A 115,343-nucleotide genomic window follows, 5' to 3' on the forward strand; every position below is an offset into this window, starting at 1 on the left:
CGCGCAGAATATAACGAAGAACGTCCGCATAGCTCACTCGGTGATATGCCACCCGTTATCTATGCGAGGCAAAAACTGGCCGGAGATCCTCATTGGCGGTGGTACTAAAAACCGGAGGGACTACAGATCCACAACACTAAAGATTTTACGGCCACGATGAACGGTGTCACCGTTAAGCAAGATGGTGCACGTAATCTGGGGGAAGTGAAAGTTGGCGTTGAAGGGCAGCTAAATCCTCGCCTGAACCTGTGGGGCAATATCGGCGTTCAGGTTGGAGATAAAGGCTACAACGATGGTGCGGCAATGGTTGGAGTAAAAGTTAACTTTTAACTGATGAGGAGGCAAGCATATATTGGGGTTTGCCTCCTTCTCTCTTTTGTGTGTTTTATTGCCTGCTGCAACAAAGTCCATCATTCTCATAGAATCCCTATTTTGAAGCTGTCGGTACACAAACGGAAAATTAGTCTAGCGCAAATGGTGTAAAGCAAAGCCGCTATTGGTCATCGCCACTATGTCGCCATTCGCGAAGTGACATGATAGGGAAACATTGATTTTAAAGGGATATTTATCTAGAAAAGAAAAAACCCACTAATCTTGAACCTAATGAGGCGGGATTAGCGGGCTCTCCAACGTGGGGACTTCAAAGAAAAGCAGTGGCATTAATTAAGACTGCCTTTCCTAAACAAAGTTCGTTCAATGCGACATAAATTCAAAAAAATTATTGATTTTTTACTTCGCCATTATGAATCAGTGTGTTGCATTATGCTCCGGGCCAGATTATCACGATAAGCGTACCGGCAAGTGTCAGCAATACGTTAGCAATAGCATAGGTACCGGCATAACCAAGGGCAGGGATGTTACTGCGCGCGGTGTCGCTGATGATCTCCATCGCCGGGGCGCAGGTGCGAGCGCCCATAATGGCACCGAACAGCAGTGCGCGATTCATGCGCAATACATAAGCTCCGAAGATAAAGCAAATCACCACCGGCACCAGGCTCACAATCAGACCAGAAATCAGCATTTGACCGCCAATCACTCCCAGCCCCTGATTGATCCCCGCACCCGCACTCAGACCAACACCTGCCATAAATACCATCAGACCGAATTCTTTCACCATATTCAGCGCGCCCTGCGGGATGTAGCCGAAGGTGGGATGGTTGGCACGTAGGAAGCCCAACATAATCCCGGCAAACAGTAATCCGGCGGCATTACCAATCCCAAAACTAAAGTTCTTAAACTGGAAGGTGATGAGACCAATCATCAGGCCAACAATAAAAAAGGCGCAGAAGGCCAGAAGATCGGTGACCTGGCTGTGGATCGAAATAAAACCAATGCGCTCAGCTACCGCTTTTACGCGGCGGGCGTCACCGCTGACCTGCAACACATCGCCTTTGTTGAGCACGATGCTGTCATCAATAGGCATTTCAATCTGGCTGCGGATAACCCGGTTAAGGAAACAACCATGATCGGTCAGGTTAAGCTGACTGAGACGTTTACCGACGGCACTGTTATTTTTGACGACAACCTCTTCGGTAACAATGCGCATGTCGAGCAAATCACGGTCAAACACCTCTTTACCGTTGCGGAAACTGGGGTCCAGACGAGAGTGAGCATCGGGATAGCCAACCAGCGAGATCTCATCACCGACCTGCAACACTGCATCACCGTCCGGCGTCGCCAGGATGCCGTTGCGCCGAATACGTTCGATATAACAGCCTGTTTGACGGTAAATACCCAGCTCACGCAGGTTCTTGCCATCGGCCCAGGCGACCAATTCCTGACCCACGCGATAGGCACGAATAACCGGCAGATAAACTTTGCGTTGACTGTCGGTATCCAGGCCGCGTTCTCGGGCAATTTGCTGTGCACTGGTCGGTAAATCCTGATGCTGTAATTTTGGCAGGTATCGGGCGCCAAAAATCAGACTCACCAGCCCGATGAGATAAGTCAGCGCGTAACCGAGACTTAAATTATCCAGTTCCGTGCCGAGCAGTCTATTGCCGCCTAGTGTATTTCTGAGCGTATCCCCCGCGCCAACCAGCACCGGGGTGGAGGTCATCGAACCGGCTAACATACCGGCAGTAAGACCGATGTCCCAACCGAAAAAACGCCCCAGCCCAAAGGCTAACAGCATGGCGCTTCCGACCATCACCAGCGCCAGCATCAGATAATTTTTGCCATCGCGGAAGAAAATCGAGAAAAAATTAGGCCCGGCTTCGACACCCACACAAAAAATAAACAGCATAAAACCGAGATTGAGCGCTTCGGTGTTAATGCTGAAGTGTTGTTGGCCAAGCAGTAGGGAAACGACTAACACGCCGATGGAATTTCCTAACTGGACGGAACCCAGGCGGATTTTCCCCAGGCAAAGCCCGAGCGCGAGCACGACAAATAACAACAGGATGTAATTCCCGTTTAACAGACTGACGACATTTATGTTCACAAGGATAACTTATTGTTTACCAACAAATTCTTGATATGAGAAGTGTAAGGGATAAATTCGATTGCATTATATTTTAACCCCTAACTGAAAGGCTAATAATATAGTGGCTGACCATAACAACGCAATTTTTAACGTTATTTTAGCCACAGAATCGTTATTCAGCCAGAGAAGATCCGGTAGAGACGCGTTGAAAGCCTGTTATGTGTCGTTGCGGCGCTTGCGGTACCTTCAGTAAACTCCCACACACGATCAAGATAGATTACCCCCACACAGTAAAAAGGCGCTCAATGAGCGCCTTTTTACTGTGTGGGGGTATCTGTATTAAGACTGGAACAGAGCCAGATTTTCTTTTGCGTAGGCTTCAAAATCCGTGAAACCCCCGATGTGGGTGGAATCGACGAAAATCTGCGGAACGGTTTCAACCGGCTTGCCGACCGTTTTTTCAAGATCAGCTTTAGAAATGCCTTCAGCGTGGATATCAATATAACGGAAATTGAAATCATCACGTTCTTCAGTCAATTTTTCAGCCAACTCTTTTGCACGTACACAATAAGGACAGCCAGGACGCCCGAAAATTACTGCAAACATGGAGACTCCTTGATTTTTAATGCCATTAAAATGAAAGAACTAAAGTATGAGCTGCACCAATTATGTTAAGTGCGTCACATTTATTTATGGGCTTACTATGCCTGTTACAAATGCTAAAAAAAAGCAGGAAATTCCTTTCAGTCCCATCCATAGAACCTATCATTATGCTGACAAAGGATTTTTATTTGTGATCCCTACATCCGCGAAATGCAGCTTTTGTTGCAGCAATCAGTTTGCAGGCTATTGCAAAGCGCTGGCCGAGCATCAATGATCAGGGTCAGTTGTTTATATTTTTTTCTGTCCAAGGATCTCCAATGACACCCACTATCGAACTCCTGCGCGCTCACCGTTCTATTCGCTCATTTACCGACCAGCCGTTGTCTGATGAGCAACGTGAAGCCATTATCGGCGCAGCGCAAGGCGCATCCACCTCCAGCTTTTTACAATGTGTATCAATTATTCGCATTACCGATCTCTCCCTGCGCGAAAAGCTGGTGCAGTTCACTGGTGGTCAGAAGTATGTCGCCAGCGCCGCTGAGTTTTGGGTTTTCTGCGCTGATTTCAATCGAAATCAACAAATCAACCCCGAGGCTGAACTTGGTCTGGCCGAACAGTTGTTGCTGGGCTGTGTTGATACGGCGTTGATGGCGCAAAATGCGATGACAGCAGCAGAATCGCTGGGTCTGGGGGGCGTGTTCATTGGCGGTATTCGTAATCAGATTGATGAAGTGATAGCGTTGCTGAACTTGCCTAAATTTGTCATGCCTTTATTTGGTTTTTGCATCGGTTACCCGGCGCAGGATCACCAGGTCAAACCGCGGATGCCGCAATCCTTGCTGGTGCATGAAAACAGTTATCAGCCGGTCGACAAGCAGATTCTGGCCGAATATGACGACCAGCTAAACAGCTATTATCAGCAACGTGACAGCAATGCACGTCGTGACACCTGGAGTGACCTGATTATCCGTACGCTGAAAAAAGAGCAGCGTCCGCATATGCTGGATGCTTTGCACAAACAAGGCTGGATAACGCGCTAACGGCGACGGAGTGTCGGATGAAAATAGCTATTCTTTCCCGTGATGGAAATTTGTATTCGTGCAAACGTCTGCGGGAGGCGGCGGAAAGCCGTGATCATGAGATCGATATTATCGATCCACTATCTTGCTATATGAATATCAATCCGGCCGCACCCAGCGTGCATTACCAGGGACGCCAACTGGATAAATATCACGCGGTGATCCCGCGTATCGGCTCTACAACGACGTTTTATGGCACTGCGGTACTGCGTCAGTTTGAAATGTTGGGCAGTTTTCCACTCAACGAATCGGTCGCCATTACTCGTGCGCGGGACAAACTGCGTTCAATGCAGATCCTGGCGCGTGAAGGGATTGATTTGCCCACCACCGGTTTTGCTAACGCGCCTGACGATACCTCAGACCTGATTGCGCTGGTGGGCGGTGCGCCGTTGGTGGTGAAACTGGTCGAAGGGACGCAGGGTATTGGCGTGGTTCTCGCTGAGACACGTCAAGCGGCAGAGAGCGTCATTGATGCTTTTCGCGGTCTGAATGCGCATATTTTGGTACAGGAGTATATCCGCGAGGCACAAGGGCGCGACATTCGCTGTCTGGTGGTCGGTAAGCGGGTGGTGGGGGCGATTGAACGCCAGGCGAAGGCCGGCGATTTTCGCTCTAACCTACACCGGGGCGGCACGGCCAACAAGGTTGAGATCACCGCGCAAGAGAAGGCCATTGCGATCAAAGCGGCATCGACTCTGGGGTTGGACGTAGCGGGTGTTGATATTTTGCGCTCAAACCGCGGGCCGCTGTTGATGGAGGTTAACGCCTCTCCTGGTCTGGAAGGCATTGAAAGTACCACGGGATTGGATATTGCCGGCATGATGATTGAGTACATCGAACATCGCGCGCGGCCGGGTTTTCGATTGAAATCAGGAGGGTGACTTTCGATAACAATGCCGTATAACGCATTCTATTAAGCAAATTGTTCATCAAGGGCGTTTTGGTCATGGCGTTGACTGACAATATTCCGTAAGCTATCGCCCCTTCGCGCCTCACCGGCGCGCTTTTCTGCGGTTAGATTTCACTGTTTTGAACTTATGAGGCATTTTATGGATTCACTCATCGTCCCTGATTTAGCGTTGCTTCGGCGCTGGCTTGATCAGTTGGGCATTTCATTTTTCGAGTGTGATTCGTGTCAGGCTCTCCATTTGCCACATATGCAGAATTTTGACGGCGTATTTGATGCTAAATTGGATATTGTCGACAACGTCATTCTGTTTTCGGCACTGGCAGAAGTGAGACCTACTTCGCTTCTTCCGATCGTGGCTGACCTCAGCCAAATCAATGCCAGTTCGCTGACGGTGAAAGCCTTCGTCGATATTCAAGACGATAACTTACCGAAATTGATTGTCTGCCAGGCTTTGTCGATAGCCGTGGGTGTCACTCAGTCTCAGTTCGCGCATTTTCTGCAACAGGCAGAGGAACAGATGTCGATGATCATCCTTGAAGCGCATGCCAACGATATGCTGTTTACGGGTGAGGAAGAAGAGGGCGAACCGGTAGTCGGTCTGAGCATCCCGCTTCTGCACTAGTATTCTTTCGTTACCACCCGATCATCTCTGTGAGCTGCTACAACCGGATAGGAAATAATTGGGCAGAATGAGATTTCAATTTGTACCCGTACCCGTAATGATTGGCGCGTCGGCGATTGTGGCGACACGCTGTCTGGAATTCATTCTGCTGCTTGATGCTATGGGGTTGGATGGCCTCATGGATTTCCTGCGCGCCAGCGCCAGTTCCTGGCTCAACAGTTTCATTCTGCTCGCCAGCCTGATTATCGTATTGGTGGAATGCCGTGCTGCTTATGCCATGATGCGCGGCCGTAACTGGGGGCGCTGGGCTTATATTGGCTGTCAGGCCGTGGTAGTCAGTTATATGCTGCTGGCCTCTTTTGATGGGGTTGGGCCAAAGATTTTCAGCTTTGATACCAACACGCAAGGGCAGTTTCTCTATGCCTTACTGATGCAAAAACTGCCCGATATCCTGGTGATGCTCCTATTGTTTGTACCACCCGCCAGCCGACGATTTTTTCTGCGCCGCAAAGCCGTGCTTCAGGCTGCACGGTGATACACTTCGCGCCAACTTTTCTTCTGGTCTTCCAATAACGGTCATCTTTTATGCATTGCGCACTTTATACCGCCGGGACTTGTCGTTCCTGTCAGTGGCTTGATAAACCCTACTCGCACCAGTTAGCTGATAAACAGCAGAATCTGGGGCAGTTGCTCAATGGTCTTCCGGTCAGGGAGTGGTGCGAGCCAGTCACCAGCGCGGAAAGTGCGTTTCGAAATAAAGCCAAAATGGTCGTCAGCGGCAGCGTTGAACGGCCGCTATTGGGCATGCTTCATCGCGACGGTACGCCGGTTGACTTGTGTGACTGTCCGCTTTATCCGGCCAGTTTCTCCGCGGTGTTTACCCGACTAAAAAGCTTTATCGCCCGCGCCGGGCTAACGCCTTACCACGTCGCACGTAAACGCGGTGAACTTAAATTTCTGCTGCTGAGCGAAAGTCAGAAAACCGGTGACATGATGCTGCGCTTCGTGTTGCGTTCGGAAACCAAACTGGCCCAGCTGCGGGCAGCATTGCCGTGGTTACATCAACAACTGCCGCAATTGAAGGTGATTTCGGCCAATATTCAGCCGGTGCATATGGCCATCCTCGAAGGTGATCTGGAGATCCCGCTGACGGCACAACAAGCGCTGGAAGAGGAATTTAATCACGTACCGCTGTTTATCCGACCGCAAAGTTTCTTCCAGACGAATCCTCAGGTTGCTGCCGCGCTTTATGCCACGGCGCGCGAATGGGTGACCGATCTTAATATCAGCAGTATGTGGGATCTATTTTGCGGAGTCGGTGGCTTTGGCCTGCACTGCGCCACGCCTGAAATGAAACTGACGGGGATTGAAATTAGTGCTGAAGCGATTGCTTGTGCGCGTGAATCGGCGATAAGACTGGGATTAAAGCACGTAGAGTTCCAGGCGCTGGACTCAACGGGGTTTGCTACCGGCAAAGGCGAAGTGCCAGACCTGGTGCTGGTCAATCCGCCGCGGCGTGGTATCGGCAACGAACTCTGCGATTATCTCAGTCGCATGGCACCGCAGACCCTGCTTTATTCCAGCTGTAATGCACAAACGATGGCGAAAGATCTGCTTCTATTGCCTGATTATCAGATCGAACGCGTGCAGTTGTTCGACATGTTCCCTCACACCGCACACTATGAAGTCCTGACGCTGCTTTCACGACGCTGATAGCCCACAGGTCATCCTGCCAGTTGGCTTAATATCAATAGCAGTTTGTCGAACACCTCGCTGAAGAGATGTTCGCAGAAGGGAGCGATCAGCGGCATCATCATGCCAATCGACAAGATACCGACACTCAGCGTCACCGGGAAGCCGATGACGAACACGGATAGCTGCGGTGTCACGCGGTTAAGCACACCGAGCGCCATATTGATGGTCAGCAATACCGTGACGATGGGCAGTGCCAGCATCAGGCCACTACTGAAAACGATACTGCCGCCTTTGGCCAGCGCCATAAAACCGTTGCCATTGAGTGGGTGCGAACGGATGGGCAGGGTTTGGAAACTGTCTGACAGTATTGAAATCAGCCACAAGTGGCCGTTGAAACTCAGAAACAGCAGCACCGCCAACAGGTTCAGGAGCTGCGCCAGAATGGGCGTGTTGAGGCGGCTGCTAGGATCGAAGAAGGTGGCAAACGAGATACCCATCTGTAGGCCGATAATTTCCCCTGCCATGCGCACAGCAGAAAACGCCAGTTGCATGGTCAGTCCCATCGCGGTACCGATAATAATTTGCTGTGCGGCCAGCCACAGGGCGCCGCTTGAGAACATAGGAACCTCAATGGGGGGCAAGCCGGGAGCAATCAGAAAGGTGATCATCAGCCCAAGGCCGATTTTAACGCGCTTTGGCACCTGCTTTTCGCTCGTGACCGGCGCAGTACTGATCAGCGCCAGAATGCGCAGCAGCGGCCAGAAATACAGACTCAGCCAGCCGGCCAGTTGGGTGCTGTCAAAAGAGATCATCGGTTAGCCGATAATATAGGGCAGGCTGGTAAACAGCGTACGCATGTAGTCCAGCAGCAGGTTAAGCATCCACGGACCGGCGATCACGATAGTGGCAACCACAGCCAGGATCTTAGGGATAAAGGACAGTGTTTGTTCGTTAATCTGCGTTGCTGCCTGCAACAGGCTGACGATAAGCCCGGTGACCAGTGCAGCCAGCAGTAAAGGTGCAGCCACGGCCAGTGCAATTCTCATTGCCTGATTACCCATCGCCATCACCGATTCAGGAGTCATAGGATTCTCTTAAGGATTAGTCTGCATGGGCGAGCTTACTTGCCATTTTAAATCCGGGCAGTGCTCGGAATCCTCACGTACTCATGTACGCTACGGTTCCTCTGCGCTGGCCGTCTTCAAACTGACTGCGACGCTGACGCCCAACCGTCGTGAAAACAAGGCTGACGCCCAGTCTTCGGGAAAACAGCGCTGGAAACTTAACTATAAAAACTCTGTGCCAGCGAGCCAAGCAGCAGTTGCCAGCCGTCGACCAGAACAAACAGCATCAGTTTGAACGGGAGCGAGATGGTGGCGGGTGGCACCATCATCATCCCCAATGCCATCAGCACGCTGGCGATCACCAGGTCAATGATCATAAATGGAATAAAGACAGTGAAGCCTATCTGGAACGCCGTTTTCAGTTCGCTGGTGACATAGGCCGGTAACAGGATACGCATAGGTACTGCTTCCGGGCCAGCCAGAGGCGGTAAATGGGCTAAGCGGGCATACAGAGCCAGATCGCTTTCGCGGGTCTGACGCAGCATAAACTGCCGCAGCGGCTCAGCCCCTTTGTCCATGGCGACCTGCATACTGATTTTATCTTCACTAAACGGCTGATAGGCATCAGTGTAGATTTTATCGAACACCGGTGACATAACAAAAAAGGTCAGAAACAACGCCAGACCCAGCATGACCTGATTGGGGGGTGCCGAAGGGGTGCCGAGGGCATTACGTAACAAGCCGAGCACAATAATGATGCGAGTAAAGCTGGTACACATCAGCAGCATGGCGGGGAGCAGCGTTAAGGTGGTGATAAACACCAGCGTCTGCACCGGTAAAGACCAGCTCTGGGTACCGTTGGACAACTGCTGGCTGATGATCCCCGGCAGTTGCGCGAAGGCGGCCGGGCAGACCAGTAACAGCACCGGCAGCAGCCAGCGTAAAGAAGATTTCAGCGAACTCATGCCTTATTTCCCGGACGTTTTAACACTTTTTTTAGCAGTTGACCGAAGTCAGTGGGTTTTTGTGACGCTGTCACCTCATCCGCTGTCGTCACTACCGGTGGTGCGCTCAGCGTATGCAACGGAGTGATCTGATGTGAGGTCACGCCAAGCACCAGCCAGGTGTTGTCCACTTCGACCACCACGACTTTTTCACCTCGTCCTACCTGACAACTGGCGGTCACCTTGAGCAGCTTGTTGTTCTTTGACTGTGGCGCAAAACCCGTACGTTTCGCCACCCAGCCGATAAACAAAATCAGCAGCAAAATCCCCCCCAGTACCGTGCTGACCTGTGTCAGTACTGCACTGGTAGGAATGGCCGGAGCCGCTTGCTGTACGGCCGTGTGCGGTGCAGACGGCGTAAGGTAAGGGGAATCCGGACTGGCGGGTGTGTTACTCATTAGCGGCTCAGACGACGCATACGTTCTGATGGCGTAATGATATCGGTAATGCGCACGCCGTATTTATCGGCGACCACGACGACTTCACCTTGCGCAATCAGATAACCGTTGATCAGGATATCCAGTGGTTCGCCCGCCAGTCCGTCCAGCGCCACCACGGAACCCTGGGACAGACGTAGCAGTTCTTTGATGGTCATTTTGGTACGACCGAGTTCGACGGTCAGCTTGACTGGAATATCGAGGATCATGTCGATATCTTGCAGACTTCCCGTGCCTTCCTGGGCACCCAACGCAGCGAACACACCGCTGGTAGAGGCTTTTTCACTGCCGCCTGCTGCTTGCTGTTCGTTAAACGCATCAGCCCATAAATCGTCAACGTTGTCTGATCCGCTGTCAGACGGTGTATTGGTGTCACTCATGGGACTGTTCCTCATCCAGGGAATTTAAAATTGGGTTAATCAAGTGTTCCACGCGCAGGGCATACTGATCGTTGAGAGTGCCATATTTACTGGTCAAAACCGGGACACCATCGACGTGCGCAATCAGACGATCCGGTTTTTCAATCGGTAGCACATCGCCAGGCTGTAGCTTAAGAATCTGCGACAGGCGTAGCGGGATATCGACGAAATTCGCCACCAACTCCAGTTGAGAATGCTTAACCTGATGCACCAGATTCTCACGCCACTGGCTCTCTTCATTACGCGAGTTTTCTATTGGCGGGTTGGTCAGCAATTCGCGAATCGGCTCAATCATGCTGAACGGAATGCAGATGTTGAAATCACCGCTTAGTGCGCCGATCTCTACATGGAACGGGGTGGTGACCACGATATCGTTGGGTGAAGAGGTAATATTCGTGAACTTCACCTGTAACTCAGCACGCACATATTCCACGCTGAGTTTGTAGACGGCGCTCCATGCATCCTGATAGGCGTCGAGCGCCAGCGTCAGCATACGTTTGATCACCCGCTGTTCGGTATGGGTGAACTCACGGCCTTCCACTTTGGTCGGAAAACGGCCGTCGCCACCGAACAGGTTATCCACGGCGATAAACACCAGGCTGGGGGCAAACACGAACAGTGCCGAGCCACGCAGTGGTTTCAGGTGGATAACGTTAAGGTTGGTTGGCACCGGCAGGTTACGCGCAAAGTCATGATATGGCTGGATTTTAATCGGGCCGACGGTGATGTCTGGGCTGCGCCGTAACAGGTTGAAGAGCCCCATGCGGAAATGACGAGCAAAACGCTCGTTAATAATTTCCAGCGCCTGCAACCGCTCGCGAACCACGCGTCGCTGAGTGGTGGGGTCAAAAGGTTTTACACCATCGTCAGTTTTACCCGCAGTGGTGTTGACCTCCTGGACGCTGTCACTGTCGCTGTCACCGTTAAGCAACGCGTCAATTTCCGCCTGTGAAAGAATGCTGTCAGCCATAATTTGATTATCGCAGTATGAAAGCAGTGAAAAGCACGTCGTTGATCAGCAGATTAGGCTGACCTTTGACAAAAGGAGGACTCAGAACCTGTTTAATCTCGGCAATCAACTGCTGCTTGCCGTTTTCGCTGACTAAATCGGCGCTTTTCTGGCGTGACAGCAACATCAGCAAACGGCTGCGGACTTCCGGCAGGTACTCACTCAGTGTGGCGCGGTTTTTCTCATCCGACAGTCGCAGGGTCAGGCCGATGTACAATACACGGTCAGGATTGTTATCTGCCGTTTGCAGATTCACCGTAAAGGTATCAAGCGCCAGAAAAATCGGTGGTGCGGGTGGCACCTCTTTCTTCACCTGCTCAGCCCCTGGGGCTGCCGACTGATTATGTAACATCCACCACGCATAACCCCCAGCGGCACAAGCGGCGAGGGTCACTAAAACCAGCAGGATAATCAGTATCGGGCGTTTACTTTTACGCTTGGACGAAATAGCAGAGTCAGACATGGATAAGCGAAGTTCCTGTTATTTGGATAAGTCAGATATTTAATTTCTGTTTAGAATTATCCCGCGTATGCCGTCTTTCAATAGTCGGAATAGGCAGGATAAATGTGTCTACATCACGCCTTAACAATATTTGGGGTCACAAGAGCGCGATCCGTCAGGCAAAGATATCCACGCCACTTTTCCCGTTAGCTAACTGCTGTAGCGAGGCAGGAACGGGCAAGGCATCGCTGGCAGACGCGCTGCTGATGCCGTTAAACGCGGCCCAGCTGGCGGCATTACCCTGCGATGAGCCCGATTGTTGGCCGGACTGCTGGAAAGCCTGTTGTTGTTGCTGTTGTTGTTGCCACTGCGAATTGTCGCTGCTGACGTTACTTTGGCTAAGGTTGATGCCGCTGTCGGCAAGTGATGTACGCAACTGCGGCATCGCCGCTTCCAGTGCAGCACGCACGCCGCTATGGCCGGAGACAAAGTGCATCTGAGCCTGGCCATCTTCAATTTTCATTCTGATTTGAATCGAGCCTAAATCCTGCGGATTCAATCGCAGTTCAGCCGTCTGCAACCCCTGGCGATTGAACATCATCACCTGCTGGCCTAACTGCTGCTGCCATTCCGGGGTGCCGAGCTGGGCGTTTAATTGTGGCACACTCGGCGCGTTTACCAGCGAGGTGGTGGTTGGCGTACTGGAAACGGTGGCTGAAGGCGCCGCCATGGCCGCGGTATTTACCTGGCTCAGCGTCTGTAACAGACTGCTGTTGTCGGCGCTTTTCTGTTGGCCATCCGGCTGCATGGCGGAGCTGGACGCTGCGGTCATCGCTGCCATTGCGTTGCTGAAATCAGACTCGTTGCTGGTTTTATTGGCCGTCGCCGGGCTCGGGCTGCTGGTGATGGATTTACTGTCCGTCACGGCAGTTTTGTGATCGGCGGTTTTATCCTCACCGGCCAACAGCGCTTTGGCATCGCCGCTCAGGCTTTGCAACAGCGTGGTTTTATCTTTGCCATCATCGACTTTAGGGGGCGAGGCGTTTTGCGCGGTAGCGGTGGCGGCAGTAGCGGCGACCGGTTGTGCCGCCAGCATAGCGAACAGTGCCTGGATAGGCAGAGTACTAGCATCTTCCGCCTTGGCATCACGGGCTTCATCTTTGTCACCAGTGATGAGATTTTTAAGCGCGCTCAGGTCGGCGGTTTTCAGGCTACTCGCCGGTAAGCTCTGAATCGCGGTCATGACCTGTTTAAGCTGGGTCTGGTCGAGCTGCGAAAGCGTGCCTGTTTTTGCTCCGGCATTGACTGCCTGTGCCAGGGCGTGGTTGTCAACGCCCTGATCCTTACCACGCAACGGTTTCGTCAATGATCCGCCAGACAGAACGGGCTTAGCTTCCAGCTGGGCCTCCAACTGGGTCGCGAAATCCCCGGTTGCCGTACTGGCATCAGCATCGGTCATCGCGCTGTCGTCGGTGGCCGTGATTGTTTTGCTGCCGGTGGCTACGATTTTAGCTGGCGTCACGGCAGCGGGCACAATATTCATATTCATCAGTGTTTTTTCCTGTGTGTGCCGCGCTGGGCGAACTCATCTGTCTGTTTCTGATCCATACGATTTTCATGCTGACGTTGTTTCTCGCTGGCACGGCTTTGCAGGGTCTGATAAGCGTTTAATCGCTGCTGTTTTTCCTGCCATTGGTTGACGGCGGCATCCAGTCGCTGGTTCCATTGCAGTAGTTGCTTGCGATGCTGATCGATAGCCACTTCCAGCGTAGTAATAAACTGTTGGTAATTCTGCCAGGTGTTGGCCGCGATCCCGGCGGCCATCGTGGTATTGAGCTTCTGCCGGTACTCATTCTGGTAATTGAGTAACATTGACAGCTGTTCTTGTGCCTGATTGTGTGACTTTCTGGTCTGACCCAGATGGCTGGTGGCCTGATCCAGCGCTTTCTGTGCCAAAGAGCAGAGAGTAATCAATGGGGAAGAACTTTCCATGAGACCTCCTTAAAGGATTAACCCGGTAACAGCATTCTTAGTTGCAGGCAGGCATCTTCATACGAGCTGCGTTCCATGATGTCCTGCTGTAAAAAATCTTCGATTTGTGGGTAGAGCCGGATAGCGCGGTCAAGCAGCGGATCACTGCCTGCGGCGTAGGCACCCACGCTGACCAGATCGCGGTTGCGCTGATAGCTGGACAACAGTTGTTTGAAATCACGTACACGGCTGTATTGGGCATCGTCGATGAGCGATGTCATGGCACGGCTGATGGAGGCTTCGATATCAATGGCCGGATAATGACCGGACTCAGCCAGACGGCGCGACAGCACCACATGACCATCAAGGATGGCGCGCGCGGAGTCGGCAATCGGATCTTGCTGGTCATCCCCTTCGGTCAGTACGGTATAAAACGCGGTGATCGAACCGCCGCCGCTGATGCCGTTACCCGCTCGTTCAACCAGGGCAGGTAGCTTGGCGAACACGGAAGGTGGATAGCCTTTGGTTGCTGGCGGTTCGCCGATGGCCAGGGCAATTTCACGCTGGGCCATGGCATAGCGGGTTAGGGAGTCCATGATCAGCAATACGTGCTGACCTCGGTCGCGGAAGTCTTCGGCAATGCGTGTGGCATAAGCCGCGCCTTGCATACGCAGTAATGGCGAGACGTCCGCCGGTGCGGCGATCACCACCGCGCGTGCGCGGCCCTCGTCGCCGAGAATATTTTCGATGAAATCTTTTACTTCGCGGCCACGTTCACCGATCAGGCCAACGACAATGATGTCAGCCTGGGTATAACGCGCCATCATGCCGAGCAGCACCGATTTACCCACGCCAGAACCGGCGAACAGTCCCATACGCTGACCGCGACCGACGGTTAGCAGCGCATTGATAGCGCGTACGCCGACGTCGAGAACGTCAGTAATTGGCGTGCGTTGCAGGGGATTGAAGGGCGGCGTGATAAGTGCGGCCCGATATCCCGTATCTGGCGATGGCAGGCCGTCTAGCGGTTTGGCACTGCCATCCAGCACGCGGCCCAGCAACTGCGGGCCGAGCGGCAACTGTTTGCTGGCGGTATGGCCTTCCGGCGAGATGCGCGCATAAACGCGGGCGCCGGGCAGGACGCCTTCGACCTCTTCCAGCGGCATCAAAAATAGATGCTGGCCGTTAAAACCCACCACTTCGCTCTCGACTTCCTGCACTTTGTCACCGTCATGCCGTTCAATTAAGCAGGTGGCTCCCAACGGTAATTGCAGGCCGGTGGCTTCGAGAACCAGGCCGGTGGCGCGGGTCAGCCGACCATAACGTCGCAGCGCAGGCGTACGCTCCATACGCTTTTCGGCGTCGTCGAGTGTTTTGAGCAGGCGGGTAAGGCGGGCGGTCATAACAGTGTACCTGGTGCAGCAAGGCGACACAGTTCATGCCAGCGTGTGGCGAGCGAAGCATCCATGTCGCCATCTTCTGCGCTGACTTTGCAACCGCCTGCATGGATCTGACTGTCCGCCAGCAGACGCCAGCCGTGCAGGCTTAACGTCACACCAAGCTGCTGTTCAACCCGTTCGAAGTCGGCCGGATTAACCCGCAGTTGTGGTTTGCCTTTAAACATGGGTTCCTGTTGAATTAACTGCTGAATTTGATTGAGTAGGGCGGAACCGTCGCAAATAGGTGGCTGTCCCAGGACCTGTTTGGCAGCGGTCAACGCCATTTGCATCAGACGTGACGCGATCACGCTGTCCAGCGCATCCAGCGTTTGCTGAAACTCGGTCACCATATGCTGCCAGTGCTCGGTAAGAACGGCTTGTTGCTGCTGCGCTTCTTGCACGCCTTGTAACTGTCCTGCTTCCTGACCGGCCTGAAAACCCGCCTGATAACCCTGCTGCTGACCTGCGTCATAACCTTGCTGATGGCCCTGCTGCTGAGCCTGCATTTGCAGGCGTTGCAACTCACTTTGATCGACCTGGACCTGCGTCAGCATTTCAGCGTTTTCAGGTTCATCTTCGGCGAACAGCGGTTCTATCGGCGTCTGATAAGAAGGGGTATTCAGGTCGTTGAGTTTCCACGCCTTCCACGGCAGCGCATTGAGTTTCTCCGCCTTCTTCTCCTCGGTGCTTTTTTTCGGCTCTACCGGTTTATCTTGTGGTGTCAGGTCATCAGACATAGGAATCCTCGCCTCCGCCAATCATCATCTCGCCAGACTCGGCCAGACGACGTACCGTTTGCAGGATGGCTTTCTGTTCGTTTTCCACCAGAGACATGCGCATTGGGCCACGGTTGGCCAGATCGTCGCGCAGTATATCGGCGGCACGTTGGGACATGTTGCGCAGGAACTTGTCACGCAGCGGCGCGTCGGCACCTTTCAGTGCAATAAGCAGTGCTTCGCCTTCGATCTCCTGCAACAACCGCTGGATACTGCGGTCGTCGACATTGACCAGGTTTTCGAACAGGAACATTTCGTCGATGATTTTTTGTGCCAGTTCGCCGTCGTAACCGCGCATGGCTTCGATAACCGCCTCTTCCTGTTGAGATTTCATCAGGTTGATAATTTCCGCTGCAGTACGAACACCGCCCATCTTCGCCCGCTTGAGATTCTGGCCGTCGAGAAGGTTGTTGAGCACTTCGGTGAGTTCCGCCAGCGCCGCTGGCTGCACGCCACCAAAGGTCGCGATACGTAGCATCACGTCGTTACGTTGACGTTCGTCAAACAGTGCCAGGATGTCGGCGGCCTGACCGCGTTTAAGGTGAACGAGAATTGTGGCGATGATCTGCGGATGCTCGTCGCGGATAAGATCGGCCGCAATCTGCGGTTCCATAAAGTTGAGCGTTTCCATACCGCTGGTGGTTTCGCGCGATTCGAGAATATCTTCCAGCAGGCTGGCGGCACGCTCTTCGCCGAGCGCTTTGGTTAGCACCGAACGCAGGTACTCGCTGGTGTTCACGCTGAGCGCTGCGTACTGTTCGGAGTCCTCCTCAAACTCGGTAAGCACTTCGCTCAGCTGTTTATTGGAGATTTGATGGATGTTGGCCATCGCGCCGCTGATTTGCTGAACTTCGCGCGGGCTCAGATGTTTAAACACCTCCACCGCGCGGTCTTCGCCCAGCGTGACCATCAGGATGGCGCTTTTTTCAGTTCCAGTCATAGTCATGATTGTTCGTTACTCATCCATTGGCGGATAACCAGGGCGACGATGCGCGGATCTTGATCCGTCAGTTCCTGGACACGTTGGGTCTGTACTTCGACACTGACACGTTGTTGTGAACGCTTACGTTTGACCAGCTCATCGTTGGAGAGTTTGACGCTCGTGCCACCATCCGACGGTGGAGCGGAAGCGGAAATATTGGCCGCGGCCGTCGCTTCGCGCTCAGTTTGTTGTTTCTGCAACAGTGGGCGAACCATTTTGCGCCACAATATCCAGGCGACGATCAGCACCAGCAACCAGCGGCCTGCATTGATCAATAGATCGAAGAAGGCTGGCGATTTCCAGAATGGCTGGGCGGTGGTGTCATCCATATTTTCATTAAATGGTGTGTTCACTACGTTCAGCGTGTCACCACGGTCTGCGGAGAAGCCCATCGCTTCGCGCACCAGCGCATCAACCTGCTTCAGTTGCTCATCGGTCAGTGGTTTGGATTTACCGTCCGCGCCAGTCTGATAGTTGACAACCACGGCTGCCGACAGCCGTTGCACGGCACCGGCGCTGTGCTGGGTATGCGTAATGGTGCGATCAAGCTCATAGTTGGTGGTTTCATCGTGACGGTTGCTGCTCGGACCATTTGAGGCGGTAGTCCGGTTGGTCGCATTATTCTGCGCATTCGCTGGCTGATTAGCATTCGCTGCCGCATTCGGATTGTTAACGTTGGTCGCCGGATTGGTAATAGGTGCGGTGGCCGGTGCGCTTGGCTGATTGCTCAGTGCGCCCGGTACGCCGCCAATACCTGAACCCCCGATTTGGTCGCTGGTACTCAGTTGACGTGAACGTACAGCCGCTTTGTCAGGTGAACCATTGGGTTGGTAATTCTCATCCGTCTGTTCGCGGACGGCGTAGTCGATCTGCGCGGTGATCTGCGCGTGAACATTACCGTTACCGACCACCGGCTGAAGGATAGATTCGATACGGCGCTGCAGGCGACCTTCGACTTCGTTGGCATATTTCAGTTGTGAAGCGTTCAGATCACGCCCGTTGTTGTCGGACTGAGTCAGCAGGTGACCGCTTTGATCGACCACCGTTACGTTGGCCGGTGGTAGCCCTGATACGCTGCTCGATACCATATAAACGATGGCATTGATCTGACCGTCATCAAGTGCGCGACCGGATTGCAACATCAAGGTAACGGAAGCTGATGGGTTTTTCTGTTCACGGACAAACAGCGAAGGTTTAGGGATAGCCAGATGGACACGGGCGCTTTGCACCGGCCCCAGGGTTTCGATCGTGCGTGAGAGTTCACCTTCGAGTGCACGCTGGTAGTTAATCTGTTCGCTGAATTGACTGATGCCGAATTTTTCCTGGTCCATCAGCTCAAAACCTACCGCACCGCCTTTGGGCAGACCGGCAGATGCCAGTTTAAGACGTGTTTCATAGACCTTATCGGCAGGGATCAGTATTGCGCCACCGTTATCAGAGAACTGATAGGGGATATTCATGGTGGTCAACTGGGTGACAATGGCGCCACCATCTTTATCACTAAGATTGCTGAACAACACTCGATAGGTGGGGGTCTTGGCCCACAACATCATGACGACGACAATCGCCACAGCAGCCGCAGCGGCAATAGCGAGAGGGATTTTTGGGTTAGCCCGCAGTCGATTGATAAACGCCATTACTCCGTTTGCAGGAGTGTCAGCGCCGGCTATTGCGGAACTCATAGCAAATCTCCGTTTAGCCGTTGAACGGTGATATTGGTGTTGTGTCGTAACCGATCGTGTCGTAACAAAACGGACTCCCAGATGCGCAAACCTGTCGGGTTGACCTCAACAGGCGTTAAATTTTTTATCGTTCCTCATCAGGCAACACAAGAGGAACCTGATTTTTCAGGTAAGCCATTATTTGCCTCCTTATGCAAAGTTAATGGGTCGATAAGCCATGTTTTTTACGGTCAATTAGCGCGTTTAGGCGAAATCCTATGTGGTAGGGTGACGTCCTATGGTTCACATCCGCATCCTATTTCAGGTTTCGACCAGATTGTTACAGCAGTTAAAACTGAGGAATTTATGGCAATTCAAGGCATTGAGAGTGTTTTGCAGCAATTACAGGCCACGGCGTTGCAGGCCGGCATGAAACAACCGGTCGAACCGTTACAGGAAGCTGGCTTTGCCAGTGAAATGAAGGCGGCATTAGGCAAGATCAGTGAGACGCAAAACACCGCCAAATTACAAGCAGAAAAATTTGAACTGGGCGTGCCGGGTGTCGGCCTCAATGATGTGATGGTCGATATGCAAAAATCCAGCATCTCGCTGCAACTGGGTATCCAGGTGAGAAACAAGCTGGTGGCGGCGTATCAAGATGTGATGAATATGCAGGTGTAGGGGATTTACTCCGGCATCAGGGTATTAAAATCTTCTGAATAAAGGGCTTTGCACTCGGCGATAAATTCCGGGTAACCCAATTCTGAGGTTTGTACCTCGCGGCCCAGTCGGGATTCTAAATCGGCATGAAACCACTCAAACTCACCGTGCAAAATGCCGGTAAAGCCGGTGAGGATCACACACTGTTGCTGAGTTAGCTTAATCATGGGGTTTCCTTTTAGCCTTGTAATGCGTATGGATTAGAAGTGTTCTATCCTCTTATTAATCATCCCGAAAAATAAGGAAACATAGAATGAATGAGGATATTTTCGTACAGGCGCCGTTACCCATGCTAACCCGTTTTCAGGTCGGTGATAAAGTGAAGCTGCTGACTTTTCCCGTTGGCGTCGAACCGGCAAGCTATCAGTTAGAGGTCACCATCAGTCGCATCATGGATGGCGAATTCGAAGGGGAGATCGTCCGCGTTTCACCATTAGGACGGACCTCATCCACTCACCGGCATTTTGAGGTTGGCGGTTTCGTTGAATTCCGCGGTGCCAACATTCAGGGCATGGCCAGCTGAATTTCCAGTATTCTGCAAAAACCAACCCCGCAACTGGCAGGGTTATTTTTTTATTGCTTTCACTGTTGCAGGGATAAACGACATGACGGAACGTGACGACATGGTAGAACTGGTTATGTCAGTCAATAATCAGTTGCAAGAGACGACCCTGCAGGGCGTGGTTCTACGCAATTTGTTAGTGGTCATGTGCAATAGCCTCAGTGTGGAACAACGCACGCGCATTAAACAGCAAATGAGGCAAATTCACCATGTGCCTGATAACCTGGATAATCCAAGTGACAAAGAGATGCTCGTTAAGACGCGCCACAACGTTGAGATCATTCTTGACATGATTCGTTAGCCTTGTTGCGGCCCGCCATGATGTTTTCCTGATTAGGCTTCCAGCATCTTTTTATGCACTTGCGAGGTCAACGTTTCGATGCGCTCGGTCAGTTGCTTGGTCATGTTGGTCAACTCGGTATTTTGTTTCAGCAACTCAATCATCTGTTCTGCATGCTGCGCAGCCATGCTCTGGCGCTGCTCGTTGGCAAGCGCCAGTTCCTCACGGTGCTGTGCATCGGCATCCGCGTGGGCTTTATCACGTTCGGCTTGTCGGGTTTGCGCCAACAGGATCAGCGGAGCGGCATACGCGGCCTGCAAACTGAAGGCGAGATTCAGCAAAATAAACGGATAGACGTCAAACTTCACCAGACCGGTGACATTAACAATAATCCAAATCGCCACAATCAGCGTCTGACCGCCAAGAAACAGTGGCGTACCGAAAAAACGCGCAAAGGCTTCTGCTTTTAGGGCAAACCAGCTTTCGCCAAAGGTTGGGGTAAGATGGGAATGTTTACGGTGAAAGCGGAAAGGGTCACGTTTTTTTGGCAGTGTTTCAGGAGCGTTGGTTTGCATAGGAAATCCCGGTAAAAGTGTAGGGTATGATGGAGAGTTTATTATCTCGATTATTGGCCCGGATGATGGCATGTTATTTTGTATCCGTCATTCACACTTCTTGACTGAAATTTTTCACGAATTGTCCGATTGTTCCGTCACAATTTTTTTACTATCTTTTGATTCAACATCAAATGACTCAATAATGAATCATCAAAAAAGGGGAGATTTATGGGATTTTGGAGAGTGTTAATTACTATTCTTGTACCGCCATTGGGGGTGCTGATTGGCAATGGTTTGGGCTTACAATTTCTGCTTAACATCGTACTGACCCTTTGCGGTTACCTGCCCGGTCTTATCCACGCATTTTGGATCCAAACGCGTAAATAGATAGTAAGACAATAGGTTGCATTAAATAACCCGGTTTAATACCGGGTTATTTAATGCGAGATTTACAGGACAGCACGCAAACTAGAAGAGTGAAAATAGCAAGACTACAGGAAAACTCATCGGCCAGGTAAGCCCGATAATGCCAGAGGTTAACAAGCGGATTTTAAACGTGCCGCGACTCATTAAGAGCGTAAAAATTACCGCCAAGACAAAACCGCCCCAATAAATTGTTTTAATCACTTCCCACCAAACGTGCACAACTGACTCCTGAAAACGGCAAAGTAAAAAACAATGTGTAGTGTATGTTGTTAACATTTGGTAATCAATTGGTGGGTGCTGCTTGTCACATTTTTACAATATTCACCGTTGCGCACGAAGATAAAAACTGAATGTAACCTTGTATTTACGTTTCAAGTTAATCAGTAACGCCATTATAACGGGCGTAAATGGCCGCGGATGGAGGTCGGTGCGAAGCCAAAGCGTTTACGAAAGCGTTCAGCAAACCGTGAGCTACTTTCGTAACCTACTTGATGGGCAATATTGGAAATCGCCAGATCGGTACATTGCAACAAGCGTAGAGCGTGGGTCATGCGAACGTCAATCATGAGATCGCGCAGTACACTGTGTTCCGCTGCCAGCCGGCGGCGAAGTGTCACTTCGTTCATTTTTAACTGTTCAGCGACTTCCGCCGCGGTAAAAGATTTATGCAGATTGTTGACCAGCAAATCGCGCACCTGCAGCGTCACGGTTTCGCTATGCTGACGGGAATAACTGATGCCGAGTTGAGACAGCCATAATAATTGTTCAATCATTCGGTGACGCGCGATCATCGGCGGCAGGCTTTGCCACAGCATCGATTGGTGGGTATCACTAAATGACTGCTGGAATGCGAGGGGAAGATGAGTAATGACCCGGATATCTTCAACTTTTGGCAATACCCCCTCTAAAGGCGAGGCGTGCAGACGGACATCGCTGAACAGAGAGGCATCCCAGGCCAATATGGCACAACTAAATACGCCGTTGTCTGACAGGTAATTGGTAAAACTTAACGTATTTCCGCTATTGACTGCCAGCATTTCGCCGCTATTAACGCGGGTTTCCTGCAAGCCATGGCGAATAATGGAGTAGCCTTGCTGAATAAAAATAAGTTCGGGTTTATCCACAAAAATACTACTGATAAACAGCTCACTATGCTGTAAGAGCAATGATGATGATCCGGCCCCTGGTGACGCTTTAATTTTACGTATCATCGTGATTTTGCTCGAGGCAGCACATTATATTGCCATATTGCCATATTTTCCGGTATCACCCAAATGTCTCAAGATCACTGATCTATTGCCAGTATCCCGCCAAATAAACGATATCAGAGAAGCAACAGAGAAAAGAGACCGCTCATGGGTTGCTTATTCTCTGTCACTGAAGTCTTTAATAAACACAAAAAAATAATACAAAGGGGCAATAAAGGTTTTTATTTATTGCTGGTCACGCATGGCGATGGCTCTGTTGGTAAAACGTCCATAGGTCGCGTTGACCTCCTGCTGTTTCACCGACTGACCGATTAATTCAGCCAGCGCATTCATCCGCGCTTGTAGCAGGATTTTAATCTGGGCTTCATTATCCAGAATGCGTTGTAAATGTAGACGAATCAAGTTCTGAACAGCGATGGCCACCTCTTCAGACAAAGGCAACATGGTTGTAGCCTCAACGGCTTTCAGATAGTTGACTTCCAGAGTAACCAATTCATCCCACTTTTCTTCCTGCGCGAGCGCCAGCATGTTTTCGCTCAACGCCAGGATGACTTGATATTCATTAACCAGGTACTGATGTCGATCCATTATATTGATCCTGAGGCGGGTGATAGTTCGGGCCGATTTGCCGCCAGGCATCGGCAATATTTTCCAGTAACACCATGACTTCCGTAATAGCTTGCTGGTCGTTATGTAAGTTGGCATATAATAACCGACGTGTCATATACGAATACAATGCGTCGAGTTTATCGACTAAATCAGGGTCCCCTTTTTCACGGCTTAACCCGGCTTTGAGACCACTGTCGATAATATTAATGGCTTTCGACAGGGCTGCGCCTTTCTCGGCGGTATTGCCTTGTTGAATAAAAATACCGGCGCGAATAAGGGCGCTGCGCGCGCCATCGAATAGCATCACAACCAGTTGGTGAGGGGATGCGCTCATTACGGCACTTTCCACACCAATTTGTGCGTAGGCTTGGGTTCCTTTAGCCTTATACATAGTTATCCTCCTTACTAACTTGAACTGGACGTGGACATGGCATCAAACTGCTTGGTCAGATAATCCGCTGTACTGTTGAGTTTCTGGATGGCAACGTCGAGCGCAGTGAACTGCGTTTTGTAACGTGCAATGGTGTCATTGATACTGTCATTGACCTTATTGTACTGCGTTGTCAACGTTTTTAGTGTGGCAGTGACCGAATTTTCAGCAGTGGCAATGGTGCCTGTGCTGTCATTCAGGAAAGTAGAGTTCAGGTTATTAATATTGGTCATAACGCCGGTGGTTTTACCGTCTCCGACCATCATTGTTTGTACGGCACTGGTGTTATCGGTCAGTGCTGTACTCAGTTTGGTATTATCAATGACGAGTTTGCCGGTATTAGGATCGGTCGTAATGCCAATATTGGATAATGCAGTAATGGAACCTGAACCTGAAGCACCGCCAACGGCTGATTTTAGGCGGGTCTGAATTGTACGTAATGCACTGTCACCCAGTAACGCACCGTTAGTGCTATCTTGCGCATCCGAATTGGTGGTCGTTTCTGTAAACTTGGTCAGGCTGGTATAGGTATCCTGCAACTTGTTATAGGCATCAACAAAGGTCTGAATTGCCGTGGTTGCTGTACTGGTATTCTTGGCCACGGTCAGTGATGCTGCACTGGTTGTTGTCCCGGTCAGGTTTAAAGTAATACCGTCCTGCGCATCGCTGATGGTGTTGCTCTGCCGCTCAAGAGCAATACCGTTAAAGGTGAGTTGCGCATTAGCTGCTGTGCTGTTTTGGGTCATCGCACCGGTGCTGGTGGATGAGTCATAACCGATAATGTTATTCAGGGTATCATCACCTGTCACACTGACGGTCATTTCTGAATTAGTACCGGTATTGTTGGCACTCAGCACCAGCTTAAAGCTGCTGTCAGTTATTTTAACGATACTGGCTGTTACGCCACCGCCTGCTTTGTTAATCGCATCGCGCACGCCGGTCATAGACGTTTGATCATCGGTGAGGTTAATGTTTAACGGCTTGCTGCCATCACCCTGGCTGATCGTAAGAGTACGGGAGTTAGCGTCGGTGGTAGCCCCCATCGCGGTAGACGTATCGGCTTTAGACCCTGAAACCAGCGACTGTGCCGTGGCTAATTGGGTCACCGACACAGAATATTTACCCGCCGATGCACCTGCACTGGTCGATGCACTGAATGCAGTGGTGTTGCTTGATGTCGCGGTAGTCGCACCATAAGTATTGGTTGAGGCGAGTGCGTTGGATGCATCCGCAAAGGCTTGCAGCGAGCTTTTCAGCGTGCCATAGGCAGTCAGTTTGGCGCTGTAGCTGGTCTGAGCTGTACTGATCGGCGTCAAGCGCGTTTTTTCTGCGGTCGTCAGGTTTGCCAGCAGAGTGTTAAGATCTAAACCTGACCCGATACCTAATGAAGAAATAGTAGCCATAAATATCCTTTATAAGATGTTGACCCTTCGTACTCGAGTTTGCTGCTTCGTTAGCTTCGCTTGCTCACCTGAATCACTGACTTCAGGATTCACTCCCTCGCCGCCTTACTGCAACTCAAATTACTTGGGGTATAAAAGAGTCTTTAAGCCCTATCGGCACGATGAAGGAAAAGTTTAATATATTGCAATAAAAAGTAATGCTGCGAATAGCCGTTATAAGGAGGGGTAATTCGCGGCGTAATAAAATGGTATGCTCGTCATCCTTCGAACGACCTCTGCGTTGGCTTCTTTTTTACCTGGCTCATCCCAGCCCTGGTCTTCCCCAAAGGAGCCGCAGCCAGTCGCGCACTAAACCTGTTGCGATAGGTTTAGTGCTGCGATTGAAATGCTTTTGAGTATGTTTTTTTAAAATAATCCTAAAGGTTACTGGAGTAGGGCCGATACAAGTTTGGACGGTGATAAACACCGAGGGCAAATAAGCCCAACCCCCTTAACCAGATTTGAAGGAATACACTCATGGGCCAAGTAATTAATACCAACACGCTGTCTCTGATGACTCAGAACAACATGAACAAATCCCAGTCAGCACTGGGCACTGCTATCGAGCGTCTGTCTTCGGGTCTGCGTATTAACAGCGCTAAAGACGATGCAGCGGGCCAGGCGATTGCTAACCGTTTCACGTCAAACATCAATGGCCTGACTCAGGCTTCACGTAATGCCAACGACGGCATCTCTGTTGCGCAGACCACTGAAGGTTCACTGAGCGAAATCAACAACAACTTACAGCGTATTCGTGAGCTGTCTGTTCAGGCTGCTAACGGCACCAACTCCGATTCCGACCTGACCTCAATTCAGGACGAAATTACATCACGTCTGTCTGAAATCGACCGCGTATCGGGTCAGACTCAGTTCAACGGCGTGAACGTGTTGGCTTCTAACCAAACCATGAAGATTCAGGTTGGCGCCAATGATGGTCAGTCTATCTCCATCGACCTGCAGAAAATTGATTCGTCGACTCTGGGTCTGAACGGCTTCTCTGTGTCTAAGAACGCATTGAACACCAGCGCAGCTATCACTCAGGTTGGCGCAAGCGGCTCTCTGAAAAATGTTGACTTGTCTTCTGCAGCGACCTCTCTGGGTGTGGACGCAAGTAAACTGTCTCTGAAAAACGTGCAGACTGCGGCTGGCGCAGCGACGGCAACTTACGTGGTTTCTGATGGTAGCAACAACTATGCTGCATCTGTAGATGACGCAACTGGCGCGGTTGTTCTGAACACCACTGACGTTTCTTATACTGATACGGCTAACGGTGTTACTGCCGGTACTCAGGCTGGTCAGCTGGTTAAAGTTGGTGCTGACGCTGCTGGCGCCGCTGTAGGTTACGTGACCGTTCAGGGTAAAGACTACACAACTGCTGCCGGCGCAATCGTAGATGGCGGCGCGACGCCTACTGCTGCTGTTGCCAGCGCTATCGGCGACATCGCCGATGCTGCTAACGCCAATGCTTACAAAGGGGTTGCAACTTCAGACCCACTGAAAGCAATCGACGCTGCAATCGCTAAAGTTGATACCTTCCGTTCTTCACTGGGTGCGGTTCAGAACCGTTTCGATTCTGCCATCACTAACCTGAACAACACTACCACCAACCTGTCTTCTGCACAGAGCCGTATTCAGGATGCTGACTACGCAACAGAAGTGTCTGCCATGTCTAAAGCGCAGATCCTGCAGCAGGCCGGTACGTCAGTATTGTCTAAAGCTAACCAGGTTCCACAGTCTGTTCTTACCCTGCTGCAATAATTGCCAGCCAGGTTACATACAGTTTAAACCTCGCTTCGGCGGGGTTTTTTTAGCTTTGTGGACTGTGTTTTTAACTAATTCTTACCTTTTAGTGTGATGCTGTGTGCAGAATCACTGATATATTTGCCGTCCGTGACGTGTTTGCTATGCCGACATAATCCAAATAGCCGCGTTTTTCAGCCCTTATTCAGGCGATTGGAAAGCGCTGACGAAAGGATAATGGTACAGACCCTCCCATTGCCAGGTTAGAATAGTGAGCGATCTGTATACCGCCAGCGGCGTGATAGACAAAAATTCTTTATGGCAGCGCTATGTTCCTCTGGTGCGCCATGAAGCCCTGCGTTTGCAGGTACGGCTTCCCGCCAGCGTGGAGCTTGACGATCTGCTGCAAGCGGGTGGCATTGGCTTATTGAATGCGGTTGAGCGGTTTGATGCCATGCAGGGCACAGCGTTTACCACCTATGCAGTCCAGCGTATTCGTGGCGCGATGCTTGATGAACTGCGCAGCCGTGACTGGGTGCCCCGTAGCGTTCGGCGTAATGCCCGTGAAGTGTCTAAGGCAATGCATCAGGCTGAACAGGCGTTAGGGCGACCACCGAGCGAAAGTGAAGTGGCGCAGGCGTTAGATATTCCCATTGAGGAATACCGCCAGATTTTAATGGATACCAATAGCAGCCAGTTGTTCTCTTATGACGAATGGCGCGAAGAACACGGTGATTCCGCCGAAGCGTTAATGGAAGGGCACGAAGAGGCCAACCCGTTACATCTCTTGCTGGAGGGTAATTTACGCCAGCGGGTGATGGATGCCATTGATGCACTACCAGAACGGGAAAAGATGGTATTAACGCTTTACTACCAGGAAGAGTTGAATTTAAAAGAGATCGGGGCAGTACTGGACGTCGGGGAATCCCGCGTCAGCCAGTTACACAGCCAGGCTATTAAGCGTTTACGCTCACGTCTGGCTAACGACCATTGATCCGCTTTTTCCTGGCCGGTTAACTACTCGTCATACTTCAGGTTGCAGTCACGTTGGTGACTTTTGTGCAACTCGAATTATTTGGGGTATATATTTAAACTTCCTCACCAGGAAAACATTATGTCAGCGGGAATGAAAACACGGCCTCTTAGCCGTTATCTAAAAGATTATAAACACAGCCAGACTCACTGCTCACAATGCAGTAAAGAACTCGACCGGATGGCGCTGGTATTTCGTGGCCAGATCATCAATAAAGAAGCCATTGCTAAAATGGATCAGCCTGTTGATGACGAGGTATGGCGTAATCTCTCGCAGGAACTGACCGCGCTGTGCCGTTTTTGCAGTGAGATCAGCTGTAACAGCCATCCAGCCTATTTTGACATTATGGCGTTCAAGCAATATTTGTTTGAACAAACCGAAATGAATCACAGCACGGTACGCGAATATGTTGTGCGGCTGCGCCGTCTGGATGAAATTCTGGTGGCCCATAATTATCCCCTTGAGCGTACCCGTGGGGAGAGCATCCATCAGCGTATCATGAGTGATCTGCCGGTGGCAGCGCATGATAACTACCGCATTGCGTTGCGAAAATATGATCAGTATCTGGCATGGCAAAAGTCAGCCTAACCGTTTTTTGCTCAACGCTTTGCCATCAACAGGCACCTTCGGGTGCCTGTTTTTTTGTGTTGCATCCACGGCAAGACAGTATAAATTCTGTCTATAATCTATTGATGGCAATGCAAAGACCTTCTCTTTCATCAGCTAACTCATCTCATCGCCACCGCGCGTGCTATCAAGCGCTTCAGGGGAACACTGTGCCTGCTAAAATTTCATTGGTTAAACTCCGTCTGGACGCCTTTTCGCGTCTGGATTTACTGGGCAGCGTGACGCCGCTGGAAAAACTCAACCGTCTTTCCGATTATGTCGGCCGCCAGATTTACATAAAACGTGACGATGTCACGCCGTTGGCGATGGGAGGGAACAAATTGAGGAAGCTCGAGTTTCTGGCCGCTGCCGCGTTAGAAGAGGGCGCGGATACCTTGATCACCGCGGGGGCGATTCAATCTAATCATGTCCGCCAGACCGCCGCCGTCGCCGCCAAGCTGGGCATGAAGTGCGTTGCGTTGCTGGAAAACCCGATTGGCACCACGCAGGCAAATTACCTCACCAACGGCAACCGGTTGTTACTTGACCTGTTCAACGTAGAGGTGGTGATGTGTGAGGCACTGCATGACCCGATGGCTCAACTGACGGATGAAGCAGAAAAACTCGAAGCTCAGGGTTTCCGGCCCTATATTGTGCCAGTCGGCGGCTCTAATGCTCTGGGGGCGCTGGGCTATGTGCAATGTGCGCTAGAAATTGCCGAGCAGAGCGCGTCCAATTTTGTCGATTTCAGCGCCGTTGTTGTGGCTTCCGGCAGTGCCGGCACTCATGCGGGGCTGGCTGTTGCGCTACATCATCTTATGCCTGCCACGCAGTTGATTGGCGTGACGGTGTCACGTACAGCGGAGCAGCAGCGGCCTAAAGTTGAGGCGATTGCGCGTGATGTGGCCAAAAGACTGCAGTTTGACGAGGCGTTGCCGCCTATTCATCTGTGGGATGAGTACTTTGGCCCACGCTACGGTGAACCGAGTGAAGAAGGGCTGGCGGCGATCAAATTACTGGCTGCGAAAGAAGCGATGTTGCTGGACCCGGTTTACACCGGCAAGGCGATGGCGGGTCTGCTGGACGGTATTGAGCGCGGGCGTTTTCCGGGAACCGGGCCTATTCTGTTTATTCATACCGGCGGCGCGCCAGCACTGTTTGCCTATCATCCCCAGATTTAAAACCCGTTTACAGGGACTCAATACGAGTCATCGCAGTGATTGGCGTAGCCTAACGGCTGGCTTATGCCGTCTTAGCCGCACTTATGCTTTTATGCGCTAAGATTAGAGGATTATATTACTGATAATATTCGTGGGCAGTGCTAACGTGCGGCTGGTGATGAAAATATGATAATAATTAGACGTTTCGGTAAGTTAAATAGGTATTAACTGCGCCGTGGCTGATAACTAAAATTAAATCGAATGAGGTGAATATGGTTTTTTCTACATTACGTCGTCGTTTACTTCTGGGTGCCGTAGCCGTGACGTTGACCAGCGGTATGGTCAGCAACAGCTTTGCCGCTGATGAAGGTCTGTTGGCGAAAGTCAAAGAGCGCGGAACGCTGATTGTGGGCCTCGAAGGGACTTATCCTCCGTTCAGTTTTCAGGGAACTGATGGCAAGCTTACCGGTTTTGAAGTGGAGTTTGCTGAGTCGCTGGCACAGCATATGGGTGTGAAAGCCAAGCTGCAACCAACCAAATGGGACGGCATGCTGGCGTCGTTGGAATCCAAGCGTATCGACGTGGCAATAAACCAGGTGACCATTTCTCCTGAGCGCCAGAAGAAATATGATTTCTCTACGCCGTATACCGTTTCAGGTATTCAGGTGCTGACTAAGAAAGGCAACGAAGCCAAGTTTGCCACGCCTGATGATCTCAAAGGGAAAAAAGTCGGTGTGGGTCTGGGCAGCAACTACGAACAGTGGCTGCGTGCGAATGAGCCGGGCGTGGATATCCGTACCTATGATGATGACCCGACAAAATACCAAGATCTGCGTGTAGGCCGTATCGACGCCATTCTGGTTGACCGTTTGGCCGCGTTGGATTTGGTGAAGAAAACCGGCGATACCCTCGCGGTGGCAGGCAAGCCGTTTGCCCGTCAAGAGGCTGGCGTAGCGTTGCGTAAAAACAACCCTGAGCTGCTGGCTGCTATCAATAAAGCCATTGCCGAGATGCAAAAAGATGGCTCATTAGCGAAAATCTCAGATAAGTGGTTTGGGGCTGACGTCACCAAATAATGCTCGTCATCACTGAACTTGCCTCGACGGTAGCGACGTTGGCTCGCCAGACTCACTGATTTATGTCAGTGAGTCTGGGCTGATGCACTGGCTACCTTGATGCCCGTTCATTTATCCAGAGCATCGGCAATATCTTGACGATCCCAAAAAGTCGAAAGGTCCTAGATGCAAGAAAGTATTCAACTGGTGCTGGATTCAGCACCCTTTCTATTAAAAGGTACGCTGTTTACCCTTCAACTCAGTTTGGGTGGGATGGTGTTCGGGCTGCTGTTGGGGTTCATGCTGGCGCTGATGCGCTTGTCAAAATTTTGGCCCATCTCATGGTTGTCGCGTTTTTACGTATCCGTTTTTCGCGGCACGCCGCTTATCGCGCAACTGTTTATGATCTATTACGGCCTGCCGCAGTTCGGCATTGAGCTGGATCCTATTCCCTCCGCCATGATTGGTTTGTCGCTTAATACTGCCGCTTACACCTCGGAAACGCTGCGCGCCGCGATTTCCTCTATTGAGAAAGGCCAGTGGGAAGCCGCCGCCAGTATTGGTATGAGTCGCTGGCAAGCCATGCGCCGCGTGATTTTACCGCAGGCAGCCCGTACTGCGCTGCCGCCGCTGGGAAACAGTTTTATTGGTCTGGTGAAAGATACCTCGCTTGCCGCCACTATTCAGGTGCCGGAGCTGTTCCGTCAGGCGCAACTGGTGACCTCGCGCACGCTTGAAGTGTTCACCATGTACCTGGCTGCTTCGCTGATTTATTGGGTATTAGCCACTGTTTTGTCCTTCCTGCAAAATCGTCTGGAAGACCGCGTTAACCGTCATGATCAGGAGCCTTCATGAGTACCATTGACGTTAAGCAACTGACCAAGAAATTCAATGGTCAGACGGTGCTGCACGCTATTGATTTACAAGTGAACTCTGGCGAAGTTGTGGCGATTATCGGGCCGAGCGGATCTGGCAAAACCACGCTGTTGCGTAGCATTAATCTGCTCGAAGAGCCGGATTCAGGCACTGTGACCGTTGGCAATATTCAAATTGATGGTAATCGCCCCATCAGTAAACAGAAAGAAAACGTCCGCCAGTTACGTCAGCAGGTCGGTTTTGTGTTCCAGAACTTCAACCTATTCCCGCACCGTTCTGTGATGGAAAATATCATTGAAGGCCCGGTGATTGTGAAGGGTGAACCGCGGGCCAAAGCCATTGCCTACGCCCGTGAATTGCTAGTCAAAGTCGGTTTGAGTGGTAAAGAAGATGCCTACCCACGACGTTTGTCTGGGGGGCAGCAGCAGCGGGTGGCCATTGCCCGCGCGTTGGCGATGAACCCTGAAGTGATTTTATTCGATGAGCCCACGTCGGCGCTGGACCCCGAGTTGGTTGGCGAGGTGCTCAACACCATCCGCGCCTTAGCGTTGGAACACCGAACCATGGTGATCGTCACCCACGAAATGAGCTTTGCGCGCGATGTTGCCGACCGGGCAATTTTTATGGATGCAGGACGGATTGTTGAGCAAGGTCCTGCTAAAGCGCTCTTTTCCAATCCTCAGCAGGCGCGGACAAAACAGTTTCTCGAGAAGTTTCTCGCACACTGATGGCGAGCTGCAGACGCTTTTGAATTCAAATTCAAATTCAAATTCAAATTCAAATTCAAATTCAACTTCAAATTGAATTTGAAATTCAACTTCAACTTCAACTTCAAATTCAAGGTCGTGGGCGTCGGCCCACACCGACCAGAGACCCGCAGTCGCGCGGGCCTCTGGACTCCGCGCTCTTTCATGGGGCACTGGCAGCTACGCGGGTCAAAATGGCCGTGTTTCAGGAACTCCAGCGATAGCCGTAAAATGTCAGCCCTGACGGGCTTCCCGGCTGCGGGTTCGAGCCAACGGTAAAAATGTTGTCTCTCCACCAACTTGCCGGTGACATTTTGAATACGGCCTCAGCTTCTTTAAAACCAAAACCAAAACCAAAACCAAAACCAAAACCAAACCCGCTTTGTTTTTCTTAAATTACGCCGCCATTCAAAACCTGAACCAGAACCGTTCTGTCTTTTAAAAAAGTCCGGGCCGCATTCAAAAATGGCGCTGAGCAAGTGGTTCGAGACCATAGGCTCGAAACCCGCAGCGAAGGCACCGCTTAAGCGGCGACATTTTGCGGCTATAACAACGGTGACTGAAACACGGCCATGGTGACCCGCGTAGCGGCGGTGTTGCAGCAGCAAAAAAACGCAGGATTGTTAAGGGCAGCGTTTACTGCCCTTAACCCGGTGTGGGCCGGCGCCCACGACCTTGACGTTAAGGCCAGTTTGGGCTGTAAGCCAAGGGCTTAGCAGGTTTGGGCTGCAAGCCCGGAGATGCCCAGACCATCATCCGATGGTCATCAAACTCGCATTACCTCCGGCCGCCGCAGTATTCACACTCAGGGAGCGCTCATGCAACAGGCGTTCAAGCAGAATATTGTCTTCACCGCGCGCAAAACCCTGCACAGAGACAATTGGCCCGCCCCGTCTGGCAATGACCTGACATAGCTCACGCAGTTGATCGGCGTCACCGTGGTAAATCACCGCGTCGAAGACCAGGGCATCGGTTTGCCAATCTTTGGCGAAATCAATACGCGCTTGTACCGTTTTCGGCAGCAGGTTGAACACGTCACGTTGCAATGGCGCATCCGGCCACAACACACGGCAACCGCATGCAGTAACGGCGGCAAGTTGAATCAGTGCATCATCCTGATTATCCGCCAGCGCCAACACGCGCTCACGAGGTAACAGCGCATAAGTATTACGCTCACCCGTTGGACCTGGAAGGATACGAACACTACCGCCCTGGGCTGCTAGCCTAAAGCGTTCGCAGATCGTGACTAACGGCTCGCGGTTTTTCTGATCCGTTGCCCATTGTTGCAACGCGTGATGCGGGAGCAGCAGGGCCTCTCGCAGTGAGGTATCCAGCGGCAGTTCCTGAGTGCTCAATGCCTGAGACACTGCTTCCAGCGGACGGTTGCACAGCAGACGATACAGATACAGCGGTCCGCCTGCTTTCGGGCCAGTCCCTGACAGACCTTCACCGCCAAACGGCTGGACACCCACCACGGCACCGACCATGTTCCGGTTGACGTACATGTTGCCAACCTTCGCTTTTGACGTCACGCGGTTAATGGTTTCGTCAATTCGGGTGTGAATACCTAATGTCAGGCCATAACCGGCGGCATTTATTTGCTCAACCAACGCGTCGAGATCCTGACGTGCATAGCGCACGACGTGCAGCACCGGACCAAAAATCTCTTTTTTCAGTTCATCGAAGCTGTCCAGCTCGATCAGTGTTGGCTTGACGAATGTCCCGCGAGCCCACTCCTGCTGGTCCTGTGGTTTGTGCTGCGCGGCCTGATATACCGTACGGCCTTTGGCACGCATCGCGTCGATATGTTGCTCAATCCCTTTTTGCGCTTGGCTATCAATCACCGGGCCGATGTCCGTCGAGAGGCGTTCCGGGTTACCCATCCGGCATTCCGCCATGGCACCGCGCAGCATTTGCAAGGTGTGCTCAGCGACATCTTCCTGAATACACAGAATACGCAATGCGGAGCAGCGCTGACCGGCACTGTCGAAGGCCGAGGCCACGATGTCAGTCACCACCTGTTCAGTCAGCGCCGAAGAGTCGACAATCATGGCGTTTAACCCACCGGTTTCAGCAATCAGCGGAACAGGGCGGCCTTGTGGATCCAGTCGTCCGGCAATGCTGCGCTGTAAAATACCCGCCACGTCGGTGGAACCGGTAAACAGCACGCCACGCACGCGTTCATCATTAACCAGTTGCGCGCCCACGGTTTCGCCCTGACCCGGAAGCAGTTGTAACACGCCAGCGGGAACGCCCGCTTCATGCAGAATGCGTACGGCCTGGGCGGCAATCAGCGACGTTTGTTCCGCGGGTTTAGCCAGCACGCTGTTACCTGCCGCCAGTGCGGCGGCGATCTGACCGCTGAAAATCGCCAGCGGGAAGTTCCATGGACTGATACAGACAACGGTGCCTAACGGGCGGTGAGTGTTATTGTCAAACAACTCGCGGACCTGCCCGGCGTAGTAATGCAGGAAATCCACCGCTTCGCGTACTTCAGCGATGGCGTTATTAAAGGTCTTGCCGGCTTCGCGCACCAGAACACCAAGCAGGCTTTGCAGTTCGCCTTCCATCAATTCAGCCGCACGTTGCAAGATGGCAGCGCGCTCTTCGGGAGGGGTCGCAAACCAGATCGGACCCGCCGCCGCCGCGGCATTGAGTGCGCGGCTTACCTCAGTCTCGGTCGCCTCCCTTACGTAACCGACGATATCTTTCGGTTCCGCCGGATTGGTCACCGCCACAAATTCTCCCTCATCCAGTTCGGCATCAATCATCGGCTGGGCTTTGAGCTGTTGCGCTGCGCCACTGAGCAGGGCGCTGGACAATGAGGCCAACCGATGTTCGTTAGACATATCCAGCCCGGAAGAGTTGACGCGGGTATGGCGATGTATGCCATTCGTTGAAGTGTCACCATATAAGTGACGGGGTAACGCAATGCGCGGGTGAGGCAGGCCAATCTGTCCCTCACTGACGCTCAGGGCTTCAACCGCTTTCACCGGATCAGCGACCAGTTCGTCAAGCGGCAATGTGGCATCTGCGATACGGTTGACAAATGACGTGTTGGCGCCGTTTTCCAGCAAGCGGCGGACCAAATAGGCGAGTAAGGTTTCATGAGTACCCACCGGGGCATAAATTCGGCAAGGACGGTTTAGTTTGCCTGCGGAAATTTTACCGACCACCTGTTCGTACAACGGTTCGCCCATGCCATGCAGACACTGGAATTCGTACTGTCCGGGATAATAGTTATTGCCTGCCAACTGGTAAATCGCGGCCAGCGTATGGGCATTATGGGTCGCGAACTGCGGGTAAATCAGGTTCGGCACTGCCAGCAATTTACGCGCGCAGGCCAGATAAGAGACGTCGGTGTACACTTTGCGGGTATAGACCGGATAATCTTCCAGACCCTCAACCTGCGCACGTTTGACTTCGCTGTCCCAATACGCGCCTTTCACCAGACGGATCATTAGACGTCGGCGGCTGCGTTGGGCCAGATTGGTCAGGTAATCGATGACCATTGGGCAGCGTTTCTGATACGCCTGAATCACGAAGCCGATGCCGTTCCAGCCTGTCAGTTCGGGCTCAAAACAGAGCTTTTCCAGCAGGTCGAGGGAGATCTCCAGACGATCCGCTTCTTCGGCGTCAATGTTAATGCCGATGTCGTAGCTGCGTGCCAGCAAGGTCAGCGACAGCAGACGCGGATAAAGTTCTTCCATCACGCGCTCGTACTGCGCACGGCTGTAACGCGGATGCAGGGCGGAAAGCTTGATGGAAATCCCCGGCCCTTCATAAATGCCGCGCCCGTTGGACGCTTTACCGATGGCGTTAATCGCCTGCTGATAAGACTGCAAATATGCCTGTGCGTCTTTTTCAGTCAGCGCCGCTTCGCCCAGCATATCGTAGGAGTAACGGAAGCCTTTTTCTTCGTGTTTACGGGCGTTGGCCAGCGCTTCGGCAATGGTTTCGCCGGTGACAAACTGCTCGCCCATTAGGCGCATTGCCATGTCTACGCCTTTGCGGATCAGCGGCTCGCCGCCTTTACCGATAATACGGTTGAGGGATCGCGACAAGTTGGCTTCATTGTGGGTCGCCACCAGTTTACCGGTAAACAATAATCCCCAGGTTGCTGCGTTCACAAACAGCGATGGACTGCGCCCAAGGTGTGAATGCCAATTGCCGGTGCTGATTTTGTCACGGATCAGCGCATCACGGGTTGGCTTATCGGGTATACGTAGCAAGGCCTCGGCTAAACACATCAGGGCCACGCCTTCATGAGAGGAGAGGGAGAACTCCTGCAACAGACTCTGTACCATACCGGCCCGTCCGTTAGCACTTTTTTGATTGCGCAATTTGCTGGCCAGGTCGTACGCCAGCTTGTGCGCGGCTTGGTCCATGGGGGCGGGTAAACGGGCCTGCTCCAATAACATGGAGACCGCTTCAGCCTCCGGGCGACGATATGCAGAAGTGATGGCTGAGCGACTGACCGATTGTGGCAGGATTTGCTCGGCGAAGTCGAGGAAGGGCTGATGTGCCTCGACCAAGGTCAGCGCGGGTTGATCATCATTTTCGGCCATGCTACCGGCATTCAGCGCCGGGATCTCCGGCAAGGTATCGCCGTTTTCCAGTCTCTCAAGATAAGAATAAATCGCCTGTTTGATCAACCAATGTGGTGTGCGATCAATACGTTGTGCTGCTACTTTCAGCCGGTCGCGGGTGCCCTCATCCAACTTAACGCCCATCGTCGTCATGCCCATCTAGCCACTCCGTAATTAAGGCCCGTGATCCCTGAAGCCGCAGCGTCAATGGCACGAGCAAAGCCATTATGAATATCTGTCATGAAATCACTCTCTGCAGCAATATCTTCTAAGTTGCAACTTTGTGCAACCGTGTTAAATATAAGATGCGTGGCAATGCGAAAGTTTCAGCAATTATTAACATTTTTGGCTTCATGACCATGGATGTTAGCCCATGTATGTAAGAAATGTGGTAGGTGCAACTCTGTGTAATGTAAGGTGCAACCTTAGAGGGTGCTAACTGTGACTTGGGATGGGTTTCTTGTAACCGGTTTGTTAAAACTATTGAAATTAGACTTTATGTCGCAGAGTATCCGGCCTCATTGGCTTTTTAGCTGGCGCTCAAGCCTGTGCACACACATCATAATTAACCGGCTTTTTCTTGTTTCATAGAGAATAAGTACAGGACAACAAGTGGAGAACTTGCATGACAGTCAATACGCCAATGATGGTGACGTTTTGCGTTTATATTTTCGGCATGATCCTGATAGGGCTGATCGCCTATTTGCGGACCAAGAATTTCGATGACTATATTTTGGGCGGTCGGAGTCTCGGTAGTCTGGTGACCGCGCTGTCCGCCGGCGCGTCTGACATGAGCGGCTGGTTGCTTATGGGCTTACCGGGGGCGATTTTTATCTCCGGCATTTCCGAAAGCTGGATTGCCATCGGGCTTACTGTCGGTGCTTATCTCAACTGGAAGTTGGTGGCCGGGCGCTTGCGGGTGCATACCGAAGCCAATAACAATGCGCTGACCTTACCGGATTACTTCACGCATCGCTTTGAAGATAAAAGCAAAATGCTGCGAATTATTTCCGCCATTGTCATTCTGGTGTTTTTCACTATCTATTGTGCTTCCGGTATTGTTGCCGGTGCGCGTTTGTTTGAAAGTACCTTCGGTATGACGTATCAGACTGCGCTGTGGGCCGGTGCGGCAGCAACGATTGTGTATACGTTTATTGGCGGTTTTCTGGCCGTGAGCTGGACCGATACCGTACAAGCCAGCTTGATGATTTTCGCGCTGATCCTGACACCTGTGTTTGTGATCCTGGCGGTGGGGGGGATTGATACCTCTCTGATGGTGATCAATGCCAAGAATCCTGAATATACCGATATGTTTAAAGGGATGAATCTGGTCACGATTCTCTCCCTGCTGGGCTGGGGACTGGGTTATTTCGGCCAGCCACATATTTTGGCACGCTTTATGGCTGCTGACTCTCACCGCACGATCCGCAGTGCACGGCGCATCAGCATGATCTGGATGATCCTCTGTCTGGCGGGCACCGTTGCTGTTGGCTTCTTCGGTATTGCTTATTTCAGCGATAATCCGGGGCAGGCGGGCAATGTGACGCAAAACGGCGAGCGTGTATTCATTGAACTGACGAAAATTCTGTTCAATCCGTGGATAGCCGGGGTGCTGCTTTCCGCCATCCTTGCTGCGGTAATGAGTACACTGAGCTGCCAGTTACTGGTCTGTTCAAGCGCCATAACGGAAGATCTCTACAAAGCGTTCCTGCGCAAAAATGCCAGCCAATTAGAACTGGTATGGATTGGCCGTACCATGGTGCTGGTGGTGGCGCTGGTCGCGATTGCGCTGGCAGCCAACCCTGAAAACCGGGTACTCGGCTTAGTGAGTTATGCGTGGGCAGGCTTTGGTGCGGCATTTGGTCCGGTGATCCTGATTTCCGTCATGTGGAAACGAATGACCCGCAATGGGGCGCTGGCCGGTATGCTGGTCGGTGCAATAACCGTGCTGGTATGGAAGCAGTACGCCTGGTGGGATCTGTACGAAATTATTCCCGGCTTTATTTTTGCTTCGCTCGCGATCTGGATTGTCAGCCTGATGGGAAGGGCGCCGTCTGCTGCCATTGAGCAACGTTTTGATGCGGCAGAAGCTGAATTCAAGACTGTCTGATCGTTCATCAGAAACCGCGGAGTCAGTCCTTCTGGCTCCGCTTTTATCATTAATCCCCGCCGTCATTAATCCCCGCAGAAATAATCAGTAATAAATTATCGTGCTGAAAGCCGTGCAACAGTGCAAAAAATCCCCTTAAGGCCCTTGTTTTTATTTCTTCAAGAATGATAATCACTATCGTTTTCATTTTACTTATCTTTACGCGATAGGTTCGTATTTCACTATTCAGCATTCCGGTGCCGGGAGTCTCTTCTATGTTCGTCCCTTTTCTCATTATGTTTCGCGAAGGGCTGGAAGCCGCGTTAATTGTTAGCTTGATCGCCAGCTATCTGAAACGGACGCAGCGCGGGCAGTGGCTCGGTGTGGTATGGATTGGTGTGATTGTCGCCGCAGCCCTGTGTCTGGCGCTGGGCATATTCATCAATGAAACCACCGGTGAATTCCCACAAAAGCAGCAGGAGTTATTTGAAGGCATGGTGGCCATCGTTGCCGTCTGCATTCTGACCTACATGGTGTTCTGGATGCGTAAAGTCTCGCGCTCCATCAAAGTACATCTGGAAGGCGCGATTGATCATGCACTGAATTCAAATCGCGGGCAGGGCTGGGCGCTGGTGGCGATGGTGTTTTTCGCCGTGGCTCGGGAAGGGCTGGAATCCGTTTTTTTCCTGTTGGCGGCCTTCCAGCAGGATGTGGGTATTGAAGCACCGATCGGTGCGCTGCTTGGTTTAGGTTCGGCTATCGCGCTCGGTTTCCTGATTTACTACGGTGGTGTGAAGCTGCATTTGGCGAAGTTCTTCAAATGGACCAGCCTGTTTATTCTGTTTGTCGCTGCGGGTCTGGCCGCGGGCGCTATTCGCGCCTTCCACGAAGCTGGCCTATGGAACCGCATGCAGGATGTCGCATTCGATCTCAGCGGCACGCTATCGACACATTCTTTATTCGGAACCCTGCTGGAAGGCATGTTCGGTTATCAGGAAGCGCCGACGGTTAGCGAAGTCTCGGTCTATTTCCTCTATCTGATCCCGGCGTTGTTCCTGTTCTTTATGCCACAAAGTCGACCACCTGCCGTTGCGTCGGCATCGGCCGGGCAAAAAACACCACGTTGATGCCACAGCCCTATTGTTTGTCACTTTATTGTCTATCACACCGTCTTTGTCAGGGAGTTATACATGTCATATTCATCCCCATTGTTTCGCCGTAAAGCTTTACAGATTGCCCTGTTGTCTCTGCCGGCCTTTGCGCTGAGCGCTAACGTGCTGGCTGCCGATGTTCGTCAGGTTAAGATCACCGTTAATGACAAACAATGTGAACCCATGGCGCTGACCGTGCCTGCCGGTAAAACTCAGTTTGTGGTGCACAATGCCAGCCAGAAAGGGTTGGAATGGGAAATTCTCAAAGGTGTGATGGTCATCGAGGAGCGTGAGAACGTCGCGCCGGGCTTCACCCAGAAAATGACCGCTAATCTCGAACCGGGTGAATATGACATGACCTGCGGTTTGCTGAGCAATCCAAAAGGCAAATTGACCGTGACGGCTGAAGGTGCTGCCGTGGCTACCAAGCCTGATGCTATGGCGCTGGTTGGCCCCATTGCTGAATACAAAGTGTATGTCATCCAACAGGTTGGCGAACTGGTGTCGCACACCAAAGCGTTTACCGACGCTATCAAGAAGGGCGATCTGAAAAAAGCCCAGGCGCTCTATCCGTCAACGCGCGTTTACTATGAACGCATCGAGCCTATCGCCGAGCTCTTCTCTGATTTGGATGGCAGCATCGATGCCCGTGAAGACGACTTCGAGAAAAAAGCTGAGGATCCTAATTTCACTGGTTTCCACCGTCTGGAAAAAATCCTGTTCGCGGATAAAACCACCCAAGGCACTGAGAAGTTCGCTGACAAACTTTATACCGATGTGCAGGATCTACAAAAACGTATCACCGATCTGACCTTCCCACCAAGCAAAGTGGTCGGTGGCGCAGCGGGCCTAATTGAAGAAGTGGCCTCTAGCAAAATCAGCGGTGAAGAAGACCGTTACAGCCGCACCGATCTGTGGGATTTCCGTGCCAACCTTGATGGCGCACAAAAAATTGTCAACTTGCTGCGCCCATTGCTGATCAAGGCTGACAAACCGCTGCTGGATAAAATCGACGCTAACTTTAAAACCGTCGATGCTCTGCTGGATAAATACAAAACCAAACAAGGTTATGAGAATTACGAGAAATTGTCCGACGCTGACCGAAATGCGATGAAAGGGCCGATCACCACGCTGGCGGAAGATCTCGCGAAGCTGCGTGGTGTACTGGGCCTGGACTGATTCTCCTTCATACTTCGGCTGCCGTTTTTTTGCACCAAAAGTAGGAGCCTCTGGGCGACTCGAATGATTTTGGGGAAAGTTTTAATCGTTTGAAAGAGAAGAGCGCTCAGGCGCTCTTTTGCATAGTACGAAGCAGTCATGACGTATTGAGGCATAAGCAATGAGTGATAAACACGACAATAAGTTTGATTCACAGGACGTTTCTTCTTCACGCCGCCGTTTATTGAAAGGTGTCGGTTTGTTGGGTGGGGCGTTTGCCCTGGGCGGCGCTGCCGCCGCCGGAATGGAAAACGCTGCACCTTCGAAAGACACCGGTTCTAAGCCTGGTTACCAGCCAGGCACTCTTTCTCCAGACGAGCGCTGGAGCAAGCAGCCTTTCCACGGCGAGCATCAGGCCGGAATATTGACGCCACAACAGGCGTCGATGATGGTGATCGCCTTTGACGTGTTGGCAACCAGCAAAGCCGATCTTGAACGTCTGTTCCGCCTGCTGACGGCGCGTTTCACGTTTCTGACCACCGGCGGCAGCACACCCGAAGTTGACCCGAAGTTCCCACCCATGGATTCCGGCGTGATGGGGCCGGAAATCTATCCTGATAACCTGACGATGACGCTGTCGGCCGGAGATTCGCTGTTTGATGGACGCTTCGGGCTGGCCGCGCATAAGCCACTGAAACTGCAGCGTATGGCACGTTTTCCGAATGACTCGCTGGACGCCAAACTGTGCCACGGCGATCTGCTATTACAAATTTGCGCGAACAATAGTGACACCGTGGTCCACGCGCTACGAGACATTATCAAGTACACGCCGGATTTGCTCAGTGTGCGCTGGCGTCGGGATGGTTTTATCTCATCCCATGCTGCCCGCAGTGAGGGCAAGGAGACGCCCATCAACCTGTTAGGTTTTAAAGATGGCACCGCCAACCCAGATACTAAAGATGCGCCATTGATGGACAAAGCTATTTGGGTGACGCCAGAGCAGGGTGAACCCGCCTGGACCGTCGGCGGGAGTTATCAGGCGATGCGCATTATTCCATTCCATGTCGAATTCTGGGACCGCACGCCATTGCAGGAGCAGCAGACCATTTTTGGTCGCCACAAAAATACCGGCGCACCGCTGGGGATGGAAAAAGAGCATGACGTGCCAGACTATTCTAAAGATCCCGACGGTAAGGTGATCCCGCTCGACGCCCATATACGCTTGGCCAACCCGCGCACCAAAGCCACCGAAGATAGCCTGATGCTACGCCGTGGCTACAGTTATTCACTCGGCGTGACTAACTCCGGGCAGCTCGAAATGGGCCTATTGTTTGTCTGTTTCCAGCACGATTTGGAAAAAGGATTCCTGACCGTACAAAAACGTCTAAATGGTGAGCCGTTGGAAGAGTATATCCGTCCGGTTGGCGGTGGTTTCTTCTTCACGCTGCCTGGCGTGAAAGACAGTAACCACTATCTGGGACAGTCATTGATCGAAGCCTGACGAGTCGACGCCTGCTGTTTTAAGCTGCAGGCGTCGTAATAACCCACAGGCAAAAACAAGCAGGCATAAAGGCACTGAGGTAAGGATCCGAAAAAGATCTTTAAAGATCTTGTTGACCCATCGCTCAATATTTTTTACATTTCATTAAGAGATTGATAACGATTTTTTTAGCAAAGATGTTAGTTGTCACTATACTGACATTATCAGGCGGTACTTTTAGTGAGTGCGAAACGTTTAGCACCAAACAAAACTAAAAGTTTACTCGGTGTACGGTAAATGGCCGTAAATATCACAGCGGGGATCGCGAATGGGAATGTCCAGTTTTGGGCGCGGAAATAAAAAGACTCTTTTTAACCACACCACTTTTTGTTGTCGCACAAACGCCAACAAGGGACAAAACGTCGACTCTCTGATATTTACCGATACTCTCTCTTCTATCTCATCTCTATCCAAAATTTTTCCATCCACACACCAGCAATTCCGTTGTTTAACTGACCCCACTCTGATATTGAGACTGACTGGTTATTTTTCTGGTATGTACACTGGATTGAATGCTGCGTGGAGCAACGGTTTGTCTTTAATGACAATGCCTCTTCGTGAACAGAAAATAGGTCTAAAGAGAATAAGCAAGAGATCGTTTATTAATCGATTACATTTATTTTCCTCTTCACGTTATTCATGGCTTTACTTGGTCTAAAAGGAGACCAAAACCTCATTTGTTAGTGAAACATAACCGTGCGGGCAACTCTGCCTATAGCGTTAAGTGAATCAAACTGTAAGGTGCCACTATGGGAAGACAGAAAGAAGTGATCAAAGCTCGTCGTGAAGCGAAACGTGTTATTCGTCGCGATTCACGTAGTCACCGCCAACGTGAGGAAGAATCAGTGACCTCTTTAATACAAATGGGCGGTGTAGAATCGATTGGGATGGCGCGTGATACTCGCGACTCGTCAACAATCCAGGCGCGAAATGAAGCTCAGGGTCATTACTTATCAGCCATAGAGAATAAGCAGTTAATTTTTGCTACCGGCGAAGCAGGCTGTGGCAAAACATTTATCAGCGCGGCGAAAGCTGCTGAGGCATTAATCCACAAAGAGATAGAAAGAATCATTGTCACCCGTCCTGTATTGCAGGCTGATGAAGATCTCGGCTTCTTACCTGGCGATATCTCTGAGAAATTTGCGCCTTATTTCCGTCCGGTATACGACATTTTAGTCCGTCGTCTGGGGTCGTCATTTATGCAATATTGTTTGCGACCGGAAATAGGCAAAGTTGAAATTGCGCCTTTTGCCTATATGCGTGGGCGCACTTTTGAAAATGCAGTGGTTATTCTGGATGAAGCCCAGAATGTCACGGCCAGCCAAATGAAAATGTTCTTGACTCGACTGGGTGAGAACGTAACGGTTATTGTTAATGGTGATATTACCCAATGTGATTTACCGCGTGGGGTAATATCGGGTCTTAGCGATGCGATGTCCCGCTTCGAAGAAGACGAGATGGTCGGCATCATAGAGTTTGGTAAAGAGGACTGTGTGCGCTCGGAGCTGTGTAGACGCACATTGCACGCCTACTCCTAAATCGCTTTTATCTTTCAAGCTGTATCGGCGTTGGCTGCCGTTATTCACCCCGGACACTGGTTGGAGTCAGTTTCCGGGGTTCATCCAATTGCCATCGTGATGTAACTCGAATGGTTTTGGGGATTCGTTGAAATAATAGAAAGGCCGCCTGGAATAAGGCGGCCTTTTATTTATTCAAAATACAGGTTACTTGAAGGATGAACAATTAAAGCATAATGATCATCATATAGGCACAGAACAGTGCCAAATGCGCCGTCCCATTGAGTACATTGGTACGACCGGTCGAGAACGAAATCTGGCACAGAATTAACACCGCCAACATCACCACGATATTCGCCGGAGCCAGGCCGAAAATCAGTTGTTGATTCGTGAGGGTAGCAATCAATGTCACCGCCGGTACGGTCAGTGAAATGGTGGCCAGCACCGAACCGAAAAACAGATTCATGGCGCGCTGTACCTGGTTTTGCATGACGGCCCTCAACGCACCCAAACCTTCAGGGGATAGGATCAGCAACGCAACCAGGAAACCCGTGAACTGCGCCGGAGCGTTCAGTTCTGTCAGCAACGTTTCCAGCGGATTGGCATTAAACTTGGTCACGGCGATCACTAATATCAAATGCACAATCAACCACAATGTATGCGTTAGATTGCTTTTTGAAGAAGGTTTTCCATGACCCTCTTCTTCACCATCGTCTTCATGCTCGTAAATAAACAGGCTCTGGTGGGTTTTAGTTTGAATCAGTAAAAATACGCCGTACATCGCTGCAGAAATCGCCGCCACGAATAACGCCTGACCGGTGGTGAAATTGCCATCAGGTAGGGCGGAAGGTAGCACCAATACGATGATAGCCAGCGGGAAAATCGCCATCAAATACTGCTTGATACCGCCAAGATTCACATATTGTGTCGCGAATTTTCGCCCGCCGAGCAGCAATGAAAAGCCGACCAGACCGGCCGTTACGATCATAATGATCGAAAACAGCGTATCGCGCATCAGGGCCGGAGCGGCATCGCCGGTGGCCATCAGGGCGGAGATCAGGCTGACTTCCAGAATAACCACCGACAGGCTGAGGATCAGGGAGCCATAAGGTTCGCCCAGACGATGGGCTAATACGTCGGCATGGCGCACGACGCTGAATGCGCTGGCGAGAATGCCCACCAAGGCAATGAAATTGATTCCAACAACGGTAAGAAAATCGCTGCTATGACTGAAAAAGACCAACACCAATAATGCGGCGATGGGAAACACGAGTGAATATTCCTGATGACGAGATTTGTGCTTTGGGGACTCCTGAGATGACACCATGATGATTATTCTCCTTATGAACACATGCGACCCCAGATTAACTGGCTTCACAAAACGGCAGTCTTAACCTTGTCAGTCGAGCAGAACTGCCAGTACAAAAACACACGAGTATCTAATGGGTTAACCCGCGTACTATAGTAGAAAAAGCGCTCGATTAACAGAAAAACCTAACTTAGAGTAAAAAAATAGCCAACAGTATGTTTTGTGCATTGGAGTGCGTTTTTTGATGTTTTAATGGCGTGATTTTATGATTTAATTTATTTTTAAAGTTAATTTAAAACAGTGAGTTAATAAGTTAATCATACTTTATGAGCATGTGGTTTATATTCTCATTTATTGTCGGTGTATTCACAAATTTAAAAATGCTGAGGGTTAGGTTTTTTCTGGCTCTAATCCGCTTTTTTCTCTCGTTTTGCCAGAACAGCCCGTCTTATCAGACCACTACGTATCACTTCATTGAGCGTAGCAGCTAGCTTTCACACTGTGCCAGTTGCAGGCAAGGTTAATACTACGTCGTTTAATGAGGAGACAGGAAAGACCTGATGAAAACCGGTCATTGCTGACAGAGACGCAATGCACTTCCGGTCCATGTGCAGGAGGTCTATAAAGAAGCGTTCAATCACGGATGGCATGAATACCACCCTAATGAGGGAATAGGGGGCGGCCACTCGCGAGCAACCGGCGTACCAGGAGACGTGAGCAGCGGTAACACACGGTTATGCAAAAGAAAATGATGATAAGGGGTATCCCAAAAACCATGCAGAGAGTCCTATAGTGATTGCCCTGAGCGCTGGGCTTTATATTTTTCGGGCCAACCCTTCTTCAATGTTCATTAAATATTCACTAAATTTACATTTTGTGATCACCTTCAATCTTGATTGATGGCGCAGAAACGCATAAGGTTTGAACTATTAATAGGATAAAGTCATTCTGAAGTGTCGATCTTTTACGGAGATAACAGCGTTAACAGCATGGTAAGTATTTTAAGCAGTGGCTTTGATGGAGGGCGTTAATGATGTTAACCCGTGACTTTTTGCGTAACGCAGATTGCAAAACAGCATTTGGCAGCATCGATGAATCGATGTTATTGACCATGGAACAACGCTCCGCATCGCTGGACTGCACTCTTGCACGACGTCCGGATAACAGCCCTGTGTGGATATTTGGCTACGGCTCGCTGATGTGGAACCCGGTGTTTGACGCAGAAGAGGTGCGTCCCGCCACGCTCGACGGTTTTCACCGCGCATTCTGTTTGCGTCTGACTGCCGGGCGCGGCACCCATGCTCAGCCTGGGCGTATGCTGGCGCTGAAAGACGGTGGACGCACGACCGGATTGGCGTTTCGTCTGCCAGAAGAGAAACTGCGCGATGAGCTGGAACTGCTGTGGAAGCGTGAAATGCTGACTGGCTGCTACCGTCCCACCTGGTGCGAGCTGGATCTCGACGATGGCCGTACCGTCACCGCGCTGGTGTTTATTATGGATCCCGCACACCCGCTGTTTGAAGCCGATACCTCCTATCAGGTGATTGCACCGCTTATTGCCAAAGCCAGCGGGCCGCTTGGCACCAACGCCCAGTATTTGTTTGCGCTGGAAAAAGAGCTGGCTAATTATGGCATGCGCGACGATTGCATGAGCGAACTGGTTAATCAGGTGCGCATCCTGTTGTCTATCTCACCGGGCGAGGGTATTCCCGGCCTCGGTTAACACTCTTTATCGAATACTTATGGCGCCGCTGTATGAGAGACCCCTCATTCGGCGGCGTTTTTATTGGCTCTCTTTGATACTGAATACTGGTCTAACTGCGGTTTTAATAACCCAACGACTAACCTTATACAAAATTTGCATAAGGTTAGTCGTTAAACGACTTTCTTGCGGGTTACAGACTCACATACACTCAGAAAATTATTAGCAATTTCGCTATGTTGGAGAGTCATTACGATGAAAGCCTTTATTCCTTCCGTTCTGTTTGTTGCTATCGCGGCGAGCTTCACCGTCCAGGCTGCGACACCTGCAAATACCCTGGTTATTGCGCAATCTCTTGATGACACCTCAAGCTTTGACCCGGCGCAGGGCTTTGAACTGACCACGGTACAAGCATTTAACAACCTTTATCAGCGTTTGGTGCAGTCTGATCCGCATAACCCGATTGATCTGAAGCCGACGTTGGCTAAATCCTGGGAAGCGGGCGCTGACAACCGTAGTCTGACTTTTACGTTGGATCCGAACGCGACCTTTGCCAGCGGTAACCCACTGACCGCTGATGACGTGATTTTCTCGTTGTCTCGGGTGGTAAGGCTTAACCTTGAGCCGTCATTCGTTCTGACGCAGTTAGGCTGGAATGACAAAAACGTCGACGACCTTTTGACCAAAATCGATGACCATCACGTCAAAATTAGCTGGACCGCCAACGTCAGTCCATCTTTCGTGTTGAGCCTACTCTCGGCGCCGGTCTCATCTATTGTCGACAGCAAACTGGTGAAAGAGAACGCGAAAGGCGATGATCTTGGTCATGGCTGGCTGAGCAACCATTCGGCGGGTAGCGGTCCCTATAAAATTCGCACCTATGTGCCGCATGAAGTGTTGGTATTTGATGCCAATCCGACATCACCTGAAGGTGCGCCGAAGCTGAAAACCATTCTGTTCAAAAACGTCCCATCCCCCGCTGCCCGCCGCCTGCTGATTGAGCAGGGCGATGCCGATATGGCGCGCAACCTGGGGGCAGATCAGATGGCCGCACTGGCCAAGACCAAAAACGTTAAGGCGCTGGCTATTCCCTATGCGTCGTTGTATTTCCTGCAATTCAATGCCAAAGCCTCTCCGGCGCTGGGCAACCCAGCATTCTGGGTTGCGGCCCGTTATTTGTTTGACTACCAGGGCATTGCCCATGATCTGATGAAAGACAACTTCCAGGTCCATCAGGCCTTTCTGCCAGAAGGCTACCTGGGGGCGTTGAACGACAATCCGTACACCTATGATCCGGCCAAAGCGAAAGCCATTTTGGAAAAAGCGGGACTGAAAAATATCAGCTTCACGATTTCAACCTCGAACCAACCGCCATACCTGGACATTGCTCAAGCCTTGCAGGCCAGCTTCGCGCGTGGCGGCGTGACAGTGAAACTGGATCCGGGTCTGAGCCAGCAAATTTCAACCAAGGTGAAAGTACATGACTACGACGCCTATATGACCTCGTGGGGACCGGATTACTTTGATCCGAACACCAATGCCTCGGCGTTCGCATTCAATCCGGAAGATGGCAGCAAAACCCTGGCGTGGCGCGCCAACTGGTCGATTCCTGCGTTGAATAAACTGACGCTGGCGGCGATTGCGGAACCAGATCAGGCTAAACGCGTGGCGGATTACCGTCAGTTACAACGAGACGTGCAGAAAAACTCACCGTTCGTGATTGGCCTACAGGCAAAAAGTTTGATCGCCGTACGTGACAATATCCAGGGGTACGTGCAGGGCATTAATCCTGACATGGTCTTTTACAGCAAGGTCACCAAATAATGACAGACCGTTCAACGCCCGCCGGATTCGTCCGGCAGGGTTGGCGCTGGTCAGGTCGCTTATTGACTGGCGTGATATCGCTGGCGCTAACGCTGCTGGGTTTGCTGGCCTTTACCTTTATGCTGTCCCATCTCGCCCCCATTGACCCAACGCTGCAAATCGCCGGTGACCATGCCAGTGAATCAACTTATGCGCAGGTACGCCACGATCTGGGCCTCGACGAGTCCGTTCCGGTGCAGTTCGGCCGTTATATTCAACATCTGGCCCATGGAGACATGGGCATATCGCGAAGCACTGGGCAGCCAGTGTCCACTGATTTAGCCCACACTTTCCCGGCCACCGTGGAACTGGCGACCTGTGCGATCATCCTCGGTGCCTTATTGGGTATTTCGCTGGCGCTGCTGGCGGTGTGGAAGCCAGGAAGTTGGTTGGATAACACCGCGCGATTGATCTCATTGCTGGGCTATTCCGTGCCAATTTTCTGGCTGAGCCTACTTGGCTTACTCCTGTTTTATGCAATATTGCACTGGGCTGGTGGGCCGGGACGGCTCGATGATGTTTATCTCTACAGCATGGAGCCTAAAACTGGCTTTGTGCTCATTGACACTTGGCTGTCAGGCGATCGCGAGATGTTCTTTAACGCCATCAGTCATATGTGGCTCCCGGTCACCGTGTTGGCGATGTTATCAATGGCGGGGATCACCCGACTGCTACGCGCTTCAATGCTGGGTGAAATGAACAAGGAATACGTGATCCTGGCGCGTTCGAAAGGTGCCGGACGCGGACGCGTGCTGTTACGGCATATATTTCCGAACGTTCTCGGCACGCTGATCACCGTACTGACACTCTCCTACGCCAGCCTGCTTGAAGGCGCGGTGCTCACTGAAACGGTCTTTGCATGGCCGGGCGTCGGTCGTTACCTGACAACCGCACTGTTTGCGGCTGATACACCGGCTATCCTTGGCGCAACGTTGCTTATCGGCACCTGTTTTGTGCTGCTGAACGCCTTGGCTGATGCCCTGACGTATCTTCTCGATCCGCGAACCCGATAACTGGCTGAATACTATGACTCAACTCATTCCCGAAGCGCCAACGCAGGCTGATGTCACGCGTACGTGGCAACCTGCCTTGCGTATGACCACGCTGTCGATCGGCACTGCGCTGGTGATTATCCTGATTGCCTGCGCGCTATTGGCCCCGTGGCTGGCTCCTTTTGCTCCCAATATTCAGCATATAGAGCTGCGTTTGTTGCCGCCTTCATCTGAGCATTGGCTGGGTACTGACGGTTTTGGCCGTGACCTGTTGTCACGCGTGATCTACGGTGCACGGCCCACGCTGTTGCTGGTGTCGCTGATTCTGGTGCTAACCATCCCGGTCGGGCTGCTGGTCGGCATCAGCGCCGGATATATTGGCGGCTGGTATGAGCGCATCAGTATGCGCATGACTGACATTGTCCTGTCGTTACCAAGTTTGGTGATCGCGCTGGCGCTGGTGGCAATTCTCGGTCCCGGTTTGATGAACGGTGCATTGGCGTTAGCTTTGACCAGTTGGCCGTCGTTTGCCCGTCAGGCGAGGGCGGAAACGCTGGCATTACGTCGCAGCGATTATTTGTCGGCAGCGCGTATGCAGGGCATTGGCGGGCTGCGTCTGATGTTCGGCCATATTTTGCCGCTGTGCCTGCCAAGCGCGGTGGTGCGTGCAGCACTCAGCCTCGGCGGTATCATCCTGGCTTCGGCTGGCCTTGGCTTCCTCGGAATGGGCATTCAACCACCGACCGCCGAATGGGGTTCGATGGTGGCAGAAGGGAGTAAAGTCATTTTTGACCAATGGTGGGTGGCTGCCGCACCGGGTGGCGCCATACTGTTCGCCAGCCTGGCTTTCAATCTGCTGGGCGATGGCCTGCGTGACAAAATGGATCCACGACATGGCAAATGATGTCGAACTGAATCAACAAAAAACCCAGCACAACGACGTGCTGACCGCGAGAGATCTCACCATCTATCTGCCCGGCCCGCAGCCAGTGGAATTGGTCAAATCTCTCTCTTTCAGCGTGGGCAAAGAACGGGTGGCGATGGTGGGGGAATCTGGTTCAGGGAAATCCCTCACTGCACGCGCCCTGATGGGCTTGTTACCCTATCCATGTGCCATGCGCGCCAGCCAACTGACGCTGGGCGAACAGGATCTTCTGACCCTAAGCGAACGTCATTGGAATCAGTTGCGCGGCAACCGTGTTGCCATGGTGATGCAGGATCCCAAGCACGCACTGAATCCGGCTCGCCCGATTGGCTGGCAAGTGGAAGAGCCGCTGCGCCTGCATACTCGTCTGGGACGGAAAGAGCGGCAGGATAAAGTGCTGGATATGCTCAATGCCGTGGGGTTGCCGGACCCCAAACGTCTCTGCAAACAGTATCCGCACCAGCTTTCTGGCGGCATGGGACAACGTGTCATGCTGGCGATTGCACTGATAAACGACCCGCAATGGCTGATTGCTGATGAACCCACTTCCGCTCTGGATTTCGACATGCGCGAGCAGATATTGGATCTCATCGAACAACTGGTCGAACAACGTAATATGGGGTTAATTTTGATCAGCCACGACCTGCAACAAGTCTCGCAGTTCTGTGAACGCGTGCTGGTGATGTACAAAGGCGATCTGCTGGATGAACTGCCCGCCGACCAACTTGCGCACGCAACACATCCCTACACGCAAACGCTGTGGTCATGTCGTCCGAGTCAATCAACCCACGGCGAACGTTTGCCTGTGCTGGATCGTGCATTGCTTGAATCTTTGCGGCATGGGTCTTCTCTGCCGACGTCATCGCAAGAAAAACCACCACAGGAATCGCAGTCATGAGTCAGGTCATTGCTGAGTTAGCCGGTCTTAGCGTCTCGCATCGCCATGGTTATGAGCTTCGTACTGTTGTCCATGACGTTGACCTCACCATTAATCAGGGCGAATGTTTCGGTTTAGTCGGGCCTTCGGGGTGTGGTAAATCATCGCTGCTTTGGGTACTGGCCGGTTTGAATGGGCAGTGGACGGGCAACCTGACGATGCTCTCGCAGAAACTCACGCCAGGCAAACCTTTCAGAGGCAGCCTGCGCCGTGACGTGCAGATGGTCTTTCAGGACCCGTACGCTTCGCTCCATCCGAAACATCGGCTGCGCCGCACGCTCGCCGAGCCGCTGACCATTCTCAAAGAGCAGGATATCGAGCAGAAAATTGCCGAAGCTTTCCGTCAGGTCGGCCTCGACCCGAGCATGATGAACCGTTATCCGCATCAGCTTTCCGGTGGTCAACGCCAACGTGTGGCCATTGTGCGGGCCTTGTTGCTGAAACCCAAATTGCTGCTGCTCGACGAACCGACCTCTGCTCTGGATATGTCTGTGCAGGCCGAGATCCTCAATCTGCTCAACGATTTGAAAGCGGCAAGTGACCTGACCATGCTGTTGGTCAGCCACGATGCCGATGTGATTGATCATATGTGCGATAGGGCGGTTCATATGGACAAGGGACATATTGTTGGATGATCGACGGCGACTACATTGAATCGCTATTGCGAGTATCTCTGGACTCTATGCTCTTTTTAGTGCGGGCTGTCGATAGGACGAGGAACCTATTCCCTGTTTACATTCAATAGCGTATTATTCCGCGAAGATATGACCATACATTGTATAAGGATATTATATATGGCAATTCCAGCGTATTTATGGCTAAAAGATGATGGCGGCGCGGATATCAAGGGTCTGTTGACGTACAAAACAGAGAAGGAAGTATCGAGGTACTCAGCTTTATGCATGGTCTGAGTATTCCTACGGATAGTCATACGGGGAAACTGACCGGAACGCGAGTCCATAGTGCGCTGGAATTCGAAAAAGAATTTGATTCTTCCAGCCCCTATCTCTATAAGGCGGTATCTTCGGGTCAAACGCTAAAAAGTGCAGAGATAAAGTGGTATCGCATTAATCACGCCGGACAAGAAGAAGAGTATTTTAATATGTTCCTCGAAGGCGTTAAGGTGGTTTCAGTCAACCCTCTCATGCATAACATAAAATCCATTGAAAATATGAACCATCTTGAATCTGTGACACTTCGTTATGAAATAATCACATGGAAGTATTGCGATGGAAATATTATTCACTCTGATTCATGGAAAGAACGAGCATAATTAAATAGCAAATGGCGCTTAACGCGCCATTTGAAAATGAGGGATCATAATGACCTGGGTTCATGATGTCAGAAAAAAGTCATTCACACTGGATGGTAAATATCAGTTTAGTGCAATATATGCAGGTGCGGAAGGGTATAAAAATGATCCAGCGCTTGAGTGTGAAGTTAATAAGGGGCCATTGCCGCGCGGTAAGTACCACATTGGCCATCCGATAGCAAAGCATCCTACGGCTGGGCATTTTGTTCTGCGTCTGACGCCTTACTCAGAAAATCAAATGTGTGGCCGTGCTGGATTTCTTATCCATGGTGATAACGGGCGAGGGACAGCCTCTAACGGCTGTATAGTCTTAGCACCTGGTTTTAGAAAATCAATAGCAGATAGTGGGGACAGGGAGTTAATTGTAAAATGAGAATTATCGCTGTTATTCCTTTGTTGTTTATATTATCTGGTTGCTCTATTCCTAATCAGGATACATCAACGCCTGAAAAAACGCTTTACACTAAAATCCTACATGCGATAAACGTCCAAGATCAGAATGAGTTAAGTGACTTAGAATATGATCAGATTGGGGAGTATATCTCTGAGGGGGGAAGTCATTGGGTGGTTCTATATCCAAAATTAAAAAGTAGTCCTTTCCTTGGTGAGACCTCATTTCAAGAGGGTTTGAATATTGCTATGGCTCACGCTCTCGCTATTAATCCTTCTGAAACGCTTCAGTTTGTCGACAAAGATAATATAAATGATATATGCGGCATTCCTTTCATAGAACCAACTGATAACGAAATATATAGATACTATCTACAGACGCGAACAGCGATACTGACCAAAGCGGCAGAAAGTCAGCTATCTGCAAAATGTTTATTGCAGCTTGATAAAGCAATGGAATATAGCAAGGTTATGAATTGACTGTCTAAATAGTAAGCTGTTGGTGGCTTTGTGTGAAATGTCACTGATTCGTGCTAAAACGTCGCTGTTGCCGTGTTATCTGGATAACGTGACCGGTAAATTTTTTACCGGCATCGACTTGCTGACGCGGGTAATGCGCCGTGGCGGACGGCATCACCGACCGCCAAGCTTGCGACTTATTTGTTGCCGAAGCGGCCAATAATCCCCGCAGCGCCTTTGCTGTGATCCTCTAGCTTTTCGAACAATTGTTCTCGGCGGGCAAAGCATCTGGCGCTAAATCGGTGGCGATCAGCGTGAAGACGTAGTGATGAACGCCGGCACTCACCGGTGGGCAAGGACCGTTATAGTGGCCATTGCCCTGAGTGTTTTTCCCGCCAATAAATCCTTTGGCGGCAGACAAGTCGTTTTGCGCAAAACCTTTAACGTCAGCGGCGATGCCATATGTGACCAGATGATTAACACCCAGACCACCACGTCCTTCAGGATCTACCATCGTCAGAGCCAGACTTTTGGTGCCAGCCGGTACATTTTTCCAGTTCAATGCTGGCGATATGTTATCGCCAGTACAGAAGGCATTCCCTTTTATGTTTCCGGCGAATTTTTGTGACAATAGCGCGTTATCATGAAAATCTGGCGACGAAAGGGTAAATATTCCAGCGGCATTTGCCAGTGGCAACCAGACAGCCAGAGTGATGGCACTGGTCGTTTTTAACATCATTTTACGTGAAGACATCGTTTTTTCCTTAAAGAGAATCCGCCTGAAAAGCATAGCAGACGAGAAAAACGCTGCGGATAACAGACCGGGAAGGAAAATATTCTTAACTGTTTTTTGTTCTTCATTTTCCAGCACAAATAAAACACGACCTAAATCGCGTTTCAGGTCGCGGCATCCGGAATCAGAAGGTTAGATCGACGCTTCTTTCATGATCCGGAGTCTCTATGTTTAATTATTTATCTGCTTTGCTGTTGTTATGGATAGGTTTTTTTCACGCAGCCAATGCTTCTGAAGCGGTAGGTTTTCGTCAAACTTTTCTTGGTGCCGCCAGCGAACGGCCTTTGCATGTCACTGTTTGGTATCCGACTCAGGTAGGGCAGAACCCTAAGAATGTGGGAGAAAATTCGGCCTTTTTCGGTGTTAGCGTCGTTGAGAATGCTGCGGTATCCACAGACACTCATCCATTAGTGGTGTTGTCTCATGGCTACGGGGGTAACTGGCGAAATCTTAGCTGGCTGGCCGCTGAACTGGCTAAACAGGGTTACATTGTTGCTGCGCCGGAACATCCGGGGACAACGACATTCGATAAAAGTCCGGCAGCAGCAGAAAAACTATGGGAACGCCCGAAAGACCTCAGCCGTGTTATTGATGCATTGATTGATAATCCGGCTTTAGCCGGTCGCATCGACACCACACGCATTGCTGCGGTTGGGCATTCACTGGGTGGCTGGTCGGTTGCAGAACTGGCGGGAGCGCGTTTTGATACGGCCCGCTTTATGCGAGATTGCCACCAGCGGGGCAATCCGCAGGTCTGTGGATTTTCAACCAAACTGGGTATTAATAAGAACCGGCAGTTTGCCCGGCAACTTGACGGCAATTTGCGTGATCCTCGTATCAGAGCCGTTGTCTCACTGGATCTCGGTTTCGCCAGAGGTTTTTCACCTAAGAATCTTTCAACGATATCGGTGCCTTTTCTGGTCATTGCCGCGGGTGTGGATATTGCTGATTTACCTGCAAACCAAGAGTCCGGATATCTGGCGGCCAATTTGCCAAAAAAATCCTCTCGTTATGTCCTTATTGCTGATGCGACGCACTTTAGTTTTATGCAATTGTGCAAACCCGGTGCTGAAGCGCTAATTGACCGCGAGTCACCGGGAGACAGCGTGGTTTGCAAAGATGGCCATGGGCGGGACCGTCAGGCGATACATCAACAGATTGCAGCGCTGATTATCCCTTTTCTCACTCAGGCAATGCCGTCTCAGCATCTTTGATTTGAGGTTGAGCGGCGGTAGTCGCCGGGATTCATGCCGGTTTGCCGTAGAAACTCGCGATTAAAATTAGATTTTGTACGAAAACCTGACGCGTAAAGAATAGTGGTTACGGGGAGATCAGTTTGTGTCAGAAGGCGGCGGGCCTCTTCGATACGGTATTCGTTAATTAGCTGTGAAACATTACACTCAAGAACACGATTTATGGCGCGTGAGATTTGCCTGGAGGGTATCCCGGCCTTACGCGCCAGACGGTCGAGTGTGATGTCCTGATCACAAAACAGCGCCTTTTCACCGAGCACAGCCCTGATTTTTCCAATGATGCGTATATCCTCTTCATGTACCGAATTCAGCATGTCATCGGTGGGATTCGCGTCATCAGGTGGGCTTGACGGATCCGTATCAGACATTTTCGCCGGTAGGCTAAGCTGTGTGAATGCCACCGCGGCAGCCAATAATGGCAAGATCAACAGGTTCGCCGTGGAGATAACTTGCAGGACGTGGTTTCCATGAAAAAGGGTGATATCAAGAGCAATTAACATGTCAGTCAACGCGGAAAAACAGAGCGCTAATCCGGCTAGCAAGGTGGTTTTTGTTACTCTTGCTACTTCACTCAGTCGTACGGCTTCGAAATTCTCACCTCCCCGGTTCGCAAGCTGAATTAAGGCGATGCCATAACCAAAATACAAGAAAGACAGAATCGGATCGATTGGAAGGTGCCATGTTGGGGGCGACATAAAGATTAACAGGGAGAAAACGACCGGGAAAATACAATGCCATTTCAATGAGGGAGAACATGGCGTTAAACCGGCAAAACAGAACCAGGCAAGGGGTGGCAAAATGGAGGCGATGGCAGGTTGAATTAACCGAATAAATTCAAAATGGGTTACCCAGCGTATGCCTACCAGCATGAGCAACATGGTGCAGACACCCATAAATATCAAGGTACGCCTATCATGCTGCCGGTGACTGACGAAGATCCTCGCCATAAAAATCAGCATTAACAGAGCAATGACAAAAGGAATGGGCAGTGAAAACATGTTATCCATCAGCTTGGCGCTGCGCTGGGTAGCCAAAGATAACTCAGTATACAAGTTCTTGTTCCGCCCAAACAAAAAAACGACAACAGGAATTATGCGTTTTTATACCCGTTGTCTTTTAACCAGCGAACCAATTGATCCACATTGTCCGTCTGGAAAGCCCGGACACCGGCGTCTATCAATACGCCCCAAACCCCGTCGGGGTCCAGCGCCGCGCGGCTATCACTGAAATCCAGCGAATGGGAGACATCCAGCGTGTTGACCCACAGTCTTACACCAAGGCGTTGCAGCTCGTCGCGGGCGGCTATCACGTCGGCCAGATCGGTAAAATTCAGCTCAATCATCTGCGCACCGAACTGCTCGATGTGACGTAAGTCCTGAGCAAACAGGCCCGGACGGGCATGCAGGATCGGCATGAAGGGGATCGTTGAAGATATGTCGGTAAGCGCCAGGGGAAAACGCTGTGTCGTCATGTCAATTTTGCTTTTCAGCAGCACGCCATCGGCCATATTCATTCTGAGAATAAGCGACACGACGCGTTCAACATCACGGGGATACTTAATGTCCACGTTTACCACGATGCGCCCGCGTGCTTCCTCGAGTAACTCCTCCAGTAGCGGAACACGTTCGTGGGTTAGCATCATGCCTTCACGTCCATCACTGGCTTTTAATCGGGCACCACGCACCGTCTCCAGCGACAGGGTCGACACTTCGCCCTGAAAATTACAGGTGCGGTCGAGGTTGGCGTCGTGGATCACCACCAGGTGCGAATCGGCGGTGGTTTGCGTATCAATCTCGATGATATCCGCACCCTGAAGTATCGCCTCATGCAGCGCGGCCAGTGAATTTTCGGCGAGGGCTTGCCACACACCTCGATGGGCAATCACCAGTACATCCGGGTTTTCCGGGGCAATCAACGCGCGGGTCAACGTTTTCATCATAACTCCTGATCTCGGTAAAATTTAGCCTGCGAGGGTTCTACTGGCATTGATTATTTTCCTTTGACTGACTGTTCAAAACGGCGCAACAGCACGTTTCCGCGAGCAACCATGTTATCGAGTGACTGCTTCGGCGTTTCCTGTCCGTTCCAGACTTTTTCTAACTCTTCATCCATAATGCTCCGGATTTGCGGCATATTGCCCAACCGTAGCCCTTTGGTAAAAGGCAGTGGCGGCTTGTTGAGCATCTGTTTCATGGCGGTATCTGCACCAGGATGGCTTTTATAAAAACCTTGCTCCTGAGTCAGTGTGTAGGCCGCGTTAGTGATCGGCAGATAGCCGGTTTTCTGGTGCCACTGAGCGGCATTTTCCGGTTCTGTCAGGAAATGCAGAAATTCCGCCACACCTTTGTAGGTCGCCGCCGTTTTGCCTTTAAACACCCACAGGCTTCCGCCGCCGATAAAGGCATTCTGAGGTGCGCCCGGAGCGCCATCCTGGTAAGGCATCATGCCGACGCCAACGTCAAATTTGGCGTAGTGGCGGATGGTGGTTAGTGCGGCGGAGGAGGTGGTCAATATGCCGCAGTCGCCAGCATAAAAATTATTGATCGCGTCATTTTGGCGGCCATAATAAGAGAAGTCGCCTTTCTTATGCATCGCGCTGAGTTGTTCGATGTGTGCGATCTGCAAAGGGCCATTGAAATTGAGTTTGGCGTCGGTGCCATCGAACCCGTTGTTACGGGTCGCGACCGGCAAACCGTTCCAGGCACTAAAACCTTCAATCTGAATCCAGCCCTGTTGACCGGCATTGGTGTAGCCACATTTCATCCCTGCTGCGCGTAATTTCACGGCATCAGCCGACAGCTCATTCCAGGTTTTTGGCGGCTGTTCTGGATTTAGCCCGGCTTTCTTGAACGCTTCTTTGTTGTAATAAAGGACCGGTGTCGAGCTGTTAAACGGCTGTGAGATCAGATGCCCCGTTTTGCTGTCGCTGTAATACGCCGCCACTGACGGCACAAAGGCGCTTTCATCGTTAGGGATACCCGCTTCTTTAAAAACCTGCGCCACCGGCACCACGGCGTTACTGGCCATCATGTTGGGTGTGCCGACCTCATACACCTGCAAAATATCCGGTGCATTGCCGTTGCGGTAGGCTGAAACGCCAGCCGCCAAACCGAGTTCATAGTTGCCTTTATAAACGGGGACGATGTGGTAATCGGGGTGAGTTTGATTAAAACGATCAGTGAGCGCATTGACCTCTTTCCCTAAATCACCGTCCATGGAATGCCAGAACGTCAGCGTGGTTTGCGCCTGTGCACCAAAGGTCATCATCAACAGTAAGCTAATACAGGTGAGTTTTTTCATGGGTTATCCGGTTGGAATGCTAAGGGTATCAAGTGATTAGCTTTGCATGTGTTTATGACAAACCGGAGGGAAAATAATGAACAAAAAATGACGAGGCATTGGGATCGGCGGCCGTCCACGATCTTGACGTTGAACGTCAACGTCAATTGACGTTCATGGCTGACAAACAAAAAAAGGCGCTTTTCAGCGCCCTACAGGTGTGATTATGCAGACAAGAACTGAATCACTTTTTCAGTTCTGCTCGCAAATCCTTAACATCCGATGCCGCCACCGCCGTGGCAGAGTTCCCCCAGCTGTTACGAATGTATGTCAACACGTTGGCAACATCTTCGTCACTCATGTTGGCATCGAACGACGGCATTGCTGGCGCGGTAGGCAGAGCATTGGTAGCGACAGGGCGGCTGCCAGCCAGCACGACGCGGATAAGCGAGGTGGCGTGATCCTGATTAATCAGCGCAGAGTCGGCCAGACGCGGGAACATGCCTTCCTGGCCTTTGCCGTCCGGCGTGTGGCAGGCTGAACAGCGGTCGGCGTAAATATGGCGGCCAGCAATCATGGCTTTATCCTCGGCCCTCAGGGGTTCCGTTGCGTTGGCACCGCTGTCGTGGCCACTGTCTTTCAGATAAACCGCCACGGCTTTCAGGTCGGCATCGGTCCAGTGCTGCGATGAATGCTCGACTTCAACAGCCATCGGACCGGAGGCAATATCGAAACGGTTAGCGCCAGTTTTCAGATATTGCGTCAGATCCTGCTCGGTCCAGTTTCCAACCCCGGTGTGTTTATTGGTCGTGATATCCGGTGCGACCCAGTTTTCAATCACTGCGCCTTGCAGGAACTCACTCTCTTTATCACCGCCTGTTATGTTTTTCGGTGTATGACAGGTGCCGCAGTGGCCCAGACCTTCAACAATATAAGCCCCCCGGTTCCACTCGGCTGACTTGTCCATTTTCGGCTTATATTCGCCTTGGCTGAAGTTAAGCCAGTTCCAGCCCATTAGGCTGGTGCGAATGTTAAACGGGAAGGGCAACTGGTTAGATTCCACTTCGCTGTGCACCGGCTGCAAGGTTTGCAGATAGGCCCAGATAGCCGCGTTATCTTCACGAGTCACTTTGGTGTAAGCCGTAAACGGCATCGCACCGTACAGGCGTTTTCCGCCGTGACCGATGCCTTCAGACATCGCCCGCTGGAAATCGTCGAAGGTCCATCTGCCGATCCCAGTTTCAGCATCTGGCGTGATATTGGCACCGACTAAACGTCCAAAAGGTGTTTCGATAGGGACGCCACCGGCAAAGGGTTTGGCATCCGGCGTAGAGGCCGTGTGGCAGGCAGCGCAGTCGCCGACGGTGGCCAGATAACGTCCGCGCTCCACTTGTTCGAATGCGCCATCACCGGCAGCCTGTGCCATGCCCGAGACGGTCAATGCCACCAGTCCGAGTGAGAATGAGGTTAAGGTTTTCATACGATCATCTCTCCCGGTTTTTTCAGGTAATGCTTACGAATGGCGTCGGCGGCTTTGAATGCCAGCGCGCCGACGGTGCCGGTTGGGTTGTAGCCAGGGTTTTGTGGGAAGGCAGAAGCACCGACCACAAACAGGTTTGGGACATCCCAGACTTGTAGATGCTTATTCACCGAGCTGGTCGCCGGATCGGCGCCCATGACAAAGCCGCCGACAACGTGCGAAGACTGATACGGCGAGCCGTTCCAGTGACCTTTCATCGGTTTTTCCACATATTGCCGTGGGTTCATGGCTTTGGCGATTTCGCCGACTTTGCTGGTGCAGTATGCCGCCATCTTTAGGTCGTTTTGCGCGAAGTCGAAGGTGATGCGCAGCAGCGGACGCCCCAGGCGATCTTGATAATTCGGGTCCAGTGACAGGTAGTTGGTTCGCGTGCTGTAGCTGCTGGCCTCACAACCGATCGACATGCTGCTGAGATAGTTGCTGACCGTGGTTTTTTTCCATTCTTTACCCCATTTCGGTGTGCCTGGTGGAACAGGGCGATAACCAATGGGCGCGCCACCGATAGGGGTCACACGGATGCTGCCGCCGCCGAAGAAGCCGAGACCGGAGTGATCGAAGTTATCGTTGTTGAAATCATCAATGCCCATGCCGACCGCGCCCGCGCCAATAAACGGGTTGAAGTTCTTGTCATCGAAGAACAACTGCACGCCGTTGGCGGTCTGGTAAGCATAGTTACGGCCAGTGGTGCCGGTGCCGCTGATCGGGTCGTAAGGTTTACCGATACCTGACAGCAGCATCAGGCGGACGTTTTCGAACGTGAACGCGGTGACCACAATCAGGTCTGCGGGTTGTTCCCACTCGTCGCCGGAGGAGTCGATGTAAACCACGCCGGTGACTTGTTTTCCATCGGGTGAGGTAACAATTTTCATCACTTCACAGTGGGTGCGCGCTTCGAAATTGTCTTTACGCATAAGCGAAGGTAACACGGTGGTGATGGCACTGGCTTTCGAGTAGTTGGCACAGCCGTAGTTGGTACAAAAACCACAGTAAGTACAAGGCCCCATTTTGACGCCAAGCGGGTTGGTGTAGGGTTCTGAAATCAGCGAAGAAGGCACCGGGAATGCTTTATAACCCATATTACGTGCCGCTTCGGCAAACAGCGTTGGGCCGTAGGGCATATCCATCGGTTTGGTCGGGTACTCAATCGAGCGCATTCCCTCGTAAGGGTTGCCACCTTCATGATGCTCGCCGTTGACGTTGCTGGCTTTACCGGAAACCCCGGCCAGGCGCTCAAAGGCGGTATAGTGTGGCTCCATTTCTTCCCAGTCGGTGCCCCAATCCTGTAATACCAGCTCTTCAGGAAGTGCTTTGGCACCGTACTTTTCGGTCAGGTGGCTTTTGAGACGAAATTCATCAGGCTGGAAGCGGAAGGTGATGCCCGCCCAGTGGTTGCCCGCGCCACCCGTGCCGTTACCTGGGTGGAATGAACCCCATTCGCGCATGGGCAGCGCGGTTTGTGACGGGTTATTGCGGATGGTGACGGCGTTTTGTGCGGTTTGTAACATCAGTTCCTGGCGGCTGCTGTAACGCAGTTCATCGGTGACGGTCGCCACGTTGAAGTCACGTGCGGTATCGCGCCAGGGGCCACGTTCGATGGCGACGACATTCAGCCCTTCGTCGGCCAGTTCATTAGCAATGATGGAACCGGCCCAGCCGAGTCCAATCACCACAACATCAGTTTTGGGTAATTTCTTTGCCATAATCTTTCTCTTCGCCCCTAGCCTTTCATCTTCCATGCATCTCCACCGGAGATACTCAGCGGTTCCAGATCTAATTTCTGGTTATGTTTGCTGACGTATTCACGGTAGTCATAGCGCGCACCCGGGAAACCGAGCATTTTCCACGACACCATATTGCGGTTTCCGCCATAAATCGGATCGGCGAAGAAACCTTCCATGGTGTTCTTCAACACGATGTCGAAGAAGAGGTTGGAATCGATTCCATTCAGAGCAATGCTTCCGGTCTCTAAATTGCTAAGGATCTCATCTTGCTGGTCGCCGGTCAGATCTTTGAAGGATTTTTTATACTGGGCCTGAGTATGTTGATCGAGCGCTGCCAGCCCGAAACGGTAACGCTGTTGTGGCACCAGCGGTGACTGATCGCCTTGCTCAGGTGTACCTGACTTGAAAGGGCCTTGCATATAGAGGCGTGAATAGGTGCCGTAAAAACCGGCCATCTGACGATCGATAAATACCGCACAACCGGCATCTTTTCCCCCCACGCTCAGTTCATCGGCGGGGATCAGGCGGTCAACAATGGCTTCCAGAGCAGCGGCTTCGGCGTCGGTAAAGAACACCCAGCCGTCTGTTTCGATCTGCGGTGGTGGGCTGGCATCAAAGGGGCTCCATACGGGCGTACCTTTGAGCGTAACGGCATTGGCGGCTTTCGCCGCGCCAAGCACAGCAGAGGCTGCGGTGAACGTCAAAATTTGCCGACGCGTGACGCCAGGCAAGGTTTTTTTGCTCATCTATGTTCCTTTTTTTATAGAATGTGCACTTTTCACCAACCCGTCTTTGCTGTTTGGCAAGTCGGAGATGTCGTGCTGATAACGTTATTGAACTGTGATGGTAGTCACGCTCTGCAAATAAAAATTTACATTCGGGTGGCGTAGCCACATCAAACGTACGTCATTAGGATAGTTGAAAACAGGGGGTGAGGAGAATGCAAGTAGATGTTAAAAATGTTAATAAATGTGTGCATTTCGGTAGAGGTGTTATTAAAAATGCAGTTTATTGACAGAGAAACGCGGATTTGGCCAGCAACCGAAAGCGGGGTAATGGGGAGATAAAGCGGCATTCAGGGTTGAAATATGTCTGACCTCGGGTAAGATCCCAACTCACTCTTAATTTATGCAGAATATGATAGACATCACGGTTTTTTTTCCCAATTTAATCAAGCGGATTGTGCCTGTGCTGCGCAGCCCTTTTTGGTTGCTCGTGGGGTCGGTATTTTATACTACAAGCGTCAATGCGCTGACGGGATACGCCTATCAGCCATTGTCCTATGATGTTGATCTTTCTGCTCCGGCGGGCGATGCGGATTCTCTGTTCAACGCGGGTATGCCTGCCACGGATCGTAATGCATTGCCGAGCCTTGGCAGCGCCTATTACAAGCCATCATCCGGTACCCGCGCTGTAGAGACAAAAATTGCCACAACTCTCAAGCAGTTCGGTGAGCAAAGCATATCCAGCGACAGTGCAGATCCCTGGCGTGAACAGGCTGAAACCCTGGCGCTGACTCAGGCGGCTAAACTGGTGCAGAAAGAGACCAGTAGTCTGCTCTCTCCGCTCGGGACTGCCAGTGTCTCTCTGGACGTCAGTGGGCATAATTTTGATGGCAGTTCAGGCCAGCTCTTCAGCCCGTTGTATAACGGTAAAACCCTGCTGACCTACAGCCAGGTTGGCGTTAGCCGCTCAGCCGATACAATGATAGGGAATTTCGGCCTGGGGCAGCGCTGGAGCGAAGGGGCATGGATGTTCGGATATAATGCTTTTGTCGATAACGATTTTGACCACCAATTGACGCGCGGCAGTCTTGGTGCAGAAGCCTGGACAGATTACCTGCATTTTTCTACCAACTACTACCAGCCGTTCTCCTCCTACCGACCGGACGACAGTACCTCGACCCAGCTAAGACGTCAGGCGCGGGGTTACGATATCACCACTAAAGGTTATTTGCCTTTCTATCGCCAGCTTGGTGCCTCACTGAGCTATGAACAGTATTACGGCGATCAAGTGGATCTCTTTGGCAACGGCACGCGTCAGACTAATCCGTCGGCCATGACGTTTGGCATCAATTACACACCGGTACCTCTGGTGACGTTGAAGGCGTCCCATCAGGCGGGGCAGGACGGGGACAATCAGGATACCGTGCAGTTGTCGTTGAATTACCGTTTAGGCGTGCCGTTGGATCAGCAACTCTCAACTCACTCTGTGGATGATGCTCACTCGTTACGCGGTAGTCGTATGGACCTGGTCGAGCGCAACAACGTGCCAGTGATGGATTTCAAACAGCGTAAAACCCTCTCAGTGTTTCTCGCCACACCACCGTGGACGTTACATTCAGGCGAAACATTAACGCTGAAACTCCAGGTCAAGGCGCTCAACAGTCTGACGGCACTAAGCTGGCAGGGCGATACCCAAGCGCTGAGTCTGACGCCGCCGCCCAATAACCGCGATACTGAGGGATGGAGCGTGATCATACCGCAGTGGGACAGTTCGCCGGATGCCAGCAACAGTTATCATCTCTCGGTCACCGTCGTTGATAGCAAGCAGCAGCATGTCACCTCCAACTGGATCACTTTGGACGTACCTCCGCCGCCGCTCAGCGCGGGGATGCAGGATCAGGGGCTTAATTTCTAAGCTGTGGGCTTGCTGTCCACGGCTGCTTTTGAATCTTTAAATTCAAGTTCAAGGTCGTGGGCGTCGGCCCACACCGACCAGAGACCCGCAGTCGCGCGGGCCTCTGGACTCCGCGCTTTTTCATGAGACACCGACAGCTTCGCCGCTGGCAGGGCACGTGTTTCAGGTATCTCAGTGATAGCCGTAAAATGTCATCGCTCCGCGATCCCCGGCTGCGGGTTCGAGCCAACGATAAAGAGGTTGTCTCTCCACCGACTTGCCGGTGACATTTTGAACACGGCCGGGGCTTTTTCAAATTCAAAACCAGACACGTCTTTATCTTTTAAAAAAGCGTGGGCCGCATTCAAAAATGGCGCTGAGCAAGAGGTGGAAAACCGCGCGTCTTTTTGCGCGGGTTGTAACCCGCAGCGAAGGAACCGCAACGCGGCGGCATTTTGCGGCTATAACGGAAATACCTGAAACACGGCCATTGTGACCTGCGCAGCTGCGGTGTGAAAAAAGAAAAAACGCAGGATTCCAAAGGGTTTCGTTCAAAACCCTTTGGGCCAGTGTGGGCGGCGAGCCCACGACCTTGAAGTTGAACTTGAAGTTGAACTTGAATTTAAATTTGAATTTAAAAGTGCATGTGGGCCAGCGCCCACCCTAAAGCACATTACTTTGCAATACCCAAACCGCCGCTTCGACGCGAGATTTCAGTTTCATCTTTTTAAGCAGATGTTTCACATGGACTTTGACGGTGCTTTCTGTGATGTTCAAACGGCGAGCGATGACTTTATTCGGTAATCCTTCGGCGATAAGTTTAATGATATCGCGTTCACGTGGCGTCAGGGATTGAATATCACGGTCACCGCTGGGGCGGCTTTCCCGCAGACTGGCAGCCAGCACCGGCGTCAGCGCTTCGCTCAGCACCATTTTACCGGCAGCGGCATTGTGCAATGCAGCCAGTAAATCTTCAGGTTCCATATCTTTCAGTAGATAGCCGTCAGCGCCACGTTTAAGCGCTGTCACCACATCATCTTCATGATTCGAGACGCTAAACACGACAATACGGCCTGACAGCGAGGTCTGGCGCATTTTATCCAAGGTATCCAGACCGTTCATGCCGGGCATATTGAGATCCAAAAGGGTCAGGTCGGGGTCCAGTTCCTTTGCCAGCTCAACGCCTTGTTCGCCATTGCTCGCTTCGCCAATCACCAGCAGCATGGGGTCCAGCGCGATAAGTTGCTTGACGCCATTGCGCAGCATTGGGTGGTCGTCGATCAGCAGGATGGTGGAAGGGGTCATGTCGGTCATACTTGCTCCTGAGGATTAATGGGCAATGCATCGGGGCGAAAGCGCACGGTAACGTTGGTGCCACCATTGACCCTGCGGGCAATGCTGCATTCACCATGCAAACTTTTGGCGCGGTCCTGCATAATGATCAGGCCGTAATGATTTTGTCGTTCAATATTCGCGGGAAGCCCCTGGCCGTTGTCGTCCACTTGCATGAGAATCTGGCCTTTTTCGCAGGTCAACTTCAGGGAAACGTGGGTAGCCCTGGCATGTTTAAACGTATTATTAAGTGCTTCGCGGGCGATGTGTAGCAGATGAATTGCCTGATTCGCCGGTACCGAACGCGAAGGTAGCTGGTAATCGAAGGTAATGTTGATGCCCATGCGCCCGGAGAACTCATCCACGGTATGTTGCAGTGCCGCCCGCAAACCCGGCGCATGCATTTTCAGGCGGAAGGTGGTCAGCAATTCCCGTAGCTGGCGGTAAGCGGTATTCAGTTCATCGCGAATTTGCTGGATCAACTGGCTGTTTTCTTCGCTCAGATTGGTGCCCTGTATCTGCAGGCAGGCAATCTGAATCTTCATGCACGAGAGCGACTGGGCCAGCGAGTCATGCAGTTCCCGGGCGATGGCCGAACGTTCATCCATCAACATCAATTGCTGCTGATGCTCAGCCTGTCGCGCCAGCATCAGCGAGCTGGTCAGCTGTTCCAGCAAGGTGGTGATCAATTGCTGTTGATCGCTATTAAGCTGGCAGTCCTGTGGCAATTGAGCCAGCAATACACCGTAATTTTCCCGTTCATCACCCAGGCTCCAGCTCAGCGGTTGGCGCGGATGACCTTCATCCGGTTGGATGTTATCGCTAAGCAGATGATGTTGAGCCTGAGCGGCCCGTGTTTTTTTATCCGCTGGTTGCGGACTGCCAATGTCATTAAACAGCTCGGCGCTGTCGTTCTCGTAGAGGCGTAGCTGCACGGACTGCAGCGGCGTCAGAGTTTGTAACTCTTCCAGCACCGGGACCAGACGCTGTTCGAGCGGTGCGCTGGTGTGCAATTGGCGACTCACACGGTAGAGAAAATCCAGCACCTGGTTCTTTTGTTGCAGATCGGCTGTTTTATTGGCCACCATTTGCGCCAGGCTGTCGACCAACTGCTCCATCGCCAGCGACATGCTATTGAGCGATTGGCCGAGAATATCCATCTCATTATGCGGATGCCGCGTATCTGCCGCAGAAGAGTGCATGGGCTGATAGCGTTGGCTGAATTCCCCGGCGCTGACCGCATTGGCCTGCGCCAGCAGGCGCCGCAAGGGTTCGAGTAAACGGCGGCGTAAAAACCAGATGGTCAGCGCCAGCAGCATCAGTGTGAATGCCAGCAGGCCGTGCTGTACCATAGAGATCAGTGCCAGATGATATTCGGTTTTATGCTCCAGTGCGGCGACCATTTTGTCGAGTTGACTCACATACACCACCACATTGGCCTCCACCTGAGCCGGGTGTTTTGCCCGTTGAATCTGACCTTTCAGCGTGGTTGTCCAGTAACTGCGCAGTGCGTCGAACTCGGGTTGTAAGTTCTCGCTTTGTACGGCACGGCGTAAATCCGAGCTGTCTTGATCCTGCTCCATCTGACGTAAATATCTGTCACTCTCTTTCGTCAAGGGGACAGCGGCCAGTAAGCGATAACTTTGCATGCGCAGCGAGCCCGCTTTATTAATGGCGTGAGCATTGCCCTGAATACTCTGCGCCATCCAGGCTGCCACACTCATGCTGCCAATACCCAGCAGGCCTAACAGAAGCATCAATAATGCAATCTGGCTGACCAGCGAAAGCGGGGTGAAGGCGCGTTTAATCATGAATGAGTTCCTGTTGATACAACCTGTGGAAAAGACATCTTGCCTGTACGTACGTATTTTTTATTATCTCGCCATAATCAAAAATACCCCAATAGGAGTACCCACTAATTTCCACTGCCGATATTTACTCTGCCGGATTAAGAGGGTTTTGTAATCAATACTTTGATTTATAGTGCTTTATTTTTATTATTTGTCGTACTCACAAAGGACGCCACCCGTTTTAACCCCGAAAACCTACTCATCATCGGGTTGATTTGCATCAACATCAAGCAAGAGACCACTACCTAGTGTGTGCAGCATTCATAACGCCAATGTGCTGCATACTGAGGGTTCTATGTCACACACTTCATCAACACTGACTGAAAAAAAATCACGCCTGCTACAGGACTGGAGACCGGAAGAACCGGCTTTCTGGGCTGAAAGCGGTCATAAAGTTGCCAGCCGTAATTTGTGGATCTCCGTACCTTCCTTGCTGCTTGGCTTCTGTGTATGGATGCTGTTCAGTCTGGTTTCCGTCAACCTGAACAAAGTGGGTTTCAATTTTACGACCGATCAACTCTTTATGCTGACGGCTATCCCTTCGGTGTCAGGTGCCATTTTACGCGTACCTTACTCCTTTATGATCCCGTTATTTGGCGGCCGCCGCTGGACTGCCATCAGCACGGTATTCCTGGTTATTCCCTGCGTTTGGCTGGGCTTTGCGGTGCAGGATACCACCACGTCATACAATACCTTCCTGATCATCTCTTTGCTGTGCGGTTTTGGTGGTGCGAATTTTGCCTCAAGCATGGGCAATATCAGCTTCTTCTACCCGAAAGCTAAACAGGGCGGTGCGCTGGGCATCAATGGCGGGCTGGGCAATATGGGCGTGAGCGTGATGCAGTTGCTGGCACCGCTGGCGATCTCTTTGGGCATTTTCAGCGCGTTCAGTGACCCACAAACGCTGGCCGATGGCAGCAGCATGTGGTTGCAAAATGCGGCATGGATCTGGGTGCCATTCCTGCTGATCTGCACCCTGGCGGCCTGGTTGGGTATGAATGACCTGGCGTCATCGAAAGCATCAATTCGCCAACAGCTACCGGTACTCAAACGCGGCCATTTGTGGATCATGAGTGTGCTCTATCTGGCGGCATTTGGCTCGTTCATCGGCTTCTCAGCCGGTTTTGCGATGCTGACTAAAACGCAGTTCCCTGATGTGAACATCATGCATTATGCCTTCTTCGGGCCGCTCATCGGTGCGCTGGCGCGTTCAGCCGGCGGTATGCTCTCTGACCGCTTAGGTGGCGTGCGAGTGACTTTCTGGAACTTCGTGGTGATGGCGATCACGGCGGCATTGCTGTTCCTCACCTTACCACAGGGAGGGGGTGGCGGTAACTTTGCGGCCTTCTTCGGCGTGTTTATGGTGTTGTTCATGACGGCCGGTCTGGGGAGTGGTTCGACTTATCAGATGATTGCGGTGATTTTCCGCAGACTGACCACTGATTCAGCGCTGGCTCGTGGCGATAGCGCAGAGTCTGCGCAGCGTGAGGCAGTGACCGATACCGCAGCCGCGTTGGGCTTTATCTCTTCGATTGGCGCGATTGGCGGCTTCTTTATTCCTAAAGCTTTTGGTACCTCACTGGCTATCACCGGTTCACCCGCGGGTGCGATGAAAGTGTTCCTGGTGTTCTATGTGGTCTGCGCGGTGATCACCTGGGGGGTTTACTGGCGTAAGCTGAATAAAGGTTTTGCCACCAAAAAAGCGCAGTAATTATTTTATCGTCAGCGTCGCAAGACCGAACACTTAGGCTGCCTGTGGGCAGCCTTTTTTATCATGAGGATCGTGAGGCGATGTTTGCCTGCAGCGGCAACGAGATATGCTTGATCCGATAATGCTGTCCGTTACCGGCAATGATCTTTTTTCCTGCCGTGAAATGGATTTTTTTCCAATTTGTCGTGTCCCACGCGACGATATCAATCAGCGCATCTAAGGTGGGTTCACCGACAAGTTGCGACAGCGCGCTGAAAGGGGCGATATCACTGATCTCTCTGGTGGCGAAAACAGCATCAGCAATATCATCGCTTAAACGTGCAGCCACCACCGGATAGGTTCTGACTTGAGGCCATCCAAATGCCTTAGCTACGCCCTGGAAACCCGTGCTAATGAGAAAGTGATTTAGGCTTTCTGCGTCGCGCCACAAATAAAAGGGCGCATAGAGATTCTCCGTACTGCCGGTTTTCATGTCATCGAGGCGAGCATAAAGATATGTTTTAAAAATCAGTCCCGGATAGCCATCCAATAAATGGCCATTGTCGGTGATACGTTTTTCAATAATCCCCATGTCGTAATCCGCAGGCAGGGTGAAACTGTATTGCATGGCAATCATGATATAGAGCCTTATGTAATAGAGAACATTTCTCCATGGCTGAATGACCAATCTTCTGGCTGAGTAAAGCTGATGACAATCATCACATCGGCAGGAGAAATACCGAGCTTATGATGTAATTGCCCAACCAGATTTTGGTAAAACGCCTGTTTTTGCGCGGTGTTACGTGGCTTACCTCCTGTAATATGGAAGAGCAGAAAGTCTTCTGAACGCAGGCAGTTTTGCTCTGAATCTTTTTTCTCACACAAATAGGTAGGATTAATCACGCGCTGGCTTCTACTGACCGGCTCGAACAACTGAAAGCAATCCTCTTCAGGGACGGAAAATGTGCTGATCAGTGCCTCCTGCAACGTGGCAGATATCACCGCCTGCCAGCGATCAATACGGTGAGCAGGCAGAGAGATTCGGGTAAATGGCATGGTTATTCTCCTTCTTTTTCCATCATCAGATGGGCAAATGGGGTCAAGGCTGAGGCTGCCGCCGGCCATCCTGCATAAAAAGCCAAATGGGTGATCAGTTCACTCAACTCAAGCTGAGTAACCCCGTTTTTCATCGCCAGAGTCAGATGATAAGGCAGTTGTTCAACGCGGTTCAGCGCAACCAAGGTGGCGACCGTGATCAGGCTGCGGTCACGTACAGAGAGCTCATCTCTTTCCCAAAGATCGCCAAACAAGACCTGCTCAGTAAGCTCAGCCAATTTCGGTGTCAGAATCGCCATGATTTCCAATGTCAGTGTTTGAGGGGTGTTTGTGCTCATATCAGCGTCCTTTAGTACGGGTGTGAAGCTGAGAATAAGCGGTTATAATTATCCTGAAAATCGAAAATAACAGTAATGTTAATCCACAAAAACAGGATGCTAAAGCATGGCCAAACGACCGATCACTTTTGATGCTGAGGCGTTGCGGAGTTTTGTCGCTGGAATTGAGCTTGGAAGCTTTGTGCTGGCGGCTGACCGTTTGGGGCGTTCGACGTCGGCGGTCAGTGCTCAGTTGAAAAAACTCGAGCAGCAGGCAGGGACGCCATTGGTACAAAAATCTGGCCGACATCTGATACTGACCGAACGGGGTGAAGTCATGCTGAGCTATGCGCGGCGGATTCTGAGGCTCAACGATGAAGCCAGCGCGGCACTGTTGGCCAGCCCACTGAATGGCAGCCTGAATCTGGGTATGCAGGAAGACTTTGGTGAGACTTTGCTACCGGCTATTCTCGGCACCTTCACCCGTGCCCATCCTCAGGTGCAACTTTCTGCCAGTATTACCCGTAATCAGCAATTGCTCGAGGGGATACGCCATAGTGAATTCGATCTGACGGTAAGTTGGCAAGCCGATGACGAACCGTGTTTTCCGACCAGCCAGTCTCTCGGGCATAGTGCTTTACGCTGGATTGGCGCTGAGCATTTTTCTCTTGAACACTATTTGCACTCTGGTGAGCCGCTGCCTTTACTGGTGTTTGAAGCGCCCTGTTTGATGCGAAGTGCCGCCACCGCTGCGTTGGACCATGCGGGTATTCCCTGGAGGATTGCGTTTACCAGCCGTAGCCTTAGCGGGATCTGGGCGGCGATGTCGGCGGGGCTTGGTATCACTGTGCGCACCGATTTTGGCATGCCTCAGACATTGCGGGTCTTAAACCAGCTACCCGCACCCGGTGAAGTGGGGATCAGTCTGCATCAGAGTCAGACTCAGCCTGGTGATGCGGCCAACTGCCTGAAAGGGGCGATAATGGATTTCTTTGCGGGCCATCGATTACGCAGTCACGATGGCTAAAAGAAGAGAAAGACCTGAGCCGGCAGGTGTGCTGCTCATCGGTAAAATGCTACTCTGCGGAACCGGCCGATACAGCCACTTACGGAACAACATGACTTTGAAAGCAGCCGACGCCTGGCAAAAGGGCGACCTCATTAATCTCTTGATCGCTATTCCGGCCGGGATCATCGCCGCGTTGGTCACGATTGCTTTTCGCGGGGCGATTTCGGGCATTAACGGCCTAATGTTCACTGACGGCAGCGATATTACCAAAGCGTTTCTCGAATACCCGCGGGCGATATGGCCACTGATCACCACCGTTGGCGGCGTGGTCGCCGGTTTTATCCTACTTTGGGCGATGAATGTCGAACGCAAGCATGGCAACATGCCGGACTATCTCGACGTGATTGACCAGCGCCTGCCGGGGATTCCGTTGCGCAGCACCTTGCTGCGGGCGGCGTCCTCACTGGCCAGTATCGCCAGCGGCGGGTCGATTGGCCGTGAAGGGGCGATGGTGCAGCTTTCGGCACTCAGCGGCAGCTTGCTCGGGCGCTTTTCCCGTTTGCGCGTTTTGCACCAGTCAGATGTTATTGCCATGGCGGCGGCAGGTGGGTTGGCCGCTGTCTATCACGCGCCCTTTGCGGGCGCGCTTTTCGTGGCAGAAATTGCCTTTGGGGTGACCGCCGTACAGCGGCTGATCCCGCTGTTTATTTCTGCCTCGGTGGCGGTGCTCACCGTTCGCTCGGTGACTGACTACGAACCGCTCTACCTTTATTCCTCTGCCATCTTCAGCCCGTCGCCGGGCGCCATTGTTACCGTGCTCGCAATCGGCGTGGTGACCGGCACGCTCGGGCCACTGTTTATTGCCTCCATCGACAAAGTCCGTCAGTGGATGAAACCCATTTCACATCCGGCGTTGCGCCTTGGGTTGGGTGGGCTGGCTGTCGGGCTGGTAGCGATGGTGTCGCCGCTGGTGCTGGGCAACGGTCTTGAAGTGATCGACCTGATCCTCAACAACGGTGAGCTACATACCTCGCTGCTGCTGGTGCTGATATTGAAAATTGTTGCCACGGCGATCACCGTCGGTTCTGGTGCGGTAGGAGGATTGTTTACGCCGTCGCTGCTGATCGGTGCTGCCAGCGGGGCGCTGGTTTGTACGTTCCTGCAATGGCTGGGCTTTGATCCTGGACCGGTCGGTTTATATGCTGCCATCGGGATGAGTGCTTTACTGGCGGCGACCAGCCACGCACCGCTGATGTCCATCATGATGGCGTTCGAAATGACGCTCAATAGTTCGCTGTTGTTCCCGCTGATGCTGGCAACAGCGATCTCCTACGTGGTGGCCTCAAGGCTGAAAAACGGAGGAACATACCCGGTGCTGTCCCGGCATAATGCACGTTTTGCCGCGAAAAATGAGTTTGAATACAGCTCGGTTGCCTCGTTGATCGTCCCTTGTTCGAAAATGGTCGTGGATTCAATGCTGTCTGACGTGGTCACCGAAGGGCTGAAACAGCGTACCCGTTATGTCTATGTCGTGGACCGGCAGGAACGTTTCCTCGGCGTGGTCCCCACCAATGTATTAGCCAGCGGTATTATTGATGGCAGTCTGAAACCTGACAGCTCGATTGAGCGTTTTATTGAGCAGGAATTTTCCATACTGTATCAAAACGCCAGCTATGAGCAGGCATGGGCAACATTCAGTGAGTCCCCACTGGAACGACTGCCTGTACTGGAAAACCCCGAAACCCGCCGTCTGCTAGGCGTGGTAACCAAAGCCTCGTTGCTCAATAAAGCTAAAAGCTTTCTGTAATAGTGTTAAAAAATGCTAATTATCGTCTCTTCTTTTAAACGCATACCAGCCTGCCAGCAGGGTAAAAATCGCAACAATCACCACCAGTAAAACAAACCCATGGTGATTGTTGGCAAGAGGAATTCCGCCGACGTTCATGCCAAAAAAACCCGCCACAATATTAATGGGTAGCGCCAGAACGGTGATAACCGTCAACACATACAAGGTGCGGTTACTTTGCTCCATCTGGCGTGATGTGATCTCTTCCTGCAGCAACCTAATGCGTTCGGTCAGAGCAATCAGGTCGTTGAGCACCACGGAAAACTCTTCGGCAAACTGACGTAAATCCTGGACTACATCTGGCGCAATCCACGCAGGCGGGCGGTTGAACAGCCTGAAAAGCGCGGTCGGTTCGGGGGCCAGTAAACGCTGGAAGCGCAATAGCATCCGCCGCAAACGTCCCAGATTGGCGCGGTTCTTCTTTACGTGATGGCTGAGCAGGCGCTCCTCGATGATGTCAACATACTGATTGGCGCGGCGGACAATCTGCTCCAGCAACGCCTCCTGTTCTTCCAATAAATAGACCAACAGCTCAGTCGGTGAGCCAATATTCAGATGTTCAAGCCTTTTAAACAGGCGTTCGATCAATCTCACCGGTTTATGACGGGCGGTAACGACAAGTTGTTGATGACAGCTTAGCCAGAGTGTTGACGTCTCATCGCTTGTCCCTTCCGGATGAAAAATCACGTCGTTTAGCACGGCGAGTAAAATGTCGTCCAGCCGTTCTATGCGTGTACTGCGTGAACCCTCACGGATCTCCTCGAAGAAAGCGTCTCCTACAGAAAAATGCTTCTTAAGCCATTTTTCTGACATGGCATGATTGAGATTGACATGGATCCAGATGAATCCCTGTTCGTGATGGATATCCTGATAGGTCTCCTGCACCTGCTGAGAGGAAACTCTTTCGGGCGGTTGGTCAGGGCGGAAGACAAAACCGTAAATCATTCCTGTAACTTCTTTATTGAAATTGAGTACGGCGGGTTTTTCTTTCTGCATGTCGATGTTCTGATGGCGAAAAACGGGTGACCCATTACGCCAGTAATCGGCGTAAATACAATAACCGAAATGCTAATTTCACAATTTTGTAATAATCCACCACGCCTCACCCCTAATTTCCCACGGGAACACTTTATGGGCCAATCCTAGTTGAATGTTGAGATTTATGTATTAAGAATCAATGCCTTAACTAGTAGCCCTTAGTTACCTCTTTGGGGGTATTTTTCGCTATATAAATAATCACCTAACGACTGTGGCTTGATCGTAATCAACTAGGCGCGCGTGTGGGGTGCATACCCTGATTGCATATTGAGCAATGACGTTGTATCCCCGCCATTCACATAATGACAAAGCGCGATAAGCCTTTGCACAGGAGAGTCTCGGATGAGCAAGTTTCTTGACCGGTTTCGCTATTTTAAAACGCTAGCGGAACCCTTCGCTGATGGCCATGGCCAGACGCTGAATACCAATCGTGACTGGGAAGATGGCTACCGTAGCCGCTGGCAGCATGACAAAGTGGTGCGTTCCACTCACGGTGTTAACTGTACCGGCTCCTGTAGTTGGAAAATCTACGTCAAGAACGGCCTGGTCACCTGGGAAACCCAGCAGACCGACTATCCGCGTACCCGTCCTGATCTCCCCAATCATGAACCGCGCGGCTGCCCGCGTGGCGCGAGCTACTCTTGGTATCTCTACAGCGCCAATCGCCTTAAATATCCCTTGATGCGTAAGAAGCTGATTCAACTCTGGCGCGAAGCCAAGCTGAAACACAGCGATCCGGTGGATGCCTGGGGTTCGATCATCAGCCAACCTGAACAAGCCAAACAGTATAAAGCGGCACGTGGACGCGGTGGTTTTGTGCGTTCCAGCTGGCAGGAAGTGAATGAGCTGATCGCCGCGTCTAACGTCTACACCGCCAAAACCTTTGGCCCGGACCGCATTATCGGCTTTTCACCTATTCCGGCGATGTCGATGGTCTCTTATGCGGCGGGTGCTCGTTACCTGTCGCTGATCGGTGGCGTCTGCCTGAGTTTCTACGACTGGTATTGCGACTTGCCACCGGCGTCGCCGATGACCTGGGGCGAACAAACTGACGTGCCGGAATCTGCTGACTGGTACAACTCGTCATACATTATAGCCTGGGGTTCCAACGTCCCGCAGACCCGTACGCCCGACGCTCACTTTTTCACTGAAGTGCGCTACAAAGGCACCAAGACGGTGGCGATCACGCCGGATTACGCCGAAGTGGCCAAACTGTGTGACCACTGGTTAGCGCCAAAACAGGGCACCGACAGCGCACTGGCACTGGCCATGGGCCACGTTATTCTCAAATCCTTCCACCTCGATAACCCAAGCCAATACTTCATCGATTATGTGCGTCGTTACACCGACATGCCAATGCTGGTGATGCTGGAGCCGCGTGAAGATGGCTCTTATGCTGCTGGCCGTATGCTACGGGCTTCTGACCTGGTGGATAATCTTGGTCAGGAAAATAACCCGCAGTGGAAAACCATCGCTATTGATGAAACCAGCGGCGAACTGGTCTCTCCGCTGGGGTCCATCGGTTACCGCTGGGGCCAGAAAGGCAAATGGAATTTGCAAGCTCGAGAAGGTAAAGATCAGCAAGAAGTCAGCCTGACGCTGAGCCTGATGGACAAGCATGATGACGTAGTTGAGGTTGGATTCCCTTACTTTGGTGGTGCGGTCAGCGAACACTTTAACAGCGTTGCGCTGGAAGAAGTGCTGCTGCACAAGCTGCCGGTGAAGCGCCTGCCACTGGCCGATGGCAGCAGCGTATTAGTCACCAGTGTCTACGATTTGACCCTCGCCAATTATGGCGTTGAGCGTGGTCTGAATGATGAAAACTGCGCTAAAACCTTTGACCAGGTGAAAGCCTACAGCCCAGCCTGGGCTGAGCTGATCACCGGGGTTTCACAACAAAATATCGTGCGTATCGCGACCGAGTTCGCCGATAACGCTAACAAAACCCATGGCCGTTCAATGATCATCGTCGGTGCCGGTATGAACCACTGGTACCACATGGACATGAACTACCGCGGCCTGATCAACATGCTGGTGTTCTGCGGTTGTGTTGGTCAGAGTGGGGGCGGATGGGCGCACTATGTCGGTCAGGAAAAACTGCGTCCGCAAACCGGCTGGCAGCCGCTGGCCTTTGGCCTCGACTGGCAGCGTCCGCCGCGCCAGATGAACAGCACCTCGTTCTTCTATAACCACTCCAGCCAGTGGCGCTATGAAACTGTCGCGCCGCAGGAGTTGCTGTCGCCGCTGGCAGATAAATCGCAGTTCACTGGCAGCATGATTGATTTCAATGTACGTGCTGAGCGCATGGGTTGGTTGCCTTCCGCGCCCCAGTTGAACGTCAATCCTTTGAATCTGGCTGACATGGCGAAACAGGCCGGTAAAACCCCGCAGGAATATACGGTCGACAGCCTGAAAGACGGCAGTGTGCGTTTTGCGGCAGAACAGCCTGATGATCCGCAGAACTTCCCGCGTAACCTGTTTGTCTGGCGTTCAAACCTGCTCGGCTCGTCCGGTAAAGGCCACGAATACATGCTGAAATATCTGCTGGGTACAGAACACGGTATTCAGGGAGAAGATCTCGGGATGCAGGGCGGCATTATGCCGGAAGAGGTCGAATGGCAGGATCAGGGCGGCGAAGGCAAACTGGATCTGGTGGTGACGCTCGATTTCCGCATGTCCAGCACCTGTCTCTATTCCGACATCGTGCTGCCAACGGCGACCTGGTACGAAAAAGACGACATGAATACCTCGGACATGCATCCCTTTATTCATCCGCTGTCTGCCGCCGTTGATCCGGCGTGGGATTCAAAAAGTGACTGGGAAATCTACAAAGGCATCGCCAAAGAGTTCTCTCGTGTTTGTGTCGGCCATCTGGGGGTAGAAACCGATCTGGTAACCCTGCCGATTCAACACGACTCCGCCGCTGAAATGGCGCAGCCATTGGGTGTGGAAGACTGGAAAAAAGGCGATTGCGACTTAATACCTGGCGTGACCGCACCGCATCTGGTGACCGTGGAACGCGATTACCCAAACACCTACGAACGTTACACTTCGCTTGGTCCGCTGATGGATAAATTGGGCAACGGCGGTAAAGGGATTAGCTGGAACACCGACAGCGAAATCGAGCTGCTTAAAAAACTCAATTACACCAAGGCTGATGGTGCGGCCAAAGGGCGTCCAAATATCGCCACCGCGATCGACGCTGCCGAAGTCATTCTGACGCTGGCACCGGAAACTAACGGTCAGGTCGCCGTCAAAGCCTGGGCGGCACTCAGCCAAAACACCGGTATAGACCATACGCATCTGGCGCTGAACAAAGAAGATGAGAAGATCCGCTTCCGCGATATTCAGGCCCAGCCGCGCAAAATCATCTCCAGTCCGACCTGGTCTGGTTTGGAAGATGAGCACGTGTCCTACAACGCCTGTTACACCAACGTCCATGAGTTGATTCCATGGCGCACGCTGTCAGGTCGCCAGCAGATTTATCAGGATCACGCGTGGATGCGTGCTTTCGGTGAGAGCTTGTTGGTGTACCGTCCACCCATTGATACCCGTGCGGCACAGCCGCTGCTCAATGCCAAGCCGAACGGCAACCCGGAAATGGCGCTTAACTTCCTGACGCCGCACCAGAAATGGGGCATTCACTCCACCTACAGTGACAACTTGCTGATGCTGACGTTAAGCCGCGGCGGGCCGATTGTCTGGCTGAGTGAAGAGGATGCAAAACAGTTGGGTGTTGAAGATAACGACTGGATCGAAGCCTTTAACGCTAACGGCTCACTGAGCGCCCGTGCGGTAGTCAGCCAGCGGGTGCCATCGGGGATGACCATGATGTACCACGCGCAGGAACGCATCGTGAACATTCCAGGTTCTGAAATCAGCCAGCAACGTGGCGGCATTCATAACTCGGTGACCCGCGTCTGTCCAAAACCGACGCATATGATCGGCGGTTATGCCCAACTTTCTTACGGCTTTAACTATTACGGCACCGTAGGTTCCAACCGAGATGAATTTGTGATTGTGCGCAAAATGAACCGTATCGACTGGTTAGATGACGAAGGCAACGACTACGTACAGGGCGCGGTTGTACAGAAGAAAGTACAGGAGAAAGCCAAATGAAAATTCGTTCACAAGTCGGCATGGTGCTAAATCTCGACAAATGCATCGGCTGCCATACCTGTTCCGTAACCTGTAAAAACGTCTGGACCAGCCGTGAAGGCATGGAGTACGCCTGGTTCAATAACGTCGAAACCAAGCCAGGTCTGGGTTACCCGACCGACTGGGAAAATCAGGAAAAATGGAAGGGTGGCTGGATCCGTAAAATTAACGGCAAGCTGCAGCCGCGTATGGGCGGCAAAATGAATTTGCTGCACAAAATTTTCCTCAACCCGCATATGCCGGAAATTGACGATTATTACGAACCATTCGATTTTGACTACCAGCATCTGCACACCGCCAAAGAGAGTAAACATCAACCAGTGGCGCGTCCACGCTCGCTGCTGACCGGTAAACGCATGAATAACATCGTCGGTGGCCCGAACTGGGAGGATGATTTAGGCACCGAGTTCAGCAAGCGTTCAGCTGACCAAAACTTCGCTAACATGCAAAAAGAGATGTATGGCGAGTTTGAAAACACCTTCATGGCCTATCTGCCACGTCTGTGTGAACACTGCCTCAACCCTGCCTGTGTGGCGACCTGCCCGAGCGGTGCGATTTATAAACGTAACGAAGACGGGATCGTGTTGATCGACCAGGATAAATGCCGTGGCTGGCGTATGTGCCTGACCGGTTGCCCGTACAAAAAAATCTACTTTAACTGGAAAAGCGGCAAGTCAGAAAAATGTATTTTCTGCTATCCGCGTATCGAAGCCGGGCAGCCAACGGTCTGCTCCGAAACCTGTGTAGGCCGTATCCGCTATCTCGGTGTGGTGCTGTATGACGCTGATCGTATCGAACAGGCGGCATCGGTTGAAAACGAGAAAGATCTGTACCAAAGCCAGATGAGTATCTTCCTTAATCCGAATGATCCGGAGGTGATCGCACAGGCTGAGAAGGACGGAATTCCAATCTCTGTGATGGACGCCGCTCGCCAGTCGCCGGTGTATAAAATGGCGATTGAGTGGAAGCTGGCACTGCCGCTGCACCCGGAATACCGTACGCTGCCGATGGTTTGGTACGTGCCGCCATTGTCGCCGATTCAGTCCGCCGCCGATGCAGGCGCACTGCCACATACTGGCGTATTGCCTGATGTCGAAAGCTTGCGTATTCCGGTGCAATACCTGGCCAATTTGTTGACCGCGGGCGATCCTGAACCAGTGCTGCGGGCACTGAAAAGAATGTTGGCGATGCGCCATTTCAAACGTGCGGAAACGGTGGACGGCGTGGTGGATACCTCTGCGCTGGAGCAGGTGGGTCTGAGCGAAGCGCAGGCACAGGAGATGTACCGCTATCTGGCGATTGCCAACTACGAAGACCGTTTCGTGGTGCCTTCCAGCCACCGTGAGCAGGCGCGAGAAGCCTTCCCGGAAGCCAAAGGTTGTGGGTTCAGTTTTGGTGATGGTTGCCACGGTAGCGACACCCAATTCAATCTGTTTAACAGCAAGCGAATTGATGCTATCGACATCGGCGCGAAAACAGAGAGGAAGCGCTAATGAACAGTTTACGACTCATCGGCTTACTGCTGGATTATCCATCTGAAGACCTTTGGTTGCATAAGTTGGAGGTGGTCGAAGCGGTAAACGAATCAACGGAAATCAATGCACAACAGCGCCTCGCTCTGCAGCAGTACATTCAGGCTTTCTGCAAACAAGACTTGCTGGATGCCCAGTCTGCGTATACCGGCCTATTCGATCGCGGTCGTGCGACGTCGCTGTTGCTGTTTGAACATGTTCACGGTGAATCCCGCGATCGCGGTCAGGCCATGGTGGATTTGATGGAACAGTATCGGGCTGCCGGTCTGGAGATCGACAGCCGCGAACTGCCGGACTATCTGCCGCTCTATCTGGAATACCTTTCTACTATGACGGTTTCCGAAGCCTGTGACGGACTGAAAGATATTGCGCCGATTCTGGCTTTGCTGGGCGCTCGCTTACAGGAACGTGACAGCGCCTATTCCTCTCTGTTCGATCTGCTGCTGGCGATGTCCGGTAGTGAACTGGCCAGTGAAGATGTGCGTCCGAGCCTGCAACAAGAAGTGCGCGATGACACACCGGCTGCTTTGGATGCGGTATGGGAAGAGGAGCAGATCACCTTCCTCGGTGAGCAGAGCTGTACCAGCGGAGAAGAAGCGGCCCATCAAAAGCGCTTCGCCGGGGCTGTCCAGCCTCAATATCTCGACCTTGATGCAGGACCCCTTCGAGTGACAACGACAGAGGATGCACGGCCATGAATTTCCTCAATACTTTCTTATTTGATATTTACCCTTATATTTGCGGTACCGTTTTCCTGGTCGGTAGCTGGCTGCGTTATGACTACGGACAATACAGTTGGCGTGCAGGTTCCAGCCAAATCATGGACAAAAAAGGGCTGCGCATTGCTTCTCCGCTGTTCCATGTCGGCATTCTTGGCATCTTCGCTGGCCACGCCTTCGGCATGTTGACACCGCACTGGATGTATGAGTCCTTCCTGCCGATTGCCGTGAAGCAGCAAATGGCCATGTGGGCAGGCGGAGCCTGTGGTTTGATGACGCTGGTGGGCGGTGCCATGTTACTCAAGCGACGTCTGTGTAATCCGCGAGTGCGGGCAACCTCAAGCGCGGGTGACATTATGATCATCGCCTTGCTGGTGGTCCAGGTATGCCTTGGGCTCGGCACCATTCCGTTCTCTGCTCAACATATGGACGGCAGCGAAATGATGAAACTGGTGGGCTGGGCGCAGTCGGTGGTGACCTTCCACGGCGGCGCTTCCGCGCATCTTGAGGGTGTGGCGCTGATTTACCGTGTGCATATCGTGCTGGGGATGACACTCTTCCTGCTGTTCCCGTTCTGCCGTTTGGTGCATATCTGGAGCGCGCCAGTGGAGTATCTCACTCGTCGCTACCAACTGGTGCGTAACCGCCGCTGACCGACACAGCACAGGGTATTTTGACAAGAAACAGAAGGGCGCTATGATGCGCCCTTCGCCTTTTTATTATGTTAATGCCGCTATTTACCAAGGATGCTCATCATGGCTACTGAAAGAAAACCCTTCTCCCTGCCGCGTCGCTTACTGCGTAACAGTCTGATCCTCATCGTGATCGGCATTGTCGCCGTGGTTCACGGTTTGATTGTGGGCAACAGCGATCCCACGCTCGGCGGAGAAATGCCACCCCAGTTATTAATGGGTATCTGGTTTATTGTGTTTGGGGGCGTGTTGGGGTTGATCAGTTGGATCGTGATTCGGCGTAAAGCGAAGCAGTAAGTTTTTTTAAATTCAAATTCAAATTCGAATTCAAAGTCAAGGTCGTGGGCATCGGCCCACACCGGGCAGGCTTCGGATTGCATTCCGAACTTGCTTTTGAAGGTCAAGGTCGTGGGCATCGGCCCACACCGACCTAGGGGCGGCCAGTCGCCGCCGCCCCCAGGACCTCCGGGCTCTTTTATGCGGCTCTCGCAGCTGCGCAGGTCACAATGGCCGTGTTTCAGGCACTTTCGTTATCGCCGTAAAATGTCAGCCCTTCGGGCTACCCGGCTACGGGTTCGAGCCAACGGTAAAGATGTTGTCTCTCCACCGACTTGCCGGTGACATTTTGAACACGGCTGAAGCTTCTTTAAATTCAAAATCAAAACCTGCATGGCGTTGACCTTTAAAATGTCGAGGCCGCATTCAAAAATGACGCCGAACGAACGGTGAGAAACTGTGAGCGGGTCTATTGCGAGCAGGTCCGAACCTGAAGTGAGGGTACCGCCTAAGCGGCGACATTTTGCGGCTATCGCTGAGATACCTGAAACACGGCCATTGTGACCTGCGCAGCTGCTGTCTTTAAAAGAGCCCGGGATTCTTAAGGGTGGCGGCGATAAGCCACCCTTGAGGCCAGTTTGGGTGGCAACCCAAGGTCTTGACCTTGAAGTTGAACTTGAACTTGAACTTGAACTTAAAGGGCGGGTTGGGAACGCCATTTCCCAATGAACTGAGAACAATTTTCATTTAGACTGGCAAGCTTGCCCGCGCCTGGGCTATTCCAATAAGGATCGACGATGCTCCGCCGCTTTTTTGCCTATTACGCCCCCTATAAAAAACTTTTCTATCTCGATTTCGGTTGCGCGATCCTCGCCGGATTGCTGGAGCTGGGCTTTCCAATGGCCATTAAAGTCTTCATCGATAAACTGCTGCCAGCCCATGACTTTGTGCTAATCCTGGCAGCGACCGTCGGCCTGCTACTGATTTATATGCTGAACACCGGTTTAATGGCCATCGTCAACTATTGGGGACATGCGCTGGGGGTGGGCATTGAGACGGATATGCGGCGTCAGGCATTCAGCCATTTACAGAAACTCTCTTTCCGTTATTACGATAACACTAAAACGGGTCATATCATTACTCACGTCACCAAGGACCTGGAAGAAGTTGGGGAAGTGGCGCACCACGGTCCGGAAGACTTGTTTATTGCCATCATGACCTTTATCGGTGCGTTTATCCTGATGGCGACGGTGCATCTGCCGATGGCGCTGATGACCATCGTGATTGTGCCGTTCATGACGTTTTTGGTCAGCCGCTACGGCGCTCAGATGACCGAAACCTGGCGGCGTCTGTTCGGGCAGGTGGGTAATTTCAATGCACGGATTGAAGAGAGCATCGGTGGTATCCGCGTAGTGAAAGCTTTTGCAAACGAAGCGCATGAGGAAACACTCTTCGCCAGGGATAATGAAAGCTATCGCACCACCAAGCTGAAAGCCTACCGCATCATGACGGCCAGCTTGACCTTAAGCTACCTCAGCACGCGGTTGATCCAGATTATCATCATGATCGCCGGAACCTGGTATGTGGTGAATGGTCAGCTGAGTTATGGCGGTTTTGTCGGGTTCCTGCTGCTGGTGGAGGTGTTTTTCCGCCCGGTAGCGAAAATCACCTCGGTATTGGAGAGTTATCCGAAAGGCATTGCGGGCTTTAAACGCTTTACCCAACTGATTGATACTGCACCGGACATTGTTGACCGTCCCACTGCGCAGACGGTGGCGCATTTGCGCGGTGATATTTGCTACCGCGATGTGGTGTTCGGCTATACACCGGCCAGCAAAATCCTCAATGGCATTAATCTTGAGATCAAAGCGGGTGAGACGCTGGCTTTTGTTGGTCCATCCGGTGCGGGTAAAACGACGCTCTGTTCACTGTTACCCCGTTTTTACGAATTGGACAGCGGTGGGATCACCATTGATGGTATCGACATCCGCGATATGACCCAGGTTTCACTGCGTAATAACATCGGGATCGTGCAACAGGACGTATTTCTGTTCGGCGGCAGCATTCGTGAGAACATCGCCTACGGCAAACTGGATGCGACGGAATTCGAGATCCGCGAGGCGGCACGACAGGCACGCCTGGATGATGTGATTGATGCGTTGCCTATGGGCATGGACACCGTGATTGGCGAGCGGGGTGTGAAACTCTCCGGTGGGCAGAAACAGCGCCTGTCGATAGCGCGTATTTTCCTTAAAAATCCACCCATCCTTATTCTGGATGAAGCGACCTCTGCGCTGGATACGGCGACCGAGCAGGCGATTCAGCAATCACTGGCTGAATTGTCACAGGGGCGTACCACGCTGGTGATTGCCCACCGGCTGGCGACGATTCAAAATGCCGACCGTATAGTAGTGGTCGATAAAGAAGGCATTATCGAGCAGGGTAGCCATCAGGTACTGCTGGCATTACAGGGCCGGTATGCTCAACTCCACGCGGCCCAGTTCCGTTCTGAGTAATTAATCTCTTTTTTACGGCTTCATCAAAAAACCTCTTTTTTGAACAAGAGGTTTTTTTTTGCACAAATAATACCCCAATCGGGCATCCTAAACAGGCCTATTTTGTTCAATGCAATTAGCATTGAAACGTATTGTTCGATAATGAGCGGGAAAAATTTAGCTTATTATTCTTTTATAAAAAAAGAAAAGAAAAATGTGGTGGGATATAAATCACACTTTATCTTTTTTCTATTTTTTGGCTAAGCAAACTTATTTTAAATACACAGCAGGCTATGTATTATTTTGGTGCAATAACGTTGTAATCACTATTATTTTATTAACAACTGTTAACCTTCCCTCACCACGGCTGTAAAGTGATCTCTGCTACAAAAACTATACAAATTTCATCAAAAATTGCACCAAAATAGGGAGATGCACTTGGCTGGTGCAGTGGCTTGTGCAAAAAATACGTATAATCAGTAAGTTATAAATTCAAGTTAGAAATACTTAGTAACAACTATTTACTCAAAATTAACCAAAATTCCCGAACTTTTTCATTTTAACTTTTTGTGCTTAATGCTAAGGTTCAAACCGATTTACAGACAGAAGCATTTTAAAACATTTAAAACTCACAGCCTGATTATTTAAAAGCGGGCATGAGAAATCCTTTATAAAAAATCAAGGAAACTTTAATAATGATGAAGCGCAGTGTGTTGGCCGTAATGGTCTCTTTAATTGTTGCATCCTCCGTAGCAAACGCGGCAGAAGTTTATAATAAAGATGGCAATAAATTAGACTTATATGGCCGCGTAAATGGTAAACACCAGTTCAGTGATAACACCAGTTCTGACGGTGATAAAACATATGTGCGTTTCGGTTTTAAAGGCGAAACTCAAATTAATGACCAACTGACCGGTTACGGCCAGTGGGAATACAACGTTCAGGCTAACCACGCTGAATCAGCAGGCACCGAAGGCACCAAAACACGTCTGGGCTTTGCGGGTCTTAAAATTAAAGATGTCGGCTCATTCGACTACGGCCGTAACTACGGCGTGGTGTATGACGCTATCGCGTTCACCGATATGATGCCTGAATACGGCGGCGACACCGGTTACAGCGACAACTTCATGGTAGGCCGCTCTAACGGTCTGGCAACCTTCCGTAATAAAGATTTCTTCGGTCTGGTTGAAGGTCTGAACTTTGCTCTGCAATATCAGGGCAAAAACGAGAATGACAGCCGTAGTGGTGCAAAATCTAACGGCGACGGCTACGGCGCGTCACTGGATTATGAAAACATTGCCGGCAGCGGTATCGGTGCAGTATTGGCAGGTTCAGCTTCTGACCGTACCAATGCTCAGACTAGCGCGACCTACGGTAAAGGCGACAAAGCGACTGCATGGGCAACTGGCCTGAAGTATGACGCTAACCAGCTTTACCTGGCGGCGATGTACAACGAAACCCGCAACATGACTAACATCAGCGTGCCTACCGTTGGTCTGACGCCAGCGCAAGCGGGTTACGCCAATAAAACCAAGGGCATTGAATTTGTTGCTCAGTATCAATTCGAAAACGGCCTGCGTCCTTCTGTAGGTTACGTTCAGTCTAAAGCACAAGACATCGAAAACGGTATTGGCGATGCAGACCTGGTGAAATACTTTGAAGTTGGCGCAACTTACTACTTCAACAAGAACATGTATGTTTATGCTGACTACCTGATCAACCAACTGAGTGACGACAACAAACTGGGCCTGAATACCGACGACATCATGACCGTCGCTCTGACCTATCGTTTCTAAGTTGAATCCACGAGTTATTACCCGTTTCTGTGTCTGAAAATGGTAATTCCAAAGGCAGAGTTCATTGGCTCTGCCTTTTTTTATGTCTGCAATTTAATGCTTATCTACGTTGTTAATTCGTCAAAATCCCATTATTTTTCAATAAAATAGTTACCTATAGCCTGAAGGTATACCCCCCAGCTAAACAAGTATTCGCAAGCATTGCTCTCACATGAAATAGTCAGTCTACCGGTGACAAAAACCGGATCTGTTCCCTGACATTTTTTTGGAGAGAAACTGATATGCAACATATTCCCATGCCGTATTTACTGTTCCTCGGTGATGTGATGGATCCGCTGGCGGCGAAAACGGCACGTGGCATTTACGTCTGGCGTCCTGATTCCTGTATCGGCCAGATCCGTCTGGCTACGGATTCGGTCTCCCTCGGGTTGGAAGAGATGGACATCGCTACCGCCAAAGCACGGGGCGCAAAAACCATGGTGCTCGGCACGGCCAACTCCGGCGGTAAGTTGCCTGCCCACTGGCTGGATTCTATTAAAACGGCTATTCGCGCTGGGCTAAATGTCGCTAACGGACTGCATCAGGGCCTGAACGATATTCCCGAACTGGTCGAACTGGCGAAAGAGCATCATGTGGCGCTGTTCGATGTCCGTCATATGCGTCCGGCGCTGGATACCGGTACCGGCATTAAACGCAGCGGTAAAAGAATTCTGACCGTCGGTACTGACTGTTCGGTTGGCAAAATGTACACCTCGTTGGCGCTCGAAGCCGCCATGCGAGCACTGGATCTCAACGCTGATTTCCGCGCAACCGGCCAGACCGGCGTGTTGGTAGCCGGGTCAGGTATCGCCATTGATGCGGTGATCGCCGACTTTATCTCCGGTGCGGTGGAAGCGCTTTCCCCGGCCAATGAGGACCATCACTGGGACATCATTGAAGGGCAGGGTTCGCTGTATCACCCGTCGTTTGCCGGTGTCAGCATGGGGCTGATTCATGGCGCGCAGGCTCATTTGCTGGTGATGTGCCACGAACTAGGTCGCCCGCATATGCGTCATTTACCGCATCAACCCATGCCAACCCTGCGCCAGTGTGTGGACACCAATCTGGCGGCAGCGCAGCTGACCAGCCCACATGTGAAACTGGCCGGTTTCTCTCTCAATACCTCCGGGGTGAGTGAAGACGAAGCTCGTAGTGCGTTGGCCGATATTACGGCGGAATTCGGCGTTCCGGCCACTGATCCGGTGCGCTTTGGTATTCAGGAAATGGCGCAGTGGATTAAGGACAACGGCTGATGATCACCATGACCTTTGAAACGTTGGCGCTGCCATTGGCCCGGCCTTTCGTTATTTCGCGCAGTGCGCGCACCGCGGTGACCGTAGTGCGCGTGCATCTGACGGACGGCGAGTACAGCGGGACCGGTGAATGTACTCCGACGCCGCACTACCAGGAATCGGCAGAGAGCGTTACTGAGCAGTTGGTGCAGATCCAGTCGCACGTCGAGCAGGGTTTAAGCCGCGAGGCGCTACAACAGGCGCTGCCACAAGGTTCGGCGCGTAATGCTCTGGACTGCGCACTGTGGAAATTGGATGCCGCACGTCAGGGGAAAACCGTCTGGCAGTTGCTTGGCGTGGATCAGCCAGAGAGCGTCATCAGCGCTGAAACGCTGAGTCTGGATACGCTGGAGAATATGGTGGCCGCCGCTGAAGAAGCGGTTGCAGGCGGCGTTAAGTTGCTGAAGATTAAGCTTAACGGCGAGAAAATCGTTGAGAAGGTCGCGGCAATCCGCCATGTGGCACCGCACGCCACGCTGGTGGTTGATGCCAATGAATCCTGGACCGGGCTGGATCTTGAAAGTCTGTTTCATGCCTTGCATGACTTTAATGTTGCCATGATCGAGCAGCCGTTGCCTGCGGGTCATGATGATGAACTGGTACGTTGTTTGCATCCTATTCCGGTGTGCGCTGATGAAAGCTGCCATCAGCGTTCTGACATTGCCCATTTGCGTGACCGTTACGAGATGATCAACATCAAACTGGACAAATGCGGTGGGCTGACCGAAGCGCTGGCTATGTGTACCGAGGCCAAAACGATGGGCCTGCGCGTCATGGTGGGTTGCATGCTAGGTTCATCCATTGCGATGGAAGCGGCGCTTCCTGTCGCCGTGCAGGCGGAATGCGTCGATCTCGACGGGCCGATCTGGCTGGCACAAGACGCCGAACCAGCATTGCGTTATCACCAAGGTGAAGTCTGGTTGTAATTTCCCTGTTTAACTCTTTAGGAGATGCTTTTTGAATACAGAACTGGCCACTCAAGACAACCCCAGCGATGCGCAAACGGTATCAACGGACAAGCCTCACCGGCCCATTCTGCAGGTGAACAACCTGACGGTCAGTTTTTCTGGCCGCCAGGGCAAGACCCAGGCACTAAAAGGCGTTTCCTTTTCTATTAATAAAGGTGAAGTGGTGGCCGTGGTCGGCGAAAGCGGATCAGGGAAATCAGTCACCTCACTGAGCGTCATGGGTTTATTGCCGGACTCTGCCCACATTGACGATGGCGACATTGACTTCTTTACCCGCGACGGCCAGCGGCACCCGTTGGCCGCGGCCTCTGCAGAGGCACGACGCAAGCTGCGCGGGCAGGAGATGGCGATGATTTTTCAAGAACCCATGACGTCGCTCAATCCGGTGCTACGGGTGGGCGATCAGCTCACCGAAGCGCTGCTCGATCACCAAATCTGTGGCAAAAAAGCTGCGCTCGATAAAGCCCGAGAACTGCTGCGGCAGGTGCGCATTCCTGATGTCGAACGTATTTTACACTGTTACCCGCATGAGCTGTCCGGCGGTATGCGCCAGCGGGTGATGATTGCTCAGGCGTTGTCCTGTGATCCTGCGCTTCTGATTGCTGATGAACCGACCACTGCGCTCGACGTCACCGTGCAGGCACGTATTTTGCAAATTCTGCGTGATTTGCAACAGGGCACCGATATGTCGGTGATGTTTATTACCCACGACATGGGGGTGGTCGCAGAAATTGCTGACCGCGTGGTGGTGATGTATCAGGGGCGCGTGGTGGAACAGGGCAGTGTGACCGAGATTTTCGCCAATGCGCAGCATCCTTATACCCGTGTGTTGCTGGCTGCAGTGCCAAAGCTTGGTGATATGCAGGGCCTAAAATGGCCACGCCGTTTTCCGTTGTTGAACACTTTTTCTTCGCCAGGAAAGCAACCGATTGCCACTGATGATGTGCCTGTTTTAGCCGATGAGGGTGATCAAATCACCGCCAATTACGCCGTCCCTCCGCTGCTTGATGTGCGCGGTTTGCGCGTCTGTTACCCGATCCGCTCCGGCGTGCTCTCGCGGTTAACCAAAGAGGTTCATGCCGTCGAGCAGATCGATTTCTCCATCTGGCCGGGCGAAACACTGGCACTGGTCGGCGAGAGTGGTTGCGGTAAGTCGACCACCGGCCGGGCAATCTTGCGCCTGGCAGACAGCCAATCTGAGAGTATTCATCTGAAAGGCCAAGAGATCACGTTGATGCGTGACCAGCCGTTTCAGGCGGTGCGCCGTCAAATCCAGATGGTATTTCAGGACCCTTACGCCTCCTTGAATCCGCGCTTAACGGTGGGTTTTTCCATTGCTGAACCACTGCTGCTGCACGGGCTGGCGAAGTCGCTGGCGCACGCCACGCCCACGGTAAACAAACTGCTGGAAAGCGTCGGGCTGGAGCCGTCACACGCACGGCGTTACCCGCACGAATTCTCAGGCGGCCAGCGCCAGCGCATCGCCATTGCCCGTGCGATGGCCTTGCAACCGCAGGTGATTATCGCAGACGAAGCGGTATCAGCGCTTGATGTGTCTATCCAGGCGCAGGTCGTGAATCTGATGATGGATTTACAGCGCGACACTGGCGTGGCGTGGCTATTTATCTCCCACGATATGGCCGTGGTGGAGCGCATTGCGAATCGCGTGGCGGTGATGTACCTCGGACAGATTGTGGAGATTGGCCCGCGCGAGGCGATCTTCAGCTCGCCCCAGCATCCGTATACCCGTCGCTTGCTTAGCTCCGTGCCGGTGGCGGATCCATCAAGGCGTACGACGCGTAATTTTGATGATGTGGAAGTGAAATCGCCGGTCCATCCGGCGGGAATGCAGATAGAAAAAAAACGGTATCGGCAGGTAAGCCCTCACCACTGGGTATCAGAGACATAATTCACGCTTATTTTTGAGACACACAGGAGAATTACATGCAATCGACTTTTTTACGTAAAAGCCTAGTAGCTGCTGCACTGGCGCTCTGTTTTGTTGCCGGGGCCCAGGCCAAAGACCTGCGCATCTCCATGTACGCTGACATGACCGGGTTTGACCCGCATGACACTACCGACACCCTAAGTTACTCCGTACAGAGTGCTATTTTCGAGCGTCTGTTCCAGTTCGATAGCAAAATGGCGATCGTACCCGTACTGGCCACTGATTACACCAGCAACAGTGAAGCCACCGAATTCACTATCAACCTGCGCCATGACGTGACCTTCCAGGACGGCACGCCGTTTAATGCCGATGCCGTGAAAATTAACCTCGATCGCCTCGCTAATCCGGCTAATCATCTGAAACGTAATGCGCTGTTTAGCATGATTAAATCGGTGGATGTCGTGACGCCGTATCAGGTGAAAATCACCCTAAATAAACCGTTTGGCGCGATGATCAACACGCTTGCGCACCCGTCAGCCGTCATGCACAGCCCGGCATCACTGAAACAGTATCCGAACGAGCAGGATCTCAGCGTGCATCCGGTAGGGACCGGGCCGTTTAAATTTGTCGAGTGGCAGCAGGGCAAAGACGTCAAGTTGGTGAAGTATGACAACTACTGGCAAAAAGGTTGGCCAAAAGTTGATTCGGTGACGCTTTACCCGACACCGGAAGACTCCACGCAGGTGGCAAAGCTCAAGTCTGGTGGCGTGGATGCGGTGTATCCGTTACCTTCTGATTTGGTCGATGCCGTGAAAAGCGATCCGAAGCTGGATATTTCGCAAAACCCAGGCATCTACCTTTATTACATCGCGTTCAATACGCAGAAGAAAGAGTTCTCAGATGTGCGTGTACGCCAGGCAATTAACTATGCCATCGACCGTAATCTGTGGCTGAAAGTCGGTTTTGCCGGTTTGGGGTCGCCGTCGACATCGCCGCTGCCGAAAAACGTCCAGTTCTATCAAAAGCAAACTTCGCCGGATTACAGCTACAACATCGCTAAAGCGAAAGCGCTGATGAAAGCCGCCGGTTACGAGAAGGGTTTTGATGTTGAACTCTGGAGCTCCAACAAAACCGACCGTATCCGCAGCGGTCAGTTCCTCAAACAGCAACTGTCGCTGATTGGCATCCGGGTCAAACTGGTGCCGATGGACTCCGGGACATTGAACCAGCGTCTGTGGAGCACGCCGAAACCGGCGGATGCTAAAGTCGAGATGTATTACGGCGCGTGGTCAGCGTCAACCGGTGATGCTGACTGGGCGCTGCGTCCGCTGTTCGCCACCGAATCTTGGATTCCGAAAGGCTATAACGTCTCTTATTACAGCAACAAAAAGGTGGATGAGGCCATTACTGCGGGCCTGCAAACCGCCGATGTCGCTAAACGTAAAGCGGCCTACGCTGACGCGCAAAAACTCCTGTGGGCTGACGCACCCGTGGCCTACCTTGGTGTTCCGGACAATTTGGTCGGCAAGCGCAAAGACCTGTCCGGTGTTTATATGCTGGCGGACGGTTCGCTGATCTTCAATCAGGCGGAGTTTAAGTAATTTTATTGTTGTTCTGCTCCTCCTGTGACGAAGCAGGAGGAGTAAACATCACCTGTCATGAAGGTACGGGAACATATTTATGCTGACCTATTTTATCCGCCGGCTCCTGGAAATGATCCCGGTACTCCTGGTGGTGTCACTGCTGGTTTTTGGTTTTATCAAGCTACTACCCGGTGATCCTGCACGTATTTATGCCGGGCAGGATGCACAGATTGAAGCGGTGGAGTCAGCGCGGCAACTGCTTGGCCTGAACGATCCGCTGCCTGTGCAGTACTGGCACTGGCTCGACGGTATGGTACATGGTGATTTAGGCACGACCTATCGCACCCGGCAGCCGGTCAGTAGCGTCATTGAAAGCGGTTTTATGCCGACATTATTGCTGGCGCTGGCCGGTTTCGCCTGGTCGGTGATATTGGGCTTGGTGATCGGCGTAGTGTCGGCGCTAAAGCGAGGAAAGTGGCAAGACTGGACGCTGATGAGCATGGCGGTCGGCGGGATTTCTATGCCGCCTTTCTGGCTGGGACTGCTGTTGATTCAGTTCGTCGCCATGCCATTCGGGGTGTTTTCAGTCAGCGGATTTAACCATCCCAGCGATATCATCTTACCGGCGATCACGCTGGGGTCTTCCGTAGCAGCAGTGATGGCGCGTTTTACTCGCTCGGCGTTTCTCGATGTGGCACAGGAGGACTACGTACGCACCGCCAACGCCAAAGGATTACAGGCGCAGCGCGTCACCTGGAAGCACATTATGCGCAATGCGCTGATCCCGATTATCACCATGCTCGGTCTGCAATTTGGATTCCTGCTCGGCGGTTCGATCATTGTTGAGAGCGTGTTCAGCTGGCCAGGCCTTGGGTGGCTGCTGATTGAGTCGATAAAAACGCAGGATCAGCCGGTTATTCAGGCGCTGGTGATGCTGTTTGTGTTCGAATTTATCCTGATTAACCTGTTGGTAGACTTGCTCTATGCAGTGGTTAATCCGGCTATCCGTCTGCGTTAAGGAGGCCCTATGACTGAGCCTGTAATTGTCACGCCTGCACCGCAGAACGACGACATCCGTTCCCCTTGGTACGATTTTTTCCACGCGTTTATCCGTAATCCGATGGCTGTTGTGGCCGGTGGATTTATTCTATTGCTGGTTCTGATCGCCATCTTTGCCCCATGGCTGGCCCCTTATGACCCGATGACACCCGACTGGATGGCACTGGGTGCTGGTCCTTCGGCGACGCACTGGTTTGGCACGGATGATCTGGGCCGCGACGTGTTAAGCCGTATCATTTATGGTTCGCGCATTTCGCTATACGTGGGTGTTTTCTCGGTAACGCTCGGTATGATCGTTGGCGTATTTCTCGGGCTGCTGGCGGGTTATTACGGCAAATGGCTGGACATGCTGATCATGCGTGGCTCGGATGTGCTGTTTGCTTTCCCCGGTATGCTGCTGGCGATTGCGGTGGTGGCGATCCTCGGTCCCGGCCTCAACAATGTGATCATCGCAGTCGCCGTATTCAGTGTGCCAGTTTTTGCCCGCATCGTGCGTGCCGCCACGTTATCCATCAAACAAAGTCCCTATGTTGAAGCGGTTCGCTGTGTTGGTGCGCCTGACCGGGTAGTGCTGTTGCGCCATATTTTACCCGGCACGCTCTCGAATGTGATTGTCTATTTCACCATGCGCATAGGTACCAGCATTCTGACCGCGGCCAGCCTCAGTTTTATCGGCCTCGGGCCTGAGCCAGATGTTCCTGAGTGGGGCAATATTTTGGCGATGAGTCGCAACATGATGATGGCCGGAAAGTGGCATGTCAGCGTGTTCCCCGGCCTTGCGATCTTCCTCACGGTATTGGCTTTTAACTTGCTGGGTGATGCCCTACGCGACACGCTGGATCCTAAACTGAAGAAATGACGACAGAAACCGATAATTTTTCCCGCGTTGGCCTGGATGCCTTACTGCTGCGCTGGGCTGACAAACGGCAGATTTTTCGTCCGCGTTTTCCCTGCGGGCCGACCAATAGCCTGGGCGACGTTGCGGGGGTTACCGTTGGGCACAGTACACTGGCGGCGGGTGAAGTTCAGACTGGCGTCACCGCGATTGTGCCTCCCGGCGACAATCTTTACGCACAGCCTTTGCCCTGCGGTGTCACGGTGCTCAACGGTTTTGCTAAACCGATGGGGTTGATTCAGGTGATGGAACTGGGCGAACTACAAACACCGATTCTGCTCAGTAACACGTTTGCCGTCGGGACTTTATTCAACGCCCTGGTGAAGCGAAGTTGCCAGCAGTTTCCGCAAATTGGCCGCCCGAATCCGACCATCAATCCGCTGATCCTTGAATGCAACGACTTCTATCTCAATGATATTCAGGCGATGGCGGTGACAGAAAGTGATGCGCTGGCCGCGCTGGACAGCGCCCGCAGCGACTTCACCCGTGGCAGCGTAGGGGCCGGGCGGGGCATGAGTTGTTTCGGACTAAAAGGGGGCATTGGCACCGCGTCGCGCTGGTGCGAAAGTCTCAATGCCACGCTTGGCGTTCTGGTACTGGCAAACTTTGGTATGCTGTCTGAACTTACGCTTGATGGTGTGCGAGCCGGCCCAGCAATACAGCAACGTTTACCGCATCTTGCACAGCAGGTTGATGCCGGTTCGGTGATCATTATTCTGGCCTGTGACCGGTTTCTCGACAGCCGCCAGTTGTCGCGCATCGCCAAACGTACCGGAGCGGGGTTAGGCCGTCTTGGAAGCTATTGGGGCCACGGCTCTGGCGATATTGCACTGGCATTTTCCACCCAGCGACAAGGTACGCTTCCCGCTGAACGGGAGCTTGAACCTTTGCTGGCGATGGCGGCAGACGCGACCGAACAGGCTGTGCAGGATGCCATGCTCAGTGCTGAATCTGTTCGCGGATTTCACGGTAATCACCGCGTCTCCTTGCGGGATGTTTTGGATCACTACAACGAGAACCCATCATGAAAATTTTTATCTCTGCCGATATCGAAGGCGTGGCGGGCGTGATGCGCCCAGAGCAATGCAGCCCCGGTAATGCCGACTATGACGCCGCCCGTGCCTTAATGGAGCAGGAAGTCAATGCTGCGATTGACGGCGCATTTGCCGGGGGTGCAACGACCGTTACAGTGGCAGACAGCCACGGCTCAATGCAAAACCTACGGGCTGAAAATATCGACCCGCGTGCGCGCCTGGTTCAGGGTAAACCTCGGGCTTTGTCGATGATTGAAGGTATTGCGCAACAGCAGTACGACGGTCTGATGCTGGTGGGCTTCCATACCGCAGCGGGTGAAGCGGGGGTGCTGGCGCATACCATCAACGGACGGGCGTTTTATCGAGTAAAACTGAATGGGCAGGTCGTGGGTGAGAGCGATCTTTATGCAGCGGCGGCAGCTGAGTTAAATGTGCCATTGTGGCTGGTGACCGGCGACGACCAGCTCGAAAGGTGGATCAATCAGCACTATCCGTATGCACAGTTTGTTTGTGTCAAACGCGCGATCTCGGCTAACGCCGCCGAATCCGACAGCCCGTCGATTGCCCGCGCCCAGATACGTAAACAGGCTACCCTTGCTGTCACCAAAGCTGTGCCGGGCATCACCAACCGTTTTTCCTCGCCGTATTCGCTCGAACTGATGGTGGCTAAACCGGTGTTAGCGGACCTGTTCATGCTTATTCCCGGCGTTGAACGTCTTGATGCCGTTACCCTGAGCTATGCCAGCGCCCGCGTTGCGCCCATCATCAGTTTACTGAGTGCCTTCTCCTATCTCGCTTCAACGCAGAAATAAAACTGCCTATCTTCATTCTTCATGCCGCAACTGCGTTACCCTCTGCGGCATCAAGGATGACGGGTATCATGTGACATTGAATTTTTTGAAGGGGCCAGAAGCGCATGCGCTTACGTCATATCGAAGTGTTTCAGGCGGTTTTACAGGCAGGCAGCGTCAGCGGCGCGGCACGGTTACTTAATGTATCGCAGCCCAATGTCAGCCGGGTGCTCAACCATGCTGAGCAACAGCTGGGCTTTACGTTGTTTGATCGTAGCCCACAAGGATTGATCGTCACGCCGGAAGGGCGACGGCTGATGCCGGAAGTGGAGGCGTTGTTCAGTCACATTCAGGCCATCGGCGTCCTGGCCGAACAGCTGCGTCAGGGCGAAGGGCAACATGTCCGCATCGGCTCGGCACACTCACTGGGCCACAGCGTGATGGCCCCGGTACTGGTGGATTTTCGCCGTCAGATCCCCGGAGGCAGCGTTGAGTTGGTCACCGGCCATTTCAACACGCTCAGTCAGGATTTGCTGCATTATAAGATGGATTTTGCACTGGCTTTCGGCGAGCAGGTGTCTTCCGAACTGGTGTCCGAGTCTATCTACCGCGCCGATATGGTGGCGCTGTTACCCCTCGACAGCCCGCAGGAAGGACCGGTTGCGCTGAGCTGGCTGTGTGACAACGATTTACTGATGCTGCAACAACAAGACCCGCTGGGTCAGGTACTCAGCCGCGTGTTACGTGAAAACGGCCTGACACCGCGTTCGCAACTGCATATTAAAACCTACTCGGTGATCGCCGATTTGGTGCTGGCTGGCGGGGGTGTCGGTGTGGTTGATACCTTTACCGCCAGGCGTTACAGCGACCAGCTTAAAATCCTGCCTGTCGTTGAAGCTCTGCCCTTTGAAGTCATTTTGCTTAGCCGCAAAGATCAACCTCAAAGCCAGGCAGCGATTAAACTCAAACAGCTGATCAGACATAAATTATGGGAGCTGGAGGCATAGAGCACGCCGGAAATTCAACACTCTGCTGCGGTTGGAAACTAACCGAACATTGTAGCCCTGGAAATAGAGGCAGAACGACTTTTGCCAAGGCCCATCGGGCATTTCTACCAATAAACGGCCCTGACCGAGCGATGTCAGCGTGCCACGGCTACGCAGAGGGCCAACCCCCATCACGAACTGGTCACCTTCGATGTCAAACGCCGCTTTTGATTCTGGGTGGAACCAGCCTCCCTGTACCATCTCCAGACAGTCATTAGGTTCGACCGGTACAAACTGGCGCACTGCGTGACCTATCTCACCCTTGATAGCATCGCCGTCCCAGCGCAGGCGCATCGGCATATGAGCGGAAAGAGAAATGGCCTCATCTTTATCCGCCCCTTGATACAAACTCTCATCGGCGCCCAGATAGCTGGCGACACCTTGATTGACTTTCAGCCAGTAAGGTTCGGCGACGCTGGCGTAGAGTCCGTCAGGTATGGCGTTGCTGCGTGTGGGTAAGGGGCTGTCGAGCAGGGCGGCCATCACTTGCAGTGCGGCGCTATAAGCAGCGGTGTCTTCGCGGTTAGAGACTAACGCAATCCCGGCATTAAGTTGCGGATGCAGCAGGAAATAGGCTTTATAACCGGCATGAGAGCCGCCATGGCCGTACACGTTGTGGCTGCCGATCTGAACGGCGGTGATTCCCACACCATAAGCAGAGCGAATGTCACCGTGCAGATGGCGTTGCACAGTCAGCTTTTCCAGCATCCCGGCACCGGGACCGCTGTTTGCTAACAGGCTTTGCAACCACACCGTGAGTGAGCGCAGGCTGCCGGTCAGGCTCCCTGAGGCCGACAGATGCAACCCCGCACTGGTGGTTTTCCAGACGGATTTATCTTTCCAGTAACCCGGAACCAGACCGGGAACCACATCAAACCAACTTTCCGGCGCATGCAATGCGATGTCCAGTGGCCGGGCAATGTGCTGTTGCAGCAACGTTTCAAACAAGATCCCTTTACTGTTTAAAATGGCTTCAACCAGACGGTAGCCGGTATTCGAGTAAGAAATTTCAGTGCCCGCCGGAAAATTCAACCCACCAGACTGTGCCAGGAATTCGAGAATGGCGTCTGGTTCGCTGGCGGCATAGACCGAGACACCCAGCAGCGAGAGCGTTTCGCGCACGTCGGGCAAACCTCCCGTCATGTCCAGCGCCTGACCAATCGTCACCTGTGACATGGGGGCTTTCAACTGGGGTAAATACTGGCCGAGAGTGTCATTAAGAGAGAGCCCAGCATCGCTGTGATACAGCGCCAAAGCGGCGAAAATATGCTTGGTGACCGAGGCGTAGCGTACCACGCTGTCAATACTGAAACGCTCACCGGTAGTGAGATTGGACAGACCGCCTGAGGCATGTCCCTGAAGCGAACGGCTGTCAAAGAGCGTCATCGCCCCCCCCGGCTCGCCGGGCTGGTTCCATTTTTCGGTAATGTTGTTGGCCGCGGCCAGCGCCGCCTGCCACTGTAACGCGTGTTCTGATTTTCTTAGGGTGGATGTCATTCCTGATCCCCTGTAACGTTAATCTGTGATTGAAAAGTCGTGGTCGCTGCCCGTTAAAACCCTGTTGACCTGACTTAACCCGGCTCCTCAAGACTGAGACTTAGCGATCGCAATTCTGCCGTATGTGGATGGGTCACGCGTCCTGCCCGTAAATCATCGGCGCTCAGCAGCTCGACCATTTCACCACCAATCATCACGCCGATTCTGGTGCAAAGATGCGTAACGACTGCCAGATTGTGACTGACCAGTATATAAGTCAGTTTGCGGCGCTCACGCAGGTCGGTCAGCAGGTTAAGAATCTCCGCCTGAACGGAGACATCCAGCGCGGAGGTCGGCTCATCCAGCAGCAGGATCTCCGGTTCAGAAATCAGCGCACGGGCAATCGCTACCCGCTGTCGTTGCCCGCCGGACAACTGATGCGGAAAGCGAAAACGCACCGATTGAGGTAATCCAACCTCCGACAATGCGTCGCTGATCCGCTTTTCAATATTAAGAAAACCGTGCACGATCAATGGTTCACTGAGGATGCGGTCAATAGTTTGGCGCGGGTGCAACGAGCCATACGGATCCTGAAAGACCATCTGCACGCGGCGGTAAAAGCGTTTTTGGCGTATCGGCAGTTGAGGATCACCCCCAATGATCATCTCACCGCGCCAGAATGGGTATAAGCCGACCAATGCTCGCAAAATGGTGGATTTCCCCGAACCACTTTCGCCGACGATACCAAAACACTCGCCAGGTGCCACGTTAAAGCTAACCCCTTTTACCACCTCGATATCGCCAAAGGAAATGCGTAAATTATCTAAGGTTATCTTGGCGTTAGTTTTCTCTGTCATCTCACTCATGATGTTTTCCATGCTTCATCCCGTACCAGCACGGGCAACCGCGCTCGCGGATGTTTCAACGACGGCAGGCACTCCAGCAGGCCACGGGTATAAGGGTGTTGCGCTTTGAGCAGATCACCGGCCTGCAAGGTTTCCACAATACGACCGGCGTACATGACTGCCACGCGATCGCAGAATTTCGACACCAGCGGCAAATCATGGCTGATTAAAATCAACCCCATGCCACGACTGGACACCAGCTCATCCAGCAGACGCAGGATTTCTGCCTGCACGGTGGCGTCCAGGGCACTGGTCGGCTCGTCAGCGATCATCAGCTCCGGGTCCGGTGCCAGCATCATGGCGATCATCACCCGCTGTCCCATGCCACCCGACACTTCATGGGCATAACGCTGCGCCACTTTATGCGGTTCACGGATACGCACTTGATCGAGCAAATCGATAGCAGCTTCCATCGCCTGTTTTTTGCTACCGCCTTTGTGGGTGTGCCAGGCTTCAGCAACTTGTTTGCCGATCGGCATCACTGGGTTGAGCGAGTACTTAGGGTCCTGCAAAATAAAACCGACCCGTTTACCTCGGATCTGACGCATCTGCTTTTCACTGGCATTACGCAGATCGATGCCGTCGAAAGAGAGCGTGTCGGCCCGGTATTTGGCACTGGAGGGTAACAGGTTCATCAGGCAGCGCGCCGTCAGGGATTTCCCCGAACCGCTTTCGCCCACAATGCCGAATTTCTCTTTGCCGAGCGAAAGTGACACGCCACGTACAGCGTCAAAACTCCCACTTTGACTCTCAAAGGTAATATGTAGATTTTTGATATCAACCAACATCAGCGCTCCTTAGGATCGAGGACGTCACGCAGGCCGTCGCCGAGAAAGTTAAACGCCAGAGACGTGATGAAAATAGCCACCGCCGGGATCAGCGGTACCCACCACTCTTCGAACAGGAAGCGGCGGGCGGTTGCGATCATCGCCCCCCATTCCGGCGAAGGTGGCTGCGCACCCATGCCCAGAAAGCCCAGACTGGCGGCGGTAATAATGATCGAACTCATGTCCAGGGTGATCCGCACCACCAGGCTTGGTACACACAGTGGCATGATGTGCTGCCAAACAATGCGTGCCGACGTCGCTCCGGTCAGCCGGCAGGCCGCGATGTAATCGGTGCCGCGCACCTGCATGGTTTCGGCCCGGGCCAGACGCGCATACGGCGGCCAGGCCGTGAGGGCGATGGCCAGAATGGCGCTCTCAATCCCCGGCTTCAGTGCAGCAACAAACGCCAGTGCCAAAATAAGACGCGGGAAGGCGAGGAAGATATCGGTAATGCGCATCAGGATGCGGTCCAGCAGCCCGCCAGCATAGCCGGCAACGCAGCCAATCAGCAGACCGAGTGGTGCCACAATAGCCACTACGGTGATCACCATGCCAAGCGTGATCCGGCCGCCATAAAGTATACGGCTGAAGGTATCGCGACCCAGTTCATCGGTTCCCAACCAGTGCAATGAAGAGGGCTTTGCCAGACGGTTAGCCAAATCCTGAGCGCCAGGGGGGTAGTGGGCGAGTAGCGGGGCACAGACTGAAATCAACAGCACCAGTAGCACGGTAAACAGGCCAATGACGGCCAGTGGATTGGTGCGCAGACCTAGCCACAGACGGTAACGGCGCCCCCAAATAGCCTGCGTACGCGTGTGGGGTGTATCGGCCAGCAGCCAGGCGCGTGAACCCGCCCGGGGTTGCGGTAAAGCAGGGAGAGTCGTCATTTTACGCGTGGGTCCAGAAGTCGGTAGAGAAGGTCGGCGAATAGATTCAGCATGACGTAAATCGCGCCAATCAGCAGCGTGGAGCCAATCACCGGGTTCATATCGGCGTTCATTAATGACATGGTGAGATACTGCCCGAGGCCCGGCCAGGAGAAGACGTTTTCCGTCACCACCGCGCCTTCCAGCAGACCCGCATAGGTCAGCGCCAGCACCGTGATCAGTTGTACACCGACAGTCGGGAACGCGTGCTTCCAGATAACGGTCTGTGCTGATAATCCCTTGGCGCGGGCTGTGATGATATATTCACCGCTCAGTGCATTGAGCATGAAGGTGCGTGTCATACGGGTGATATAGGCCATGCTGAAATAGGCCAGGATCAGCACCGGTTGCACCATATGCGCCAGCGCGTCCCTGAAAGCGTCTATATCCCCGGCCAGCAGAGTGTCCACCGTGAGCAATCCGGTGACCTGCGGGATCATGTCCTGATAAATAATATCCTGACGGCCTGGGCCAGGTGCGATACCCAGCACCGAGTAGAAAATCAGCAAGCTGAGTAATGCCAGCATGAACACCGGCAGAGAGTGACCAGCCAAACAAACGACGCGAATGGTTTGATCAATCCAGCTGCCCTGGCGCGTTGCCGCCCAAACACCCAGTGGAATACCGATCACCGCAGCGATAATGATGGCTGCGGTGGCCAGCTCCAGGGTCGCAGGGAAGAAACGGGCAATATCTGTAGTGACGGGGTTGGTGGTCAGGGCTGAACGGCCTAAATCACCGTGAAACACCTGATTCAAATAATGGAGGAACTGCATCCAGAGGGGCTGATCCAGCCCCATTTCATGACGAACACGTTCGACGACTGCCTGCGGTGCATTATCGCCCACCGCAGCCAGCACCGGATCGGTCGGCATGACCCTACCAATGAAAAAGGTCACTACCGACAGACCGAACAGGGTTAGACAAACGCTGATGCAGGTACTCAGAAAACCCTTGAGTCTCTTGCTCACGCTTTCATAACCTTCTCATAAGGGCAGGTACTCATGACAGTTAATACCACGCCGGAAATCTCATGTCGGCAGGCGGCGGTTAGCGTTGGTTGCATCATGATGGCAAACGGGCTGTTTTCCATATGTTTAATTTGCAACTCTTCGTACAGTTTTATGCGGGTGGCTGGGTCCGGCTCATGCAGCGCCTTCTGGCTGAGATCGGAAATGGATTGATCCTGCCAGCTGCAGCGCCACGCCAGTGTGCGGCTTTTGGTTTTGTCACTGTTATCCGGGTTACTGCAGAAAGCTTCGGCATTGGAGTTCGGATCAAAATAGTCCGCGCCCCATTGGGTGAAGGCCAACTGCTGCTGACGGGCACGCATTTTGGTCAGTACCTGACGGCTTTCGGCGGCCAGTAATGTGACCTTAATACCAATTTCAGCCAGATTTGCCTGCAATGCCTGAACGATGTCAGCCTGCGGTGAAGACGAGTAGTGATCGAGCGTGATTTCAAAGCCATCGGGGAAACCCGCTTCTGCCATCAGAGCCTTGGCTTTTGTAACATCACGTTTGTACATGATGGTGTTTACCGCAGCCGGGAAGCCTTCGGGCAGGAAACTCTGATGTACTTTGTGAGTCAGCGGGACAATGTGCTGTTGGATACTATCGTAATCAATGGCCCATTTGATGGCTTGCCACACCTGCGGTTTAGAGAGGTTAGGGTGCGCCGTATTGGCGGACAACATCATGGTTCCGGCAATGCCTTTGCGCACCAGCGTGAAGTTTTTATCGTCAACCAACGGGCGTAGTTGCTCAGTATTTAAATCGCGGGCGATGTCGATATCGCCTTTTTTCAGCATCAAGAGTTGCGCAGAGGGATCAACGATGTGGCGCAGGATAATGCGCTGGATCTTGCCGGCGTGTGGGTTGTTTTTATTGGTTTCAAGAATAACCGATTCACTGACTTTCCAGTCACGGAGCTTAAACGCACCAGAACCCGCACTGTTTTTCTTCAGCCAGGCATTACCCAGATCCTCACCGACCTGATGCGCCATACAGGCCGATTTCTGCACGATGCAGCCGACGTTGGCACTCAGGCAATACAGCAGGAAAGATTCAGAGGCCGGTTCTGCGGTTTTGATCACGAGTGTGTGGGCATCGGGGGCGCTGATAAAGCTATCAACGTTGTCTTTGGTGTAGCCAAACTGGTTAATAATATAGGCCGGGCTTTTATCCAATTTCACTGAACGCTGTAAGGAGAATGCGGCATCTTCGGCAGTAACGGGTTTACCGTCAGCCCATTTCGCTTTCGGGTCCATCTTAAAGGTAAAGGTTTTCATGTCCGGAGAGGCTGTCCAGGAGACGGCCAGATCGCCTTCGATTTCGTCAGGGGAAGCCAGTTTGGGTTTCACCAGTTGCTGATAGATATTGCCGGTGATTTCGGTACCTACCGATTCAAAGCCTTCGTGCGGGTCAAGACTGGTGATGATGTCGAGTTTGATAGCCATCACCAGGATAGACGTCGGGGTGGCGGCGAAGACGGGTTCAAAGCTCAAATAGGATAAAACAGGAACAGCAGCAAAACCGGTAACAAATTGACGCCTGGTAACCATAATAACTCCCATGATATTGATAGTTAAATCAAAAATAGAAAATGACTCTGGTGTGCTCTTGACTTGACAGCATGCTGGTGGCTTTAATTGAAAATCAGCCACACGTTTAAAACGCTGCTTTACCTTTCAGAAAAACTAATCTGAAAATGCCGACACCTGGTCATCGGTAGTGCAGTCACGGGCATTGAATGCACCGTGGATGAGCAAACTGTCAGCAGCTTTTGTCATGCTTAACCCAAGAGACCTTTTTTATGAATAACATAGCGCACGGAACTGAAGCCTTAATGCCGGTATTTGACGGACATAACGATGTTTTAATGCAACTTTGGCAGCAACATCGCCAGGATCCGGCACAAGCTTTCCTTAATGGTCCTGCCAGCGGACAGCTGGATTTGCCGCGCTGCCGTGAAGCGGGCTTCGCCGGTGGGCTTTTTGCCGCCTGGGTGCCGTCGCCACAATTAGACCCTGCAAGTCGCGTGCCGGATCTCACCATTGACGCACGTTTTTTGCTGGAAGGGACTCAAAAGCATGCAGATTTTTCTCCGACACCTGCTCTCGAATTTGCGCGTGATGTCACCATTGGCATGATGGCTTTTTTGCTGCGCATTGAAGCGCAGTCGCAGGGCGCAGTAAAAATTTGCCGGTCTGCGCAGCAGATCCGTGAAGCGATGCAAAATCATGCATTAGCTATTGTTATTCATATCGAGGGCGCAGAGGCGATTGACCCAGACCTCTACCTACTGGACGTGCTGTTTCAGATGGGGTTACGAACTTTGGGGCCGGTGTGGAGCCGTCCGAATATCTTCGGGCACGGCGTGCCGTTTAAATTCAATACCTCACCAGATACCGGTCCAGGTCTGACAGATCTTGGCGTGAAGCTGGTTGAAGCCTGTAACCGTAAGCACATCATGGTGGATTTGTCGCATCTCAATGAGAAGGGCTTCTGGCAGGTGGCTGATATCTCCAATGCACCGCTGGTGGCCAGCCATTCCAATGCTTTTTCACTTTGCGCCCAGTCACGTAATCTGACGGATGCGCAACTGGGTGCGATACAACAGAGCGGAGGTTTTGTCGGCCTTAACTTCGCTACGCCATTCCTGCGTGAAGATGGCACCCGCGATGCCAATACCGGCACCGGTGACTATCTGCGCCACCTGGATTATCTGCTGGAAAAACTGGGTGAAGACCACGTGGGCTTTGGTTCGGATTATGACGGGGCTTCAATGGCGCCCTTTATGAAAGATGTCAGTGGTTTACCGGTGCTCATCAACGCGATGCGTGAGGCGGGTTACGGTGAAGCATTGGTGACAAAAATAGCGCATAAAAACTGGATTAGCGTACTGGAGAGAACCTGGGGGGAGTGATATTTCCTCCCTTTAGTAAGGGAGGAAATGGAGGATTACTCAGTAAACAGCGTCTGCTTCAACGCACGCTCGATGCCGCGAAGCTCCGCTAATCCTCTGAGTCGCCCAATCGCCGAATAACCGGGGTTGGTCTTTTTGTGCAGGTCATCAAGCATCTGATGGCCGTGGTCCGGGCGCATCGGGATAGGGCGCATATTCCCTGCGCGCTGACGGGTCTGTTCTTCAGTCAGAATCGCTTTGATCACGGCAACCATATCCACATCACCGTCAAGATGATCGGCTTCATGGAAGCTGCCTGGCGTGGCTTCACGCTGAGTCGCGCGCAGGTGGATAAAATGCACCCGGTCGGCATAGGTGGTCATCATCTTCACCAGATCATTATCTTCGCGCACGCCGTACGAACCGGTACAGAAACAGAAACCATTGTGAATACTGTCAACTGTCTCTTTCAGCCACTGCATGTCTTCAATGGTCGACACAATACGCGGCAAGCCGAGGATGGGGCGCGGGGGATCATCAGGATGCACCGCCAGCTTTAGCCCGTGCTGTTCTGCTACAGGCACGATGCTGCGCAGGAAATGTGCCATATTTTCGCGCAGTTTGCTCTTGTCGATATTGTCGTAGGTGGCCAGACGGGCGCGGAACTGCGCTAACGTATAACCCTCTTCAGCACCCGGCAAGCCAGCAATGATATTGGCGGTCAGCGTCTCTTTCTCTGCATCGGTCATTGCGTTGAAGTATTCAGTAGCCTGAGCCTGCTCGTCCGCCGAGTAATACTGTTTTGCGCCTTCGCGTTTCAGCAAGTGCAATTCGAACGCGGCAAAGGCGATATGGTCGAAGCGTAAGGCGCGCGAGCCGTCCGGCAGCAAATAACCCAAGTCGGTGCGGGTCCAGTCCAATACTGGCATGAAGTTATAACACACCGTATCGATGCCGCAGGTCGCCAGATTGCGGATCGACTGCTGGTAGTTGGCAATGTACTTTTCGACGTCACCGCTTCGGGTTTTGATCTCTTCGTGAACCGGAATGCTCTCGACCACCGACCACACCAAATTTTTTGCAGCGAGTTCAGCCTGCCGTTTTTTGATCTCCTCGACCGGCCACACGTCACCATTAGGTATATGGTGCAGGGCGGTGACAACACCGGTGGCTCCGGCCTGTCTTACGTCATCCAGTGACACGGGGTCTTTCGGGCCATACCAGCGCCATGTTTGTTCCATGTAAAACTCCTTATATTCGAAATGGGTGTGCTTAAAACGGGTTACTCTGCTGGAAAATAGGCAATCTGTGACATCACTTGTTTTAGTTTTCTTGACGCCATGCAGGTTAGAAGTTCACTCTACACGCGTTGGATGGTCTGGTGGTAGGGTGGTCAGGCCACCTGACCGACATATCATTCAGCATGAAAAGGATCATTAATGTGATCTGCTTTGCAAATTTCTGATCGTTAGACATTTTCGTATGCGAGTATCGACCAGAGAACGTGCTTTAGCCGGAGAAAATAATGGAACTACCCACACTCAAAGTCGAAAGGCTGTACCGCCAGATTTCAAACGTTCTGATTAACTGCATTAAGAATGGGCAGTTTGCGCCGGGTGAGATGATCCCGTCCGAACGTGACTTATCCAAACAGTTGGGCGTGAGCCGCTCGTCGATTCGAGAAGCGCTTATCGCGCTGGAAATCACCGGTTGGATTGAGATCCGTACCGGTAATGGTGTGTATGTCAGTCACCCGTTGCCGCTGCAGCCCGTGGCACAAACGGAAGAAGAATTCAGTCTGGAATCGCTGGTCAGGGCGCGTCAGATTTATGAATGCACCATGGCAGAATTAGCGGCGTTGAACGCAACGGAAGATCAACGTGAGAAACTGGCAGAGATTAACCGCGAACTGAGCCAGTTCAACATGAATAACGATGCATTTCTGGAACAGGACCGTTGTTTTCATTTGATGATCAGCGAAATGACGGGAAATGAAGTCCTGCACGACATGATGGAGTACCTGTGGGACAAGCGAAACTCGCACCGTTTTGTCCGGTTGGAAAGCCATTACACCGACACGAATTTCGCCCGCGAAATGAACACAGACCATCAGGCTATCACCGACGCCATCCTGGCGAGGGATGCGCAGGGCGCAAGAACCGCGATGCAGGGACATCTGCAACATGTGTACGATCGGTTATTTAACGAATAAAGGGCGCAGCACACCGTTTCGGCTTTAAATCGGGTAGAACGGCATCCCAAGATATCGTCTGCCTTGTCAGCGTTGAGCCAGGTGTTTTTTTCACAGAAAGAGGCAAGGTAAACAAAGCATGATCGCCATGAAATGGTTAACTCTCGGATTTGTCTGCGTTCTACTGCTGTCATTGGGTTACAGCTATGCGAAAGCCACGCAGCCACGTGCGGAACCTGCGGGTCAGAGCTGGTCGACCGCGCGCAGGGATTCAGCCGGTATCGCGCCGGATCCGCACAAGCTTAAAAGTATCGCCATCGTTCAGATTTATACTGCGCCTACTTACGGTTGGCGCGGGCTGGTGGCGGTGCATCCGTGGATTATCTTCAAGCGCGAAGGGGAAACTCAGTTCACCCGCTATGATGTTATTAGCTGGGGCAGCACAAATGTGGTTCGCCGCAACTACGCCATCCCGGACGGTTACTGGTTTGGTTCACAACCCACACTGCTGGTGGATCATCGTGGGGCGCAAGCTGAAATGATGATTCCGCAGATAGAAGCGGCCATCAAAAATTACCCTTTCCCGCACACTTACCACGCATGGCCCGGGCCGAACAGTAATACGTTTATTGCACATATTGGTCGGGAAGTCCCTGATTTAAAATTGGACCTTCCGTCGAATGCGATTGGCAAAGATTACCGGGCCATCACTAATCCCATTGGTTTACCGCCTTCAGGCCGTGGCGTCCAGGTTTCTATTCTGGGCGTTCTGGGGATTACGTTAGGTATTGAAGAAGGGATTGAGGTGAATATTCTGGGACTTAATCTGGGAGTGGACATCAAGGATCCTGCGCTGCGGTTACCTTTTGTGGGGCGTGTCGGGTAAGTTTTTTGGGTGGCAGCCCAAACCTGCTTTTAAATCTTTAAATTCAAATTCAAATTCAAATTCAAATTCAAATTCAAATTCAAGGTCGTGGGCGTCGGCCCACACCGACCAGAGGGCGGCCTGTCGCCGCCGCCCTCTGGACTCCCGGGCTCTTTCATGAGGCTCCTCCAGCTGCGCCGGTCACAATGACCGTGTTTCAGTCGCCACGGTGACAGCCGCAAAATGCCGCCGCGTTGCGGTGCCTTCATTTCGGGTTCGGACCGGCTCGCAATAACCCCGCTCGCCGTTTCTCACCTCTCATTCAGCGCCATTTTTGAATGCGGCCGAAGCTTCTTTAAATTCAAAATTCAAAATTCAAAACCAACACGATATTTGCCTTTAAAAATGTCGAGGCCGCGTTCAAAACGACGTCGAGGGAGAGGCGCAAAACCGCGTGGGGGTTTGCGCGGGTTGAAGCCCGAACGGAGAGTACCGAGTAGCGGCGGAGTTTGCGGCTATAACAGAAATACCTGGAACACGGCCATTGTGACCCGCGCAGCTGCTGTTTTTAAAAGAGCCGGGGATTCTGAAGGGGCGCGGCGATAGGCGCCTCTTCAGGCCAGTTTGGGTGGCAACCCAAGGTCTTGAAGTTGAATTTAAAGATTAAAAATTTGCCTCAGCTTTCCCAAAGCCCAAAAACTTAATCCACTTTTTCTTTAAACTCGCAGAGGTCCTCAATCAAACAGGACCCACACCGTGGCTTCCTCGCGATGCAGGTATAACGGCCATGTAAGATAAACCAATGATGGCAGTCGAGTTTGAACTCGGCGGGAACCACTTTCAGCAGTTTCTCTTCGACCTCTTCCACGGTTTTACCTGGGGCAAAGCGGGTGCGGTTGCAGACACGATAAATATGGGTGTCAACGGCAATGGTCGGCCAGCCGAAAGCAGTATTGAGCACCACGTTAGCGGTTTTACGACCGACGCCGGGCAGGGCTTCGAGTGCAGCGCGGTCTTCCGGTACTTCGCTGTTATGTTTCTCTAACAGAATGCGGCACGTTTTGATCACGTTCTCGGCTTTGGCGTTAAACAGGCCGATGGTCTTAATGTACTCCTTCACGCCGTCTACCCCCAGATCAAGCATAGCCGCCGGGGTGTTAGCGACCGGATAGAGCTTCGCGGTGGCCTTGTTTACGCTGACATCGGTGGCTTGTGCGGAAAGTAACACGGCGATTAACAGTTCGAATGGCGTGGTGTAAACCAGCTCGGTGGTCGGATGCGGGTTATTTTCCCGCAGACGGCTGAGTATGCTGATGCGCTTTTCTTTATTCATGAGGCGTTATCCGCGTTGCCCTTTGGCAGTGATTGCGACTGAATCGCCGAAGCTCTTGCCGCCTGTTTGGCTTTCTGCCGCTCGTCGATCAGGTATTTCCCTGCTAACAACAAACCAAGGCCGATAAATGCCCCGGGCGGCAACATGGCCAACAGAAATGGGTTATCCAGGTGAATCACTTCCACACGCAACACTTTTGCCCAACTACCGAGCAGTAAATCAGCACCGTTAAACAGTACGCCGCTGCCAAGAATTTCACGCATCGAACCCAGTACGAACATGGCTGCCGTCGCACCGAGTCCCGTCATCATGCCGTCGAGCGCTGCCAGATGTACCGGACTACTGGACGCACAGGCTTCGGCCCGGCCAACAACAATACAGTTGGTCACAATCAGCGGAATGAATATTCCCAACGCCTGATAAAGACCAAAGGCGTAGGCGCTGATCAACATCTGCACGGTACTGACCACTGACGCGATGATCAGCACGTAAATAGGGATACGAATTTCATGCGGAACCCAGCGGCGAAACGCAGAGATCATGGCGTTGGTGCAGATCAACACCAGCGTGGTTGCCAGTCCCAGACCGAGAGCATTGGTGGCTGTAGACGTCACCGCCAACAGCGGACAAAGACCCAGCAGCTGTACTAATGAGGAGTTATTGGTCCACAGACCCTGAACAATTATCTTTTTGGCTTCACTCATCACGGGCTCCACATGGGGTGAGGTGGGAAAGCTGAGATGGCACTGTCTCGATAAATAACGCAGTGCGTTTCACAGAACGTACCACGGCACGTGGGGTGATCGTCGCACCGGTAAATTGGTCATACATCCCGCCGTCTTTTTTTACCGCCCAGCGAGTATCTGTGGGACCGTTAACAATCTTGCCAGCAAAACCTTTGATCCAGTCGGAGACACGCACTTCAATTTTGTCACCCAAGCCCGGCGTTTCATGTTGTTCCATTACGCGAGTGCCATAGACTTTGCCATGAAAATCTGCCGCCACCAACAGTTGAATAGCCCCGGCGTAGCCGTCAGGCGCGGTCGTTTCAATGACCGCTGCCACGGGGATACCGTCTTTACGCGCCAGATAGAGAGGGTGGATCATGGTGCTACCGAGCGCGGGGTCAGTGACGTTGTAACATTCTTTTTGCATATCATTGTTATAGACATCCGACGGGATCACTTCGTCGAAAAGCTTCTTCTGCTGCAACAGCGCCTGATGTTCAATCGTTGGCTTGGTGAGCATGTTGACCACGGCGGTCATGCCGGTCATTAGCGCACCGAATACCGCCAGCGTTACGCCGTGGCGGCGCATGGTCTGTAAAATCTTGCCTTTTTCCATGCTGTCCTCAGCGATGCCCGTAAACGCGCGGTTGGGTATAATGGTCGATCAACGGCACGGTGATATTTGCCAGTAATACGGCAAAAGCGATACCGTCAGGATAACCGCCATAAGTGCGGATCAACCACGCCAGCAGGCCAATCAGTCCGCCGAAAATCAGACGGCCTTTGGGGGTTGTCGATGCCGTTACGGGGTCGGTGGCAATAAAGAAAGCCCCCAGCATGGTGGCACCCGAGAACAGGCCAATCATCGGCGGCGGATAAGCTTCCGGAGAGAGCCCCCAGGCCAGCGTAGCGCAGAACGTCATCACCACTAATACGCTGACCGGAATATGCCAACTGATGATTTTTTTCGCCATCAGGAACAGGCCACCGACCAGAAAACCAAGGTTAATCCACTGCCAGCCAAGGCCCGCCAGCAATCCTGCAAACAGCGGTTCGGCCAGCACCTGATCGGCGCTATGGCCGGAACGCAACCCGGTTTTAAACGCATCCAGTGGGGTGGCTTGCGTCACACCATCCACATTCATTTGTAACTGATAGGCGGATAAATCCTGACTGTTATGGCCGGTAAATATGGTCATCAACGTATCAACCAAACCAACATGGTGATGTTGCAGTGCATCCGGTGGCAGCCATGTTGTCATCTGTACCGGGAAGGAGATCAGCAGCACCACGTAACCCACCATTGCCGGATTAAACGGGTTCTGGCCGAGGCCGCCATAGATCTGCTTAGCGATAACAATGGCAAATACCGTCCCGATCACCACTATCCACCATGGCGCGAGTGGCGGCAGACTGAGGCCCAGTAACACCGCCGTCAATAGCGCGGTGTTATCACTGAGGTGTTTTTTGACCGGCATTTTACGCAGTTGTAACACCGCACCTTCAGTCAGCAGGGCGATGACCATCGCCAGGGCTAACTGCACCAGCGTGCCATACCCAAAGAAGCGCACCTGCGCCAGCAGGCCGGGAATACAGGCCAGGATGACCATCAGCATGATGGTGCTGGTGTTTTGCCGGTTATGTGTAAAAGGAGAACTCGCGATTCTGAAGGCCATTTATTCCTCGTTCGACATTGTCTGGGCAGCCGCTTTTTTGGCCTTAACCCGGGCGATAGCCGCCGCCACAGCGGCTTTACGTGGATCGTTTTCTTGTTGTGTGGGTTCTGCTGCCACGTTCTCTGATGTTTCTTGTTGCGCGGCCGCCTTTTTGGCTTTAACCCGTGCGATCGCAGCAGCCACAGCGGCTTTACGCGGATCATCGGCGCAAGGTTCAACCGGTGACGGTGTCACAGACACCGTGCTGTCAGTGGCTTCAACCACCACGCCGGACATCCCGGCTTTTTTGGCTTTCACTCTGGCGATAGCCGCATCCACAGCGGCTTTGCGGGCGCTGCCATCGTCAGTCTGAGCGGATGTTGAGGGAATAGGCACCGGTTCCGCGGCTACCGGAATCTCCTGTGTTGCTGCCGCTTTTTTAGCTTTGGCGCGCGCAATCGCGGCAGCCAGTGCCGCCTGACGAGGATCGACCTCAGTGACGGACTGTTGCTTTTCTTCAGCGGTTGTTACTTTTTCAACCGGTGGCGTATTGAGCTTCACCGCAGATTTCTGGTGCTTCTCTTCGCGAGCCTGTTTTTCCCGTGCCATGCGGGCCTGTTTGGCTTCAAAACGCGCTTTGGCCTCGGTAGCTTTAGCGGTTTCTAAATCCACGGCGCGGATCTCGGCCTTTTCCTGACGGTAATACTGTACCAGCGGAATATTACTCGGGCAGACGTAGGCGCAGGCACCGCATTCTATGCAGTCAAACAGATTATGATTGCGGGCTTTCTCGTGCTCCTGACCACGGCTAAACCAGTAAAGTTGTTGCGGCAGTAAACTCGCCGGGCAGGCATCCGCACACAGGCTACAACGGATACAAGCTTCTTCCGGTTCCGGCGGGCTTATTTCACTTTCAGACGGGGCCAGCAGACAGTTGGATATTTTCACCACCGGCACGTCAAGGGATGGCAGGGTGAAGCCCATCAGAGGTCCGCCCATGATCACCATCTTCTGCGTACCCTGTGGGCGCAGCGCGCCTTCTACCATCAGGTCGGCAATGGGTGTGCCGAGACGCGCCCAGACGTTACCCGGTTTTTCCATTGCTTCGCCGGTCAGTGTAACGACGCGTTCAATCAGGGGTTCGCCATCGATAATCGCGCGTTTAATGGCAAATACCGTCCCGACGTTTTGCATTAATACGCCGATGTGCGACGAGTGCTGCCCTTTGGGGACTTCGAGGCCGGTCAGTATTTTGGTCAACTGCTTGGCACCGCCGGAAGGGTATTTGGTCGGTACCACGCGAAGTTCGATAGCCACACCGTCAGTTTGCTCGGCTTTAATGGCTTTTTTCAGCGCACTGATGGCGGCAGGTTTATTGTCTTCGATGCCGATGATCACTCGCTCAGGTTTCAGCATATGGCAAAGAATACGGGTGCCTTCCAGGATTTCCCCGGCATGTTCCTGCATCAACCTATCATCGGCGGTGATGTAGGGTTCACATTCTGCGGCATTGAGGATCAGTGTGCGGGTAGAGGTCAGCCCGCCCTGCAGTTTGCTGGCGGTCGGGAAACCTGCGCCACCCAGCCCGGCAATCCCGGCCTGATGAATAAGTGCATTGATTTGAGCAGCATCGAGCTGATGGAAATCAGTGACAATGTCACGTTCAATCCAGCGGTCTTCACCATCGGCACGAATTAGAATGCATCTCTCTTTCAGCCCGGACGGATGCGCGGTGATATGCGGCTCAATCGCGGTGACCACGCCTGAGGTCGGCGCATGAACAGGTACAGTGCGGCCACGGCCAGTGGTTAGCGGTTGTCCTTTTAATACCCGATCACCGGTTTTTACACACAGCTCACCTTCGGGGCCAAGATGCTGTTGAAGAGGGATGATAAAGCGCTCAGATAACGGTGCACGGCGCAGCGGCACGTGGCTGGATTGGGCCTTCATTTCCGGCGGATGAATACCGCCGTTGAAGTCCCACAGCTTGTCTTTTTTGAGCGCGGAAAACATAGTAAACATGGTATTCCGCTTACTCCGCATGAATGACGTGCACTGGAATGGACTTCATATCCCACTTCCAGTTTGCGGTGGTGGTTTTAATTGGCAGCATTTCAATACAGTCGGTTGGACAGGGCGCGATGCACAGGTCACAGCCGGTACATAAATCGGTGATCACTGTGTGGACCGCGCGGGTCGCGCCCACGATGGCGTCAACCGGGCAGGCCTGAATGCACTTGGTACAGCCGATGCAGTTACTCTCGTCGATGTAAGCCACGGTGCGGACAGGTTCGGCAGCAACAGCGCCATCATCCAACGGTTGCGGCTCAACGTTGAGCAGCGCGGCGAGCTTCAGCATTACAGCTTCGCCACCGGGCACACATTTATTGATACTGTCGCCATTCGCGACCGCTTCAGCATAAGGTTTACAGCCTGGATAGCCGCATTGTGCGCACTGACTTTGTGGCAGGACATCGTCAATTTGATCCACCACAGGATTGCCTTCAACGGCAAAACGGCGCGATGCATAACCCAGCAATAGCCCAAACAGCAGTGCCAATATGGTCAGCGCGCCAATCGCAACCCACAATTCAAACATTAAAATTTCACCAGACCGGTAAAGCCCATAAAGGCCAGTGACATCAGGCCTGCCGTGACCAGTGCAATCGACGAACCTTTGAATGGCGCAGGGACATCAGCTACCACCAGGCGTTCGCGGATAGCAGCAAACAACACCATCACCAGCGAGAAGCCGAGCGATGCGGCAAAGCCATACAGCGCCGACTGCATGAAATTATGAGCCTGATTAATGTTCAGTAGAGCAACGCCAAGCACTGCGCAGTTGGTCGTGATTAATGGCAAGAAAATACCGAGCAGGCGGTAAAGCGGTGGGCTGGTTTTGCGGACCACCATTTCGGTGAACTGGACCACCACAGCGATCACCAGAATAAAAGCCATGGTGCGCAGGTAAACCAGATCCAGCGGCATCAGCACAAAGGTGTTG

At 52.3% G+C, this 115,343-nt stretch carries 106 protein-coding genes and 3 pseudogenes (1 of these 109 running past the window's edge); 57 read left to right on the forward strand and 52 right to left on the reverse strand.

The features are described 5' to 3' along the window. Both IEV89_RS11880 and IEV89_RS11885 read left to right on the forward strand, forming a co-directional pair. The coding region (locus IEV89_RS11880) for an integrase core domain-containing protein (RefSeq protein ID WP_188471404.1) at positions 1 to 108 on the forward strand (108 nt) is incomplete at its 5' end. Positions 109 to 126: 18 nt separating this feature from the next. Continuing rightward, positions 127 to 330: pseudogene (locus IEV89_RS11885) on the forward strand (autotransporter outer membrane beta-barrel domain-containing protein); the annotation flags it as partial. 430 nt (positions 331 to 760) lie between these two features. On the opposite strand, the gene IEV89_RS11890 reads toward IEV89_RS11885, so the two are convergent. Both IEV89_RS11890 and IEV89_RS11895 read right to left on the reverse strand, forming a co-directional pair. Then, a complete protein-coding gene (locus tag IEV89_RS11890; protein WP_188473737.1) occupies positions 761 to 2,443 on the reverse strand; it encodes an aspartate:alanine antiporter in 1,683 nt (560 codons plus the stop codon). A 321-nt stretch (positions 2,444 to 2,764) separates the two neighbouring features. Further along, the gene (locus IEV89_RS11895; protein WP_188473738.1) at positions 2,765 to 3,031 is read right to left on the reverse strand and encodes a GrxA family glutaredoxin; all 267 of its coding nucleotides are present in this window, start codon (positions 3,029 to 3,031) and stop codon (positions 2,765 to 2,767) included. Between the two features lie 314 nt (positions 3,032 to 3,345). Between IEV89_RS11895 and nfsA the strand changes: the two genes are divergently transcribed. From nfsA to rlmC, 5 genes are all read left to right on the forward strand, one after another. Beyond that, a complete protein-coding gene (gene nfsA, locus IEV89_RS11900) occupies positions 3,346 to 4,068 on the forward strand; it encodes an oxygen-insensitive NADPH nitroreductase (protein WP_188473739.1) in 723 nt (240 codons plus the stop codon). A 17-nt stretch (positions 4,069 to 4,085) separates the two neighbouring features. Beyond that, positions 4,086 to 4,988: a 30S ribosomal protein S6--L-glutamate ligase gene (rimK, locus tag IEV89_RS11905; RefSeq protein ID WP_188473740.1), complete on the forward strand. Its 903-nt coding sequence runs from the start codon at positions 4,086 to 4,088 to the stop codon at positions 4,986 to 4,988. A 168-nt stretch (positions 4,989 to 5,156) separates the two neighbouring features. Then, positions 5,157 to 5,639 carry a YbjN domain-containing protein gene (locus tag IEV89_RS11910; RefSeq protein WP_188473741.1) on the forward strand — a complete coding sequence of 161 codons (483 nt, stop codon included), beginning with the start codon at positions 5,157 to 5,159 and terminating at the stop codon, positions 5,637 to 5,639. Between the two features lie 67 nt (positions 5,640 to 5,706). Next, the gene (locus IEV89_RS11915; protein ID WP_188473742.1) at positions 5,707 to 6,174 is read left to right on the forward strand and encodes a YbjO family protein; all 468 of its coding nucleotides are present in this window, start codon (positions 5,707 to 5,709) and stop codon (positions 6,172 to 6,174) included. A gap of 50 nt (positions 6,175 to 6,224) precedes the next feature. Further along, positions 6,225 to 7,352 carry a 23S rRNA (uracil(747)-C(5))-methyltransferase RlmC gene (gene rlmC, locus IEV89_RS11920; RefSeq protein WP_188473743.1) on the forward strand — a complete coding sequence of 376 codons (1,128 nt, stop codon included), beginning with the start codon at positions 6,225 to 6,227 and terminating at the stop codon, positions 7,350 to 7,352. A gap of 11 nt (positions 7,353 to 7,363) precedes the next feature. Here the strand turns inward: rlmC and fliR are convergent, their stop codons facing one another. The 13 genes from fliR to fliF form a co-directional block, all read right to left on the reverse strand. Then, the gene (gene fliR, locus IEV89_RS11925; protein WP_188473744.1) at positions 7,364 to 8,146 is read right to left on the reverse strand and encodes a flagellar biosynthetic protein FliR; all 783 of its coding nucleotides are present in this window, start codon (positions 8,144 to 8,146) and stop codon (positions 7,364 to 7,366) included. Between the two features lie 3 nt (positions 8,147 to 8,149). Beyond that, the gene (gene fliQ / locus IEV89_RS11930; protein ID WP_188473745.1) at positions 8,150 to 8,419 is read right to left on the reverse strand and encodes a flagellar biosynthesis protein FliQ; all 270 of its coding nucleotides are present in this window, start codon (positions 8,417 to 8,419) and stop codon (positions 8,150 to 8,152) included. 197 nt (positions 8,420 to 8,616) lie between these two features. Beyond that, positions 8,617 to 9,363 (reverse strand): flagellar type III secretion system pore protein FliP, encoded by a 747-nt coding sequence (fliP, locus tag IEV89_RS11935; RefSeq protein ID WP_188473746.1) that lies wholly within the window; start codon positions 9,361 to 9,363, stop codon positions 8,617 to 8,619. Further along, positions 9,360 to 9,800, reverse strand: a complete 441-nt coding sequence (gene fliO, locus IEV89_RS11940) for a flagellar biosynthetic protein FliO (protein ID WP_188473747.1) — start codon at positions 9,798 to 9,800, stop codon at positions 9,360 to 9,362. The genes fliP and fliO overlap by 4 nt, the downstream gene beginning before the upstream one ends. After that, positions 9,800 to 10,219, reverse strand: coding sequence for a flagellar motor switch protein FliN (gene fliN / locus IEV89_RS11945; protein ID WP_188473748.1), 420 nt, complete (start codon positions 10,217 to 10,219; stop codon positions 9,800 to 9,802). Before fliN ends, fliO begins: the two co-directional genes overlap by 1 nt. Then, positions 10,212 to 11,228: a flagellar motor switch protein FliM gene (gene fliM, locus IEV89_RS11950; RefSeq protein WP_188473749.1), complete on the reverse strand. Its 1,017-nt coding sequence runs from the start codon at positions 11,226 to 11,228 to the stop codon at positions 10,212 to 10,214. The genes fliN and fliM overlap by 8 nt, the downstream gene beginning before the upstream one ends. Before the next feature lie 7 nt (positions 11,229 to 11,235). Then, positions 11,236 to 11,730 carry a flagellar basal body-associated protein FliL gene (gene fliL, locus IEV89_RS11955; RefSeq protein ID WP_188473750.1) on the reverse strand — a complete coding sequence of 165 codons (495 nt, stop codon included), beginning with the start codon at positions 11,728 to 11,730 and terminating at the stop codon, positions 11,236 to 11,238. Between the two features lie 154 nt (positions 11,731 to 11,884). Further along, the gene (locus tag IEV89_RS11960; protein ID WP_188473751.1) at positions 11,885 to 13,258 is read right to left on the reverse strand and encodes a flagellar hook-length control protein FliK; all 1,374 of its coding nucleotides are present in this window, start codon (positions 13,256 to 13,258) and stop codon (positions 11,885 to 11,887) included. Beyond that, entirely contained in the window at positions 13,258 to 13,701 is a 444-nt protein-coding gene (gene fliJ, locus IEV89_RS11965; protein ID WP_188473752.1) for a flagellar export protein FliJ, read from the reverse strand. The genes IEV89_RS11960 and fliJ overlap by 1 nt, the downstream gene beginning before the upstream one ends. 17 nt (positions 13,702 to 13,718) lie before the next feature. Next, positions 13,719 to 15,083, reverse strand: a complete 1,365-nt coding sequence (fliI, locus tag IEV89_RS11970; RefSeq protein WP_188473753.1) for a flagellar protein export ATPase FliI — start codon at positions 15,081 to 15,083, stop codon at positions 13,719 to 13,721. Next, positions 15,080 to 15,856 carry a flagellar assembly protein FliH gene (gene fliH, locus IEV89_RS11975; protein ID WP_188473754.1) on the reverse strand — a complete coding sequence of 259 codons (777 nt, stop codon included), beginning with the start codon at positions 15,854 to 15,856 and terminating at the stop codon, positions 15,080 to 15,082. Before fliH ends, fliI begins: the two co-directional genes overlap by 4 nt. Continuing rightward, positions 15,849 to 16,841, reverse strand: a complete 993-nt coding sequence (fliG, locus tag IEV89_RS11980) for a flagellar motor switch protein FliG (RefSeq protein WP_188473755.1) — start codon at positions 16,839 to 16,841, stop codon at positions 15,849 to 15,851. The genes fliH and fliG overlap by 8 nt, the downstream gene beginning before the upstream one ends. Next, complete coding sequence (fliF, locus tag IEV89_RS11985) at positions 16,838 to 18,559, reverse strand: flagellar basal-body MS-ring/collar protein FliF (RefSeq protein WP_188473756.1); 1,722 nt, start codon at positions 18,557 to 18,559, stop codon at positions 16,838 to 16,840. Before fliF ends, fliG begins: the two co-directional genes overlap by 4 nt. 345 nt (positions 18,560 to 18,904) lie before the next feature. Between fliF and fliE the strand changes: the two genes are divergently transcribed. Beyond that, positions 18,905 to 19,219 (forward strand): flagellar hook-basal body complex protein FliE, encoded by a 315-nt coding sequence (gene fliE / locus IEV89_RS11990; protein WP_188473989.1) that lies wholly within the window; start codon positions 18,905 to 18,907, stop codon positions 19,217 to 19,219. A gap of 5 nt (positions 19,220 to 19,224) precedes the next feature. Here fliE and IEV89_RS11995 read toward each other — a convergent pair whose 3' ends face one another. Continuing rightward, positions 19,225 to 19,425, reverse strand: a complete 201-nt coding sequence (locus IEV89_RS11995; RefSeq protein ID WP_188473757.1) for a DUF7736 domain-containing protein — start codon at positions 19,423 to 19,425, stop codon at positions 19,225 to 19,227. A gap of 86 nt (positions 19,426 to 19,511) precedes the next feature. On the opposite strand from IEV89_RS11995, the gene IEV89_RS12000 reads away from it, so the two are divergent. Together IEV89_RS12000 and IEV89_RS12005 are read left to right on the forward strand one after the other, a co-directional pair. After that, complete coding sequence (locus IEV89_RS12000) at positions 19,512 to 19,781, forward strand: hypothetical protein (protein ID WP_188473758.1); 270 nt, start codon at positions 19,512 to 19,514, stop codon at positions 19,779 to 19,781. Between the two features lie 82 nt (positions 19,782 to 19,863). Further along, a complete protein-coding gene (locus tag IEV89_RS12005; protein WP_188473759.1) occupies positions 19,864 to 20,121 on the forward strand; it encodes a hypothetical protein in 258 nt (85 codons plus the stop codon). A gap of 32 nt (positions 20,122 to 20,153) precedes the next feature. Here the strand turns inward: IEV89_RS12005 and IEV89_RS12010 are convergent, their stop codons facing one another. Next, positions 20,154 to 20,675 carry a DUF1003 domain-containing protein gene (locus IEV89_RS12010; protein WP_188473760.1) on the reverse strand — a complete coding sequence of 174 codons (522 nt, stop codon included), beginning with the start codon at positions 20,673 to 20,675 and terminating at the stop codon, positions 20,154 to 20,156. Positions 20,676 to 20,885: 210 nt separating this feature from the next. Between IEV89_RS12010 and IEV89_RS12015 the strand changes: the two genes are divergently transcribed. Further along, positions 20,886 to 21,044, forward strand: a complete 159-nt coding sequence (locus IEV89_RS12015) for a YqaE/Pmp3 family membrane protein (RefSeq protein ID WP_034790096.1) — start codon at positions 20,886 to 20,888, stop codon at positions 21,042 to 21,044. An 81-nt stretch (positions 21,045 to 21,125) separates the two neighbouring features. On the opposite strand, the gene IEV89_RS12020 is transcribed toward IEV89_RS12015, so the two are convergent. From IEV89_RS12020 to fliD, 5 genes are all read right to left on the reverse strand, one after another. Beyond that, positions 21,126 to 21,302, reverse strand: coding sequence for a GhoT/OrtT family toxin (locus tag IEV89_RS12020; RefSeq protein ID WP_229746459.1), 177 nt, complete (start codon positions 21,300 to 21,302; stop codon positions 21,126 to 21,128). A 173-nt stretch (positions 21,303 to 21,475) separates the two neighbouring features. Beyond that, positions 21,476 to 22,294, reverse strand: a complete 819-nt coding sequence (locus tag IEV89_RS12025) for a helix-turn-helix transcriptional regulator (RefSeq protein ID WP_188473762.1) — start codon at positions 22,292 to 22,294, stop codon at positions 21,476 to 21,478. A gap of 222 nt (positions 22,295 to 22,516) precedes the next feature. Continuing rightward, positions 22,517 to 22,879, reverse strand: coding sequence for a flagella biosynthesis regulatory protein FliT (gene fliT / locus IEV89_RS12030; protein ID WP_188473763.1), 363 nt, complete (start codon positions 22,877 to 22,879; stop codon positions 22,517 to 22,519). Continuing rightward, positions 22,854 to 23,291 (reverse strand): flagellar export chaperone FliS, encoded by a 438-nt coding sequence (gene fliS, locus IEV89_RS12035; RefSeq protein WP_188473764.1) that lies wholly within the window; start codon positions 23,289 to 23,291, stop codon positions 22,854 to 22,856. The genes fliT and fliS overlap by 26 nt, the downstream gene beginning before the upstream one ends. A gap of 14 nt (positions 23,292 to 23,305) precedes the next feature. Then, complete coding sequence (gene fliD / locus IEV89_RS12040; RefSeq protein WP_188473765.1) at positions 23,306 to 24,733, reverse strand: flagellar filament capping protein FliD; 1,428 nt, start codon at positions 24,731 to 24,733, stop codon at positions 23,306 to 23,308. Between the two features lie 516 nt (positions 24,734 to 25,249). Here fliD and IEV89_RS12045 point away from each other — a divergent pair. The 7 genes from IEV89_RS12045 (at position 25,250) to tcyN (ending at position 31,970) form a co-directional block, all read left to right on the forward strand. Then, on the forward strand, positions 25,250 to 26,530 hold the full coding sequence (locus IEV89_RS12045; protein ID WP_188473766.1) for a FliC/FljB family flagellin: 1,281 nt from the start codon (positions 25,250 to 25,252) through the stop codon (positions 26,528 to 26,530). A gap of 253 nt (positions 26,531 to 26,783) precedes the next feature. Then, positions 26,784 to 27,506, forward strand: a complete 723-nt coding sequence (locus tag IEV89_RS12050) for an RNA polymerase sigma factor FliA (RefSeq protein WP_188473767.1) — start codon at positions 26,784 to 26,786, stop codon at positions 27,504 to 27,506. A gap of 120 nt (positions 27,507 to 27,626) precedes the next feature. After that, positions 27,627 to 28,133, forward strand: coding sequence for a flagella biosynthesis regulatory protein FliZ (gene fliZ / locus IEV89_RS12055; RefSeq protein WP_188473768.1), 507 nt, complete (start codon positions 27,627 to 27,629; stop codon positions 28,131 to 28,133). A gap of 188 nt (positions 28,134 to 28,321) precedes the next feature. Next, positions 28,322 to 29,332: a D-cysteine desulfhydrase gene (locus IEV89_RS12060; protein ID WP_373283378.1), complete on the forward strand. Its 1,011-nt coding sequence runs from the start codon at positions 28,322 to 28,324 to the stop codon at positions 29,330 to 29,332. A gap of 251 nt (positions 29,333 to 29,583) precedes the next feature. After that, positions 29,584 to 30,387, forward strand: coding sequence for a cystine ABC transporter substrate-binding protein (gene tcyJ / locus IEV89_RS12065; RefSeq protein WP_188473770.1), 804 nt, complete (start codon positions 29,584 to 29,586; stop codon positions 30,385 to 30,387). Positions 30,388 to 30,552: 165 nt separating this feature from the next. Further along, a complete protein-coding gene (gene tcyL, locus IEV89_RS12070; protein WP_188473771.1) occupies positions 30,553 to 31,221 on the forward strand; it encodes a cystine ABC transporter permease in 669 nt (222 codons plus the stop codon). Then, positions 31,218 to 31,970, forward strand: coding sequence for an L-cystine ABC transporter ATP-binding protein TcyN (gene tcyN / locus IEV89_RS12075; RefSeq protein WP_188473772.1), 753 nt, complete (start codon positions 31,218 to 31,220; stop codon positions 31,968 to 31,970). Before tcyL ends, tcyN begins: the two co-directional genes overlap by 4 nt. A gap of 770 nt (positions 31,971 to 32,740) precedes the next feature. On the opposite strand, the gene putA is transcribed toward tcyN, so the two are convergent. Next, on the reverse strand, positions 32,741 to 36,736 hold the full coding sequence (putA, locus tag IEV89_RS12080; protein WP_188473773.1) for a trifunctional transcriptional regulator/proline dehydrogenase/L-glutamate gamma-semialdehyde dehydrogenase: 3,996 nt from the start codon (positions 36,734 to 36,736) through the stop codon (positions 32,741 to 32,743). A gap of 466 nt (positions 36,737 to 37,202) precedes the next feature. Here putA and putP point away from each other — a divergent pair, with 466 nt between their 5' ends. After that, positions 37,203 to 38,687, forward strand: coding sequence for a sodium/proline symporter PutP (gene putP, locus IEV89_RS12085; protein WP_188473774.1), 1,485 nt, complete (start codon positions 37,203 to 37,205; stop codon positions 38,685 to 38,687). A gap of 49 nt (positions 38,688 to 38,736) precedes the next feature. On the opposite strand, the gene IEV89_RS12090 is transcribed toward putP, so the two are convergent. After that, on the reverse strand, positions 38,737 to 38,874 hold the full coding sequence (locus IEV89_RS12090; RefSeq protein ID WP_188473775.1) for a hypothetical protein: 138 nt from the start codon (positions 38,872 to 38,874) through the stop codon (positions 38,737 to 38,739). A gap of 67 nt (positions 38,875 to 38,941) precedes the next feature. Between IEV89_RS12090 and efeU the strand changes: the two genes are divergently transcribed. From efeU to phoH, 4 genes are all read left to right on the forward strand, one after another. Next, complete coding sequence (gene efeU, locus IEV89_RS12095) at positions 38,942 to 39,793, forward strand: iron uptake transporter permease EfeU (protein WP_188473776.1); 852 nt, start codon at positions 38,942 to 38,944, stop codon at positions 39,791 to 39,793. A gap of 63 nt (positions 39,794 to 39,856) precedes the next feature. Then, positions 39,857 to 40,996, forward strand: a complete 1,140-nt coding sequence (gene efeO, locus IEV89_RS12100; protein WP_188473777.1) for an iron uptake system protein EfeO — start codon at positions 39,857 to 39,859, stop codon at positions 40,994 to 40,996. A 160-nt stretch (positions 40,997 to 41,156) separates the two neighbouring features. Further along, positions 41,157 to 42,476, forward strand: coding sequence for an iron uptake transporter deferrochelatase/peroxidase subunit (gene efeB / locus IEV89_RS12105; protein ID WP_188473778.1), 1,320 nt, complete (start codon positions 41,157 to 41,159; stop codon positions 42,474 to 42,476). Between the two features lie 788 nt (positions 42,477 to 43,264). Beyond that, on the forward strand, positions 43,265 to 44,053 hold the full coding sequence (gene phoH / locus IEV89_RS12110) for a phosphate starvation-inducible protein PhoH (RefSeq protein ID WP_188473779.1): 789 nt from the start codon (positions 43,265 to 43,267) through the stop codon (positions 44,051 to 44,053). A 205-nt stretch (positions 44,054 to 44,258) separates the two neighbouring features. Here phoH and chaA read toward each other — a convergent pair whose 3' ends face one another. After that, positions 44,259 to 45,359, reverse strand: coding sequence for a sodium-potassium/proton antiporter ChaA (gene chaA / locus IEV89_RS12115; protein WP_188473780.1), 1,101 nt, complete (start codon positions 45,357 to 45,359; stop codon positions 44,259 to 44,261). A 1,015-nt stretch (positions 45,360 to 46,374) separates the two neighbouring features. Between chaA and IEV89_RS12120 the strand changes: the two genes are divergently transcribed. From IEV89_RS12120 to IEV89_RS12165, 10 genes and pseudogenes are all read left to right on the forward strand, one after another. Then, the gene (locus tag IEV89_RS12120; RefSeq protein ID WP_188473990.1) at positions 46,375 to 47,064 is read left to right on the forward strand and encodes a gamma-glutamylcyclotransferase; all 690 of its coding nucleotides are present in this window, start codon (positions 46,375 to 46,377) and stop codon (positions 47,062 to 47,064) included. A gap of 234 nt (positions 47,065 to 47,298) precedes the next feature. Then, complete coding sequence (locus tag IEV89_RS12125; protein ID WP_188473781.1) at positions 47,299 to 48,867, forward strand: ABC transporter substrate-binding protein; 1,569 nt, start codon at positions 47,299 to 47,301, stop codon at positions 48,865 to 48,867. Further along, positions 48,867 to 49,919 (forward strand): ABC transporter permease, encoded by a 1,053-nt coding sequence (locus tag IEV89_RS12130; RefSeq protein WP_188473782.1) that lies wholly within the window; start codon positions 48,867 to 48,869, stop codon positions 49,917 to 49,919. The genes IEV89_RS12125 and IEV89_RS12130 overlap by 1 nt, the downstream gene beginning before the upstream one ends. Before the next feature lie 13 nt (positions 49,920 to 49,932). Next, positions 49,933 to 50,802, forward strand: a complete 870-nt coding sequence (locus tag IEV89_RS12135; RefSeq protein WP_188473783.1) for an ABC transporter permease — start codon at positions 49,933 to 49,935, stop codon at positions 50,800 to 50,802. Next, on the forward strand, positions 50,792 to 51,721 hold the full coding sequence (locus IEV89_RS12140; RefSeq protein ID WP_229746460.1) for an ABC transporter ATP-binding protein: 930 nt from the start codon (positions 50,792 to 50,794) through the stop codon (positions 51,719 to 51,721). Before IEV89_RS12135 ends, IEV89_RS12140 begins: the two co-directional genes overlap by 11 nt. After that, entirely contained in the window at positions 51,718 to 52,395 is a 678-nt protein-coding gene (locus tag IEV89_RS12145; RefSeq protein ID WP_188473785.1) for an ABC transporter ATP-binding protein, read from the forward strand. The genes IEV89_RS12140 and IEV89_RS12145 overlap by 4 nt, the downstream gene beginning before the upstream one ends. Positions 52,396 to 52,554: 159 nt before the next feature. Continuing rightward, positions 52,555 to 53,033: pseudogene (locus IEV89_RS12150) on the forward strand (Hcp family type VI secretion system effector). Between the two features lie 49 nt (positions 53,034 to 53,082). Then, a complete protein-coding gene (locus IEV89_RS12155) occupies positions 53,083 to 53,445 on the forward strand; it encodes a tlde1 domain-containing protein (RefSeq protein ID WP_188473786.1) in 363 nt (120 codons plus the stop codon). Beyond that, positions 53,442 to 53,942 carry a hypothetical protein gene (locus IEV89_RS12160; RefSeq protein WP_188473787.1) on the forward strand — a complete coding sequence of 167 codons (501 nt, stop codon included), beginning with the start codon at positions 53,442 to 53,444 and terminating at the stop codon, positions 53,940 to 53,942. The genes IEV89_RS12155 and IEV89_RS12160 overlap by 4 nt, the downstream gene beginning before the upstream one ends. A gap of 37 nt (positions 53,943 to 53,979) precedes the next feature. Further along, the gene (locus tag IEV89_RS12165; protein ID WP_188474010.1) at positions 53,980 to 54,144 is read left to right on the forward strand and encodes a hypothetical protein; all 165 of its coding nucleotides are present in this window, start codon (positions 53,980 to 53,982) and stop codon (positions 54,142 to 54,144) included. Here the strand turns inward: IEV89_RS12165 and IEV89_RS12170 are convergent. Continuing rightward, a pseudogene (locus IEV89_RS12170) lies at positions 54,119 to 54,657 on the reverse strand (YbhB/YbcL family Raf kinase inhibitor-like protein). The gene IEV89_RS12165 and the pseudogene IEV89_RS12170 sit on opposite strands and share 26 nt — an antisense overlap. Positions 54,658 to 54,881: 224 nt before the next feature. Here IEV89_RS12170 and IEV89_RS12175 point away from each other — a divergent pair. Next, a complete protein-coding gene (locus tag IEV89_RS12175) occupies positions 54,882 to 55,928 on the forward strand; it encodes an alpha/beta hydrolase family protein (RefSeq protein ID WP_188473788.1) in 1,047 nt (348 codons plus the stop codon). Here the strand turns inward: IEV89_RS12175 and IEV89_RS12180 are convergent. The 6 genes from IEV89_RS12180 to IEV89_RS12205 all read right to left on the reverse strand — a co-directional run bounded on the left by IEV89_RS12180 (position 55,916) and on the right by IEV89_RS12205 (position 63,253). Further along, positions 55,916 to 56,845 carry a helix-turn-helix domain-containing protein gene (locus IEV89_RS12180; protein ID WP_188473789.1) on the reverse strand — a complete coding sequence of 310 codons (930 nt, stop codon included), beginning with the start codon at positions 56,843 to 56,845 and terminating at the stop codon, positions 55,916 to 55,918. The two genes, IEV89_RS12175 and IEV89_RS12180, sit on opposite strands and share 13 nt — an antisense overlap. A gap of 212 nt (positions 56,846 to 57,057) precedes the next feature. Next, complete coding sequence (locus tag IEV89_RS12185) at positions 57,058 to 57,906, reverse strand: glycerophosphodiester phosphodiesterase family protein (protein WP_308420874.1); 849 nt, start codon at positions 57,904 to 57,906, stop codon at positions 57,058 to 57,060. Between the two features lie 50 nt (positions 57,907 to 57,956). Next, a complete protein-coding gene (gene ugpB / locus IEV89_RS12190) occupies positions 57,957 to 59,267 on the reverse strand; it encodes a sn-glycerol-3-phosphate ABC transporter substrate-binding protein UgpB (RefSeq protein ID WP_188473791.1) in 1,311 nt (436 codons plus the stop codon). A gap of 223 nt (positions 59,268 to 59,490) precedes the next feature. Beyond that, complete coding sequence (locus IEV89_RS12195) at positions 59,491 to 60,726, reverse strand: cytochrome c (RefSeq protein WP_188473792.1); 1,236 nt, start codon at positions 60,724 to 60,726, stop codon at positions 59,491 to 59,493. After that, on the reverse strand, positions 60,723 to 62,486 hold the full coding sequence (locus IEV89_RS12200; RefSeq protein WP_188473793.1) for a GMC family oxidoreductase: 1,764 nt from the start codon (positions 62,484 to 62,486) through the stop codon (positions 60,723 to 60,725). Before IEV89_RS12200 ends, IEV89_RS12195 begins: the two co-directional genes overlap by 4 nt. 17 nt (positions 62,487 to 62,503) lie before the next feature. Beyond that, positions 62,504 to 63,253 carry a gluconate 2-dehydrogenase subunit 3 family protein gene (locus IEV89_RS12205; RefSeq protein ID WP_188473794.1) on the reverse strand — a complete coding sequence of 250 codons (750 nt, stop codon included), beginning with the start codon at positions 63,251 to 63,253 and terminating at the stop codon, positions 62,504 to 62,506. Positions 63,254 to 63,644: 391 nt separating this feature from the next. Between IEV89_RS12205 and IEV89_RS12210 the strand changes: the two genes are divergently transcribed. Beyond that, complete coding sequence (locus tag IEV89_RS12210) at positions 63,645 to 65,147, forward strand: YchO/YchP family invasin (protein WP_188473795.1); 1,503 nt, start codon at positions 63,645 to 63,647, stop codon at positions 65,145 to 65,147. Positions 65,148 to 65,789: 642 nt separating this feature from the next. Here the strand turns inward: IEV89_RS12210 and narL are convergent. Further along, entirely contained in the window at positions 65,790 to 66,440 is a 651-nt protein-coding gene (narL, locus tag IEV89_RS12215; protein WP_188473796.1) for a two-component system response regulator NarL, read from the reverse strand. Next, entirely contained in the window at positions 66,437 to 68,269 is a 1,833-nt protein-coding gene (narX, locus tag IEV89_RS12220; protein WP_188473797.1) for a nitrate/nitrite two-component system sensor histidine kinase NarX, read from the reverse strand. Before narX ends, narL begins: the two co-directional genes overlap by 4 nt. Positions 68,270 to 68,603: 334 nt before the next feature. On the opposite strand from narX, the gene IEV89_RS12225 reads away from it, so the two are divergent. After that, complete coding sequence (locus IEV89_RS12225) at positions 68,604 to 70,019, forward strand: NarK family nitrate/nitrite MFS transporter (protein WP_188473798.1); 1,416 nt, start codon at positions 68,604 to 68,606, stop codon at positions 70,017 to 70,019. A gap of 61 nt (positions 70,020 to 70,080) precedes the next feature. Here IEV89_RS12225 and IEV89_RS12230 read toward each other — a convergent pair whose 3' ends face one another. Genes IEV89_RS12230 through IEV89_RS12240 form a run of 3 tightly spaced genes read right to left on the reverse strand, consistent with a single transcriptional unit; the run spans position 70,081 to position 71,392 of the window. Beyond that, positions 70,081 to 70,635, reverse strand: a complete 555-nt coding sequence (locus IEV89_RS12230) for a DUF4865 family protein (RefSeq protein ID WP_188473799.1) — start codon at positions 70,633 to 70,635, stop codon at positions 70,081 to 70,083. An 11-nt stretch (positions 70,636 to 70,646) separates the two neighbouring features. Next, positions 70,647 to 71,054 (reverse strand): tautomerase family protein, encoded by a 408-nt coding sequence (locus IEV89_RS12235; RefSeq protein ID WP_188473800.1) that lies wholly within the window; start codon positions 71,052 to 71,054, stop codon positions 70,647 to 70,649. A gap of 2 nt (positions 71,055 to 71,056) precedes the next feature. Continuing rightward, positions 71,057 to 71,392: a carboxymuconolactone decarboxylase family protein gene (locus tag IEV89_RS12240; protein ID WP_188473801.1), complete on the reverse strand. Its 336-nt coding sequence runs from the start codon at positions 71,390 to 71,392 to the stop codon at positions 71,057 to 71,059. Between the two features lie 106 nt (positions 71,393 to 71,498). Here IEV89_RS12240 and IEV89_RS12245 point away from each other — a divergent pair, with 106 nt between their 5' ends. Together IEV89_RS12245 and IEV89_RS12250 are read left to right on the forward strand one after the other, a co-directional pair. Then, positions 71,499 to 72,398: a LysR substrate-binding domain-containing protein gene (locus tag IEV89_RS12245; RefSeq protein WP_188473802.1), complete on the forward strand. Its 900-nt coding sequence runs from the start codon at positions 71,499 to 71,501 to the stop codon at positions 72,396 to 72,398. A 91-nt stretch (positions 72,399 to 72,489) separates the two neighbouring features. Next, on the forward strand, positions 72,490 to 74,187 hold the full coding sequence (locus IEV89_RS12250; RefSeq protein ID WP_188473803.1) for a chloride channel protein: 1,698 nt from the start codon (positions 72,490 to 72,492) through the stop codon (positions 74,185 to 74,187). Between the two features lie 15 nt (positions 74,188 to 74,202). Here the strand turns inward: IEV89_RS12250 and IEV89_RS12255 are convergent, their stop codons facing one another. Continuing rightward, positions 74,203 to 75,222: a transporter gene (locus tag IEV89_RS12255; protein ID WP_188473804.1), complete on the reverse strand. Its 1,020-nt coding sequence runs from the start codon at positions 75,220 to 75,222 to the stop codon at positions 74,203 to 74,205. A 384-nt stretch (positions 75,223 to 75,606) separates the two neighbouring features. On the opposite strand from IEV89_RS12255, the gene IEV89_RS12260 reads away from it, so the two are divergent. The 16 genes from IEV89_RS12260 (at position 75,607) to IEV89_RS12335 (ending at position 97,488) form a co-directional block, all read left to right on the forward strand. Further along, positions 75,607 to 79,383 (forward strand): nitrate reductase subunit alpha, encoded by a 3,777-nt coding sequence (locus IEV89_RS12260; protein WP_188473805.1) that lies wholly within the window; start codon positions 75,607 to 75,609, stop codon positions 79,381 to 79,383. Next, the gene (gene narH, locus IEV89_RS12265) at positions 79,380 to 80,915 is read left to right on the forward strand and encodes a nitrate reductase subunit beta (RefSeq protein WP_188473806.1); all 1,536 of its coding nucleotides are present in this window, start codon (positions 79,380 to 79,382) and stop codon (positions 80,913 to 80,915) included. The genes IEV89_RS12260 and narH overlap by 4 nt, the downstream gene beginning before the upstream one ends. Then, the gene (gene narJ / locus IEV89_RS12270) at positions 80,915 to 81,652 is read left to right on the forward strand and encodes a nitrate reductase molybdenum cofactor assembly chaperone (RefSeq protein WP_188473807.1); all 738 of its coding nucleotides are present in this window, start codon (positions 80,915 to 80,917) and stop codon (positions 81,650 to 81,652) included. The genes narH and narJ overlap by 1 nt, the downstream gene beginning before the upstream one ends. Beyond that, positions 81,649 to 82,326: a respiratory nitrate reductase subunit gamma gene (narI, locus tag IEV89_RS12275; RefSeq protein ID WP_188473808.1), complete on the forward strand. Its 678-nt coding sequence runs from the start codon at positions 81,649 to 81,651 to the stop codon at positions 82,324 to 82,326. The genes narJ and narI overlap by 4 nt, the downstream gene beginning before the upstream one ends. A 102-nt stretch (positions 82,327 to 82,428) precedes the next feature. After that, positions 82,429 to 82,662 (forward strand): hypothetical protein, encoded by a 234-nt coding sequence (locus IEV89_RS12280; RefSeq protein ID WP_188473809.1) that lies wholly within the window; start codon positions 82,429 to 82,431, stop codon positions 82,660 to 82,662. Positions 82,663 to 83,438: 776 nt separating this feature from the next. After that, entirely contained in the window at positions 83,439 to 85,157 is a 1,719-nt protein-coding gene (locus IEV89_RS12285; protein WP_188473810.1) for an ABC transporter ATP-binding protein, read from the forward strand. A gap of 674 nt (positions 85,158 to 85,831) precedes the next feature. Next, positions 85,832 to 86,932: a porin gene (locus IEV89_RS12290; RefSeq protein ID WP_308420875.1), complete on the forward strand. Its 1,101-nt coding sequence runs from the start codon at positions 85,832 to 85,834 to the stop codon at positions 86,930 to 86,932. 281 nt (positions 86,933 to 87,213) lie between these two features. Further along, complete coding sequence (dgcN, locus tag IEV89_RS12295; protein WP_188473811.1) at positions 87,214 to 88,224, forward strand: N-acetyltransferase DgcN; 1,011 nt, start codon at positions 87,214 to 87,216, stop codon at positions 88,222 to 88,224. Further along, positions 88,224 to 89,189, forward strand: coding sequence for an N-acetyl-D-Glu racemase DgcA (gene dgcA, locus IEV89_RS12300; RefSeq protein ID WP_188473812.1), 966 nt, complete (start codon positions 88,224 to 88,226; stop codon positions 89,187 to 89,189). The genes dgcN and dgcA overlap by 1 nt, the downstream gene beginning before the upstream one ends. A 43-nt stretch (positions 89,190 to 89,232) precedes the next feature. After that, positions 89,233 to 91,140, forward strand: coding sequence for an ABC transporter ATP-binding protein (locus tag IEV89_RS12305; protein ID WP_188473992.1), 1,908 nt, complete (start codon positions 89,233 to 89,235; stop codon positions 91,138 to 91,140). 35 nt (positions 91,141 to 91,175) lie between these two features. Then, the gene (locus IEV89_RS12310; RefSeq protein WP_188473813.1) at positions 91,176 to 92,720 is read left to right on the forward strand and encodes a glutathione ABC transporter substrate-binding protein; all 1,545 of its coding nucleotides are present in this window, start codon (positions 91,176 to 91,178) and stop codon (positions 92,718 to 92,720) included. A 79-nt stretch (positions 92,721 to 92,799) separates the two neighbouring features. After that, entirely contained in the window at positions 92,800 to 93,720 is a 921-nt protein-coding gene (locus tag IEV89_RS12315) for an ABC transporter permease subunit (RefSeq protein ID WP_188473814.1), read from the forward strand. 9 nt (positions 93,721 to 93,729) lie between these two features. After that, positions 93,730 to 94,620, forward strand: a complete 891-nt coding sequence (locus IEV89_RS12320; RefSeq protein WP_188473815.1) for an ABC transporter permease subunit — start codon at positions 93,730 to 93,732, stop codon at positions 94,618 to 94,620. Continuing rightward, on the forward strand, positions 94,617 to 95,684 hold the full coding sequence (locus IEV89_RS12325) for a P1 family peptidase (protein ID WP_188473816.1): 1,068 nt from the start codon (positions 94,617 to 94,619) through the stop codon (positions 95,682 to 95,684). The genes IEV89_RS12320 and IEV89_RS12325 overlap by 4 nt, the downstream gene beginning before the upstream one ends. Next, positions 95,681 to 96,502, forward strand: coding sequence for a M55 family metallopeptidase (locus IEV89_RS12330; RefSeq protein ID WP_188473817.1), 822 nt, complete (start codon positions 95,681 to 95,683; stop codon positions 96,500 to 96,502). The genes IEV89_RS12325 and IEV89_RS12330 overlap by 4 nt, the downstream gene beginning before the upstream one ends. A 104-nt stretch (positions 96,503 to 96,606) precedes the next feature. Continuing rightward, positions 96,607 to 97,488: a LysR family transcriptional regulator gene (locus IEV89_RS12335; protein WP_188473818.1), complete on the forward strand. Its 882-nt coding sequence runs from the start codon at positions 96,607 to 96,609 to the stop codon at positions 97,486 to 97,488. Here IEV89_RS12335 and IEV89_RS12340 read toward each other — a convergent pair. The 6 genes from IEV89_RS12340 to IEV89_RS12365 all read right to left on the reverse strand — a co-directional run bounded on the left by IEV89_RS12340 (position 97,468) and on the right by IEV89_RS12365 (position 104,224). Beyond that, the gene (locus IEV89_RS12340) at positions 97,468 to 99,024 is read right to left on the reverse strand and encodes a serine hydrolase domain-containing protein (protein ID WP_188473819.1); all 1,557 of its coding nucleotides are present in this window, start codon (positions 99,022 to 99,024) and stop codon (positions 97,468 to 97,470) included. The genes IEV89_RS12335 and IEV89_RS12340 overlap by 21 nt on opposite strands. Before the next feature lie 74 nt (positions 99,025 to 99,098). Beyond that, on the reverse strand, positions 99,099 to 99,869 hold the full coding sequence (locus IEV89_RS12345) for an ABC transporter ATP-binding protein (RefSeq protein WP_229746462.1): 771 nt from the start codon (positions 99,867 to 99,869) through the stop codon (positions 99,099 to 99,101). Further along, the gene (locus IEV89_RS12350; protein ID WP_188473820.1) at positions 99,866 to 100,696 is read right to left on the reverse strand and encodes an ABC transporter ATP-binding protein; all 831 of its coding nucleotides are present in this window, start codon (positions 100,694 to 100,696) and stop codon (positions 99,866 to 99,868) included. Before IEV89_RS12350 ends, IEV89_RS12345 begins: the two co-directional genes overlap by 4 nt. Continuing rightward, on the reverse strand, positions 100,696 to 101,622 hold the full coding sequence (locus IEV89_RS12355; protein ID WP_188473821.1) for an ABC transporter permease: 927 nt from the start codon (positions 101,620 to 101,622) through the stop codon (positions 100,696 to 100,698). The genes IEV89_RS12350 and IEV89_RS12355 overlap by 1 nt, the downstream gene beginning before the upstream one ends. Continuing rightward, positions 101,619 to 102,632, reverse strand: a complete 1,014-nt coding sequence (locus IEV89_RS12360; RefSeq protein WP_188473822.1) for an ABC transporter permease — start codon at positions 102,630 to 102,632, stop codon at positions 101,619 to 101,621. The genes IEV89_RS12355 and IEV89_RS12360 overlap by 4 nt, the downstream gene beginning before the upstream one ends. Further along, complete coding sequence (locus IEV89_RS12365; protein ID WP_188473823.1) at positions 102,629 to 104,224, reverse strand: ABC transporter substrate-binding protein; 1,596 nt, start codon at positions 104,222 to 104,224, stop codon at positions 102,629 to 102,631. Before IEV89_RS12365 ends, IEV89_RS12360 begins: the two co-directional genes overlap by 4 nt. 251 nt (positions 104,225 to 104,475) lie before the next feature. Between IEV89_RS12365 and IEV89_RS12370 the strand changes: the two genes are divergently transcribed. Beyond that, on the forward strand, positions 104,476 to 105,588 hold the full coding sequence (locus IEV89_RS12370) for a dipeptidase (RefSeq protein WP_188473824.1): 1,113 nt from the start codon (positions 104,476 to 104,478) through the stop codon (positions 105,586 to 105,588). A 35-nt stretch (positions 105,589 to 105,623) separates the two neighbouring features. Here the strand turns inward: IEV89_RS12370 and uxuA are convergent, their stop codons facing one another. Continuing rightward, positions 105,624 to 106,808, reverse strand: a complete 1,185-nt coding sequence (uxuA, locus tag IEV89_RS12375; protein ID WP_188473825.1) for a mannonate dehydratase — start codon at positions 106,806 to 106,808, stop codon at positions 105,624 to 105,626. Positions 106,809 to 107,092: 284 nt separating this feature from the next. Between uxuA and IEV89_RS12380 the strand changes: the two genes are divergently transcribed. Then, positions 107,093 to 107,779, forward strand: a complete 687-nt coding sequence (locus IEV89_RS12380) for a FadR/GntR family transcriptional regulator (RefSeq protein WP_188473826.1) — start codon at positions 107,093 to 107,095, stop codon at positions 107,777 to 107,779. A gap of 118 nt (positions 107,780 to 107,897) precedes the next feature. After that, positions 107,898 to 108,644 carry a DUF3750 domain-containing protein gene (locus tag IEV89_RS12385; RefSeq protein WP_188473827.1) on the forward strand — a complete coding sequence of 249 codons (747 nt, stop codon included), beginning with the start codon at positions 107,898 to 107,900 and terminating at the stop codon, positions 108,642 to 108,644. A 679-nt stretch (positions 108,645 to 109,323) separates the two neighbouring features. Here the strand turns inward: IEV89_RS12385 and nth are convergent. The 7 genes in view from nth to rsxA are tightly spaced (at most 22 nt apart) and all read right to left on the reverse strand, a layout consistent with a single transcriptional unit that may run on beyond the window. Beyond that, the gene (gene nth / locus IEV89_RS12390; RefSeq protein ID WP_188473828.1) at positions 109,324 to 109,956 is read right to left on the reverse strand and encodes an endonuclease III; all 633 of its coding nucleotides are present in this window, start codon (positions 109,954 to 109,956) and stop codon (positions 109,324 to 109,326) included. Beyond that, positions 109,953 to 110,660, reverse strand: a complete 708-nt coding sequence (locus IEV89_RS12395) for an electron transport complex subunit E (protein ID WP_188473829.1) — start codon at positions 110,658 to 110,660, stop codon at positions 109,953 to 109,955. Before IEV89_RS12395 ends, nth begins: the two co-directional genes overlap by 4 nt. Beyond that, complete coding sequence (rsxG, locus tag IEV89_RS12400) at positions 110,653 to 111,285, reverse strand: electron transport complex subunit RsxG (RefSeq protein WP_188473994.1); 633 nt, start codon at positions 111,283 to 111,285, stop codon at positions 110,653 to 110,655. The genes IEV89_RS12395 and rsxG overlap by 8 nt, the downstream gene beginning before the upstream one ends. Before the next feature lie 22 nt (positions 111,286 to 111,307). Beyond that, positions 111,308 to 112,360, reverse strand: a complete 1,053-nt coding sequence (rsxD, locus tag IEV89_RS12405; protein ID WP_188473830.1) for an electron transport complex subunit RsxD — start codon at positions 112,358 to 112,360, stop codon at positions 111,308 to 111,310. After that, complete coding sequence (gene rsxC, locus IEV89_RS12410; protein ID WP_188473831.1) at positions 112,361 to 114,361, reverse strand: electron transport complex subunit RsxC; 2,001 nt, start codon at positions 114,359 to 114,361, stop codon at positions 112,361 to 112,363. Between the two features lie 10 nt (positions 114,362 to 114,371). Continuing rightward, positions 114,372 to 114,938: an electron transport complex subunit RsxB gene (gene rsxB, locus IEV89_RS12415; protein ID WP_188473832.1), complete on the reverse strand. Its 567-nt coding sequence runs from the start codon at positions 114,936 to 114,938 to the stop codon at positions 114,372 to 114,374. Further along, positions 114,938 to 115,343, reverse strand: the 3' portion of a protein-coding gene (gene rsxA, locus IEV89_RS12420; protein WP_188473833.1) for an electron transport complex subunit RsxA. Its footprint extends 176 nt past the window's final position; the window shows 406 of its 582 coding nt (coding positions 177-582); the start codon falls outside the window, past its right edge — the gene reads right to left on this strand; it ends in the stop codon at positions 114,938 to 114,940. Before rsxA ends, rsxB begins: the two co-directional genes overlap by 1 nt.

Origin of the sequence: Hafnia psychrotolerans (genome assembly GCF_014639435.1) — a bacterium.
In the GTDB taxonomy this organism is placed as follows: Bacteria; Pseudomonadota; Gammaproteobacteria; order Enterobacterales; family Enterobacteriaceae; genus Ewingella; species Ewingella psychrotolerans.

Excerpts from the sequence above, each read along its gene's own strand:
- IEV89_RS12230 (WP_188473799.1), bottom strand. The coding sequence starts at position 70,635 with ATGATTGCCATGCAATACAGTTTCACCCTGCCTGCGGATTACGACATG.
- narJ (WP_188473807.1), top strand. The coding sequence starts at position 80,915 with ATGAACAGTTTACGACTCATCGGCTTACTGCTGGATTATCCATCTGAA.
- fliS (WP_188473764.1), bottom strand. The coding sequence starts at position 23,291 with ATGTATAAGGCTAAAGGAACCCAAGCCTACGCACAAATTGGTGTGGAA.
- efeU (WP_188473776.1), top strand. The coding sequence starts at position 38,942 with ATGTTCGTCCCTTTTCTCATTATGTTTCGCGAAGGGCTGGAAGCCGCG.
- IEV89_RS12025 (WP_188473762.1), bottom strand. The coding sequence starts at position 22,294 with ATGATACGTAAAATTAAAGCGTCACCAGGGGCCGGATCATCATCATTG.
- IEV89_RS12350 (WP_188473820.1), bottom strand. The coding sequence starts at position 100,696 with ATGTTGGTTGATATCAAAAATCTACATATTACCTTTGAGAGTCAAAGT.
- IEV89_RS12005 (WP_188473759.1), top strand. The coding sequence starts at position 19,864 with ATGACGGAACGTGACGACATGGTAGAACTGGTTATGTCAGTCAATAAT.
- tcyJ (WP_188473770.1), top strand. The coding sequence starts at position 29,584 with ATGGTTTTTTCTACATTACGTCGTCGTTTACTTCTGGGTGCCGTAGCC.
- IEV89_RS12370 (WP_188473824.1), top strand. The coding sequence starts at position 104,476 with ATGAATAACATAGCGCACGGAACTGAAGCCTTAATGCCGGTATTTGAC.
- IEV89_RS12290 (WP_308420875.1), top strand. The coding sequence starts at position 85,832 with ATGATGAAGCGCAGTGTGTTGGCCGTAATGGTCTCTTTAATTGTTGCA.
- IEV89_RS12175 (WP_188473788.1), top strand. The coding sequence starts at position 54,882 with ATGTTTAATTATTTATCTGCTTTGCTGTTGTTATGGATAGGTTTTTTT.
- nfsA (WP_188473739.1), top strand. The coding sequence starts at position 3,346 with ATGACACCCACTATCGAACTCCTGCGCGCTCACCGTTCTATTCGCTCA.
- IEV89_RS12225 (WP_188473798.1), top strand. The coding sequence starts at position 68,604 with ATGTCACACACTTCATCAACACTGACTGAAAAAAAATCACGCCTGCTA.
- IEV89_RS12385 (WP_188473827.1), top strand. The coding sequence starts at position 107,898 with ATGATCGCCATGAAATGGTTAACTCTCGGATTTGTCTGCGTTCTACTG.
- rimK (WP_188473740.1), top strand. The coding sequence starts at position 4,086 with ATGAAAATAGCTATTCTTTCCCGTGATGGAAATTTGTATTCGTGCAAA.
- IEV89_RS12210 (WP_188473795.1), top strand. The coding sequence starts at position 63,645 with ATGATAGACATCACGGTTTTTTTTCCCAATTTAATCAAGCGGATTGTG.
- IEV89_RS12335 (WP_188473818.1), top strand. The coding sequence starts at position 96,607 with ATGCGCTTACGTCATATCGAAGTGTTTCAGGCGGTTTTACAGGCAGGC.
- IEV89_RS12200 (WP_188473793.1), bottom strand. The coding sequence starts at position 62,486 with ATGGCAAAGAAATTACCCAAAACTGATGTTGTGGTGATTGGACTCGGC.
- IEV89_RS12155 (WP_188473786.1), top strand. The coding sequence starts at position 53,083 with ATGACCTGGGTTCATGATGTCAGAAAAAAGTCATTCACACTGGATGGT.
- fliO (WP_188473747.1), bottom strand. The coding sequence starts at position 9,800 with ATGAGTAACACACCCGCCAGTCCGGATTCCCCTTACCTTACGCCGTCT.
- IEV89_RS12255 (WP_188473804.1), bottom strand. The coding sequence starts at position 75,222 with ATGCAGAAAGAAAAACCCGCCGTACTCAATTTCAATAAAGAAGTTACA.
- fliL (WP_188473750.1), bottom strand. The coding sequence starts at position 11,730 with ATGTCTGACTCTGCTATTTCGTCCAAGCGTAAAAGTAAACGCCCGATA.
- fliR (WP_188473744.1), bottom strand. The coding sequence starts at position 8,146 with ATGATCTCTTTTGACAGCACCCAACTGGCCGGCTGGCTGAGTCTGTAT.
- IEV89_RS11960 (WP_188473751.1), bottom strand. The coding sequence starts at position 13,258 with ATGAATATGAATATTGTGCCCGCTGCCGTGACGCCAGCTAAAATCGTA.
- rsxD (WP_188473830.1), bottom strand. The coding sequence starts at position 112,360 with ATGGCCTTCAGAATCGCGAGTTCTCCTTTTACACATAACCGGCAAAAC.
- fliH (WP_188473754.1), bottom strand. The coding sequence starts at position 15,856 with ATGTCTGATGACCTGACACCACAAGATAAACCGGTAGAGCCGAAAAAA.
- narI (WP_188473808.1), top strand. The coding sequence starts at position 81,649 with ATGAATTTCCTCAATACTTTCTTATTTGATATTTACCCTTATATTTGC.
- fliD (WP_188473765.1), bottom strand. The coding sequence starts at position 24,733 with ATGGCTACTATTTCTTCATTAGGTATCGGGTCAGGTTTAGATCTTAAC.
- fliI (WP_188473753.1), bottom strand. The coding sequence starts at position 15,083 with ATGACCGCCCGCCTTACCCGCCTGCTCAAAACACTCGACGACGCCGAA.
- narL (WP_188473796.1), bottom strand. The coding sequence starts at position 66,440 with ATGACCGACATGACCCCTTCCACCATCCTGCTGATCGACGACCACCCA.
- nth (WP_188473828.1), bottom strand. The coding sequence starts at position 109,956 with ATGAATAAAGAAAAGCGCATCAGCATACTCAGCCGTCTGCGGGAAAAT.
- IEV89_RS12310 (WP_188473813.1), top strand. The coding sequence starts at position 91,176 with ATGCAATCGACTTTTTTACGTAAAAGCCTAGTAGCTGCTGCACTGGCG.
- rsxB (WP_188473832.1), bottom strand. The coding sequence starts at position 114,938 with ATGTTTGAATTGTGGGTTGCGATTGGCGCGCTGACCATATTGGCACTG.
- IEV89_RS12250 (WP_188473803.1), top strand. The coding sequence starts at position 72,490 with ATGACTTTGAAAGCAGCCGACGCCTGGCAAAAGGGCGACCTCATTAAT.
- fliQ (WP_188473745.1), bottom strand. The coding sequence starts at position 8,419 with ATGACTCCTGAATCGGTGATGGCGATGGGTAATCAGGCAATGAGAATT.
- fliE (WP_188473989.1), top strand. The coding sequence starts at position 18,905 with ATGGCAATTCAAGGCATTGAGAGTGTTTTGCAGCAATTACAGGCCACG.
- putA (WP_188473773.1), bottom strand. The coding sequence starts at position 36,736 with ATGGGCATGACGACGATGGGCGTTAAGTTGGATGAGGGCACCCGCGAC.
- IEV89_RS11915 (WP_188473742.1), top strand. The coding sequence starts at position 5,707 with ATGAGATTTCAATTTGTACCCGTACCCGTAATGATTGGCGCGTCGGCG.
- IEV89_RS12120 (WP_188473990.1), top strand. The coding sequence starts at position 46,375 with ATGTTAACCCGTGACTTTTTGCGTAACGCAGATTGCAAAACAGCATTT.
- uxuA (WP_188473825.1), bottom strand. The coding sequence starts at position 106,808 with ATGGAACAAACATGGCGCTGGTATGGCCCGAAAGACCCCGTGTCACTG.
- efeO (WP_188473777.1), top strand. The coding sequence starts at position 39,857 with ATGTCATATTCATCCCCATTGTTTCGCCGTAAAGCTTTACAGATTGCC.
- IEV89_RS12090 (WP_188473775.1), bottom strand. The coding sequence starts at position 38,874 with ATGAAAACGATAGTGATTATCATTCTTGAAGAAATAAAAACAAGGGCC.
- IEV89_RS12010 (WP_188473760.1), bottom strand. The coding sequence starts at position 20,675 with ATGCAAACCAACGCTCCTGAAACACTGCCAAAAAAACGTGACCCTTTC.
- tcyL (WP_188473771.1), top strand. The coding sequence starts at position 30,553 with ATGCAAGAAAGTATTCAACTGGTGCTGGATTCAGCACCCTTTCTATTA.
- dgcA (WP_188473812.1), top strand. The coding sequence starts at position 88,224 with ATGATCACCATGACCTTTGAAACGTTGGCGCTGCCATTGGCCCGGCCT.
- phoH (WP_188473779.1), top strand. The coding sequence starts at position 43,265 with ATGGGAAGACAGAAAGAAGTGATCAAAGCTCGTCGTGAAGCGAAACGT.
- IEV89_RS12140 (WP_229746460.1), top strand. The coding sequence starts at position 50,792 with ATGGCAAATGATGTCGAACTGAATCAACAAAAAACCCAGCACAACGAC.
- IEV89_RS12015 (WP_034790096.1), top strand. The coding sequence starts at position 20,886 with ATGGGATTTTGGAGAGTGTTAATTACTATTCTTGTACCGCCATTGGGG.
- IEV89_RS11895 (WP_188473738.1), bottom strand. The coding sequence starts at position 3,031 with ATGTTTGCAGTAATTTTCGGGCGTCCTGGCTGTCCTTATTGTGTACGT.
- IEV89_RS12130 (WP_188473782.1), top strand. The coding sequence starts at position 48,867 with ATGACAGACCGTTCAACGCCCGCCGGATTCGTCCGGCAGGGTTGGCGC.
- IEV89_RS12330 (WP_188473817.1), top strand. The coding sequence starts at position 95,681 with ATGAAAATTTTTATCTCTGCCGATATCGAAGGCGTGGCGGGCGTGATG.
- IEV89_RS12340 (WP_188473819.1), bottom strand. The coding sequence starts at position 99,024 with ATGACATCCACCCTAAGAAAATCAGAACACGCGTTACAGTGGCAGGCG.
- IEV89_RS12315 (WP_188473814.1), top strand. The coding sequence starts at position 92,800 with ATGCTGACCTATTTTATCCGCCGGCTCCTGGAAATGATCCCGGTACTC.
- rlmC (WP_188473743.1), top strand. The coding sequence starts at position 6,225 with ATGCATTGCGCACTTTATACCGCCGGGACTTGTCGTTCCTGTCAGTGG.
- fliF (WP_188473756.1), bottom strand. The coding sequence starts at position 18,559 with ATGAGTTCCGCAATAGCCGGCGCTGACACTCCTGCAAACGGAGTAATG.
- fliM (WP_188473749.1), bottom strand. The coding sequence starts at position 11,228 with ATGGCTGACAGCATTCTTTCACAGGCGGAAATTGACGCGTTGCTTAAC.
- dgcN (WP_188473811.1), top strand. The coding sequence starts at position 87,214 with ATGCAACATATTCCCATGCCGTATTTACTGTTCCTCGGTGATGTGATG.
- putP (WP_188473774.1), top strand. The coding sequence starts at position 37,203 with ATGACAGTCAATACGCCAATGATGGTGACGTTTTGCGTTTATATTTTC.
- fliT (WP_188473763.1), bottom strand. The coding sequence starts at position 22,879 with ATGGATCGACATCAGTACCTGGTTAATGAATATCAAGTCATCCTGGCG.
- IEV89_RS11910 (WP_188473741.1), top strand. The coding sequence starts at position 5,157 with ATGGATTCACTCATCGTCCCTGATTTAGCGTTGCTTCGGCGCTGGCTT.
- IEV89_RS12245 (WP_188473802.1), top strand. The coding sequence starts at position 71,499 with ATGGCCAAACGACCGATCACTTTTGATGCTGAGGCGTTGCGGAGTTTT.
- IEV89_RS12345 (WP_229746462.1), bottom strand. The coding sequence starts at position 99,869 with ATGAGTGAGATGACAGAGAAAACTAACGCCAAGATAACCTTAGATAAT.
- IEV89_RS12395 (WP_188473829.1), bottom strand. The coding sequence starts at position 110,660 with ATGAGTGAAGCCAAAAAGATAATTGTTCAGGGTCTGTGGACCAATAAC.
- IEV89_RS12165 (WP_188474010.1), top strand. The coding sequence starts at position 53,980 with ATGTCACTGATTCGTGCTAAAACGTCGCTGTTGCCGTGTTATCTGGAT.
- IEV89_RS12260 (WP_188473805.1), top strand. The coding sequence starts at position 75,607 with ATGAGCAAGTTTCTTGACCGGTTTCGCTATTTTAAAACGCTAGCGGAA.
- IEV89_RS12325 (WP_188473816.1), top strand. The coding sequence starts at position 94,617 with ATGACGACAGAAACCGATAATTTTTCCCGCGTTGGCCTGGATGCCTTA.
- IEV89_RS12000 (WP_188473758.1), top strand. The coding sequence starts at position 19,512 with ATGAATGAGGATATTTTCGTACAGGCGCCGTTACCCATGCTAACCCGT.
- fliP (WP_188473746.1), bottom strand. The coding sequence starts at position 9,363 with ATGAGTTCGCTGAAATCTTCTTTACGCTGGCTGCTGCCGGTGCTGTTA.
- tcyN (WP_188473772.1), top strand. The coding sequence starts at position 31,218 with ATGAGTACCATTGACGTTAAGCAACTGACCAAGAAATTCAATGGTCAG.
- IEV89_RS12355 (WP_188473821.1), bottom strand. The coding sequence starts at position 101,622 with ATGACGACTCTCCCTGCTTTACCGCAACCCCGGGCGGGTTCACGCGCC.
- IEV89_RS12205 (WP_188473794.1), bottom strand. The coding sequence starts at position 63,253 with ATGAGCAAAAAAACCTTGCCTGGCGTCACGCGTCGGCAAATTTTGACG.
- IEV89_RS12195 (WP_188473792.1), bottom strand. The coding sequence starts at position 60,726 with ATGAAAACCTTAACCTCATTCTCACTCGGACTGGTGGCATTGACCGTC.
- chaA (WP_188473780.1), bottom strand. The coding sequence starts at position 45,359 with ATGGTGTCATCTCAGGAGTCCCCAAAGCACAAATCTCGTCATCAGGAA.
- narH (WP_188473806.1), top strand. The coding sequence starts at position 79,380 with ATGAAAATTCGTTCACAAGTCGGCATGGTGCTAAATCTCGACAAATGC.
- fliG (WP_188473755.1), bottom strand. The coding sequence starts at position 16,841 with ATGACTATGACTGGAACTGAAAAAAGCGCCATCCTGATGGTCACGCTG.
- IEV89_RS12365 (WP_188473823.1), bottom strand. The coding sequence starts at position 104,224 with ATGGTTACCAGGCGTCAATTTGTTACCGGTTTTGCTGCTGTTCCTGTT.
- rsxC (WP_188473831.1), bottom strand. The coding sequence starts at position 114,361 with ATGTTTACTATGTTTTCCGCGCTCAAAAAAGACAAGCTGTGGGACTTC.
- IEV89_RS12280 (WP_188473809.1), top strand. The coding sequence starts at position 82,429 with ATGGCTACTGAAAGAAAACCCTTCTCCCTGCCGCGTCGCTTACTGCGT.
- IEV89_RS12320 (WP_188473815.1), top strand. The coding sequence starts at position 93,730 with ATGACTGAGCCTGTAATTGTCACGCCTGCACCGCAGAACGACGACATC.
- IEV89_RS12180 (WP_188473789.1), bottom strand. The coding sequence starts at position 56,845 with ATGTTGCTCATGCTGGTAGGCATACGCTGGGTAACCCATTTTGAATTT.
- IEV89_RS12160 (WP_188473787.1), top strand. The coding sequence starts at position 53,442 with ATGAGAATTATCGCTGTTATTCCTTTGTTGTTTATATTATCTGGTTGC.
- narX (WP_188473797.1), bottom strand. The coding sequence starts at position 68,269 with ATGATTAAACGCGCCTTCACCCCGCTTTCGCTGGTCAGCCAGATTGCA.
- IEV89_RS12240 (WP_188473801.1), bottom strand. The coding sequence starts at position 71,392 with ATGAGCACAAACACCCCTCAAACACTGACATTGGAAATCATGGCGATT.
- efeB (WP_188473778.1), top strand. The coding sequence starts at position 41,157 with ATGAGTGATAAACACGACAATAAGTTTGATTCACAGGACGTTTCTTCT.
- IEV89_RS12380 (WP_188473826.1), top strand. The coding sequence starts at position 107,093 with ATGGAACTACCCACACTCAAAGTCGAAAGGCTGTACCGCCAGATTTCA.
- IEV89_RS12135 (WP_188473783.1), top strand. The coding sequence starts at position 49,933 with ATGACTCAACTCATTCCCGAAGCGCCAACGCAGGCTGATGTCACGCGT.
- IEV89_RS12145 (WP_188473785.1), top strand. The coding sequence starts at position 51,718 with ATGAGTCAGGTCATTGCTGAGTTAGCCGGTCTTAGCGTCTCGCATCGC.
- IEV89_RS12125 (WP_188473781.1), top strand. The coding sequence starts at position 47,299 with ATGAAAGCCTTTATTCCTTCCGTTCTGTTTGTTGCTATCGCGGCGAGC.
- IEV89_RS12285 (WP_188473810.1), top strand. The coding sequence starts at position 83,439 with ATGCTCCGCCGCTTTTTTGCCTATTACGCCCCCTATAAAAAACTTTTC.
- fliZ (WP_188473768.1), top strand. The coding sequence starts at position 27,627 with ATGTCAGCGGGAATGAAAACACGGCCTCTTAGCCGTTATCTAAAAGAT.
- IEV89_RS12235 (WP_188473800.1), bottom strand. The coding sequence starts at position 71,054 with ATGCCATTTACCCGAATCTCTCTGCCTGCTCACCGTATTGATCGCTGG.
- fliJ (WP_188473752.1), bottom strand. The coding sequence starts at position 13,701 with ATGGAAAGTTCTTCCCCATTGATTACTCTCTGCTCTTTGGCACAGAAA.
- IEV89_RS12045 (WP_188473766.1), top strand. The coding sequence starts at position 25,250 with ATGGGCCAAGTAATTAATACCAACACGCTGTCTCTGATGACTCAGAAC.
- fliN (WP_188473748.1), bottom strand. The coding sequence starts at position 10,219 with ATGAGTGACACCAATACACCGTCTGACAGCGGATCAGACAACGTTGAC.
- ugpB (WP_188473791.1), bottom strand. The coding sequence starts at position 59,267 with ATGAAAAAACTCACCTGTATTAGCTTACTGTTGATGATGACCTTTGGT.
- IEV89_RS12185 (WP_308420874.1), bottom strand. The coding sequence starts at position 57,906 with ATGATGAAAACGTTGACCCGCGCGTTGATTGCCCCGGAAAACCCGGAT.
- IEV89_RS11995 (WP_188473757.1), bottom strand. The coding sequence starts at position 19,425 with ATGATTAAGCTAACTCAGCAACAGTGTGTGATCCTCACCGGCTTTACC.